Source organism: Labrys sp. WJW (assembly GCF_001676615.1).
GTDB lineage: Bacteria > Pseudomonadota > Alphaproteobacteria > Rhizobiales > Labraceae > Labrys > Labrys sedimenti.
The window spans coordinates 1-99,228 of sequence record NZ_LYXZ01000062.1 but is presented as its reverse complement, the minus strand read 5'-3'; the positions used below and the strand labels follow the sequence as shown (position 1 = coordinate 99,228).

Below are 99,228 nucleotides of genomic sequence, written 5' to 3'. Positions count from 1 at the left end.
CCTGCAGGCACGGTTGCGACCGGGGCAGCAGGAGCCGCAGGCGTAGCCTGGCCAGCCTCGCCCTGGACGAGCGGAGCGGTGTCGGAAGCACCGGCGGGAGCCGTTGGCGTCGCCACGGCTGAAGGCTGCTCAGCAGGAGGGGTCGGCGCCAAGGCCGAAACATCCACGGAACGGGTCTGCGGGGCGCGGGGCTCGGCGTTGGTGATCGGCGCCTCGCCAGTCACCACCGAGCTATCCGGCATGATCTTGATGGTCTTCACCCGCCGAGGCTCGTCGGGTGCCTGTGCAACCTGGGATTCAGAAGCATTGCTGGCGGTCTGGTCGGGTGCGGCAGCGCCCTCGGGATTGGGGAGCACGATGTTGCTCGTCGTCACCGGACGCGTCGCATTGGCATCGGGCGCCGCCGGGGTCGAGGCTGCTGCCCCTTCGGGTCGGGTCGGCACCACCGCAACCGGCTGCTCCTCATGACGCACCAGCCGCTCATTGGCGACGGAAGCGGTCTGATTGCTGCGATTGAAGATCTCGTGGGTCGGCTGGCTGGCCGCCGCCGCTGTCTCGGCCGGCTTGATCTTGACCGGATCCGTGCTCGCCTTGATCACCGGCGGCGCGCTGCCGATACCCGGAATGTCGCTGCCGACGAAGCCGCCCTTCTTCCAGACATAGGCCAGGCCGCCCCCGATACTGGCGACGAGAACGAGAGCGGCGAGGCTGACGGCGCTGCCGCGGGACTTGCGCCGGGGCATCCGGGTCTCGGCGCGCGGCGCCAGATATTCGTCATCGGCGGCCGGCGCATAGCGATCTTCCTCGCCTTCGGGATAGGCTTCCACATAGGGATTACCGTCACGATCGACCCAGACGCCGCGCTGTTCGTCATAGACCCATTCAGGTCCTTGCTCCTCGCGCTCGTCATCGAAGACATAGGCCTTCGATTGGCGCGTAGCGACATCCTGGTAGTCGTCGTAGTAGTCGCCTTGATGAGCCTGCGCCTGCTCGGCCTGCGCATGTTTGGACACGGTCTCGGGATGGCCATCGCGAATCTCGTGTCCATTGCGATCATAGCGATCCGTCATGCCCGCCTCCTGCGAACGCAAAACGCCGGCCGAAGCATAGGCCTTTGTGTCACGCCTTTCAGCATAAACATCGCGGTCGCCGCCTGCAGTTGCCAGATCGGACAGCCATTGATCGCTGTTGCTGGCTGCGACACGGCGATGTTCGGTTTCAATCATGACTCGTTCCTGACCAGGCTGGTCGATCGCCAGGGGCGATCTGCGGCCAAAACGGCCGATCTCGTTTCAGCGCATCTCGTCCGGCGCAGAACTGCCGAGCAAGCCGAGTCCAGACTTAAGAACCGTCTCGACCCCGCGCACCAACGCCAAGCGGGCGCCTGTTAACAATCGATCATCATCCCTAATGAAGCGTAAATGAGGGGCCCCGAGACTGCGATAATATTGCTGGTGCAGCCCGCCGGCCAAGCTGCACAGATAGTGGAGCAGCCTGCAGGGCTCGCGCTGCCTCACGGCGAGATCGATCTGGCTTGGATATAGGGCAAGCAAGCGCAGAATCAACTGCACGCCCTCATCCTCGAAAGCCCGAACATCCCAGTGATTTTCATCGCAATCACCATGTCCCCTGATCTCCCCCTGTTGGCGTAGGGCGCAGCAGCGGGCATGGGCATAATGCAGCTCAAAGACGGGGTTGGCATGGCTCTGATCGAGCAGAAGGTCGAGGTCGAGCGTGAGCGGAGCATCGGCAGGCTGCATCAGCATGCCCAGACGAGCGGCGTCGTCGCCGATGAGGCCGGCAACCATCGAAAGGTCGAGCTCGTCGGCGCGATGGCCGGCGATTGGCGGGGAGTTTCGCCCTTTTAAACCCAAAAGCGGCCCGAGTCGGACAATGACATCGGCATGCACCGCACCTGTCCTGAAGTGCCTGTCCGCGCGAGAACCGAGATGGTCCAGCATATTGGCCAGGGCAGTGCCGACCGCTTCGCAGCGCGCCGGCGACAGGGGCCTGCTGCTCTGCGGATCGGTGGCCCCGAAGCCGATCGTGGAGTTGCCTGCCCCCTCGCGCGTGCTGGCGCCATAGCGGCTGCCGGCCCTCTGCACGCCCGCAAGCATGCGGGCCCAGATCGCCGGCGCCAGCGTCAGGTTCAGGAAGCCGGGCCCGGCAATTTCGACTCCGGCGATGCCATCGACGCTCTCCAGCGTTTCGGCAAGGAGAGCGGCCAGGATCCGGGATGGCATCCTTGCTGGCCGGCTCAGCACGAGGGCAGCATTGCAGGTGAAATCTCCCCGCCCTGTCTGGTCAGCCACCTCGACGCCGATCGAAGCCGCATCGAGACCGGCGGGCAGACGGCCCGCCGCCTGGAGCGAAGCGATAGCCTCCTGTACGCCACGCCTGAGCCATTCGATCGGATCCATGGCAGCGACGTCAGCGCAGATCCGGCGCCGTTCCGAACAGGCGTCGATGCTCGTTGATCGCGAAAGTATCGGTCATGCCGGCAATATAATCAGCGACACGGCGCGCACGCTTGTCCTCCCGCGCACCTTCCAGCCCCTCGCACCATTCGGCCGGCATCTGGCTGATCTCGGCGAACAGGCGGTCGAACAGGCGGGTGACCACCTGCGCAGCATGCATGCGGACCTTCATCACCCGTTCGTGGCGATACATGTTGGGATAAAGAAAGCCCTTGATTCCCTTGTCGGCCAGCGCGACGGACGGCGAAAAGGCAATCAGCGTCTTGCCGGCTCCCCGCACATCCTCGCTCGATCGGTAGAGCCCGGAGGTGAAGGCGGCCTTGCCCATGCCGATCACATCTTCCACCAGCCGGGTGATCACTCGGCGCATCAATTCGTGGGTGGTGCGGCCACGATCGAGGTCAGGATGACGATCGGCGATCTCGGCGAGCAATTCACCGGCGAGCGGCACCTGCCCGAGATCGGCGAGCTCGAACAGGCCGGCACGCAGCCCGTCATCGATGTCATGTGCATTATAGGCAATGTCGTCGGCAATGGCGGCAGCCTGCGCCTCGGCACTGGCGAAACCCTCGAGATCGAGATTCTGCTGGGCCTGATATTCCAGGATGGCGACGGGAATGCCCCGCTCGCGATAGCGCGCCACCGGGGTGCCGTCCGCCTGCAGCAGAGGCCCGTTGTGTTTCACCAGCCCTTCCAGGGTCTCCCAGGCCAGGTTGAGTCCATCGAACTCGGCATAGCGCCGCTCGAGGCGGGTGACGATGCGCAGCGACTGGGCATTGTGGTCGAAGCCGCCATAGGCGCGCATCGCCTCGTCCAACGCATCCTCGCCGGTATGGCCGAACGGCGTGTGGCCGAGATCATGCGCCAGGGCCAGGGCCTCGGCGAGATCCTCGTCGAGCGCCAGGGAACGGGCGATCGAACGGGCGATCTGGGCGACCTCGATCGTGTGGGTCAGCCGGGTGCGGTAATGATCGCCCTCATGCGCGACGAAAACCTGAGTCTTGTGCTTGAGGCGGCGGAAAGCCGTGGAGTGGATGATGCGATCGCGGTCGCGCTGGAAATCGGTCCGCGTCGGCGACTGCGGCTCGGCAAACAACCGCCCGCGCGATTGGGGCGCCACCGCCCACGGACCGCGAGGCCGGATCACGCAATCGGGTATCTCGAGTTCGGCCATCGCGCCTCACGCCTTGCTTGCGCCTCAATAGAGGTTGCCACGTGGCAAGGCAAAGCTTCTTTACGGCGCGATCGAGCATTGAACCTTTGGCCCTTCGCACATATTTTCGGTACAAGATGCAGCCAAGTTTACAGGATGCCATGACCAGTCCCGTTTCCGTGAGCGACCGCGCTGCGCGCCGGATCGCCAAGATTCTCGAAAGTGAACCGTCCGGCTCGATGCTGCGCATCAGCGTGGAGGGCGGCGGCTGCTCCGGCTTCCAGTACAAGTTCGTGTTCGACACCGAACGCCACGAGGATGACCTGGCGATCGCCAAGGAAGGCGCCACCGTGCTGATCGACGAGATGTCGCAGCAATATATGGAAGGCGCCGAGCTCGATTATGTCGAGGATCTCATCGGTTCCGCCTTCAAGATCAACAACCCGCAGGCCACTGCCGCTTGTGGCTGCGGCACCAGCTTCTCGGTGTGACATGGTGCGTGTTGCCAGCTGGAACGTGAACTCCATCCGCCAAAGGCTTCCCCATCTCACGGGCTGGCTGAAGGACGCCCAACCGGACGTCGTCTGCCTCCAGGAGATCAAATGCGTGGACGAGGCATTTCCCGCCGCCGAGATCGAGGCGCTCGGCTATAATGTCGCCGTCCATGGCCAGAAAACCTTCAATGGCGTGGCCATACTCTCCAAGCACCCATTCAACGAGGTGAAGACGCGGCTGCCGGGTGACGATGGCGACGAACAGGCCCGCTATATCGAGGCCGTGATCTCCACCGCCTCCGGCGCGTTGCGTGTCGCTTCGATCTATCTGCCGAACGGCAATCCGGTCGGCACCGAAAAATATCCCTACAAGCTCGGCTGGATGGAGCGCCTCAGGCTGCACATCAGCGGCCTGCTCGCGCTCGAGGAACCCTTCGTGATGGCGGGCGACTACAACATCATCCCGCAGGCGGCAGACGCCAAGAACCCGGCAGAATGGGTGAACGACGCTCTCTTCCTGCTCCAGAGCCGCTCCAAGTTCCGCGAATTGCTCGCACTCGGCCTGACGGATGCGTTCCGGGCCTGCGAGGATGCGCCCGGACACTATACCTTCTGGGACTATCAGGCCGGCGGCTGGCAGAAGGACAACGGCATCCGCATCGATCATCTGCTGCTGTCGCCGCAAGCGGCCTCGCGCCTCCAGGGCTGCGCCATCGACAAGGCGATGCGCGGGCAGGAAAAGGCCTCCGACCACGTGCCGATTCGCTGCGACCTCGCCCTCTAGCGTGTCGTCAGTCGCGCTGCTGTGGCGGGTTGAAGGTGGGGAAGTTGAAGCCCGGCCGCCTCTGGCCGCGATTCTGCCCCCCCTTGCCGCCATAGCGGCCGCAGAGTTGGGCCCCCGCGCCGGCCTCGGCACAATGGGGCGAGAATACCACCGGCGGCCCACCCCTTCGCGACCTGCTGCCGGGGAAGATGGTAATCGTCTCTCCCCGCCGTTTCAGAAGCGGGCAGCGCCGCCGGCGTTCCTGGTCGATGGAAAGCCCTCTCTGGCGAGGACAGACCTCTATGGCGCCTTCCCAGATGGTGAAACGCTCATAATTGTCGCTGATTTCGGCCGTGAAATTGGTCCCTCTCACACCGATCCCGGCGAGCGGCGTCTGGATCCAATAGGCCTTCTTGGCGGAGACACCGCTGGCAAAGCGAAACACCCCCTTCGACAGGCCGATCACCACATCCCTGGCCTGCCCCCCCGAATAGACGAAGCGGTCGAGCTTGGCCGATGCCGAAGCGCCGAGCGCAAGGCGCGTCTGGTCGAGGAATTTGATTTCAAGAGCCCCGGAAGGGCCGGTGCGCACGGTCTCGTCGCGATAGACAGCGATATCGACCCCGAGTTCTCCGGCAACCGTGCCGATGGCGGCAGGGGTCACGCCGACCGTGTTCCCCACGGTCTCAGCCGCGTTGGCGGACGTGAAGGCCAAGCTGCAGGCTGCCGCCAGTCCAAAGAAGCGGGGTGTCAGGAAGCGCGATCGTGGCATGCCGATAATCCGCCCTATGTCCGGTCACTGTATTGTTGTTGGCGAAAACGGGCCTCCGACCGCCGGTGCCCGAGTTGAGCGAGCCGAAGGGGTGGCAGCGATGCCAAGACCATCATGACGCATTCCCTTCCATGATCAAGAGGCGAGACTTCTGCGGCCTACAACCCAGCCACACCGGCTGCCGCAAGGGAAAAGCCGATAATTCACTGGCCGAGCGGGGCGAATTCCTCCAGTAGTACCTGCTGTGCTGGAGTATGAGCGTGACATCGACATGCGGCTGAAGCGCTTCCTTGGATATCCGCTGGTGGTGGCTCTGCCGCTGCTGATCTTCAGCCTGTTGACTTTGCTTGGTCCCGCCCCCCTGCCCCGGCTGCAGGACATCGTCTTCGACACCTATCAGCGCTGGCACGCCAAGGGACGCGATCCCGATTCGCCCGTGCGCATCGTGGCGATTGACGAGAAATCGCTGTCCGAAATCGGCCAATTCCCCTGGCCGCGCAGCGTGATCGCCACACTCACTCAAAAGCTGGCCGATGCCGGTGCCGTCGTGGTTGCCTTCGACGTCTTGTTCAGCGAGGCCGACCAGACCTCGCCAGGACTGTTGGTCAAGAAGCTGCCCACCAGCGCCGAACGGGAAGCGCTGGAAAAAGCCATGAGCGCCTCCACCGCCTCCTACGACGTCATGTTTGCACAGACCATGGCGAACATACCCGTCGTGCTCGGTCTTCTGGGAACCGATGCCGGCGAGCCGGTCAAGATCAAGAGCGGATACGGGCAGGTCGGGGATGACCCCGTCAATTTCCTGCCCTCTTTCCCAGCCGCTAAAATGCCGCTGCCCGTCCTTTATGACGCGGCCCGGGGAGCGGGTGCCATTAACTGGTTTCCCGACGGCGACAGCGTCATCCGCAAGGTGCCGACCTTCGTCGCCATCGCCGGCAAGGTGGCGCCATCCCTCTCGCTTGAAACCATTCGCGTCGCCATGGGCGCCGACACCCTCATGGTGCGCGCTTCCAATGCCAGCGGCCAGCCCGCCTTTGGCGTCCAAAGCGGCATCAACACCATCCGAATCGGCGACGGCGACAGAAGCATCTTCATCGATACCGACAGCAATGGCGAGGTTCGCCTGGTTGCGCGCCGATCGGAGCCGTCATCCTGGATCTCGGCTGCCTCGATCCTCGACGGCAGCTTCAATCCGCAGGACATCAAGGATCATATCGTCTTCGTCGGTGCAGTCGCCATCGGCCTGCGCGATCAGCGAAGCACCTCGGTGGAAGAGGCGATCCCCGGCGTCGAGGTACATGCCCAGATCGTCGAACAAGTGCTCGCCGGCGCCAGCCTGGTGCGACCCGACTGGATGCGCGGCCTGGAGGCATTCCTCATCCTCGCCCTGGGCAGCCTGCTGGCCTGGATTCTCAGGCGCACCCGCAACATGCCGTTGGTTTCGACCGTGGCCGGCCTCTCCATCCCGATCATGATCGCCTGCTGGAGCTGGATCCTCTATGTGCGGCAGGGTGTGCTGTTCGATGCGGTGATGCCGAGCGTGGGCACCCTCTCCGTCTTTCTCGCCGCCACGGTCTATCACTACCAGGAGGCCGAGCACCGGCGGGCCGAGGTACGCTCGATGTTCGGCCGCTTCGTGACCCCGGCAGTGGTGGAGCGCCTGGTCGAAGCTCCGGATCGCATCGTGCTCGGCGGCGAGATTCGCGAACTCACCATCATGTTCTCGGACGTGCGCAACTTCACCGGCATTGCCGAGACCCAGTCGCCGGAGGGCGTGGTGTCGCTGATCCGCCGCATCCATACGCCGGCGACGGAAGCCGTTCTTCGCCATAGCGGCACCATCGACAAATTCATAGGCGACGGCATGATGGCCTTCTGGAATGCGCCGCTCGACATGCCGAACCACGCGACGCTCGCCTGCAAGGCAGCGCTGGATATCGCCGGCATGGCACGCGAGTTTCGCGATCCGCCGATCCAGATGGGCATCGGGCTGCATACGGGCGAGGCCTGCGTCGGCAATCTCGGCTCGGAACAGCGGCTCGAATATTCGGCCCTCGGCGATGCAGTCAACCTCGCTTCGCGCCTGGAGGCTCTGACGAAGCTCTATGGCGTGGAGGTTCTCGTCACCGAAGCCACCAGCCGGGCGGCGACCGGCATGCCCTTCCTTGAGCTCGACCGTGCCATGGTACGCGGTCGGCAGGGTGCTATCGGGCTGTTCGCCCTTCACACCGGCGAGGCGGATACCGACTTCTTCCGGCTGCAGGTCGCCCAGGCGGAAATCCTGGCGCCCTATCGGGCCGGCGATTTCGTGGAGGCCCTGGCCCTATTGGAAAAGAACGCAGCAGCCTACCAACGGGGCTATCAGCGCCTGTTCGAGTATTATTCAAAGCATTTCAATAGATTGATAGGGAACCCTAAACTCGATTGGCAGGGCGTGACGCAGCTCTGACGGGCACCAATCTATCCTTCGGAGGCCCTTGGCGCCCCCAAGGAATGGCCCGGCTGCTCCACTTCGGGGATGCAGAGGACAAAGTTCGAGCGGATTTCGCCAACCTTGCTAACGCCGGCAGCGCCGGTCGGCTCAAGATTGCCAGCAGATAACGAGCGGTCCAAGGCGTCAGCTTCGATCAGCAAACGCGAACTACCCGCGCTCTCGATCTGCGCCGACCTAGGAATGGTCCTTGAGGAACTGCGCCAGATAGGTCAGGCACATCTCGCGCTCGTCCGGCGTCGCCTTGGCGAAGGCATCGTCATAGAGGTCGATGATCCACTGGTCGCGCTCGCCATTGGCACCGTCGCGCGCCAAAGTCAGATACATCAGGCCCCGCGCGCCCTGGCGCGGCATGTCGTTGCCCGACAGCAGGAGGTGGCCGAGCACGGCCTGTGCCTGGCGATGGCCCTTGTCGGCGGCCAGACGCAGCCAGCGGCCAGCAGTGATGGCGTCGCGCTTTTGCACGGCATTGCCGTCGAGATAGATGCGGCCGAGATTATATTGTGCGTCGCTGTCGCCGAAATAGGTGGCGGCATACTGGAACAGCTCGGTCGCGTGCCTGGGATTGGGCTTCACCTCATTGGGGATGCCCGAAACGTAATAGGAGCCTAGCGCGACGATCGCACTGGAAACGAAGCGGGCCTGGGCAGTGTCCGGGCTGTCCTCGCCATGGGCGTCGACGATGGCCTGGTAATAGTCGAACGCCCTCTTGTCGTCGCGCGGAACGCCATCCCCTTCAGAATACATGCGGGCGAGCTTCCACTGGGCCAGGGCGTGCCCCTTGCTGGCGGCGAATTCCAGCGCCTGTGATGCTCCGGCGAGATCGCCGGCCTTGTAGGCCTTGGTGCCGTTGCGGAAGGCCTGCATCGGAGAAGGATCGTCCGCCGGCGTCTTGGTGCCATCGAAAGCCTGTGCCGTCACACAGCCCAGGGATAGCAAGAGGCCGAGGCCGCTCGCACGCAGAAGACAGCGCATCCAGGCAAGCGATTTGCCATGGCGCGCCGGGACCCGATCAAGGGGTCCGCCTGCGGTCTGCCGGTCGGCCAAGAGAGAAATCTGGTTCATAGTGAAGGACATAGCCGACACTTCTGCCGATTCTTTGACCGATTCACGGCGGCTCTCCTGCCAAAGCCGCAAAGTTGATGGCTTTTTCGCGACGGCACCGGTCGGCCGGCGGAATCCTCCGGGCACGTGGACACGACCACTGGCAAATCCGGCGCTGTCCATTGCGTGTTCGCGAAAAGCTCTATCCAAGTTCGACCGCCACTCAAGCAACTCAACTGCGTTCAGCACGCTGGAGATCTTGACGCTCCAAAATGCGGGCTGAATTCAGCGGTCACTTTGTGGCAGGAACGCGGCCAAGTCGACGGCTGGAGGCCGGCAACGCAAGACTTCGAATCCGTGTTGCTCTATTGCCACACCGGACAGTGAAGAATTAACCATAGCATTTACGGGCGCACGCGAGGATAACGTGCCATCGCCTCCAGATCATCAAGGTCTATGGTGTTGCGCATATACTGCCTGGAAGCGTCCTTGAAAGGTTGAAAGTCCCACGAAGTCGCTTTTCCAGAGTTCAAGGCGTCGTCCACTACCCGACGACGACGCTGGCTGGCGCGTACATCGGCATCGATAGCAGCAAGGCTCCAGCGCGTTTCTATTTCCTTACGAAAACCTGCCACGATTTCGGCATATACCGGCTCCGCCGCAAGATTTGTCAGTTCGGCGGGATCAACAACCAGATCGTAGAGCTGATCGGGATCGGCAGGTGAATGCACGAATTTGAAGTTGCCGCGGCGGAGCATCATCAGAGGCGCCACGGTACCTTCGGCAAGATACTCGCCGCGAACTTCATCATGCCCGCCCTCTCCGAGGCAATGCGGCACCAGGCTGGCGCCGTCGATGCCAGTCAGCTGCGCAGCCGCGCCAGGTTCGGCCATATCCACCAGGGTCGGCAGGATATCGACCAGCGACACGCTGGCAGCGACCCGATGCGGACGATAGAGCTGAGGCGCACTGATGATCAGCGGCACCCGGGCTGAGCCCTCGAACCAGCTCATCTTGTACCACAGGCCGCGCTCGCCCAGCATTTCGCCATGGTCGCCGGTAAACAGAATGATCGTTTCCTTATCGAGGCCCGTCGCTTCCAGGGCCTTGAGCAGCTTGCCGACATTGGCATCGACATAGGAAATCGCACCGAAATAGGCATGCCGGGCATTGCGGATGTGCTGGTCGGTGATTTCGGCCTTGTCCATGTCGCAGACATGGCGCAGGCGCAGGGAGTGCGGATCGAGCTCCTCGACCGGAACCACATGACGAGGCAGGGGAATTTCCTCGTCCCGATAGAGGTCCCAATAGTCCTGCGTGATCGCGTAGGGATCATGCGGATGGGTGAGCGACGCCACCATGCAGAAGGGACGCTTGTCGGGACTGCGCACATGTTCATAGAGGGCGCGCTCGGCTGCGAACACCACCTCATCGTCGAAATCGAGCTGGTTGGTGCGCACGCAAAGGCCGGCATCGGTCACCGATGACATGTTGTGATACCAGCTCGGGCGTTCGTGCGGATGATCCCAATCGGGAGTCCAGCCATAGTCCGCCGGATAGATGTCGGTTGTCAGCCGCTCCTCAAAACCATGTAACTGGTCAGGCCCGCAGAAATGCATCTTGCCCGACAGCACGGTGCGGTAGCCTGCTCGCCTGAGATAATGCGCCCAGGTCGGGATGTCGGCGCGGAATTCGGCGGCATTGTCGTAGACACCCGAGCGCGACGGCAATTGCCCGCTCATGAACACGGCGCGGGAGGGCGAACACAAAGGCGAGTTGCAATAGGCGCTGTCGAACACCACGCCGCGCTCGGCCAGGCTCACGATATTGGGCGCCTTGACCAGATCGAAGCCGTGCACCGGCAGGAAGGCCGGTGCGAGCTGATCCACCATGATGATGAGGATGTTGGGCTTGGACTGGGACATGAGGACCTGACGCGCTGGGCTGGATTCGCAAACGGGAATAGCAATTGTCGGAACACATCGCGAGATGGCCTTGCTTGCATCCGACACGGGCTGGCCTCACCGGCGCATTTGGGCTTATACGGACGGGCCCAGTTCGAGAGATCGCGATGTCCCCTGCCCGCCTCACCACGCTCGCCTTCGATGCCGACGATACGCTCTGGCAGAACGAGCAATATTTCAGGACGGCCGAGGAAGAACTGGTCAGCCTTCTTGCCGACTATGCCGACAAGGATACGCTGCTGGCGCATCTTCTCGAAGTCGGCAAGCGCAATGTCGTCAGTCACGGCTTCGGCATGAAGACCTTCACCTTCTCGATGATCGATACCGCCATCGACGTCAGCAGCGGCCGGGTGCCAGCACAGGTCATCGGGCGCATCCTGGCGCTCGGCAAGGAGATCCTCAACCATCCGGTCGAGTTGCTGCCTGATGTCGCCGACACGCTGGAAAGCCTGGCAGGCAGCTACAGGCTCATCCTCATCACCAAGGGCGACCTGTTCCATCAGGAGAACAAGATCGCGCAATCGGGGTTGCGCGAATTGTTCGAGGCGGTGGAGATCGTCAGCGAAAAGAGTGCCAAGACCTATGCGCAAGCCTTCGCCCGGCATGGCGATGGTCCCGAGGCCTCCATGATGATCGGCAATTCGTTGAAATCCGACGTGATTCCGGCACTCCGGGTTGGCAGTTGGGGCGTCTATGTCCCCCACCCCCTGACCTGGGCCTTCGAACATGCCGAAGCCCCGCTGCATGAGCCTCGCTTTCGCGAGATCGAAACGCTGACGCAGACCGTCAACGTGATCCAGGCAATCAAGGACTAGAGATTGCGCATAAGACGTGCTCACGCAGGCCGATAGACCTGCCCCACCGAGCCTCCGGGAAAGGCCGTAGAGCTGATCGGCTTGAGGCGCCTTGGCGAGGTGATGTCGGAGAAGATCGGCATGCCCTTGCCGAGGGCGATCGGATGCACCACCAAGGCGTATCGATCGACCAGTTCCCGGGCGATGAGACCGCGTGCGAACGCAGCGCCGCCATGGGCAATGATCGGCTTGCCGTCGCTGGCCTTCATCCTGGCGATCTCGTCTGCCAGATCGCCGCTGGCCACGCGGGCCTCCTTCCAGCTTTCCGCACCGGGCTGCATTTGTCCCGATCGACCACTGCCGGCGCCGGTCGGGGCGTCAGCCGCCTTCAGGATTGCCGATCCCTGCCTTGAAAAGACGGCCTTGGGTATCTGGTTCATCGCCGGCGCGAACACGCTGGTGGAAGTTGGCCAATAGGCAGCCATGGCCTGGAAGGTTCGGCTGCCCATGATGTGCAGGCCCGCCTTCGACACAGTCTCCAACTTCCAGGCGATGGCCTCCTCATCGCCATCGAAGATCCAGTCGAGTTCGCCTTCGGGGCCGCAGACGTAACCATCGAGCGACATGGTCATCGTCAAGATCAATTCTCTCATTGCGCTCTCCTCGTACCCATTCGCCCCAAGGACGTGCGAGATCGGTCCGTTCCGACAGCGCCGGCGAATTCGGCCTTAGTAGCCGATGGCAAGCCCATCCTTTCTCGGATCGGAGCCGCCCGTCAGCGTTCCCTTCTCCCAATCGATGAGAACCATCTGCCCGCCGCCCAGCGGCTCCTCGGCCGGGCCGACCTTGTGGCCGCGCGCCTCGAGGGCGCGAAGCGTGACCGCGGGAACGCCGCGCTCGGCGACGAGTTCGCCCTGCTGGTAGAAAACCCGCGGCAGATCGATCGCGGCCTGCGGGTCCATGCCGTAGTCCAGCAGATTGCTCAGCACATGGACATTGCCGAAGGGCTGGTAGTCGCCCCCCATGACACCGAACGGCGCGACCACACGGCCGTTGCGGGTCGCCATGCCGGGCATGATGGTGTGGAGGGGGCGTTTGCGCGGCGCAATGCAGTTCGGGTGGCGGCGGTCGACGCGAAATCCCTTGCCGCGGTTCTGCAGGACGATTCCCGATTTCGGGCCGACCAGGCCGCTGCCGAAGGAATGATAGGTCGAGTTGATGAAGCTGACCGCATTCCGATCGCGATCCACGACGGAAAGATAGACCGTATCCGATGGCTCCATCACCGCCGCAGGCAATTCACGGCTGGCACTATCGGGATCGATCCTGCGCCGCAGTCCATCGGCGTAGGACGAGGCCAGCAAGGCCTCGACGGGAACGTCGGCATGATCGGGATCGGCGATCAACTCGTCCCTGATCCGATAGGCGAGGCGCCCGGCCTCGACCTCCAGATGCAACCGCTCCGCTCCCAGCGGGTCGAGCTCGGCCAGATCGAAACCTGCCAGCAGGTTGAGCATCACCAGGGCCGTCAGCCCCTGATTGCTCGGCGGCATCTGCCAGACATCGACGCCACGATAGCTGGTCCTGACGGGCTCTGCGTACTCGCCGCTGGCGGCCGCAAAGTCATCCAGCGTATGCAGCCCTCCCACGCTGCGCAGATGCGCAACCAGATCCTCGGCAAGCTCGCCCTCGTAGAATGCGGTCCGCCCCTTGGCGGCGATGAGGCGCAGGCTCCGGCCAAGCTCCGGCTGGCGATGGACATCGCCTGCCCTCGGAACGGCGCCACCAGGCAGAAAGACGCGGGCAGCCGTGGCATCCCGCGCCAAAAGATCCTTCGCCTCGTGCCAATCCACCTCGACCCGGTCATGAATGACATATCCCGCCTCGGCATAATGGATGGCGGGGGCCAGCACGCGATCGAGCGGAGTGCGGCCATGGTCCGCCGACAGACGGCACCAGGCATCGATCGCACCTGGAATGGTAACGGCATGTGGACTGTCGGCCGGTATCTCAGTAAATCCCCGCCCCTCATACCAGTCGAAGGTTGCCGCCTCTGGCGCCCGCCCGGCCCCATTATAGGCGAGTACCGGGCCTTCTCCACCGGGCACATAGAGGCAGAAACAGTCGCCGCCGATACCCGTCGACTGCGGTTCGACCACCGCCAGGACCGCAGAGGCGCAGATTGCCGCGTCGATGGCATTGCCCCCCTCGCGCAGCAGGGCGAGGGCGGCCGCGCTGGCCAGAGGATGGGACGTCGCGACCATCGCGTCCATGGCGCGGACGGGCGAACGGCCCGGAAGCTGAAAATCCCTCATGGTACATCTTCCTGAAATGCGTTGCGCAGAAGGTCGATCGTCGGGGCTTCCCCATCAGCAGCGTCCGTGCCGGCATCCTCGAGCAGCAAGGCGTGCTGGACCGAGCGCAGATGCCGCCGCATGGCGGCTTCTGCGGCTGGCGGATCATGCCGGGCAATGGCATCGACGATCTGGCGATGGTGGAGCGTGAGTTCCTCGAAACGCTCGGTCGTGGTGGGATCGTTGCGCAGGCGTCGCCAGGCCCCCTCCTCCCGCACGGCATTCAGGCTGTCGAACACGGCAAGGGCAAGGGCATTGTGCGTGGCCTCTGCGATGGCACGATGCAGGCGCACATCCCAGATATCCCAGGTCGAGGCATCGCGAGCGGCGGCACTCTTGTCGAGGAGATAGCGCAGATTGTCGATGTCCATGCGGCTCGCCCGCGTGGCGGCAACCCTGGCATAGGTCGGCTCCGTCCACAGGCAGAGATCCATGAGTTCGGCCGGACTGGTGCTGGCGGTGATCAGCGACATGCCCAGTTCCCGCTCGGGCGGGCGAGTGCCGACGAAGGTTCCCTTGCCGACATGCCGCCACAGGCGCCCCTCAGCCTCCAGCTGCTCCAGCCCGAGCCGGAGCGCCCGGCGGCTCAGCCCCAGCCGGAGCATGAGGTCACGTTCCGGCGGCAGGCGACTGCCGGGAGGATAGGCGCCGCCATTCAACAGGCTGCGAAGATTCTGGCTGGCTTGCTGTTTGCTATTCATTTTTGAACCAATTTAAATATTGGTCTCATAGATTAGTATCGATTTTCTTGCATTGTCCATACGATTCTTCTTGCTGGCATGCCAATGTTATGTCCCAATATCGGTATCAATAATAAAATTGGTTCCAAACAGGGACCTGGAACAAGTCATCCGGAGCACCACCATGCGCGCATTCCGTGCCGTACTGCCTCGCCTTCGCCCTGACCTTGCTTTCCTATCGGCCGGCCTCGTGGCGGCGAGTATGGCCACCATGGCCTGGGCACAGCCCGTCCAGCCGCCGGCTGCCATTGCCGAGGCTAAGAAGATGGTGATCTGCGCCGATATCGGATCGCCGCCGCTGTCCTTCTACAAGGATGACGGCTCGTTGACCGGAGCCGAGATCGAGCTCGGCAATGCCATTGCCAAGCAACTGGGTGTCAGCGCGGAATGGAAGCAGGTGCAGTTCGACGGCATCATCCCGGCGCTGATCGCCAAGCAGTGCGACGTGATTATGTCCGAACTCTATGACAAGCCCAAGCGCCGGGAGGTCGTCGATTTCGTCGATTACCTCGCCTCCAGCCAGTCCCTCGTGGTGCTGAAGGGCAATTCCAGCCATATCACCGGGCTCGCCGACCTCTCCGGCAAGAAGGTTGCCGTCGAGAACGGCACCACGATCCAGTCTCTTGTCGACGACGAGAACAAGAAGCTCGCTGGCGAAGGCAAGGCACAGGCCCAGGTCGTGGTGTTTCCCAAGGACACCGATGCTTTCCAGGCCCTGCGCATCGGTCAGGTCGATGCCTATGGCACCACCATCAAGACGGCCGGCTACTATTTCAAGCAGGCTCCGGACCTGTTCGAAATGGGCGGGGAACCTTTCGCCCAGGCAATCATCGGTGCCGCTTTCCGCAAGGAGGACACCGAGCTGCAGAAAGCCTTCGCTACGGCGCTCGACGCAGTCCGCAAGGACGGCACCTACAAGAAGATCCTGGAAAACTGGGGTATCGAACGCGACGCCTTGTGAGGTCTTGCCATGAACTTCAACTGGGCCTTCTTCTTCCACTACCTGCTCGAACCCTCCAGCATCTATCTGCACGGCCTCTGGCTGACGCTCAGCATCAGTATCGTCGCGCAGATCGTCGGCACGACCCTCGGCCTGTTCGTGGCCCTGGGGCGGCTATCGTCATGGCGGATCCTGCAGGCGTTCACCTCCTTCTATGTCTGGGTCATGCGCGGCACGCCGCTGCTGGTGCAGATCGTGTTCATCTACACCGCCCTCGCCGCGGCCGGCATCCTGCGCTTTCACGATATCGATCTCGGCTTCATGATCCTGCCGGGCAATGTCCAGGCCGGCATCATCGCCCTCAGCCTCAACGAAGCCGCCTATATGGGCGAGATCATCCGCGCCGGCATCACTTCGATCGATCGAGGGCAGACCGAGGCGGCCAAGTCGCTCGGCATGACGCCCGCCAAGCTCCTGCGGCGCATCATCCTGCCCCAGGCTGCAAGGGTTATCATTCCTCCGCTCGGCAACAACTTCAACGGCATGCTGAAGAGCACGACGCTGCTGAGCGTCATCGGCGTGCCCGAGCTCCTGTTGGCAACCCAGATGGTGACGTCGGCAACCTTTCGCGTCTTCGAGCTCTATTCGGTGGTCGCGCTCTACTACCTCTCTCTCACCACTCTCTGGGGTTTTCTCCAGCGCTACATCGAAGCTCGCTTCAGCACGCCCTTTGCCGAGACGCGCAGCAAGGCGCCGCGCGGCCGGCTCCTGACCAGCCTGTTCGGAGTCAGCCCATGAGCACCGCAGACACGCAATGGACCGTCGAGGCCGAGGGGGTCGAGAAGTGGTTCGGCTCGATGCAGGTACTCAAGGGCGTTTCGCTCAACGTCCGGCGTGGAGAGGTTGTCGTCATCATCGGCGCCTCCGGCTCGGGCAAGACCACCTTCGTGCGCTGCATCAACCATCTGGAGAAGATCCAGAGCGGTCGCATCCGCGTGAATGGCCATCTCATCGGCTATCGCGAGAAGAAGGGTCGCCTCGTCGAGGACAGCGAGCGCAATATCGCCCGGCAGCGCCGGGACATCGGCATGGTCTTCCAGCGCTTCAACCTGTTCCCGCATCTGAGCGCGCTCGGCAACATCATCGAAGCCCCGACGCAAGTGCTGGGTATCGACCCGGCAACGGCCCGTCGCGAAGCGATGGCACTGTTGGCGCGCGTGGGCCTCAAGGACAAGGCGGATGCCTATCCCGCCCAGCTCTCGGGAGGCCAGCAGCAGCGCGTGGCCATCGCGCGTGCGCTCGCGATGAAGCCGACATTGATGTTGTTCGACGAACCGACCAGCGCACTCGATCCCGAAATGGTCGGCGAGGTGCTGGAAGTCATGAAGGAGCTCGCCCGCGAAGGCATGACCATGGTCGTCGTCACCCATGAAATGGGCTTTGCCCGTGAGGTCGCCGATCGCGTGGTGATGATGGACGATGGCCTCGTGGTCGAGGAGGCACCGCCCGAGACCTTCTTCACGGCACCCCGCTCCGAGCGCTCGAAGGCCTTTCTGGCCCGCGTGTCGTGATCGCCATTACTGGTGTGCCGGTCTTCAAACCGGCACACCATTCCCTTACAGGCCTGCCAGGGCGTCCTGCAGCTTGGCACGGCGAGCTGTCGCCTCTTCGAGGCGCTCGCGGTTTTCCTCGATCACCTCTTCCTTGGCCCGGGCGATGAAATCGGGATTGCCGAGCTTCGCATTAATCTTGGCGATCTCGCCGTCGATCTTGTCGGTTTCCTTCTTCAAGCGGGCCTTTTCGGCCTCGATGTCGACCACGCCTTCCAGAGCGAGGGCCGCCACCGCGCCGCGGGCGATGATCTGCACCGAGCCCTTCGGGGCTGCCGGGGCAAAGCTGATCTCGCTGATGCGGGCCAGGCGCTTGAGCGTCTCGCCATGGGCCGCGACGCGCGCCTCGATGGCCGGGGACGCGTTCACCATGACCAGCGGCACCTGCGCACCGCCGGGCACGCCGACCTCGGTACGGATCGAGCGGATCTCGGCGACGAGATCGACCAGCCAGCCGATCTCCTCGTCCGCCGCCGCATCGAGCAAGCCGCCAAGGTCCGGCCAGGCGGTCAGCGCCGCCATCTGGCTGCGCGGAACCGGCCCTGCCGTCACCGACCAGAGCTCCTCGGTCATGAAGGGCATGAAGGGATGCAGCAAGAGCGTCGACTGGTCGAGGATGAAGGCGACCATGGCGCGTGTCTCGGCCCGTGCCGCCTCGTCCTCACCCTCGATGATCGGCTTGGCAAGCTCGACATACCAGTCGCACACCACGTTCCAGATGAAGCGGTAGACCGCGCTGGCGGCATCGTTGAAGCGATAGGCCTCGATGGCACGCTGGATTTCGCCCGCAGCCTTCTCCGCTTCGCCGGCAATCCAGCGGTTGAGCGCGATCTTGGCCGATTTCGGGTCGAAGCTGGGATCGCGCACACAGCCCTTCATCTCGGCAAAGCGCGTGGCGTTCCACAGCTTGGTACCGAAATTGCGATAGCCCTTGACGCGGTCGATCGACAGCTTGATGTCGCGACCGGGCGCGGCCATCGCGGCCAGGAAGAAACGCAGAGCGTCGGCGCCATAGCGCTCGATACCGTTCGGATAGGCTTTCCGCGTCTCCGAGGTGACATGCCCGACATCGGCCTTGTTGGCCAGCGCCGAGGTACGCTTGGCGACGAGGGCATCGAGCTCGATACCGTCGATGATATCCAGGGGGTCCATGACGTTCCCCTTGGATTTCGACATCTTGGCGCCCTTCTCGTCACGGACGAGGGCATGGAGATAGACGTCCTTGAACGGCACGTCGTTCTGGGTGAACAGGCCCGTCATCATCATGCGGGCAACCCAGAAGAAGATGATGTCGAAGCCCGTCACCACCACGGAAGTCGGGTAATATCTGGCGAGCTCTGCCGTCTTGTCCGGCCAGCCGAAGGTCGAATAAGGCCACAGCGCCGAGGAGAACCAGGTGTCGAGCACGTCCTCATCACGCGTGATCGGCGTGCCGGCACCCCATTTCTCATCGGCCTTGGCGCGCGCTTCCGCTTCGTTGCGGGCGATGACGTAGCCGCCATCCGGCCCGTACCAGGCCGGGATCTGGTGGCCCCACCACAGTTGGCGCGACACGCACCAGGGCTGGATGTTCTCGAGCCAGTCGAAGAAGGTCTTCTCCCAGTTTTGCGGCACGAAACGCGTCTGGCCGCGGCGCACGGCCGCCAGGGCCTCCTCGGCGAGCGGGCGGACGTTCAGGTACCACTGGTCGGTAAGCCAGGGCTCGATCGGCACGCCCGAGCGGTCGCCGTGCGGCACCTGATGCTTGTGCTTCTCGATCTCGACCAGGCGGCCGGCAGCCTCCATGTCGGCAACGATGCGCTTGCGCGCCTCGAAACGATCCAGGCCACGATAGGCTTCAGGCGCGGCGTCGTTGATACGCGCCTCGGCCGTGAGGATGTTGATCACATCGAGATTGTGCCGCCTGCCGACTTCGAAATCGTTGAAGTCGTGCGCCGGCGTGATCTTCACCGCGCCGGTACCCTTCTCGGGATCGGAATATTCGTCGGCGACGATCGGAATCAGGCGCCCGACCAGCGGCAGCCGCACTTGTCTGCCGACCAGATGGGTGTAGCGCTCGTCAGACGGATGCACGGCCACGGCAGTGTCGCCGAGCATGGTTTCCGGGCGCGTGGTGGCGACGGTGATGGTCTCGCCGGTTTCATTGCCTGCCTCGTCCACCACCGGATAGGCGAAGTGCCACAGGCTCCCGTTCACCTCGACCTGCTCGACTTCGATGTCGGAGATCGCGGTCAGCAGCTTGGGGTCCCAGCTGACCAGGCGCTTGTCCTTATAGATCAGGCCGGCTTCGTTCATACGCACGAAGATCTCGATCACGGCCTTGGACAGGCCCTCGTCCATGGTGAAGCGCTCGCGCGACCAGTCGCAGGAAGCGCCCAGGCGCTTCAACTGATTGACGATGGTGCCGCCCGATTCCGCCTTCCAGGCCCAGACATGCTCGAGGAATTTCTCACGCCCGATCTCGCGGCGATGAATCTGGCGTTCCTGGAGCTGGCGCTCCACCACCATCTGGGTGGCGATGCCGGCATGATCGGTGCCGGGCTGCCAGAGCACGTCCTTGCCGCGCATGCGCTCGAAGCGGCAGAGAATGTCCTGCAGCGTGTTGTTGAGAGCATGGCCCATATGGAGCGAGCCGGTGACGTTCGGCGGCGGAATCACGATCGAATAGGGAGCAGCGCCGGCCCGATCCGGGCGACCCGCGCGAAAAGCCTGCGCCTCTTCCCAGGCCGCGGACACGCGCGGCTCGACGCTGGCGGGATCAAAGGTGGTTTCGATCATGATCTTCTTTCAAGGCAGGTCAGCTGGCATGGGCGGCAAGCACAGGCACCGGCGGCTCCGTGATTCGGCCGGCCGACATGCCCGTGAGCGAGTAGTCCACGCAATTCACGGCCGGTAGTGGCAGAAACGCCCCCTCAAAGTCAACGAAACAAGCGCTAAGGCCGCTGCGCCCGGCAGCTTTCCGGCATTTTCCAACGCGATACGCCCTGCGATCTTCCGACCTCTTCCTCCCTGGTGCCGGCCTTCACCCCCGGGCACGGTGTCGTCTTGTGACAAGAAAATAGAAAGCCTCTCCCTCTACATCATGAAGTCGTCACGATTCTTCGGTTGAAGGCCGGCGGTTCGGGTGTGGGATGGTCGGGGACGATGTCGCGAATACACCCGCCAGTTGTTGCCGGCGACCGTATCACCTATGGTGCCCCGATGATGACCCGACGCTTCCTCCCGAGGGACGTGGTGCCGTCCCTTGCCCAGCCACACCTATTGCGCCTGCCGAAAGCGCGTTAAGAAGACCATGAACAGACGCGACTTCTTGAAATTTGCCTCGATTGCCACCGGTGTGTTGGCCGCGCCTCAGGCAGCCCGGGCAGCGATCGACGCCCCGGGCCTGAAGGAAGGCGAGGTTTTCTCCCGCGACAAGCTCCTGGACTATGCCAGGAACCTGGCCAAGGCCCCCTATCAGGCACCGGATGCCACGCTGCCGTCCTCGCTGCAGAACCTGGACTACGAGCAATATGTCTCGATCCGATTCCGGCCCGACCGCGGCATCTGGAGCCAGGATCACCGCGGCTTCGTGATCGAACCGCTGCATCGCGGTTTCATCTACGCGACCCCTGTCGATCTGTTCACTGTCGAGGACGGCCGCGTGCTCATTGTGCCCTATGAGCCGGCGATGTTCGACTTCGGCAAGATCGCCGCGCCGCCGCCTGATTCCAAGCTGGGCTTTTCCGGCTTTCGCCTGAAGGCGCCGATCGACATGCCCAATCGGCTCGATGATTTCGCCATCTTCCAGGGCGCCAGCTATTTCCGTGCCATCGCCAAGAACCAGGTCTATGGCGCAGCGGCGCGCGGGCTGGCGATCAATACCGGCGAATCCAGCGGCGAGGAGTTCCCCGGCTTCCGCGCCTTCTGGATCGAGCGTCCGCCTCAGAATGCCGAAAATCTGGTGGTGCACGCTTTGCTCGATTCGGAAGCGGCGACGGGTGCGTTCCACCTGACGCTGCATCCGGGCGAGATCACGACCATCGACGTCGAAACCACGATTTTCCCGCGCGCCAAGATCGAACATGTCGGCATCGCGCCGCTGAATTCCATGTATCTGTTTGGCTCCAACGACCGTAAGGGGGTCGACGACGTACGCGTGGCCGTCCATGGCTCTTCCGGGCTGCAGATGCTGTCCGGCGGCGGCGAATGGATCTGGCGCCCGCTGCAGAATCCGGAGACGCTGCAGATCTCGGCCTTTGTCGACAAGACGCCGCGCGGCTTCGGTCTGCTGCAGCGCAATCGCGACCCGGCCGACTACGAAGACAGCCGCCACCGCTACGAGATGCAGCCCAGCGTATGGATCACGCCCAAGGGCGACTGGGGTGAAGGCTCGATCCAGCTCGTGGAGATCCCGACGGATCAGGAAATCCACGACAACATCATCACCTATTGGCGCCCCAAGGATGCCCTCGAGGCGGGCAAGGACTATTCCTTCGCCTATCGCACCAATTGGTGCTGGACGCCGGCTGAGCGCCCGCCAATGGTATTGGTGCGCGAAACGCGCATCGGAGCCCTGGGCTCCAAGCGGCGCCTGTTCGTGATCGACTTCCAGGGCGACTTGTTCGCCAGTGCCGACAATCTCAACGGCGTCACGCCGGAGATCACCGTCAATCCCGGCAAGCTGAGCGACGTCAGTTTGACTCTGGAAACGGAGCGGCGCATCGGTCGCCTGAGTTTCGGCCTTGACCCGAGCAGCGAAACCTATTCGGAAATGCGTGCCGTGCTGGTCAAGGACGGCAAGCCTGTAAGTGAGACATGGCTGTATCGATGGACACCGTAGAGGAACACACCGGCGGCACAAACCCTACCTCGTCGCAGGAATGGGTCTATCAGCGCCCCGCCATGCCGGATGAGAATCGGCTGGAAATGCCGGTGCAGTCGCTGACCAAGTGGTCGCGCTCGGAACGCCGCTCTTGGATCCATCCGGCCCTGCATCACGGCTCCTGGCTCATCCGGCTGTTCGTTTTCGGCGGCATGCTTGTGCTCACCGCTTTCGGCGCCTGGGAAATGTACAAGGTCGTCGAAGTCGGCGGCGTCACCTTCCTCGAATGGGCCCTGGTCTGTCTGTTCGTGCTGAACTTCTCCTGGATCGCCCTCGCCTTCACGGCGGGCGTCGCGGGCTTCGTCTATCTGCTCTTCCACCGACGCAGCACCCAGCCCCTGCCGCAGCAATTGAGCACCCGCACCGCCGTGCTCATGCCGATCTACAACGAGGCGCCGAGCCGGGTTTTCGGCGCGATGCAGGCCATCATCGAATCGGTGGAGCAGACAGGGCTCGGCCGCGCCTTCGACTATTTCTTCGTCTCCGACACCACCGACCCGAATGTGTGGATCGCCGAGGAACGTGCCTTCCTGGCAATGCGCAAACGCCTGGGACCCGACATCCAGCTCTGGTACCACCATCGCCAGCGCAACACGAACCGCAAGGCGGGCAACATCGCCAACTGGGTCACGCGCTGGGGCGGTTCCTACGACCATATGCTGGTGCTCGACGCCGACAGCCTGATGACGGGCTCCTCCGTCGTGCAGCTGGCTGCTGCCATGGAGCGCGACCCGGATGCCGGCATCATCCAGACGCTGCCGCTGATCATCAACCGCAACACCCTGTTCGCGCGCATCCAGCAATTCGCCGCGCGCGTCTATGGTCCGGTGATCGCCGAAGGCCTGTCGCTGTGGATGGGCCATGACGGCAATTACTGGGGCCATAACGCCATCATCCGCACCAAGGCCTTCGCGGCGCATTGCGGCATGCCGGATCTGTCCGGCCGGCCGCCCTTCGGCGGCCACATCCTCAGCCACGATTTCGTCGAGGCTGCGCTGATCCGCCGTGCCGGCTACGCCGTCTATATGCTCAACGACATCACGGGCTCCTATGAGGAGAGCCCGCCCTCGCTGATCGACCTGTCGGCACGTGACCGGCGCTGGTGCCAGGGTAATCTGCAGCATGCCCGCGTGATCGGTTCCAAGGGTTTTCATCCCTGCACGCGCCAGCACTTTGCCAACGGCATCTTCTCCTATCTGGCAAGCCCGCTCTGGCTGCTCCAGCTCCTGGTCGGTCTGACCATCGCGCTGCAAGCCCATTTCATCCGGCGCGAATATTTCACCGACGAATTCTCGCTGTTCCCGACCTGGCCGGTGTTCAACGCCGAACTCGCCTTGGCACTGTTCGGCGGCACCATGGGCATCCTGCTGGCGCCGAAGCTCTTCGGCCTGATCATCATGCTGCTCGACGGCCCCAATCGCCGGGCGAGCGGCGGCGGCATCCGGCTGACCTTGTCGGTGCTGCTGGAGATCATCCTCTCGGCCCTGCTCGCCCCGGTGATGATGCTGATCCAGTCGGGCGCCGTGTTCGAAATCCTGGTCGGGCGCGACTCGGGCTGGAAGCCGCAACGGCGCGACGACGGTTCGATCCCCTTCCGCGACATCGTCAAGCGCCATCGCTCGCACACCGTTCTCGGTCTCTTCGCGGGCGTGGCCGCCTATGTGATCTCACCCTATCTGTTCACCTGGATGTCGCCGACCATCCTCGGCCTCCTCCTTGCCATTCCGCTCTCCTGGGCATCCGGCCAGCTCGCGCTCGGCCTGTGGTTGCGCCGCCACGGCATTCTGGCGACGCCCGAGGAGACCCACCCGCCGGAAGTGGCGACGCGGGCCAACGCCCTCAGCACGGAGCTCGCCGCCGTCGGAGAGGACGACAGCGACGCCATCGAGGTCGTCTACAAGGATGCCGGCTTCCGAGCCCTGCACGAGACCATGCTGCCGACCTCGGCTTCCCGGGAGCGCGGGCGTTTCGAGCAGGATCGCGTCATGGCGCAAGCCAAGATCGCGGAGGCCGCCTCGATCGAGGAGGCTGCAAAATGGCTGAATTCGAAGGAGCGCTTCGTGGCGCTGCATGATCGCAGCCTGATCGCCAGCCTGTCGCGCCTGCACGAGCCGGCCAAGGCCGAACCAGCCTAAGCCGTTCACTCAAGGCCCATCATCGGCGTGCCTTCGCAACGGAGGCAGCGCTATGGGCCGACGGCTTCACCACTCAGGCCGGGTTCGGGCTGCAGGCCGTCCTGGAGGCGCGACTTCAGCCGATTTTCCTGGCGCTTCTTGGCATAGGGCGTGCTGCGATCGGCGGTTTCCTGGACCAGCGGGTCCAAGCGTTCATCGACGGCGGCGATGGCCTCGTCGGCATAGGGGAACTCATCCTGGCGCCCCCATGCCCGCCAGGCCTTGGCCACGCTCAGGCGCAGCCGGCCATAGGTGTAGGCATAAGCGGCCATCGTGCGCGCAAAGCGCCAAGCATAACGGGCGTAGAAGCGCAGCGGGTTTTCGGCTGGCAGCCCGTAGCGCCGCTCCCTGCGATCGATGATGCGCCCGAGGCCGAACTCCGCGAAGGCGACGCCTTCCCGCCGTGGCCCTTCGCGATAGGCGATCAGATTGTAGAGTGTGGTCAGCCGCATGCCGTTCCTGAGCTGCACCCGGCGCTTGAACACCCGCTCCATATGCCCGAAATCATAATAGCGCCGGCTGGCTTCGTGGAAGACGGCATCGAGCTCGGCGTCACTCATCTTGGGATGATGGGTGACGCGATGATTCAGGTCATATTTGTTGAAGTCCGGGTCCATCCATACCCCGGCTTCCTTCATGCGCTTGTGATCCTCGCTGCCGGGCAGAGGCGTCAGAATGTTGAAGTAGAGCACGTCGATGGCGAGTTCCCGCTTGATCAGATCGACGTCGCGCAGGATCGATTCCCGTGTGTCGGCAGGAAAGCCGATGATGTAGCCGCAGCTGATCACCACAGGATGGCGCTTCCACGCCAGCACCATCTCGCGATATTCCTCGATGCGGTTCTGGCGTTTCTTGGCCGCCTCCAGATTGTCGGGATTGATGTTCTCGAGCCCGATGAAGATCAGCCGCACGCCGGCCCGCACCACCTTGTCGATGAAGCCGGGAATACGATGGGCCATGGTGTCGACCTGGATCAGCAGCCGAGCTTCCAGCCCTTCGCGCTCGCGCAGCTCGATCAGCCGGTCGCAATAGGCCTCCCAATTGCGGTTGCGAGCAAAATTGTCGTCGGTCACGAAGAACTTGCTCACGCCTTCCGCAGCGTTCAGCCGGAGGATGGCCTCCAGCTCGTCCGCCGTGCGGAAGCGGCTCTTGCGTCCCTGGACGTTGATGATGGTGCAGAAGGAGCATTCGAATGGACAACCCCGGCCGAGATCGAAGCTCGACCAATGGGTGAAGGAGCGCCGCACGATCGGTCCGGGCAGCAGCGGCACCGGCACGTTCTGCAGGCCGGGCTGGTCCTTCAGATGATTGTAGAGCGGCTTCAGGGTGCCGGCCATCGCATCGCGCAACACGGCATCGAGGCGATCGGGCTCGGCTTCGCCGGCAAACTGGCTGACGCCGAGCTCCCGGGCCAAAACGAGTTCCTCGGCATCCTCGCCGAGCATGGCGACGCAGCCCGAGACATGGAAACCGCCAATGCAGACCGGCACACCGGCGGCACGCAGCGGACGCGCAATATCCATCGCCCGCGGATATTGGTTGGTCTGCACACCGACCAGCATGACGATGGCCCGAGCACCCTCGCCCTGATGGCTTGCCAGAATGGCAGGAATGTCCACCCGGGTATTGGTCTCGTCGATGGCGTGCACCCGCGCTTCGACGTCGGGACCGAAGACTTGCCGGGAGATGGCGTCTTCCACCAGGGCCCACACGCAGGCAAGCGAGTTCGACGGAATGGCCGACCTTATCCAGCGGATAGGATAGCCGTCATCGTCATATCGCGTAGCCTTGATCAGCCAGATATCGACATGGCGCGTCTGCCGCCCCGGCTGGGCGCCTGGTCTACGCGGCCCTGCAACTGCCTGCCCCTGCATGCCTTGGCCCCAAGGATATTTGTACTTTTGTAGAGACTTCCATTCCGGGAGCAAGATGATTTTTGCTTAGTGCCGCGCCAAGCCCCGCATTGCTGGGTGTTTTACGCACATGCTGCTTCGCAGGGATCACCAACACCCGGCACCGAGGCTGGTGAACAAGTAGTAAGACGGCAAACCTCAGCATACCCGCCACAATGATCTCTTCTTAACACACGCACTCCTCTCCTGATCGAGAGTCTTGGCAGGTTGTCACCAACGCCGATCGAAGCTGCACAGCCAAACCAGCCTGCAGAGGTAAAAATTTATAATTTCCATAAACTTTATAGAAAAATATTGACATTCTTGAGCTGAACACAAACGATCAGCCTCGATCCATTGCCGTTGGAGACCGCCATGGCTACGCCGTCTGTGAACCGTCGCCACGAGTTTGGCGTCACGGGCCGAACACGTGAACGCTGTCGATAGAGGGACGGACGCTCCGACCTTCATCCTTGACCATTCCAGACGTTTGAGCCCACCATGTCATCTTCCGATGTTTCATCCATTGCATTCAGCAAACGATATCGTTTGACACGCATTGCTTTTATTGCCGTTCCAGCCCTGGTTGCCGTGGCTATCGCAGCAGGGCTTTGGTACGCGCCCATCGACTGGAACGCCGCGCCCGCCGAAATCGGTTCGGGCCTGGTCTCGCGCGGCTTCTGGACGGCCGTTGCCGTCGGGCTGCTGGCCCAGATCGTCGACGGTGCTCTCGGCATGGCCTATGGCGTGACCTCCACGACCTTCCTGCTCTCCACGGGCGTGCCGCCGGCCGCGGCTTCGGCCTCGGTTCACATCGCCGAGATCTTCACCACCGGCTTTTCCGGCCTCTCGCATTGGAAGCTGGGCAATGTGAACGGCAAGCTGTTCGCGCGCCTGCTCGTTCCCGGCGTCATCGGCGCGGTGATAGGAGCCTATCTCGTCACCGCCATCGACGGCGATCTGCTGAAGCCGTGGATATCGGCCTATCTGCTGCTGTTGGGTCTCTATATCGTCAGCAAGGCCTTCCGGGCCATCCATGTCCGCACCGAACCGCCGACTTTCGTCGCGCCGCTCGCCGTTACCGGTGGTTTCGTCGATGCGGTCGGCGGCGGTGGCTGGGGACCGGTGGTCACCACCTCGCTGCTGGGCACTGGCCACGACCCGCGCACCACCATCGGTTCCGTCAACGCCGCCGAGTTCTTCCTCGCCATCGCCAGCGGCTTCTCCTTCGCCCTGCTCGGTGGCTTCACGCATTGGACGACGATCGCCGGCCTGGTCTTCGGCGGATTGTTTGCCGCGCCCTTCGCAGCGCTTCTGGTCAAGAAGCTGCCGACCCGCGCCCTCCTGATCATCGTCGGCGTGCTGATCACCGCGCTCAGCGCCTGGAATCTCTGGAAGGCCTTGGCATAAGCCGGGCGCCCGTCGTCACGCGGGCGCCGAATTCATCGGCAACCGCGTGACGTGAATCGGTGATCCATGCCGGTTTACGCTCCCACGCCGAGCGATTTGAGCTTGCGGTGCAGAGCCGAGCGCTCCATGCCGACAAACTCGGCCGTACGGGAGATATTGCCGCCGAAACGATTGATCTGCGCGATCAGATATTCGCGCTCGAACAATTCGCGGGCATCACGCAATTGCAGTCCCATCAACTGCTCGCCCCCCTGCCCGTTCGGACGGGTCGGCATCAGCGCACCGATCTCCGGCGGCAGCATTTCGGCAGTGATGGTCGCATCGGCATCGCCCCCGACCAGGATCATCAGCCGCTCGATATTATTGCGCAGCTGGCGGACATTGCCGGGCCATTCATGCGACTGCAGCACTGCCATGGCATCGGGGCCGACCACGCGGCGCGGCAAGCCAGTCGCCTGCGCGATCTGGCCCTGGAAATAGTCCACGAGTTCGGGAATATCCTCGCGGCGCTCGGACAGGCCGGGCACGCGGATCGGCACCACGGAGAGGCGGTGCAGGAGATCCTCGCGGAAGCGCCCGTCGGCCACTTCCTCGGTCAAGTCACGCGAGGTCGAGGTGATGATGCGCACGTCGACATGCACCTTGGTGGCGCCACCGACGCGGGAGAAATTCTGGTCGATCAGCACCCGCAGGATCTTGCCCTGCGTTTCGCGCGGCAGATCCGCGACCTCGTCGAAAAACAGCGTGCCACCATGGGCTTCCTCGAAAGCACCGACCTTGCGAGCACGGCCATCGCCGCCTTCGACACCGAACAGTTCGGTTTCCATGGTCTCCGGCAGGATGGAGGCCGAATTGAGTACCACGAACGGCCCCTCGGCCCGCTGCGAGGCTTGGTGGATGGTTCGGGCAGCCAATTCCTTGCCCGATCCGGGCGGCCCCGCAATCAGGATGCGGCTATTGGTCGGCGCGGTCTTCTCGATCACCTGCCGGAGCTGGTTCATGGCCGAGGAGCGCCCGATCATCTTGGAGGCGCTGCCCGAGATCTGGCGCAATTGGTTGACCTCGCGGCGCAAGCGCGAGGTTTCCAGGGAGCGTTCGGCCACCAGCACCAGCCTGTCCGCCTTGAACGGCTTCTCGATGAAGTCATAGGCGCCGATCTTGATCGCGGCGACGGCGGTTTCGATATTGCCATGGCCCGAAATCATCACAACCGGAACGTCGGGATGCTCGGCCTTCAGGACCTCCAGTAGCTGGAGCCCGTCGAGGCGCGATCCCTGCATCCAGATATCGAGAAAGATGAGATGCGGCCGGCGCTGGGCGACGGTCGCCAAGGCATCGTCTGCGTCCTTTGCCGTTCGCGTGCCGTGACCTTCGTCCTCGAGGATGCCGGCAACGAGCTCTCGGATATCGGCCTCATCGTCAACGATCAGAATGTCGGTCGCCATCGTCTAGTTCCTGCTTGCATGAGGTGAATTCAGCGCCACGGCCCTGCACAAGGCCGGGTGTGCCGCTCGCAAATGCCTTGCGATCGCGCTGGAAGAATGGGCCTTTGCCCTGATGAAATCGGATGTCGCCATCATTGCGCGGCCTCGTTGCTGGCCGGCGCCTCCGCCGGAAACCACAGGCGCATCATGGCGCCATGGCCACCGTCGGCCACATCAGGCGCGTCGAGCAGTTCGATGCCGCCACCATGCTCCTCCATGATCTTGCCGACGATGGCCAGGCCGAGGCCGGTGCCCTTCTCGCGCGTGGTGACATAGGGTTCCAGCAGCTTCTGGCGATTTTCCTTGGGCAGGCCGATGCCGTTGTCGATAACCTCCACGGCGATATCGGTTCCCTTGCGCAGCGCGCGCACCTCGACGGTGCCCGGTCCCGGCCTGTCCTCGGGACGGCCAGCGATCGCCTCGGTGGCATTCTTGACGATATTGGTCACCGCCTGGGAGAGCAGGCGCCGATCGAAACGGGCGATGATGGGTTCGGGTGGTGGCTGATAGGTGAAAGTGATGTCGGGATAGCCGATACGCATCATGAACACGACCTGCTTCACCATCTCGCCGAAGTCTTCGTTCTCGATCGAAGGCTTGGGCATGCGGGCGAAGGAGGAGAATTCGTCGACCATGCGCTTGATGTCATCGACCTGGCGCACGATGGTGTCGGTACACTGGTCGAAGACCTCGCGGTCCTCGACGATGACCTTGCCATATTTGCGCCGGATGCGTTCCGCCGAGAGCTGGATCGGCGTCAGCGGATTCTTGATCTCATGGGCGATGCGGCGGGCCACGTCCGCCCAGGCCGAACTGCGCTGTGCCACCACGAGTTCGGTGATGTCGTCCAGCGTCACCACATAGCCATGCTCGCGCATGGTGGACTGCTCGGAAGTGACGCGCACGGTGAGATTGCGCTCGCGCCCGTCGCGATTGATGGTGATCTGGCCCTGCACCAGCCGCGACCGCGTGCCGAGGGCGTCGGCGAGATAGGTCGACAGCTCCGGCATCACTTCGGCCAGGGGCCGACCGACGGCAGACTGGCGCGACTTGATCCAGGTGCTGGCGAGCGGATTGACCACGGTGATCTTGCCCTCGTCGTCGATGCCGATCACGCCGGTGGAAACGCCGGACAGCACCGCCTCGATGAAGCGCCGCCGGCTGTCGAGCAGGTCATTGGCCCCGAGCAGGTCGTTGCGCTGGGTGCGCAGCGTATCCGTCATGTTGTTGAAGGTATCGCCAAGCTTGCCGAGGTCGCCCGAGCGCCGCTCCACCGGCACATGCACGTTGAGGTTGCCGCTGCCGACCTGGTCGGCGGCACTGATCAGGCGCCGGATCGGCTCGACCAGGCGATTGGCGAAGGACAGGCCGATCCAGATCGCCGCCAGCAGCATGTTGAGGGCGATGATGGCATAGAGCAGCGCGAAATTGACCTGGGTCGGGAAACGGGACGCCTTCAGATTCTCGAAGCGCTCCGAATCCTCGCCGGTCTGGCGGATATATTCGGCAATCTTCGGGTCGAAGGGCCGGACGATGAAGAGATAGCGGTCGGTGTAGGCGGCCAGCTTGATGATCTGGCCCGTGACGTTCTGCGTACCGGGGTCGATGCGCACGGCTGGTTGCTGGTCCGCGGCGGCAAGGGCCGGATAGAGCTTGGCCGGCAGGAAGAAGGGCAGGCTCCCGGGAACGTAGGACTGGTCGGTCACCTGGCCGTCCCGCGTCAGGATCATGGCGCTGGACAGGCCGTAATTCACGGCGAGCATGTCGAACAAGCGCTGATATTGCGACCTGTCGGCCGCATAGAGCGGTGAATATTTGTTGAGGTCGGCAGCCATCGACAGACCGGCAAACCGCAATTGCAGGGCCTGCTCGTCCTGGTAGGAATTGGCAACGGCAACCGACGTGTTGACGATATTGCTGACGCGCGTCGAGAACAGATTGTCGAGGCCGCGGTCGAGTGAGATGATCGCCACCGTCGCCAGCAGCAGCACCGGCACGGCGGAGACGACGGAGAACAACCCGATCACTCGCATATGCAATGCGGCCCCGGCCTGCCCGCGACGCCTTGCGACGATCAGATTGCCTGCCTCGACCGCCAGCAGCACCAGCAATGCCACGATGAAGGAGGCGTTGACGATGAATAGCGCGTCGATAGCGTTGCTGTAGGCGATATCGGTGTTGGGCGCCTGGGCGACGCTATCGATACCCAGATAGAAGCGCAGATGGGAGACCGTGCTCTTGAGCAGCAACGAGACCGGCTCGACGTCAACCAGCACGAAGAAAGTGCCGATAGCCGACGCGACCGAAAGAATGACCAGCCCGAAACCAAGCAGGCCGAGGCGCCGTGCCGGCATGCTGGCGACGTCTGGCACCGTCTGCTGGGCATTGTCTGCAACTGCCATTCGAACGCCGTCCTCACCCCATTGTCGATCGGTCAGCCCGGACGATTCCCGGCTGAGTGATTCATGCAACACTGTTGCCGAATTGTAACAGAATCAAGGCGAAACTGACGAGCCAGCCATTCAAGGCTTCAGGCGAACGCCTCTTGCTCGCCGATCACGGCCGCGGCCGCCGCCCTCGCGGCGTTGCAGAGCCAGTCTTTCCCGCGCTTGCGCAAATCCTGCTGCAGCAGCGGCAATCGTTCCGGATCATCGGCATGGCAATTGGCGATTTCCCGCCCCATCAGTGCGAGCATGCGAGGCGACAGGAACGCGTCGATCGCCGTTTTCACTTCCAGCTTGCGGCTGTTGGGGGACAAGCGCCGCACGAGGATGGCATCTTTCACCCCATAATGCGGGTCCGGTGCCCGGCAGCGGCCGGTTGCAATCGGCTCGGCCAGGATCGCCTTGGCCTTCCGATCGAAGCGAAGGGACCAGGCCGAGATGGTCAACCTCTTGGCCTCGCGCAGCACCGGCCCGCCCCGCCACTCGCCACAAGCCAGGAAACGCGCCCGGCCGAGACTGCCGGTGCCCGCCCGTCTGGGGAAGAAATGATATGTGCCCTGCGGATCGGGCATCGATGCCCGCAACCTCTCCTCGTAATCAGGTTTGATCGGCTTTCGCGTCTTGATGTCGAACTTGCTCCAGAACGCCTTGCGCTCCGATTCCGGCAGCAGCACGGCCCTGCGTAGCCACTTGTGATCACGCTCGAGCACCACCGGAGCGGGATTGGCCAGCCCCGCGGCATAGCCGGCTGCGACCGCCCGACAGATCTCCGCCGCCGATGGATCGCTGCCGCCACGCGCCAGCAACGCACTGGTGGCAAGCCGCACGAGATCGAGCACATAGGGCATGAAGGCGGCATCGTCGAAATCGTTGGCGCCCCAGACCAGGCGCCCTTCGCTGTCGCGCCAGGTACCGAAATTCTCCAGATGGGTGTCGCCGATCGCCAGAACTTCCGGTGCGTCAGCGAGTTCAGGGCAGATCTCCAGGATCGTCTCGGCCCAACGCCAATAGGTCGCCCGCAGAAAGGCAAAGGCGCTGCCGCGCATCTTGCGGCGTTTTTCTTCCAGGTCCACCTCGACGAAATCGGCCCCGATCTCATCCCTCAGCCAGTTTTCATAGGCTCGCACCGAGGTCCTGATTGCGTTCATGCCTGCATCCCATGTCCGGGTCGTCGAATGTAGGAGGCAGCGGAGCCGAACGATAGCTGATTTGTCACCTTCCCGATGTCACGCAACAGTCGAACGCCCATGCTCTATTTTATCTGCACAGGTCCAACCATCGACGCATGAAGCGGGAGAAGCAAGCATGCGAGCGGAAGCAACGAATGGTGATTTTGCGCTTCGGGCCATCGCCGGCAGCCATGTGGTCCTGCTGGCGCTCGACGCCACTGCCGAGGCCCGCCGAGGGCTGCTCGGCTTTGCCATCAAGCGCACCGATGTCATCGAAGACCAGTCCTATTGGCTGAGCGGCACCAAATTGTTCCGCGAGGTGGTTCCAGAACCGCGTCCGGGGCAGAAATATTCCACCCTCGAACATCCGATCCAGAGCTTCTTGTGGAGCGACTACACCGCCAAGCCTGGCCGTTCCTATGGTTTCCTGATCCGACCGGTCTACGGCACGCCCAAGAACCTGCGCTATGGCAACGACATCGAGATCGAGGTCACGACCGAGAGCGAGGATAGCGGTAGACACGCCGTCTATTTCAATCGCGGCGCCATCGCGAGCCAGGCCTTCGCCGAGAAATTCGGCAATCGGGGTCCGGCCGATCCCAATGACCGCCATGACCGCACGACCCAGTGGCTCTCGCGCGGCCTGCTCGAGGCCGTTCTCGATTTCATCGCCGAGGCCCGCCCGGGAGAAAGCCTGCGCATCGCCGCCTATGAATTCAGCTATCCGCCGGTGCTGAAAGCCCTGGCTGCCGCCCATGAGCGCAAGGTCGACGTCGCCATCGTCTATGAGGCCGGCCAGGAAACCGTGAAGGGCGAGCGCAAGGATACCGAGGCCACCAAGGCCAACGCCGCCGCTATCAAGGCAGCCGGCCTGTCCAAGTCGATCCTGCTGCCGCGCACCCGCCGCAACGATATCCCGCACAACAAGTTCATCCTGCGCCTGTCGGACGATCCGGCGCGCATCGCCCTGTGGACGGGTTCGACCAACTTCACCGCTTCCGGCTTTCTAGGGCAGAGCAATGTCGGCCATCTCGTGCGCGATGCGGCGCTTGCCGCCCACTATCTCGCCTATTGGGAAAAGCTTGCTGATGACACCGAATGGAAGCCGCTGCGCCAGTGGGTAGGGGCCGAAAATGCCGCGCCCCGGGACGAGATTCCACCTGGCACGATCACCCCGCTGTTCAGCCCGCGTCCCGATGACAGCCTGCTCGACTGGTATGCCGACCGCATCCGCTCCGCCCGGCAAACCGTGATGTTCACGGCCGCCTTCGGCGTCAATACCACCCTGGCCAAGGCCTTTACCGAGGACGTCGATTTCCTGCGCTACATCCTGCTCGAGAAGTCGCTCGATACCAAGGCGGAAAAATTGCTGGGCGCCGACCCCGATCTGCAGATCGCCAACGGAGCCGCTCTCGGCAAGACGACGCTACGCGCCAAGGTCCCCGGCTGGAAACTCGACAGATGGTTCCTGGAGGAAGGCCATTATCGCTATGAGGGCAACGTCTTCTACATCCATACCAAGATCCTGCTGGTCGACCCGCTATCCGACGATCCTCTGGTCATCAGCGGTTCGGCGAACTTCTCCAGGAACTCGCTCGTCAACAATGACGAGAACATGCTGCTCATTCGCGGGGAGACGCGCGTCGCCGACATCTACATGACGGAGTTCGATCGCATCTTCCGGCACTTCTACTTCCGCAATGTCGCCAACCAGCTCGCACTCAAGGGCAGCGAGGGGACACAGGCGATCTTCCTCGACCCGACCGACGGATGGGTCAGCGAGAATTTCGATCCCGATCGCATGAAGTCCAAGCGGCGCAAGCTCTTCTTCCCGCAATCGCCGAATTGAGCCCCACGCCGCGCCTCACCGGATGGCGCGGATGACCTGGATGTCGAGGTCGCGGATCTTCTTGCGCAGCGTGTTTCTGTTGACGCCGAGGAGTTCGGCCGCCTTGATCTGGTTTCCGCGCGTCGCCGCGAGCGCGGCCCCGATCAGCGGCTCCTCGATGTCGCGCAGAACCCGGTGGTAGAGGCCGGGAGGCGGCAGGTCGTCGCCGAACTTCGAGAAATAGCGCGTCATGTGGCGCTCGACCGAGGCCGACAGGGTTTCGTCGACCGAGCTCTCGGCCTCCAGCGGCATGGTCTCGGAGGTCGCCAATTCCTGCTCGATGATCGCGGCCGTCAACGTCTCCTGCGGATAGAGAGCGCAAAGCCGGCGCACCAGGTTCTCGAGTTCGCGCACATTGCCCGGCCAGCGATGACGCTTGAGGCGTTCGACGGCGGAAACGTCCAGGTGCTTGGCCGGCAGGCCCTCCCGCTCCACCAGCTTGAAGAAATGGCGGGCAAGGTCCGGCACGTCCTCGGCCCGCTCGCGCAGGGGCGGCAGCCGCAGCGGCACGACATTGAGGCGGAAGAACAGATCCTCGCGGAACAGGCCCTGCTGGATCAGGATGCGCAGATCCTTGTTGGTGGCGGCGACGATGCGAACATCGGTCTTGATCGGCGTGCGCCCGCCCACCGTGGTATATTCACCCTGCTGCAGCACACGCAACAAGCGAGTCTGCGCCTCCATCGGCATGTCGCCGATCTCGTCGAGGAACAGCGTGCCGCCCTCGGCCTGCTCGAAGCGCCCGACCGAGCGGGCATTGGCGCCGGTGAAGGCCCCCTTCTCATGACCGAACAATTCAGATTCGATCAGGTCGCGCGGGATCGCCGCCATGTTGATGGCAACAAAGGCGCCGCTGCGGCGCTTGCCATAATCGTGCAGGGCCCGGGCCACCAGCTCCTTGCCCGTGCCGGACTCTCCCGAGATCATCACGGTCAGGTCCGTCTGCATCAGGCGGGCGAGAACGCGATAGATCTCCTGCATCGCCGCCGAGCGACCGACCAGTGGCATGCTCTCGGCTTCCTCGCCCGAGCGCGGCGCCGGCTTGCCGCGAGGCTCGCTCAGCGCGCGGCCGACGATGGCGATCAGTTCCTTCAGGTCGAAAGGCTTGGGCAGGTAGTCGTAGGCGCCCTTCTCGGAGGCCCGGATCGCCGTCATCAGCGTGTTCTGGGCGCTCATCACCACGACGGGCAGTTCCGGCCGCACCTTCTTGATGCGCGGCAGCATGTCGAAGGCGTTCTCGTCCGGCATCACCACGTCGGTGATGACCAGATCCCCCTCGCCCTGGCTGACCCAGCGCCACAGCGTGGTAGCGTTCCCTGTCGAGCGCACCTCATAGCCGGCACGGGACAGGGCCTGGTTGAGCACCGTCCGGATGGCGGCGTCGTCATCGGCGACGAGAATACTGCCTGCCTGCATACTCGGTTTTCCTATGCGCTAAAGCGTTTCGTGATTTGAGCGTTTCAGTTCAAATCGCAAAGACGCGTCGAACCAAAGAGAAAGAACAAACAAGCGTTCACGGCTGAAGGCGCTTTGCTTCGGAGTCGGAACGATACATGGGGAGAAGGATGCGAAAGACCGTACGCTTGTTCTGGCTTTCGCATTCGACGATCCCCCCGTGATCGCCGACGATCTTGGCGACGAGGGCCAGTCCCAGCCCGGTGCCGCTGGTCTTGGTGGTGACGAAGGGATCGAACAGATAAGGCAGGAGATCCGGCGCCACGCCCGGCCCGCTATCCTTGATGCACACTTCGATGGGCAGGCTGACCCGCGAGGATGATCCCGGCACCGAAAGGCGCACGCCCGGCTTGAAGCCGGTGGTCATGGTAATCTCGCCATCCGCCTCGCCGTCGATGGCCTCGGCGGCATTCTTGACCAGGTTGAGCACGACCTGGACGAGTTGGTCCTTGTTGGCATGCACGGGTGGCAGCGAGGGATCGTAGTCCTCGATGAACTTGATCTTGCGGGCAAAGCCGGACTGGGCCAGCTTCTTCACATGCTCCAGCACGACATGGATGTTCACCGGGCTGCGCGCCACCGGGCGCTCGTCCGAGAACACCTCCATGCGGTCGACCAGCTTGACGATGCGATCGGCCTCCTCGCAGATCAGCTGCGTCAGCTCGCGATCGGCGTCCTCGACCGACTGCTCCAGGAGCTGGGCCGCGCCGCGAATGCCGGAGAGCGGGTTCTTGATCTCATGGGCCAGCATGGCTGCCAGCGCCGTCACCGAACGGGCGGCGCCCCGATGGGTGAGCTGGCGGTCCATCTTGTCGGCGATGGTGCGTTCCTGCAGCATGATCACCACGCCGCCGGACTGGTCCTGCATCGGCGCGACCTGGATGTCGACATGCCGCTCTCCGCCGAGCCGGGGCGAGCCGAGATCGACGCGATATTCGTTCACGGGCGCATTGCGCTCGCGGACCTGGTCGATCAGGGCCAGCAGCGGCGAACCGAAAGGCAGCAGGTCCTTGATCAAATTACGCCGCATCATCGGCGCGCTGACGTCGAAGAAGGCCTCGGCGGCCATGTTGGCATCGAGCACCCTGCCCTGCGCATCCACCGAGAGAATGGCGTGCGGCAAGGCATTCAGCACAGCTTCGTGATTGGGCATGTGGCGCGGCAGGGCTGTCATGCGGCCACCCGGTCGAGGCTGGCGAAATAGGCGGTGAAGGCGGTCGCCACCTCGCCGGGCTTGTCGCCCGTCAGAACCGACTGGCGCAGTTCGGCATTGCCGCCACCGAAATAATGCTGAGCCGCCTCCATGGCGGAAGCCAGATGCTTGCGGGCATGGCGGATCCCATGCGCCGGCCCGTAGAGATCGAGCAGGCCATGATAGTGCTCGAGCGTCAGATCGCGCTGCACCGGCGCATCAGGCACGGGTAGCACTTCGCCTGCCTCGAGCTCCCGGGCGATATGCCCCGGCAGCCATGGCCGTCCCTGGGCAGCCCGGCCCACCATCACGGCATCACAGCCCGATTGCTGCAGCATGGCGAGGGCATCGCTGAGGCCCCGGCAATCGCCATTGGCGACGACCGGAATGCCGACGGCCTGCTTCACGGCCCGGATGGCCCGCCAATCCGCCGTGCCCTTGTAGAATTGCATGCGCGTGCGCCCATGCACGGTGATCATGGTGGCGCCCGCCTGCTCAGCCCGGCGGGCGAGCTCAGCTGCATTGAGGCTGGCCTGATCCCAGCCCAGGCGCATCTTCACCGTCACTGGAACCTTCACGGCCGACACAGTCGCCTCGATCAGGGTGAGCGCATGATCGAGATCACGCATCAAGGCCGAACCGGACCAGCCGCCAGTGACGCGCTTGGCCGGACAACCCATATTGATGTCGATGACATCGGCGCCGGCATCGACCGCCACGCGGGCTGCCTCGCCCATCCAGTGCGCCTCGCAACCGGCGAGTTGCACGACATGCGGTCCGCCGCCGGGCGCTTCGGCTCGCAAGCGAGCCTCCTCGTCACCGGTGGCGAGGCGATCGCTCGCCACCATCTCGGAAATCACCAGACCTGCGCCCTGGCGCTGCGCGATGCCGCGCAGCACGGCATCGGTCACGCCCGACATCGGCGCCAGGACCACCGGATTTGCCAACTCGACCGTCCCGATCCGCAGCCGTCTTGGCGGCGCAGATTCGATCGTGGCCGTGATTTCCTTGCCTACCATGAATGCAGGGCTCCTCTATGCTCACAATCTAGCCAGTCACATGGACGGCAGCAAGCGGAATTCGCCTCCTAAACAAGCATGCCTGCAAAACGGGCAGCGCAGGGCAGATTCATCGCACCGCCACTTCCGATACTCCGATTTGCACATTGCCCGCGTTTGGCAAATGATGCGGTTGCGCAAGGGCACCTATATTGCCCCTCACAGCCGCGCCTGGGAGTTGAATCAATGAAGATGAAGCTGTCACAATTCGTTATAGCCACTATCTCAACCATTTTATTGGCAGGCGCCGCCCAGGCCGGCGATGCATCCGGGACCTGGTTGAGGGAGAATGGCGAATCGAAGGTGAAGATCGCCCCATGTGGCGAAGCGCTGTGCGGCTCCGTCGTCTGGGTCAAGGATCCCAAGCACCAGGACAATGTCGGCAAGCGTGTGTTCTACGACATGGCGCCATCGGGCGACGACAAATGGAAAGGCAAGGCCTTCAATCCCGAGGACGGCAAGACCTATACCGGCACCATGACCCTGTCGGGCAATCGTCTCACCACGGCCGGCTGCGTTCTCGGCGGCCTGATCTGCCGGTCTGTCAGCTGGAGCCGCCAATAGACACGGCAGGCGTGTTGCCCGAAGCGCGGCGCGCGCCTTTCCGGCCGAGACGAGGCCGATGCCTGTTTGAGAGGTTTTGGAGCGATGATGTCAGAGAGCGGGCCGGCGGCGCGACCGATTTCGTCGCATGACGTGCCCTGGACGGAATGGTCCGAGGTGCCACGCTTCGGCGTGCGGTATCGGCATCTTACCCGGGCCGCCATCGGCGGTTCCTATCATGTCGGAGTCGCCATCGAGGAGCTGGAGCCGGGAAAACAGAGCTCGCCGGCGCATTTTCACATCTTCGAGGAAGAGCATGTCTTCGTCCTCGATGGCGAGCTCACCGCCCGGGTCGGCACCGCAACGCACAGGCTGAAGGCCGGCGACTATATCTGCTTTCCGGCCGGACAGAGGGCTGGCCATTGCCTCCTCAACCAGGGCAGCCGGCCGGCCCGCTACGTGATCATCGGTGAGCGCAACGAGAACGAGGTGGTGGTCTATACTGACTCCAACAAGGTGCTGGTGCGCGCCCTCGGAAGGGATGCACTCCTCGACCTGGAGGCGGCGCGCAATTACTGGGATGGCGAGGCCACCGGCCTCGACGATCCGGCCTTTCCCCGGCCCGACATCATCGGCAATCTTGCGGCAAAATCGGTCAAGCCGCTTGCGCCGATCTCGCAGGACGACGTGCCTTGGGACGAGAATGGCGCCGGGCCGCAATTCGGTGGTTCTTCCAAGCACCTGACCTATGCCGCCGCCGGCAGGGCCTATCGCGTCGGCGTGCTGATCGAATCCCCGGCTCCCGGCATGCGCCTGTGCCCGACCCACTACCACATGCTGGAGGAAGAGCATGCGCTGGTCCTCGAAGGAGAGCTGACTCTCATCCTGGGCGAAGAGCGCCTCAGGATGAAACCGGGAGACTATGTCTGCTTTCCGGCTGGCCAGAAGATCGGCCACTCCTTCGTCAACAGCGGCACGGGTCCCTGCCGCTACCTGATGATCGGCGAGCGCAACCCGAACGAGGTCTGCGTCTATCCCGACTCCAACAAGATGGCCGTCGACGCCCTCCGCGTGGAGCCGGGGGTTTTCGACATGTCGGCGACCAGGAACTATTGGGACGGCGAGAAGACCGCCTGAGCCGGCTCAGGCACGATGTGCCGTCTTCTCCGCTCCATCCAACCATGGAGCGAGATCGGCACACCACTACCTCTTCCTCAAAGTCCAAGCTTGGCCTTGAGGATATCGTTCACGGCCTGCGGGTTGGCCTTGCCGCCGCTCTGCTTCATCACCTGGCCGACGAACCAGCCGAGCATGGTCGGCTTGGCCTTGACCTGCTCGACCTTGTCGGGATTGGCCGCGATCACCGCATCGATGGCGGCCTCGATCGCCCCGGTATCGGTGACCTGCTTCATGCCGCGGGCCTCGACGACTGCGCGCGGATCGCCGCCTTCGGTCCAGACGATCTCGAACAGATCCTTGGCGATCTTGCCCGAGATGACGTTCTCGCCGATGAGATCGACGATCGAACCGAGTTGCGCGGCGGAAACGGGCGAGGCGGTGATGTCGAGCCCTTCCTTGTTCAGGCGGCCGAACAATTCGTTGATCACCCAGTTCGCAGCGATCTTGCCGTCGCGCCCCGTCGCGACCGCTTCGAAGAAGTCGGCGGATTCGCGCTCGGCCGTCAGCACGCCGGCATCATAGGCCGACAGGCCGTACTGGCTGATGAAGCGGGCCTTCTTGGGATCGGGCAGCTCCGGCAGATGGCCGGCGAGATCATCGACATAGGCTTGGTCGAATTCGAGCGGCAGCAGGTCCGGATCGGGGAAATAGCGATAATCATGCGCCTCTTCCTTCGAGCGCATGGACCGCGTCTCGCCCTTGTTGGGATCGTAGAGGCGGGTCTCCTGGTCGATCGAGCCGCCATCCTCGAGAATGCCGATCTGGCGGCGGGCCTCGACGTCGACGGCCTGGCCGATGAAGCGGATCGAGTTGACGTTCTTGATCTCGCAACGCGTACCCAGGGGATCGCCGGGCTTGCGCACGGAGACGTTGACATCGGCACGCAGATTGCCCTTGTCCATGTCGCCGTCGCAGGTGCCGAGATAGCGCAGGATGGTGCGCAGCTTGGTGACATAGGCGCGCGCCTCGTCGGCCGAGCGCAGGTCCGGCTTGGAGACGATCTCCATCAGGGCGACGCCCGAGCGGTTGAGATCGACCAGCGATACGTCGCCCACATGCATGGACTTGCCGGCATCCTGCTCCAGATGCAGGCGCTCGATGCCCACATTCAGCGTCTCACCAGTCTCCGGCACCTCGACGATGACGGTACCCTCGCCGATGATCGGCTGCTTGTACTGCGAGATCTGGTAGCCCTGGGGCAGGTCCGGATAGAAGTAATTCTTGCGGTCGAACACCGACTTCAGATTGACCTGTGCCCGAAGGCCGAGGCCGGTGCGGATCGCCTGGCGCACACACTCCTCGTTGATCACGGGCAGCATGCCGGGCATGGCGGCATCGACCAGCGAGACATGGGAGTTGGGCTCGCCGCCAAACTTGGTGGAAGCTCCGGAAAAGAGCTTGGCCTCGGAGGTGACCTGGGCATGGATTTCCATGCCGACAACCACTTCCCAATCGCCCGTGGCGCCCTTGATCAGCTTCTTGGGATCAACCGTGGCGTTCATATCTAGGCTCCGGTTCAAAGTAGAATTCAATGTTTGAGCGGGCTGATGTCAGCCTCGTTTATCCGTGGTCAGGTGCCGGTTCTCGTAATCGATGATCCAGGCCACCATGTCGCGCCAGATGAGCTCGGCGAGTTCGGGCGGCAATCCTTCCGCCTCGGCCTGCTTGCGGGCCGAGGCCACCACCTCCTCGACGCGTTCGGGGATGTTGGCGGGCAGGCCGTCGCGGTTCTTCACCTTGACCACCCGTTGCACGACCTTGAGGCGGCTGGCCAGGAGATGCACCAGCTTTTCATCGATGGCATCGATCTCCCGGCGCAGATCCGCCAACGTCTCGGTCGTGCCCGATGTTTCGCCGGTGTTCTGGCCGCCGCTCATGCTCAGGCCCACCAGCGCTCGGGCCGGCCGAGCGAACCGGCGGCCTGTTCGACGGCGTGGCCAAGGGTGAACAGGGTTTCCTCGTCGAAAGGGCGCCCGATCAGTTGGAGGCCGAGCGGCAGGCCACCCGAGGACAGCCCCGCCGGCACGGACAGCCCCGGCAGGCCGGCCAGGTTCACCGTCACCGTGAAGACGTCGTAGAGATACATCTCCACCGGATCCGTCCCACCCTTTTCGCCGATGCCGAAGGCGGGCGACGGCGTGGCCGGCGTCAGGATGGCGTCGACGCCGCTGGCATAGGCCTGTTCGAAATCGCGCTTGATCAGCGTGCGGATCTTCTGGGCCCGGACGTAATAGGCATCGTAATAGCCGGCCGAGAGCACATAGGTGCCGATCAGGATACGGCGCTTCACCTCGGCGCCGAAACCGGCGGCGCGAGTGTTCTCGTAGAGCTCGGTGATCTCGCGCCCGGCAACCCGCTCGCCATAGCGCACGCCGTCATAGCGGGCCAGATTGGAGGAGCACTCGGCTGGCGCCACGATGTAATAGGCCGGCAAGGCATATTTCGTATGCGGCAGACTGATCTCGCGAATTTCGGCGCCGGCATCACGCAGCCAGTCGATGCCCTTCTGCCAGAGCGCATCGATCTCCGCCGATAGGCCTTCCACCCGGTATTCCTTGGGAATGCCGATGACCTTGCCCTTGACGCTGCCGCCGATCGCCGCCTCGTAGTCGGGTACGGCGATATCCATGGACGTGGTGTCCTTGGGGTCGTGCCCGGCCATCGAATTGAGCATGATGGCACAATCGCGCACGGTATGGCCGAAGGCACCGGCCTGGTCGAGCGAAGAAGCGTACGCAATAATCCCCCAGCGTGAGCACCGGCCATAGGTCGGCTTGATGCCGGTAATGCCGGTGATGGCGGCCGGCTGGCGAATGGAGCCGCCGGTATCGGTGCCGGCCGCACCGGGGCACAGGCGCGCGGCCACCGCAGCGGCGGAACCGCCCGAGGAGCCGCCGGGAACCAGGAAGCCGTTCGGCGCCTTGCCGGCAGCGCGTGCCTCGGCGAGTTTGCGCTTGCCTTCCTCGGCGCTCCAGCCCGGCGGCAGCCAGGGCGAGACCGCCGCGCCGAAGGCAGAGGTCTCGTTCGACGAGCCCATGGCGAATTCGTCATTGTTGGTCTTGCCGAGCATCACCGCGCCATCGCGCCAGAGCTGGCTCGTCACCGTCGACTCGTAGGGCGGTACGAAATTGTCGAGGATGCGCGAGCAGGCCGTGGTGCGCACGCCCTCGGTGGCAAACAGGTCCTTGACGCCGAGCGGCACGCCCTCGAGTGGACCGCCCTCGCCCTTGGCGAGCCTGTCATCGGCCCGGGCAGCCATGGCGAGCGCCTGCTCCGGCGTCTCCAGCACATAGGCGTTGAGGCCACGTGCCTTCTCAATCGCGTGGAGATAGGCCTTGGCCGCCTCGGTTGCGGTGAACGTCTTGGCCTTCAGGCCGTCGCGGATTTCAGCAAGGGTGAGATCGGTAATATGGCTCACGGAAGGATGTCCTGAACGGATACGGCCCGGATTCGGAGCAGCCAGGAATGCAGCAGCTCGAACGCGCGGGGCCTGGAAACGGCGTAACTCAGTCGACGACCTTGGGAACGAGGAAATAATTGTCCTCGGAAGCCGGCGCGTTTGCGACGATCTTCTCGGCGATATTGCCGTCCGTCACAACGTCCTGGCGCTTCTTCATCACCATGGGTGTCACCGACGTCATCGGCTCGATACCGTCGACGTCGACTTCGTCGAGTTGGGCCACGAAATCGAGGATGGCATTCAGCTCGCCCTGCAAATGCGGAACGTCTTCTTCGGTGACGGCAATGCGCGCAAGACGCGCGATACGCTTCACCGTGGCGGCATCGACAGACATGAAACCCTCGATTGTGCGCAAAATCACGGAACGGCGCGGTCTATCACGCGTAGCTTTGCAGGCGCAACCAGTCTTGTCCCCCATGATGCCGCAAGTCAGGGGAACGAGTCACGCTTGTTTGACGCCGCCTGCGCAATGGCTCTCGCAAGAGAGCGTAGCGCAAGCTATCCTGCCTCCGCGATTGGGGAACCTCCATGAGAGCACGCTGTGTCCTGCTCCTGCTCGCGCTCCTGGCTTTCGGGAGCGGCATGACGCCGGCCTCCGCCAAGCTGCTCGCCCTGATCGTGGGCAACAACGCCTATCAGGAAGTGCCGCCGCTGCAGACGGCCGTGAACGATGCCCAGGCGATGCGGGACGCCCTGCAGCGAGCGGGCTTTACGGTCACGCTCGTGGAGAACGGCACCAAGCGCCAGATCAGCCGGGCCATGGCCACGGTGGAGGGGGCGATCAGCCCGGGCGACACCGTTCTCTTCCACTACTCCGGCCATGGCGTCGAGATCGACGGTCAGAACTGGCTGTTGCCCGTCGACGTCCCCACGGCGAAAGAGGGCGAGGCCGGTCTCATCAAGGACGAATCCTTCAACGCCGCCGACATCATCGAGCGCTTCCGTTCCAAGGGCGCACGGCAGGTGGTGGCGATTCTCGATGCCTGCCGCAACAATCCGTTCGCCCAGGGCGGCACGCGCGCCCTGCCCGCGACCCGCGGCCTTGCACGCATGGAAGCGGATGGCGGCGTCTTCATCATGTTCTCGGCCGGCAGCAAGCAGGAGGCGCTGGATCGCCTTTCGGCGGCCGACTCGGAAAAGACCTCCGTCTTCGTACGCTCCTTCCTGCCGCTGCTGGGGCGGCAAGATCTGACGCTGATCGACATGGCCAAGGAGACCCAGGAGAAAGTGCGTGCCCTTGCCCGCAGCGCCGGGCGGGAGCAGGTACCGGCCTATTATGACGGGATCGTCGGCCGGGTCACGCTGACGGGCGACCTGCCTGCGGCGCGCGCGAGCGCCCAGCCGCCTGTCGTCACGCCCGACCCGCTCTCCGGAGGCAACAGCCAGTCGGAAAATCTGTTCTGGCAATCGATCCAGAGCAGCTCCGATCCCGCCATGTTCCAGGCCTATCTCGACCAGGTGGGCGCCGGCACGTTCACGGGCACCTACAAGGTGCTCGCCCAGATCAAGCTTGCCGCACTGCAGCCCAAAGCGGCGCAGCAGCCGGCCCCGAAACCGGTTCCTTCCGCGCCTCCGGCAACCGAGCAGGCCGCCTTGTCACCGCCGCCCACGCCTGGCAACGCGCCCGCCGATGCGACGGTGACTGCCTGCGACGCGGCAGCTGCCGATGCACGCGATCCTGACAAGCCGGCCGCAATTACCGGAGCAAGGCTGTCGGCCGACGGCGCCTCGGCGGCTATTGCCGCATGCAGCAAAGCCGTTGCGGTGCCCGGATCGCCACGCCGCGTCTATTATCAGCTTGCTGTCGCCTATGGACAGAACGGACAGGACGCCCTGGCACTGGCTCAGCTCCAGAAGGCCGCCTCGCTCGGCCACGGCATGGCTCTGTACGAGCTTGCCGGGCGCTATCTGGCCGGCCGCGGTGTTCCCAAGGATGCCATCAAGGCCCTCAGCCTCTACTACAAGGCGATCGATGGAAACTATGCGCCGGCCATCAGTCGAATCGCCTGGATGTATGCCAACGGCCTCGGCGCCAGCCGCGACTATCGCAAGGCCGCCGCGATCTACGAACTCGGGGTCAAGGCCAAGGAGCCGACGGCCTATTCCGGCCTCGGCCTGCTCTACCTCAAGGGCCAGGGCGTGACCAAGGATGTCGGCAAGGCCTGCGACCTCTTCAGGCAGGGTGCGTCTGCCGGGGATGCCGACGCAGCCGGCAATCTCAATGCCAAATGTCCACCGGGCTGAGCGACAGGCATGGGCAGCGCCATCGGACGGTTAGAAATGAGCGGAGAGTACGGATGTCGATGAAACTGCTGGCAGGTTCGCTGTTCGCCACGGCACTGGCGCTGTCGTGGAGCGTGCCGGGGCTGGCGGATCCCGCCCGTCCCCTGCTGCTTGCCCAGGCGAGCCAGTCGGCCGAGGACATCTTCTGGCAGTCGGTGCAGAACAGTACCGATCCTGCCATGTTCCAAGCCTATCTCGACCAGGTGGCCAACGGTACCTTCAAGGGCGTCTACAAGCCCCTGGCCGAAATCAAGTTGAAGGCCCTTGGCAAGGCTGCCGCACCAGCCACGCCGGCGACGGAAACAACGGCACAGGACCGGGCCACGCCGCCGCCGGCAACGGAACCGGCAACCTCACCGCCACCCGCCCAGACTGCGCAGGATACGGTGTCATCGCCGGATATCGAGGCCTGTGATCGTGCGGCAGCGCATGCGATGGACGAGCAGAAGCCGGCCAACCTGCCCGGTGTCACCTTCGACAAGCTCGACACCTCGGCGGCCATCACCGCTTGCCTCAAGGCGACGCAGCTTGCCGACGCGCCAGCGAGGGAGTTCTTCCAGCTTGGCCGCAGCTATGACAAGGCCGGGAACTACAAGGAAGCCATGGTCGCCTACAAGGCAGCGATGGAAAAAGGGCACAAACGGGCAATCTACAACGTAGCGACCGGCCTGATGAAAACCCAACGCGGCGTCAAGAAGGATCCTGCCGCGGCATTGGCGCTGATGGAGAGGGCAGTGGACGAGAAAGTCATGTTCGCCCTGTCCGGCCTGGGCGACTATTACCGCCTCGGCGTCGGTGGCCGCCGCAACTACCCGAAGGCGATCGACTACTACAACCAGGCCATCGCGGCCGGCGATTCACAAGGCTATGTCGGCCTCGCCATCATGACCTATGACGGCACGGGCGTACCAAGAAACCGCAACAAGGCCTGCGATCTCTGGCAGAAGGGTTCCAGCCTCGGGGACGTCAACGCTGCCGATTACAGCAAGCGCTACTGCCGGTATCGCTGAGGCCGCGGCACAAACAGCCACCGCTTTGGACAGAGAGCGCAGTCAGGCTGCCTGCGCTCTCCAAGCATTCTCACCCGACTTCCACACTCTCGCCGGATCTGGGGGCAAGCACCCTCGTCTTGGTGCCGGCAAGCCCTGCGGCGAAGGTGTCGGCATTGCTCACCAGGCCGGGGAAGGTCGCATAGTGACAGGGAATGGCGACATCGAGATCGAGATAGCGCTTCACCGCCAGTGCCGCGGCCTGCGGTCCCATCGTGTAGCGGTCTCCGATCGGTACCAGGCCGATCTTGGGCTGATGCAATTCGGCGATCAGGGCCATGTCGGAGAAGATGTCGGTATCGCCGAGATGATAGAGGGCCGGCTGGCCCGGCGCCTTGAGAATCAGGCCATTGGCGTTGCCCACGGCAATGCTGACGCCATTGTCGATCAGGCTGGCCGAATGATCGGCTCTTACCATCGTGACGCTGAATCCACCGAGATCGACCGTACCGCCGGTGTTCATCGGCTCGACCTTCTCTACCCCCTTGCCCGCCAGGAAGGTCACGAGATCGGCGTTGGAGACCACTGTCGCACCCGTTTCCCGCGCCAGCTCGATCGTATCGCCGACATGATCGGCATGGCCATGGGTGAGCAATATATGGCTGATGCCGGCACTGACGGCGGCGCGCTCTCCCTTGAAAGAGGGATTCCCGCTCAGGAAGGGGTCGAACAACACGGCCTTGCCGTCGAATTCGACCCGGAAAGCGGCGTGGCCGAGCCAGGTAATACGCATTTGGACAATTCCTTGAACAATGAGGTTGGTGCTTGGATCAGAAAACCATAACGCCCAAGCGGCGCAAAATGCTATCGGGATTCTCGCAGGGTTCCACGATGAGGTGCCCTTCCCGGGAGCGCGGACGTCCTCGTCCGCATCCAGGAACGTGACATTCAATGGATGGGAAGAGCGGACGAGGACGTCCGCTCTCTCAGGGATATTCCCTTGATTGTTGATCTCTTCGACCTCGCCGAAAACCTGCCCGCCAACCAGCGCCTGCTCGGCCTCGATCTCGGCACCAAGACGATCGGCCTGGCACTATCCGACGTGATGCTCACCATCGCCTCGCCCCTGGAGACGATCCGCCGCACCAAATTCACCGCGGATGCCGAGCAATTGCTCTCACTCTGCGCCCGGCACGAGGTCGGCGGCCTGGTCCTCGGCTATCCCCTCAACATGGATGGCAGCAAAGGCCCGCGCGCCCAGGCCTCGGAGAGTTTCGCCCGCAACCTGCAGCGCCTGAGCGACCTGCCGGTTGCCCTCTGGGACGAGCGCCTGTCGACAGCCGCCGTAACCCGGACCTTGCTCGAAGCCGACGCTTCGCGTCGCAGGCGGGCAGAAGTCGTCGACAAGATGGCGGCATCCTTCATTCTGCAAGGCGCACTGGATCGCCTGGGCTATGGGCGATAACCGCGCGAAGCCTCTGGCTTCGATATCGCCAAGCCACCGCCGCGCCGTCATGACCGATTTAGCAGCCGTGTCATGCCAACGGCCGCGACGTTGACCCGCGCGTCCCTGCGAGCGCAGTGAAGCAATCCAGGCGCCACGGCCGCTACGATTTCCAGTACTGGATTGCTTCGCTACGCTCGCAAGGACGGTGCTTGATCGGTCAAGCATCAATGCCATTGGTGTCATTGCGGGGAGGAACCGAGATGGCGGAACATGTCAGCGCCCGTGCCGTTCCAGCGCCTCTATCACCGCCTTGGGAACGTCGATGGCCTCTCCTGCCCGCCCGCGGCCGGGAATGTGCACGCCCTTGCCGGACAGCCTTTCCAACTGCTTTCTCAGGCGGTCGGCAAAATCCGGCTCCAGGAGATCGGGCTTGAGGGCGAGGACGAACAGGCCCGTACCCGGGCTCTTCTCTCCGGTCATGAAACGGGGAGCATCGAGCGACCAGTTCGCCCCGCTGATGCCGGCTGCCAGCACCTCCACCATCAGCGCGATATTGCCTCCCCGCGCGCCGCCGAAAGCCAGGAGCGCTCCCTTGACGGCCTCGCGCGCATCGGTGGTTGGCTGCCCCTGTGCGTCGATCGCCCAGCCTTCCGGAATGGTCTCGCCCTTCTCTGCAGCCTTCCGGACATTGACGAAGGCGGTGGCGCTGGAAGCCTGGTCGATCACCAAGGGGGGCTCGCCTGCAACAGGCGCCGCGAAAGCCAGCGGATTGGTACAGTAGACCGCCTCGCTTCCCAATGCGGCCGCCATCAGGGCCGGGCCATTCGAAGCAGCGATGGCGACCAATCCCTGTTCGGCCAAACGGCGAACATAATAGCCCAGTTCGCCGGTGGTATAGCTGTTGCGCTGGGCGAAGACCGCCAGTCCGTAACGGCCGGCCCGGCTGCATAACTCCTGGAAGGCCCTGTCGAAACCGAGCTGGGCAATGCCGCCCTTCGCGTCCGAGCGGATGATGGCCAAGGCCGGATCGTCGACCTCCGGCTCCACATTGGTGGCGATACGCCCCGAGGTAAAGCCGGCCAGATAATCGCGCAGATGCGCAAGGCCCACCGAGGGGCGCCCGACCCATTCGGCAGCGACGATGGCATCGGCGAGCGATCTTGCGATCGCTTCACTGGCACCCGCCCCCCGGCAAGCGCCATGGGCGAGCGTCCAGGCGGCCTCTTGCCCCAATCTTACGACATCCGACATCTGCGATACTCAACTCCCAAACAGTCCTGCGACCTTCCGGAACACAGGAGAAACCATTCAACAAAGAGTTAGAGCAAACGCGCATCCGGGCCCTAACGCTCGGTTGTTCTAGAAGGCCGAAGCCGGATCCGGCCGGCTGCTCGCCAGCTTCGTACGATAGATGAGCAGCGCCGCAACCAATCCGCAAGCTGCTGCCAGCGACAGCCACAGCCCCGGAGCGGCCTTGTTCTGCAAAAGGGAGATCAACCAGGTGCAAATCGCCAGCGAGAAACCGCCGAGCGCCGTGGCGAGGCTGTAGGCCAGTGAAAAGCCCGTCGTGCGGACATGGGCCGGCACGATCTCGGTCAGGGCCACCACCATCGCACCGTTATAGCTGCCATAGAGGAAGGAAAACCACAGCTCGACCTCCAGCATGCGCGCAAAGCTCGGCGCGCTGACCAGCCAGGAAAGCGCGGGATAGGCGGTCACCAGCATCAGCAGGGAGAAGATCGCCAGGATGGGAAAGCGGCCGATGCGATCCGACAACGCTCCCATCACCGGCAGCCAGACGAAATTCGAGATGCCGACGCACAGCGTCACTACCAACGCATCGGACTCGGAGAGCTTGAGCACACTCTTGCCGAAAGTCGGCGTGTAGACGGTGATGAGATAGAAGGAGACGGTGGTCATCAGCACCAGCATCACTCCGAGCAGCACGACCTGCCAGTTCTGCAGCAAGGAAGACACGGCCTGCTGCAAGGTCGGGCGGACATGGCGTGCCTCGAACTCGGCTGTCTCCTCCAGGCTCCGGCGCAGGAAGAACAGCAGCGGCACGATCATGCAGCCGATGAAGAAGGGAATGCGCCAGGCCCAATCGGAGATGGTCTCCGGCACGAACAGGTGATTGAGCGCATAGCCGATCAGGGCCGAGACGACGATGGCGACCTGCTGGCTTCCCGATTGCCAGGAGACATAAAAGCCCTTGTTGCCCGGTGTCGCCATCTCCGCGAGGTAGACGGAGACGCCGCCCAGTTCAACGCCGGCCGAAAACCCTTGCAGCAACCGCCCGACCAGCACCAGGATCGGCGCCAGCACGCCAATGGTCTGATAGCCCGGCACGAAAGCGATCAGCACGGTGCCCATCGCCATGATGCCGAGCGTGACGATCAGCCCCTGCCGCCGCCCGATACGATCGATATAGGAGCCCAGGAACAGCGCACCGAGCGGCCGCATCAGGAACCCGGCCCCGAACGTCATGAAGGCCTGCAGGAGAGATGTCGTTTCGTTCTGGGACGGGAAGAAGGCCTGGGAAATCTGGGTGGCGTAAAATCCGAACAGAAAGAAATCGAACATTTCGAGGAAATTGCCGCTGGTGACCCTGAGAACGGTCCCCGCTTTCGACTGACCTGCCGCCGCGCCTGCCATGAGCGTTCTCCCCCGCTGTTCTTGTTCGGCGCCCCCCGGCATGGGCATTAAGAGCCAGCCTCCCCGCCCGGACAAGGGAAATATTCGGGCCGCCGACAGGGCGAAAGGCGCTCCTCAAGCCCCATGGAGAGGCCTCAGCCACAAAATAGGGGCAATACCGGCTATCCCGCCGGTCCTCCTGATCGTGCCCGTGGCTCGAGCAGGAGGACCGGCCAGGAAGGATCAGCTTCCCGCTTGGCTGATGGAGGCGAAGAATGCTTCCGGCCCCTCCAGCTCGATGAGCCGCCGGCCTTCGATCAGCCAGAAGCGGTTGCCGACGGCCCGCACGAAACTCCTGTCATGCGAGACCAGCAGGCAACTGACATTGGGACGCAGCAATTCCCCTTCCAGCGCCTCCTGCCCCTCGATGTCGAGATGATTGGTCGGTTCGTCGAGGAGATAGAAGTTCGGTTCGGCCAACCGCAGCATCAACAAGCCCAGACGCGCCTTCTGGCCACCGGAAAGCTGGCCGATCGGCCGGGTTTGCTTCTCGATGGCGATGCCGGCTCCCGCCAGCAGGGAGCGTCCCCGCTGGTCGCCGACCTCGAAGCGATGGGTCAGGGCGTGGTGCGGCGTCTGCCCATCGTCGAGATCGGCCAGGGCCTGGTCACCATAGCCCAGCACCAGCGCAGGCGTTGCCTTGAGGCCCTCAACGCTGGTCTCCGGCTGGGCGATGGCGCGGCGCAGCATGGCGATGAGGCGGCTCTTGCCCGCGCCGTTCCGGCCAAGCAGGACGATACGGTCGCCCTGACAGATGAAGCGCTGTCCGGTCCGGAACAGCAGGGCCCCATCCGGAATGGTCACGGCGGCATCCTCCAGCGTGACCAGAACCTTGGCATGCGTACCCTGGCTGGCGAGACGGACTGCCCCCGCGGAGCGCTCCTGATGCGCGGGCTTTGCCGCCTCTTCCAGGCGCCCTGCCCGCTCCTTGAGTTGTTTGGTCTTGACCACCAGGAGATCGCTGCCGGAGTTGATGCCGATATTGTTCAGCTTCGCCGCCTGCTTGCGCAATTGCTGGGCCGTTTTCATGTCGCGCTGATAGCGCCGTTCCTCCGACGCGTCGGCGTCCTCCAGAGCAGCCCGCGCCCGGGAATAGGCCAGGGGGAAGAGTTGCGATCGCTCCGGGCGCAGGAACAGGGTGCGGTTCGTGGTGGCATCGAGGAAGGCACGATCATGGCTCGCCACCAGCACCGGCACGTCGCGCGGCAGGGCATTGAGCCAGTCCTCCAGCAGGGCGATCTTGGCAAGATCGAGATGGTTGGTGGGCTCGTCGAGCAGCAGGAGATCGGGCTCCCTCACCCAGACCCTGGCCAGCATGGCGAGCCTCAGCCAGCCGCCGCTCAACTGTCCGAGCGCTCGCTGACGCAGTTCATCCGGCACCTGCAGCGAATCGAGGGTGACGTCGACGCGCCAGGCCTCGCTCGCCTGCATTTCTTCGGGCAGTGCTGCCAATACGGCGTCATAAAAGGACACTGCCAGGTGGGCTGGCGGGACCTGCTGTTCGACATGTCCGACCGTCAGGCCCCGTGATCTTGTGATATCGCCCTCCACGGCTTCCATCGTGCCGGCGATGCAGCGCAGCAAAGTGGACTTGCCTCGGCCATTGGCCGCCACCAGGCCGATCCGGTCACCGGCATTGATGGAAAGGTTGAGTTGCGAGAAGAGCGGTGCGCTCAGCGTCACGCCGAGGTTGCGCAGGGTAATCAGGCTCATGGAAATTCTCTGGTCCGAACCGGCGATCGCAATATCCCGGGCATCAAGCCGTCAAGGGATACGGGGCGAAGGCACGGCGTTTGACAATGTGCAGTCACGAGCTGCAGCTCGTTCTGCACGGCCATGAAGGGCAGACCAGTATGGGGAGATACGACCTCTGGTCAGCCCTGCAAACGCGTTTGCAGGGCCTGGACTGGGCCACGCTGGCGATGATGATCGCAGCGAATAATCATGCGCAGCCCTCCTTTCCCGGTTCGAATATCCCTTCGCCGATAGCATTGGCCGGAGGGATAGGCAAGGTCGTCTGGAGGGGCGATCTCCAGTTCGACCGCGTGCAAACACGGCTGTCGCCGTAAGAAAACGGTCGCCCGCGCCCATCATTCCGTGGAGCCGAGGAGATCGCCCTCCAACGCCCGCGGTGGAAAAATGCGCAAGGCGCATCTCCTGCCTTGCTGCCGTCACCGGTGCAGCCTATGAAATCGGCTTTGATGACAAAGACAGCCCCAGCGACGTATCCGCATCGCCACCTCCTCGGCATCGAAGGCCTGACGGAGAGCGATATCATCAGCCTGCTCGACGAAGCCGACGAGCACATCGCCTTCAACAGGCAGGTGGAGAAGAAGTCGTCCGCCTTGCGCGGGCGAACCCAGATCAACCTGTTCTTCGAGCCCTCGACGCGCACCCAGTCCTCCTTCGAGCTGGCGGGCAAGCGCCTCGGCGCCGATGTGATGAACATGTCGGTCGGCTCGTCCTCGGTGAAGAAGGGCGAGACGCTGATCGATACGGCCATCACCCTCAACGCCATGCGGCCGGACGTGATCGTGGTCCGGCACAACCAGGCGGGCGCCGTCCATCTTCTCGCCCGAAAGGTCGACTGCGCCGTGGTCAATGCCGGCGACGGTGCCCACGAGCATCCGACCCAAGCTTTGCTGGATGCCCTCACCATCCGCCGCAACAAGGGGCGAATCGCCGGGCTGACAGTGGCGATCTGCGGCGACATCCTGCATTCGCGCGTCGCCCGCTCCAACATCCTGCTGCTCGCCACGCTGGGCGCCCGAGTCCGGCTGATCGCCCCTTCCACTCTGCTGCCGGCCGGCATCGACCGCTTCGGCGTCGAGATCCACAGGGACATGAAGGAAGGCCTGCGCGATGCCGATATCGTGATGATGCTGCGTCTCCAACGCGAGCGCATGGCCGGCGCCTTCATTCCCTCGATCAAGGAATATTTCCGCTATTTCGGCCTGGACGAAGAAAAGCTCAGCCATGCCAAGCCGGATGCGCTGGTGATGCATCCCGGGCCGATGAATCGCGGGGTAGAAATCGATACCGCGGTCGCAGACGGTGCCCAGTCGCTCATCCGCGAGCAGGTGGAGGCGGGCGTCGCCGTCCGCATGGCCGTGCTCGAAGCGCTCGCCCGCAACCTGCCGAATGTCTGAGGGGAATGAAAAGTTGACGAACGCTCGCCCTCTGCTTCTGGCCAACGCCCTGCTGACCGATCCCGCTGCCCGTACCCAGCAGCATGGCGGTCTGCTGATTCGAGACGGCGCCATCGCCGATACCGGGCCTCATCTCACCGCCGGCGCCGTCGGATCGGACGCGACCGTCCTCGATTGCGAGGGCCAGGTCGTCGCCCCCGGCCTGATCGACATGCGCGCCGTGACGGGGGAGCCCGGCGCCGAGCATCGCGAGACGCTCGCCACCGCCTCGCAGGCCGCGGCGGCCGGCGGCGTCACCACCATCGTGTGCACGCCGGAAACCCATCCGCCGATCGACGATCCTGCCGTGGTCGATTTCGTGCTGCGCCGTGCCCGCGACACCGCCATCGTGCATGTCCATGCCATGGCTGCGCTGACCAAGGGGCTTGCCGGACAGGAGATGACCGAGATCGGCCTGCTCGGCGAGGCCGGCGCCCTCGCCTTCACCGACGGTGCGCGCAGCGTGATGAATGCCCGGGTGATGCGCCGGACGCTGACCTATGCCCGCGACTTCGACGCCCTCATCATCCATCACACCCAGGACAAGGACCTGGCCGGTGACGGCGTGATGAACGAGGGTGAATTTGCCAACCGCCTCGGCCTGCCCGGCATTCCCGCCGAGGCCGAGGCGATGCTGCTGGAGCGCGACATGCGCCTGGTCGCCCTGACCGGCGGCCGCTATCACGCCGCCACCGTCACCTGCCGCGCCTCGATCGAGGTGCTACGCCGGGCCAAGAAGGATGGGCTCAGCGTCACCGCCTCCACCTCGATCAACCACGTCACCCTCAACGAGAACGACATCGACGGTTTCCGCACCTTCTGCAAGGTGTCGCCGCCGCTGCGTCATGAGGACGACCGCATGGCCCTGGTGCAGGCGATCAAGGACGGGCTGGTCGATGCGATCGTCTCCGATCACAATCCCCAGGACGTCGAGACCAAGCGCCAGCCCTTCGCCGAAGCGGCCGACGGCGCCATCGGCCTGGAGACCATGCTCTCGGCTGGGCTACGCCTGGTGCATGACGGCTCGCTCGACCTGATCGGCCTGCTGCGCGCCCTCTCGACGCGCCCCGCCGAGATCCTGCGCCTGCCCGGCGGCACCCTGGCCAAGGGCGCCAGCGCCGACGTCATCGTCTTCGATCCCGACGTGCCCTTCGTACTCGACGCCGCTAAACTACGCTCGCGGTGCAAGAACTCGCCCTTCGACGGCGCTCGCCTCAGCGGTCTGGTCTCGCGAACCTTCGTCGCCGGCAAGCAGGTGTTCGAACGGAGCTGATACCGGCGTCTCCGTTCGCTAGAGCTTGGGAAATGCCATGCCAGGTATTGCCCGACCTGGCGCTGCGAGGGTGGTCATTGGTGTGCCGGTCTTCAGACCGGCAACGGCGCTCCGAATGCCGATCTGAAGACCGGCACACCAGACCGCGCCCAGCCGTTATTCGTCAAATGTCTGGTCCAGAACCTGTTTCTGCGCCGCGCTGGGCCCGCCCAGATAGACCGGCTTGTCGCCGTCGCGGATCTCCGCCCAGGCCCGGCGGCCATCGACCGTAAACAGGAAGACGCTGCCATATTCGGCACAGGTCACGTTGGTCGGGCAGACCATGGCGACACGGTGGGGCGAACCGTCGACGTTCACCTGCTTGGAACCGAAGGTCATGTAGGCGCCCTTGCGCCTGAGCACGTCCGACAGATAATCGGGAACCGGCGACAATTCCTTCAGCAGGGCACTGTAGGCGCCCTTGTAGGGCTGCGCTTTCACCAGCCGGTCCAAGGCAGGAAACTCCTTCTCGACCTGCTCGTTGTAGGTCGGCTGTTGCGCGAGGGCAGCACCGGAGAGACCAAGAAACAGGGCCGAAGCCACGATAAGACGCATCCAAAACTCCTTCAGTCGCCGATTCCCGCAAATTCGGCATGCGCTAGAGCAAAGCGCGCTCACATGCGAACGCTTGTTTGCTCTAGCTCTTTGTTCCCGGGCCAATCCAACGGATTGGCTCACGCGTCTTTGCGATTCTTGGTGATTCCGGGAAATCACAAAACGCCTTGGCGTCGCACAGCATTGGACCAGCTCGGCTCGCCAGGAAAGCCTTAGCGTGCTCCCGGGTCACTGCAATTCGTCGCCCCGACAAAGGCTGAGGAAAACTACTGCTTCGATCTCTCGCGCCGCCCGGGGGCAAAAATTTTCGTGGCCGGGCCTTGTCGAGTGACGATAGTGTGCGGCACGAACCTTTTCTTCCCAAAGCGAGCTGCCGATGTTTGCCGACCTGACCCTGACGACGACGCTGGCGGCGCTGCTGCTCGGCTATCTGCTCGGGTCGATCCCCTTCGGCCTGATTCTCACTCGCCTGGCAGGATTGGGCGACATCCGCGCCATCGGCTCGGGTAATATCGGTACCACCAATGTCCTGCGCACCGGGCGCAAGGACCTGGCGGCCGCCACCTTGATCCTCGACGCCCTGAAGGGCACGGCCGCCGTGCTGCTCGCCCGCCATTTCTGGGGGGATGGGGCCGCCGTCTTTGCGGGGCTGGCCGCTTTCGTCGGCCATCTCTTCCCAATCTGGCTGAAATTCAAGGGCGGCAAGGGAGTCGCGACCTATCTCGGCCTGCTCGCCGCCTTCGCCTGGCCTATCGCCATCTTCTTCGCACTGGTCTGGGTCCTGGTGGCCTTTACCACCCGCTATTCTTCCGCCTCCGCCTTGACCGCCAGCTTGCTGAGCCCGATCGGGCTTCTGCTGATGGGCTATCAGCGTGAGGCCCTGCTCTTTGCCATCCTCTCGGTAGCCCTCTGGGTGATGCACCGCGCCAATATCGGCCGTCTTCTCAACGGCACGGAGAGCCGCATCGGAAAGAAGGCGTGACCTCGCCGGGACCTGCCCTCCCGGACGAAGAAAAGCTGGATTGGCTGCGCCTGATCCGCTGCGACGGCATTGGCCCCATCAGTTTCAAGGGCCTCCTGGAAAGCCACGGTTCCGCCAGGGCGGTGATCGAAGCCTTGCCCGAAATTGCCAGGCGCAGCGGCCGCCCCCTCAAGCTGCCGTCCGAGACGAGCCTCCAGCGCGAATTGCAGGCCATGGCCACCCTTGGTGCCCGTTTCGTGGCCATGGGTGAAGCCGACTATCCCCTCTCCCTGGCTGCCATCGATTCGGCCCCGCCCCTCCTCGCCGCCTGGGGCTCGCTCGCCCCCCTGTCCCGGCCGATGGTAGCCATCGTCGGGGCCCGCAACGCCTCCGCGCTGGGGCGTCGATTCGCGGCTGTCATGGCGACCGAACTCTCCAATGCCGGTTTCACGGTGGTCTCAGGCCTGGCGCGCGGGATCGACGAAGCAGCCCACAGCGCCACGATAGCAAACGGCACCGTTGCGGTGGTCGGCGGCGGTCTCGGCAACATCTATCCTCCCCAGCACGCGCAACTCGCACAGGATATCAGCGAGGCAGGCTGCATCCTGTCCGAGATGCCGTTCGGCTGGGTAGCGACGGCACGCGATTTTCCCAAACGCAACCGCATAGTCTCGGGCCTTTCGCTCGGCGTGGTCATCATAGAGGCCGCTGCGCGCTCTGGCTCCCTCATCACCGCCCGCCTTGCCTTGGAGCAAGGCCGGGAACTGATGGCAGCCCCGGGTTCCCCGCTCGACCCGCGCAACGAAGGCAGCAACCGATTGCTGCGCGAAGGCGCCATCCTGGTTCGGCATGCCGGCGACGTGCTGGAAGCCCTGACACCGTTGGTCGAACGCCCCGCAGCGGCGCCGCGGCGGCCCATTCAACCTCGTTTCAATTTCGAGGCTCCTTCCTCCGAAGCCCCGCCCGCCCCACGGGACGCCTCGACGGGCGATCCCGACCAGGATCGGCTGATCGCCGTGCTCGGCCCCTCGCCCGTGGCCATGGATGAGTTGGTGCGCGCCAGCGGCCTGGATGCAAGGCGGGTTCAGCTCGCCTTGCTCGAGCTCGATATGTCGGGCCGAATCGAACGGCACGGCAATGGCATGGTGTCGCTGTTGTACGCCGGTCGGCCGAATTGACTTGAGCCCGCCTTTTGCCCATCTTGCCGCCGCCTTGGTGGTTGCAACACCACCTAATCTGACAAATGCGCCAGTTTGCAATTTTCGGATTTACCCTTATTTGGCAGTTAGTCGACGGCTCCAGGGCGCCTATTCGCGCCGAAAAGCCGGACGGCCTGCTCGTTTCCATGCCCTGTTTGGCCGGCCACCGAGGTGAGCTCCTGGCAGGGGAGATTTCGTTTTCCGCGTATTGAACGGCCCGCCCATGCCTGTCGTCATCGTTGAGTCGCCTGCCAAAGCACAGACGATCAACAAATATCTCGGTTCCAACTACCAGGTGATCGCCTCCTACGGTCACGTGCGCGACCTGCCGGCCAAGGATGGTTCGGTGGAGCCTGACGCCGATTTCGCCATGGTGTGGGAGAACGACGCCAAGGCCGGCAAGCGCCTGTCCGACATCGCCAAGGCGGTGAAAGAGAGCGACAAGCTCATTCTGGCAACCGACCCTGATCGCGAGGGCGAGGCGATCTCCTGGCATGTGCTGGAGATCCTGCGCCAGAAGCGCGCCATCAAGGATATCCCGGTCGAACGCGTGACCTTCAACGCCATCACCAAGGACGCTGTCCTGAAGGCGATGAAGGCGCCGCGCGAGATCGACGAAGGCCTGGTCGACGCCTATCTCGCTCGCCGTGCCCTCGACTATCTCGTCGGTTTCCGCCTGTCGCCGGTGCTCTGGCGCAAGCTGCCTGGCGCCCGCTCGGCCGGCCGCGTCCAATCGGTGGCCCTGCGCCTGGTCTGCGACCGGGAACTCGAGATCGAGCGCTTCGTCGCTCGTGAATATTGGTCCCTCGTCGCCACCCTGGCCACGCCGCGCGGCGATCTGTTCGAAGCGCGCCTCGTCGGCGCCGACGGCCAGAAGATCCAGCGCCTCGACGTCGGCACGGAGAAGGAGGCACTCGCCTTCCGGTCCGCCCTCGACCAAGGCCGCTATGCCGTAGCAAGCGTCGAGGCCAAGCCCGCCCGACGTAATCCATTTCCGCCCTTCACGACCTCGACGCTGCAGCAGGAGGCCAGTCGCAAGCTCGGCCTGTCGCCGAACCGCACCATGCAGATCGCCCAGCGTCTTTATGAAGGCGTCAATCTCAATGGCGAACAGGTCGGCCTGATCACCTATATGCGTACCGATGGCGTCGACATGGCGCCGGAGGCCATCGCCGCCGTGCGCAGCATGATCGGCAAGAGCTACGCGCCCGGCTACCTGCCGGAGACGCCACGCAAATATGTGACCAAGGCCAAGAACGCCCAGGAAGCCCATGAGGCCATCCGGCCGACCGATCCCTTCCGTCTGCCCAAGGACGTCACCCGCTTCCTCGACAATGAGCAGGCCCGACTCTACGAGCTGATCTGGAAGCGCACGGTTGCCAGCCAGATGGCGCAGGCCGAACTCGAACGCACCACGGTCGACATCCTGGTCGAGGCAGCCGGCCGCAAGCTCGATTTGCGCGCCACCGGCCAGGTCGTGAAGTTCGACGGCTTCCTGACGCTCTACAATGAAGACCGCGACGACGATGGCGACGAGGAGGACGGCAAGCGTCTTCCCGCCATGACTGCCGGCGAGAAGCTCGACAAGAAATCGATCGCCGCCACCCAGCATTTCACCGAGCCGCCGCCGCGCTACAGCGAAGCCACGCTGATCAAGCGCATGGAAGAGCTCGGCATCGGGCGCCCTTCGACCTACGCGGCCACGCTCGCCACCCTGCGCGACCGCGACTATGTCTCGGTCGACAAGAAGCGCCTGAAAGCCGAAGACAAGGGCCGCCTCGTCACCGCCTTCCTCGAGAGCTTCTTCGCCCGCTATGTCGAATATGACTTCACCGCGGCCCTGGAGGAGAAGCTCGACCGCATCTCCAACCATGAGTTGGACTGGAAGGAAGTCCTGCGCGATTTCTGGCGCGATTTCTCGGCCGCCATCGATGGCACCAAGGAGTTGCGCACCACCCAGGTTCTCGACGCGCTCAACGATCTGCTCGGTCCCCACATCTTCCCCGATCGGGGCGATGGCTCCAATCCGCGCCAATGCACCGTTTGCGGGACCGGCACGCTCTCGCTCAAGCTCGGCAAATACGGATCGTTCATCGGCTGTTCCAACTATCCCGAATGCCGCTATACCCGCCAATTGTCGGCCGGCGCCGACCAGAATGGCGATGCGGAAGGCGGCGGCGAGGCCGGCACGAGGAAGCTCGGCAGCGATCCGGAGACTGGCCTGGACGTCACGCTGCGTGACGGACGTTTCGGTCCTTATGTCCAGCTTGGCGAGGGCGAAAAGCCCAAGCGCTCCAGCCTGCCGAAGGGCATGAGCGCGGCCAATGTCGATCTCGAACGGGCGCTGGCCTTGCTCTCCCTGCCGAAGGAAGTCGCGGTGCACCCCGAGAGCGGCAAGCCGATCCTGGTCGGCATCGGCCGCTACGGCCCCTATGTCCAGCACGAGAAGACCTACGCCAATCTCGACAAGGATGACGACGTGATGTCGATCGGCTCCAACCGGGCCGTCGACCTGATCCTCACCAAGGAAAGTGGCGGTTCGGGACGCCGTTTCGGGGCGGCTGCACCGGCCGGGCGCCCTCTCGGCGATTATCCGGGCGGTGGCAAGGTCGAGGTCAAGCCGGGTCGCTATGGCGCCTATGTGACCAACGGCAAGGTCAACGCCACCCTGCCCAAAGGCATGGAAGCCGATGCGGTGACCCTGGACCAGGCCATCGAGTTGATTGCCGCCAAGGCCGGCAAGGCACCGGCGACCAAGAAGGCACCGGCCGCCAAAAAGGCGCCGGCCAAGAAAGCCACGGCCGCCAAGAAGCCTGCCGCCAAGAAGGCAACCAAGGCAATCGTCGATTCCGACGAGGTGCCATTCGATACCGATTGATCAGCGGAGAGCCCGGTTGGAACCCTGTTCCCGCCGGGACTTCCTCTCAGCGCTCCAAGCCTCTAGCCTACCCTTCTCGGGCAGGCTGGAGGCAAGTCTCATGGTTCGCTGCGTTGCAGCTCTGATCGGCGCAGCCCTTGTCAACGGCTTCATTCTCGCATCCGCCTGCGCCGGCGATGCCGCCACGCCCGACATCATCGGCTTTTCCAAAGACGGCCGTTATTTCGCCTTCGAGGAATACGGCACGCGCGACGCCTCCATCCATCCCTACAGCACGATCTTCGTGCTCGATCTCGACACCGGCAAATCCGTGCCCGGCGCTCCCTTCGCCGTCGAGCATGACAAGGAAGGCCCCGAGGACGCCGCCCGGGCCGAGACGAGAAAGCAAGCGGAGCCTTTGCTGGCCCGGCTGGGCATCGGCGAGAAGCCGACCAGGCAGGTCATGCACGAGGACGCACGCTTGTTCGATCCGCCAACTCCCGACCAGGCCTATGCCACCATGGCCGCCGAAGTCACGAATCTCAGCATCGGGGATGCCCTTCCCGGCGGCGACGTCACGGTGGACGTTCTGTCCCGCACGATCACCGACGCGGCTTGCGCGGCTCGCGGGCGCGACAAGCTCAAGAGCTTTTCGCTGGTGCGCACCCTGCCGGAGAACAACCGGAACAATGAAATCGTCTATGTCGACGAGGCTACCGGACAGGAGCGCGGCTGTTCCCAGTCCAATGGCCTGAATGCGCTTTTCGTCTACAGACCGGCCAATGCCAGGCCGCGGCTGGTGGCATTGGTGAGCTATTGGCCCCATAGCTGGGAGGAGCCCGACAGACGCTATCTTGCCATCCCTGTTCCCCTGCCGTGATGGAACCAGGTCCGCTACCACCGCCCATGGCGCTTGTTCCAGGCGAATAGAAGGTCTGCGAAGCGATCATAGGCAAAGCGGGTCAGCGTGCGGATCCCCGGCGCGCCGAGCAGGCCGGCAATCCAAGCCTGTCCCGGTGTGCGCCGCCAGACGGCCAGGGCGACGTCGGCGCCGACCAGCAAACGGCCATCCTCGTCCGTCGCATGCAGGCGTCGCCTGATGTCGTCGAGGCTGGCGCCGAAATGCGCGAGGGCATCCGGTTCGAGATTGATGTCCAGGAACTCGATGCGTCCGGCCTTGACCGCTTCCAGGAGCCGGTTGCGTTGATGCCGGATGCCGGCATCGCAGACCGGACATTTGGTGTTGTACCAGACCGTCAGGGGACGAACGCCGCCGGCTTTTGCAATCTCACTGGCCATCCCAGCTCTTCAGCGCCTCGATCTTGAGCTTGCGTTGCTCGTCGGCAGAAAGCTCGTAATTGCTCTTGTAGGGCGCGGATTCGAACGAGCCATAGGTCGGATTGGCGATCACGATCCAGTCATGCCCCCAATGGGACGCATTGTCTGCAAAGACCTTGTCGCGCTCTTCCGGCGTGCCCTTATAGGCATCCGTGAAGTCCCCGAGATTGTCGCCGACCAGCAGCAGGATGCGATAATCCTTGGCAATCACTGCCCGCCTTGTGCCCTTGGCCGATTTCCAATCCGGCTGTTCCTTGGCGCTGAGGAAGGTATCGACATTGCCGCCATCCGGGAAACCAAGCTTCGTCATCAACTGCACCGTCGGTTCCTCCTCCTCCTTGGTGCGGTTGGTGACATAGAAGACCTTCACGCCCTTCGAGGCAGCATATTGGGTGAATTCAACCGCTCCGGGAATGGCGGTATCGACCTGCGCCTTGACATATTTCGTCCAGGTCTCCGGCGTGAACCTCGTTGCCGCCTTGACGTTCCAGGCCTGGTAATTGGAGGTGTTGAGCAAAGTATCGTCGACATCGAGGACGATCGCCGGCGGATGATCCTTGAAATCACCTGTCTGTTCCGCGGGCGCGGCCGTCCAGGCAGGGTCGGCCAGGGCCTGGTCGAGCCTGATCCTCGCCAGGGAGAACATGGCTGTTGCATTGGCCTTGGCTTCGACAGCGGTCTGGTCCCAGAGCACTGCATTGAGATTGTCGTCGGGCTTGGTGCTGTCCTGCGCTTGAGCCGAAGAAAGTACGCTCGAAACCGCAACGAGCGTCGATGAGAGGCAAAGTCCGATCAATGCACCACGCATACCGTACTCCCAGTTTGGACTCGCAAAAACAGGAACGATATCATCGCTCCCCGACGGGTCAACGCGACATGTTCCCGGGGATGGCGGCAAAAATGCTGCAACGCAGCATTCTCATTGACAGATCACGAACATGAACCTATATGCCCATCTGTCCGGTTCGATCGAACCATCCCTCCCTCCGCCCGTGCCGGTGGAACGCTCGAGGGTTTTGGACAGTCTGTCCCGGCACGTTGAGTTTCCTGCCGTTCCGCGTTTTGCCAAACACGGCTCTGCCGCGCAGTGGGATCCGTTGGGATCGCCGCGCAGAGCGCTTCGACAACCTCTTCCTTCGACAGACATAGCTGCCAATCGCGCAGGACGTTGCGGAAATGCGCAATGTCCACGATTGGCTTCGACAAATACCCCATGCGTTGGTCTATGATGACACTGGATCCACTGCCCGCTTTCCTTGGGCATGCCGGGCCGCCAACGCCAATTCGGAATAATTTCTGTGGTTCGTAAAAACAAACAAGCCGAGGCATTGGAACCCGCCCTGCCCAGCCGCGAGGACATTCTCGCTTTCATCGCCCGCTCGCATGGCCGCGCCGGCAAACGGGAGATCGCCCGTGAATTCGGCCTGGGCGGGGCCGAAAAGATCGCCCTCAAACATCTGCTCAACGAATTTGCCGACGAAGGAGCGGTGCAGCGCAGCCGCAAGGGCTTCAATGCCCCCGGCGCCCTGCCCTCCTCCCTCGTCGCCGACATCACCGGCCGTGACCGCGACGGGGAACTCGTCGCCACTCCCGCTGAATGGAACGAGGACAACGGCAAGCCGCCGCGCATCGTGGTGACCATTCCCAAGCGCTTCGGCGGGGCCGCTCCCGGTGTGGGGTCGCGGGTTCTCCTGCGCATGGCCGACGGCGGCTCGGATCATCAGCCGACCGGGCGGGTGATCAAGGTGCTGGAACGGTTGCGCCAGCGCATTCTCGGTGTCTTCCGTCGCCTTCCCAATGGCGAAGGCCAGATCGTGCCGATCGAAAAACGCAATGCGGGCCGCGAGATGCTCGTTCGTCCCGACGATGCCGCAAAGGCGGAAGATGGCGAACTCGTCGCCATCGAGCCCCTGCGTGGCCCTCGCCACGGCCCGCCCATGGCGCGCATCGTCGAGCGGGTCGGCAAGGTCGGCAGCGAGAAGGCGATCAGCCTGATCGCCATCCATGCCCATGACATTCCCTATGTCTTCCGCAAGGACACACTGGAAGAGGCAGAGGCCGCCAAGCCGGCGACTTTGTCCGGCCGCGAGGACTGGCGGCGCCTGCCACTTATCACCATCGATCCGGCGGACGCCAAGGATCATGACGACGCCGTTCATGCCGAGCCGGATCCCGATCCGGCCAACCCGGGCGGGCACATCCTCACCGTGGCGATCGCCGATGTCGCTGCCTATGTCAGGCCGGATTCGCCCCTCGACCGCGAGGCCCTGATCCGGGGCAATTCGGTGTATTTCCCCGACCGCGTCGTGCCGATGTTGCCGGAGCGCATCTCCAACGACCTATGCTCGCTGCGCGCCAACGAGGATCGGCCGGCGCTGGCCGTGCGCATGATCATCGCGGCCGACGGGCGCAAGCTCCGCCACACCTTCCATCGCGTGATGATGCGCTCGGCCGCCAAGCTCTCCTATCAGCAGGCCCAGCGCGCCATCAATGGTGACACTGACGAGGTGACGGGCCCGCTGCTCGCTCCTGTCCTCCAGCCCCTGTGGGCCGCCTATGCCTGCCTGAAGACGGAGCGCAACGGCCGCGGGCCGCTCGACCTCGATCTGCCGGAGCGCAAGATCCTCTTGAAGCCCAACGGCATGGTCGACCGTGTCGTCGTTCCCGAGCGCCTCGACGCTCATCGGCTGATCGAGGAATTCATGATCCTCGCCAATGTCGCGGCGGCCGAGACGCTGGAGGCCAAGAAGACACCGCTGGTCTATCGCGTGCATGACGAGCCTTCGATGGAGAAGATCATCGCTTTGCGCGAGTTCCTCCACACGCTCGACATTCCGCTCTCCAAGCAGGGCTCGCTTAGGCCGAACCAGTTCAACGTCATCCTGGAAAGGGTCGCAGGCACAGATAACGCCCATCTCGTCAACGACGTGGTGCTACGCTCGCAAAGCCAGGCTGAGTATTCGGCCGACAATATCGGGCATTTCGGCCTCAATCTGCGGCGCTATGCGCATTTCACCTCGCCCATCCGCCGCTATTCCGACCTGATCGTGCATCGCGCCCTGATCCGGGCGCTGCATCTGGGCGATGACGGCCTGCCAACAGAGATGACACCCGCCACGCTCTCCGAAATCGCCGGTCGGATTTCGGCCTGCGAGCGGCGAGCCATGACGGCGGAACGCGAGACCATCGACCGCCTGATCGCCCATTTCCTTGCCGACCATGTCGGCGAGATCTTCCAGGGACGTGTCTCCGGGGTGATCAAGTCGGGCCTGTTCGTCAAGCTCGCCGAAACCGGCGCCGACGGCTTCGTACCCGCCGCGACGATCGGTCACGATTATTATCGCTTCGAAGAGAACGCGCATCAGCTTATCGGTGCAGCCACGGGTGAATCCTTCCAGCTTGGCGACACGGTGTCGGTGAAGCTGGTGGAGGCAGCGCCCTTCGCCGGTGCACTGCGCTTCGAGATCGTCTCGGACGGTCAGCGGCGCCGAGCGCCCGGCCGAAAGGTCGGTGTGGTCAAGCGGCCGCGGATCACCGATCGCAAGGGCAATGCGGCCAAACGCAAAGCCAAGGCGCTCAAAGGCAAGCGCGCCGGGAAGGGAAGTCGGCGATGAACGAATATCGGCCCGAGCAGCGCGACGCGGCGCTCGCCATGCGGCGGGGCGCCTTCGGGCGCTGCCCCCATTGCGGCAAGGGCAAGATCTTCACCTCCTACCTCAAGGTCGCTCCCCGCTGCAGTGTCTGCGGAGAGGACCTGTCGCATCATCGCGCCGACGACGCTCCGCCCTATTTCACCATGCTGATCGTCGGCCATATCGTGGTTGCAGGCATCCTCACCTGCGTGATCGAAACGGAGATGCCGCTCTGGTCGCTCGGCGTGGTCTTCGGTACGCTGACCATCGTGCTGTCGCTGGTCCTGCTGCCGATGATCAAGGGTGCCATCATCGGGCTGCAATGGGCAAACCGCATGCATGGTTTCTCCGGCAAGCCGGATCCCGATACGCTTTCTCCGTACTGAGCCATTTCCTTCCTGCCGAGCCCATGCCCGAAATCCCGTCCTCGCCGTCGAAACCTCGTCCCGTCCACCCCCGCGACGCCGCTTCGCTGATCCTGCTCGACCGCACCGGCAGGAAACCGCGCGTCCTGATGGGAAGGCGACATTCAGGCCATGCCTTCATGCCGGGTGTGATGGTATTTCCCGGCGGGCGCGTCGAGCCGGCCGATCGCAGCATGAGTGCCTATGGCACGCTGGCCGCCCATACCGAACGCGGCCTGCTCACCCGGGTTGTCAGCCCCTCCCCGGCCAAGGCCAGGGCGCTGGCCCTGTGTGCGATCCGGGAGACTTTCGAGGAAACCGGCATTCTGCTCGGCGAGACCGGCCTCGGAGCTCCGCCCACCAGCAGCGCCCATTGGCAGGCCTTCGCCGAACACGAGGTGTTCCCCTCGCCCGAGAGCCTGCATTTCGTCGCCCGAGCCATCACCCCGCCGGGCATGAAACGCCGATTCGACACGCGCTTCTTCGTGGCCGATGCGAACTCCATCGCGCACCAGACCGAAGGCGTCGTCGGTCCCGACTCGGAGCTGATCGAAACGAAATGGCTCTCCTTCGACGAAGCCCGCGCGGAAGATCTGGTCTGGATCACCCGCACCATTCTCGAGGAAGTCGCCAAGAGGCTAGAAATCGGCCTGGAGAAGGACGTTCCCGTACCCTTCTATCGCGAGCAGCGAGGCGTGCGGAGCCGGGAAGAGATCTAGAAGAGCAGCGAGCGGCCAGCATGACCGCACAATTCCCGCTGGCGCGCTCTTCTTTTAGTTGACTTCGGCGCTTCCATGAGTAGTGTGCGCCAAGATTCAAAAGGGCCGCGCCATTGCGCGGCTTTGCTGCCTTAGCCGATACGGTCCGGTAGCAATATTCGGAGCATCACCATGGCCAAGGCCGCAACCATCAAGATCAAGCTGCTTTCGACGGCAGACACGGGCTACTTCTACGTCACCAAGAAGAACACCCGTACGAAGACCGAAAAGCTCGCGATGAAGAAGTATGACCCCGTCGCGCGCAAGCACGTCGAGTTCAAGGAAACCAAGATCAAGTAAGATCGGTTTCCAGATCGGAATCAAGGGCGCCTTCGGGGCGCCCTTTGTTTTTGCAAGGCTCGTGGGAGGCTACAGATGTCGATGTCCGGCGAAACCCGGGGGCCCTCCCGTGGCTTGCAGTTCTTCATCCTCGCCTGCACCCTCCTGGTCATCGGCTTCGGTTCCGGAGCCGCCTCGATCAGCCTCTCGGCCATCTTTCAGGAATTCGCGCTCTCCTACGCACTCATAGGCGCCGTCACCTCCGGCGTTTTCCTGTTCCTGATCCTGTTTCTCGCCCTAGGCGGGCGCCTGCGGGCGCTGGTTGGCGACAAGCCCCTGCTGCTGGCGGCAACTGCCGTCTTCGTCGCCGGCGAAGCCCTGGGAGGACTTGCCCCCGATTTTTCCGTCTGGGCCATCGGACGCCTGCTTCAGGGAGCAGCGAGTGGCAGCCTCCTTTCCGTCAGTCTTGCATTTGCAGCCGACAATGCCCGCCGGCAATGGCGGGGCGACGTCATAAGTGTGCTGCTTGCCCTCTATTTCCTGGGCACGGCACTTGGCCCCGGCGTGGCAGGCTACGTCACCGCATTTTACAGCTGGCGCGACATTGCCTTCGCTTCCGCAGCGGCCGGCGCGATCGTGCTCATCCTGCAGGCAGCCTTCGTCACTGCGCCCAGGAGGCCGGAAATCGAGACCATTTTCGACTGAGCCGCACCCGGGGACGATCCAGGCCGCATCCTGCCGCTATGCCGCCTTGCGGACATGGTCTTCCGCTGCCTCGCGAATGGCGGCGATGTTGCCGGCATAATCTGCAGCCCCGCCCCGGAACACGGCCGATCCCGCCACAAGGGTATCGGCGCCGGCCGCGGCGACCAGGGCTGCGGTCTCGGGATTGACGCCGCCATCGACCTCGAGACGGATCGGCCGTGTCCCGATCATCGCCCGGATGCGCCGGATCTTGTCGAGCTGTGAGGTGATGAAGGCCTGCCCGCCAAAACCCGGATTGACCGTCATCACCAGGATGAGATCCAGACGGTCGAGCACATAATCCAGCACGCTTTCCGGCGTGGCCGGGCAAAGCGTCGCTCCCGCCTTGCAGCCGAAAGAACGGATCGCCTGCAGTGAGCGATCCAGATGGGGGCCGGATTCGGCATGTACGGTGATGATGTCGGCGCCGGCCTTGGCGAAGGCTTCCAGATAGGGATCGGCCGGCGTGATCATCAGATGCACGTCGAAGGGCTTCCTGGTGTAGGGCCTGATGGCCTTGATGACATCGGGCCCGAAGGTGATGTTGGGCACGAAATGCCCGTCCATTACGTCGCAATGGATCCAGTCCGCCCCGCTGTCGTCGATAGCCTTGATCTCCTCGCCCAGCCGCGCGAAATCGGCCGACAGGATGGAGGGCGCGATCACGATCGGTTCTGCCATGATGGTCTTCCTTTCCGTTGCGCTCCTGGTCAGGCGCTGACGCCATCGGGCTGCGCGCCCTTGGCAAACACACGGCTCGCCAGCACATCGGCCGCTTCGATGGTCATGATGTCGTCCGCGGTCAGCCTGCGGTCGAGGTCGTCGACGAGCCGGCTCGCCTGGCGCAGGCGGATGCGGTCGAGGGCGTTGCGGATGGAGCGCGCATTGGAAAACAGAGGTTGGGTCTTGCGCAGCTCGATGTAGCGGACGAACGCCGCCCGTGCCTGCGCATCGAAGCGGTAGTTGCGCTCCTGCAGCATCAGCTCGGCAATCGACAGCAGTTCGGCGTCTTCATAATCGGGAAAATCGATGTGATGGGCGACCCGCGAGCGGAAGCCGGGATTGCTGGCGAAGAACTTCTGCATGCGATCTTCGTAGCCGGCCAGGATCACCACCAAGTCGTCGCGCTGTGTCTCCATCACCTGCAGCAGGATCTCGATGGATTCCTGGCCGTAGTCGCGCTCGTTCTCGGGACGATAGAGATAATAGGCCTCATCGATGAACAGCACGCCGCCCATCGCCTTCTTGAGGATCTCCTTGGTCTTCGGCGCGGTGTGGCCGATATACTGGCCGACCAGATCGTCCCTGGTCACCGAAACCAGATGCCCGCGCCGCACAAAACCGAGGCGGTGCAGGATGTCGGCCATGCGCAGGGCCACCGTGGTCTTGCCGGTGCCCGGATTGCCGGTGAAGGACATGTGCAGGGTCGGCGGATCGTTCGCCAGGCCTATCCTCTGCCGGATGCGCTCGATCATGAGGAGCGAGGCGATCTCGCGGATGCGCGTCTTCACCGGCTTGAGACCGACCAGCTCGCGGTCGAGTTGGGCGAAGACGTCGGCGATGCCGACCGCCTCGAACTCCTGCCTGAGATCGATGGACTGCGCCACCGGCGTTCCGGCCTCACCGGTCTCTTTCACGGTGTTTGCATCGAGCATGGTTATCCCTCGCGAAAGGCTCCGCCGCCCGGCCGGCGGCGGAGCAAGTTGTCCAGTTGGTCGCCAGGGACGGGAGGCACTGCCGTCACCAACCGGACTGGGACGTCTCAGCCGTAACGCTGGCCTTCCGGCCGGTCTGCGGCATAGCTGTGGGTGCTGTAGCGGATGTTGCGTCCGGCGTTTTCCTGCCGGTCGAGGCGGAACCCGGGTTCCACCTGCGGCCTGTTGACGATGAAGGAAAGACGCACCGACTCCCAACCATGCGCGGAATCAAAGCCCGAGATGCGGATATAGCGATCACCATAGACGCGCCGGCATTCGGCGAGTTCCATCATCACGCCCGCGGCATCGCGCAGGTCGAACATCGGCAGGCCCCACATCTCCCAATAGGTGTTGCGGGGATGAGGATCGTCGGTGAACTCGATATTCACGGCCCAGCCCTTCTCCAGGCAGTACTGCACCTGGCGGCCGATCTGCTCGTCGGTGAGATCGGGCAGAAAGGAAAAGCATCCTTGTGTGATACGCATTGTCCCTCTCCTTTCAGGCCGTGACGGCGACGCTGGGCACGAAGTCCGGCGTGTCCGTGGATTCGTAGTTAAAGGTGACGTCCTTCCACACTTCGAGCGCCTGCTTGAGCGGGGTGCAGCTATTGGCCGCCTTGGCCAGGATTTCCGGGCCCTCATGCAGGTAGTCGCGCCCCTCGTTGCGGGCGAGGATCATCGCTTCCAGCGCCACGCGGTTGGCGGTGGCACCAGCCTGGATGCCCTGCGGATGGCCGATGGTGCCGCCGCCGAATTGCAGCACCACGTCCTCGCCGAGCAGATGCAGAAGCTGATGCATCTGGCCGGCATGGATGCCGCCGGAGGCCACCGGCATCAGCTTGTTGAGGCTGGCCCAATGCTGGTCGAAGAAGACGCCATGTTCGAGGTTGGTCGGATTGAAGTCCTCGCGGCAGATGTCGTAATAGCCGCGCGTGGTGTTGGGGTCGCCTTCCAGCTTGCCGACCACGGTGCCGGCATGGATGTGGTCGACACCGGCCAGCCGCATCCATTTGGCGATGACGCGGAACGACACGCCATGGCTCTTCTGGCGCGTATAGGTGCTGTGGCCGGCCCGGTGCAGATGCAGGATCATGTCATTGCGGCGTGCCCAGGCCGCCATCGACTGGATCGCGGTGTAGCCGATCACCAGATCGATCATGACGATGTTGGAGCCAATCTCCCGGGCGAAGTCGGCCCGCTCATACATCTGCTCCATCGTCCCGGCCGTGACGTTGAGATAGGTCCCCTTGATCTCGCCGGACGCGGCCTGTGCCTTGTTCACCGCCTCCATGCAGTAGAGGAAGCGCTCGCGCCAATGCATGAAGGGCTGCGAGTTGATGTTCTCGTCGTCCTTGGTGAAATCGAGTCCGCCCTTCAGCGCCTCATAGACGACGCGGCCATAGTTGCGGCCCGACAGGCCGAGCTTGGGCTTGACGGTGGCCCCCAGCAGAGGACGCCCGAACTTGTCGAGTCGCTCGCGCTCGACCACGATACCGGTCGCCGGCCCCTGGAAGGTCTTCACATAGGCCACCGGAAAGCGCATGTCCTCAAGGCGCAGCGCCTTCAGGGGCTTGAAGCCGAAGACATTGCCGATGATCGAGGCCGAGAGGTTGGCGATCGAGCCTGGCTCGAACAAGTCGAGGTCATAGGCAATATAGGCGAAATATTGGCCGGGCGCGTTCGGCACCGGGTCGACCCGGTAGCACTTGGCCCGGTACTTTTCGGCCGCCGTCAGCCTGTCCGTCCACACCACCGTCCAGGTGGCGGTGGAGGATTCGCCGGCCACGGCCGCCGAGGCCTCGATCGGATCGACGCCGTCCTGGGGGGTCACGCGGAACAGCGCGATGACATCGGTATCCCTGGGTTCGTAGTCGGGCTCCCAATAGCCCATCTTCTTGTATTCCATCGTGCCGGACCGGTAGCGATCCTTGCCGCGGACGGTTTGTGTATTCACGTTCATCTCGTCCTCCTTGACTGGATGGATTGCGCCAGCCTTTTGTTTCGACGCGTCTTTGCCAGCTCAATGAATCCCCTGCATCGCAAAGCGCTTCAGGCTGCGGCCGCCAGGCCAGCGAGTTTCGGTTCCAGGCTGCCGGCTCGATAGCGGCGGGCCATTTCGGGCAGCGGAACGACCTTGATCCGCGAGGCGTGTCCCGCCGTGCCGAACGCTTCGAAACGTTCGCGGCAAAGGGCTTTCAATCCGTCCATGGCGGGTTTGAGGAACTTGCGCGGATCGAACTCGCTGCGGTTCTCGCTGGCGACCTTGCGGAAGGCGGCAGTCATGGCGAGGCGGCAATCGGTATCGATATTGACCTTGCGCACGCCATGCCGAATGCCCCGGACGATCTCGTCCACCGGCACGCCCCAGGTCTGCGGCATCTCCCCGCCAAAGGCGTTGAACATGTCCTGCAGTTCCTGCGGCACCGAGGAAGAACCGTGCATGACCAGATGCACGCCGGGCATGCGGCGATGGATCTCCTCGATCACATGCATGGCAAGGATGTCGCCATCAGGCTTGCGGCTGAACTTGTAGGCGCCATGCGACGTGCCCATGGCGATGGCCAGGGCATCGACCTTGGTGGCCCGCACGAAATCCACCGCCTGGTCGGGATCGGTAAGCAACTGGTCGTGGCCGACCTCGCCGACGACGCCGTGGCCGTCCTCCTGTTCGCCGCCCCCCTGTTCGAGCGAACCGAGCACGCCGAGTTCGCCCTCGACGGAGGCGCCGACCCAATGGGCAAGATCGACGACACGCCGGGTGATCGCGACATTGTAGTCGTAGCTCGCCGGCGTCTTGGCGTCGGCCTCGAGCGAGCCGTCCATCATCACGGAGGTGAAGCCATAGCGCAGGGCCGTCGCGCAGGTCGCCTCCTCATTGCCATGGTCGAGATGCAGGCAGAGCGGGATCTGCGGATACATCTCCTCCAGGGCTTCGACCATCTTCGCCAGCATGATGTCGTTGGCATAGGAGCGGGCGCCCCGCGAGGCTTGCAGGATCACGGGAGCATCGACGGCCGCCGCGGCCTCCATGATGCCGAGTGCCTGCTCCATATTGTTGATGTTGAAGGCCGGCACGCCATAGTCATGCTCGGCGGCGTCATCCAGCAATTGCCTGAGAGTGATGCGGGCCATGACAGCCTCCGTTTCCATTGCAGCTTTTGAAATTTACAGACTTACAAACCCTATTCCCGTTTTCCCGACGCGAGCCGGCGGGCGGTCTCCACGATGGTGCCGGGTGTGATGCCGAACTCGCGATAGAGATCGCCGGCCGGGGCCGAGGCGCCGAAGCCCGTCATGCCGATGAAGACCCCATCCTCCCCGAGCAGGCGGGACCAATCGGCTTCGATCGCCGCCTCCACGCCGATGCGTGGAGCCGTTCCCAGCACGGCCTGGCGATAGACTGGCCCCTGCCGCCGGAAGAGCTCGAAGCAGGGTGCCGAAACCACGGCGGCGCGAATCCCCTCCTTCGCCAGGAGTTCGGCCGCCTCCACGGCGATCGAAACCTCCGACCCCGTGGCGATCAGGGTAACGTCCCGCACCCCCGGTGGCTCGACCAGGACATAGGCGCCGAGCGCGACCCCATTCACGCCGCAGTCGGACCGCAGCGTCGGCAGGGCCTGGCGTGACAGGCAGAGGACCGACGGTTGCCTGTCTGCCGTGAGCGCGCACTCCCAGGCCTCGGCAGTCTCGACGGCATCAGCCGGCCGGAACACCAGCAGATTGGGAATGGCACGCAGCGCCGCCAGATGCTCCACCGGCTGGTGGGTCGGTCCGTCCTCGCCAAGACCGATGGAATCATGCGTCATCACGTGGATCACGCGCACCCCCATCAGGGCTGCCAGCCGGATCGCCGGCCGTGAATAATCGGCAAAGGCCAGAAAGGTGCCGCCGAAGGGGATGAAGCCGCCATGCAGGGCGATGCCGTTCATGGCTGCGGCCATGCCGAATTCGCGCACGCCGTAATGGATATAGCCTCCCGTGAAATCGTCGGCCTGCACCGGCTGCAACCCCTTTGCTTGGGTGAGGTTGGAATGGGTGAGGTCGGCCGAGCCCCCCAGGAGATTGGACTGAGCGGCAACGATCGCATTGATGACCTGCTGGGACGCCTGCCGCGTGGCGATCGTTGGGCATTCGCTGGCAAAGCGCTGCCGGATGCCGGCCAAGGCACGCTTGAGCTCCGCCCCCATCCCGCCTTTGAGGGCTTCCTCGAACTGCCGTCTTTCCGTTTCGCCGGCATCGTGCAGTCTCTGCTGCCAGGCCTCGTGCTCGGCCTTGCCGCGGGCGCCCACCGCCAGCCATGCCTCGCGGATTTCGGACGGAATCTCGAAAGGTTCATATGGCCAGTCCAGAGCCTCGCGCGCGGCCAGGCTCTCTTCGGCGCCCAGCGGCGCACCGTGCACCTTCTCCGTACCCTGCCGATTGGGCGCGCCGAAGCCGATGATGGTCCGGCAGGCGATGAGCGAGGGCCGCTCCGTCGCCCGTTCCTCGGCGATCGCCTTGGCCACGGCCTCGCGGTCATGGCCATCGACCCGTCGCGTCGACCAGCCGGATGCCGCGAAGCGGGCGAGTTGGTCGTCCGAGCAGGAGAGCGAGGTGGCCCCGTCGATCGAGATCTCGTTGTCGTCGAACAGCACGATCAGCTTGCCGAGCCTGAGATGGCCGGCCAGCGAGATTGCCTCGTGGCTGATCCCCTCCATCAGGCAGCCATCGCCGGCGATGACGTAGGTATGGTGGTCGACGAGATCGTCCCCGAAGCGGGCATTGGCGAGGCGCTCGGCCAGGGCCATGCCGACGGCCGTCGCCAGCCCCTGCCCGAGCGGGCCTGTCGTGGTTTCCACGCCTTGCGTGTGACCATATTCGGGATGCCCCGGCGTCCTGGAGCCCCATTGCCGGAAGGATTTCAGCTCTTCCAGCGTGAGCTCGGGATAGCCGGTGAGATGCAGGAGGCCATAGAGCAGCATCGAGCCGTGCCCGGCCGAGAGCACGAATCGGTCCCTGTCCGGCCAGGCGGGGTCCGACGGATCGAACTTCAGGAAACGAGAGAACAGCACGGTGGCGACGTCGGCCATGCCCATGGGCATGCCGGGATGCCCGGACTTGGCCTTTTCCACGGCATCGATGGCCAGGAAACGCAGGGCATTCGCCATGTCGCGATGCGGCACCGAGGTCTCGAAAGTGGCTGATGGCGTCGAGATATTCACGGGCATGTCCTCCCATTCCGCTGCCAAGGGCAGACGGTGGTGTGGTTCACGGAAAGGCTCTGTGTCTTGCGGGCGCGCTTCTAGGCGGCTCGTTTCTTGCGATCGACCAGTTGCAGGATCAACGGGGTCAGGATGAGCTGCATGGCCAGATCCAGCTTGGAGCCATGGATGACGATGGAGTTGGCCCGCGACATGAAACTGTTGGGGATCATCGACAGCAGATAGGGAAAATCGATCCCCCTCGGCACCTGAAAGCGGATCACCACCATCGATTCATCCGGCGTCGGGATCCAGCGCGCGATGAACGGGTTTGAGGTATCCACCGTCGGCACGCGCTGGAAATTGATGTCGGTATGGGTGAACTGCGGGCAGATATAGTTCACATAGTCCGGCATGCGCCGCAGAATGGTGTCGGTCACCGCTTCGGTCGAATAGCCCCGCGTGCTGCGATCGCGGTGCAGCTTCTGGATCCATTCGAGATTGATCACCGGTACGACGCCGATCTTGAGATCGGCATATTTGGCAACGTCGACCTCGTCGGTCACCACCGCTCCATGCAGCCCTTCATAAAAGAGCAGGTCGGTGCCTGGAGGCAGCGGCTTCCAGGGCGTGAAGGTCCCAGGCGGGGCTCCGTAGAGAATCTCCTCCTCGTCATCATGGACATAGTGACGCGTGGTGCCGGTTCCTTGGTTGCCATAGTCTCGGAACAGCGCCTCCAGCTCGGCGAACAGATTGGTTTCCGGGCTGAAATGACTGAAATGCTTGTTGCCCTTGGCCGCCTCATCCGCCATGTGGGCCCGCATCTCGGCCCTGTCATAGCGATGAAAGGAATCGCCCTCGACATAGGCCGCCTCGATGTTCTCCCGGCGGAAGATCTGCTCGAAGGTCCGCTTGACCGAGGTGGTGCCGGCGCCGGACGAGCCGGTAATGGAAATGATCGGATGCTTGATCGACATGGTATTCCCCGACGGCGAAAGCATTTTCCAGAAGAGCTGACAGGCTTTTCGATTAAGGAAATGCGTCAGAACAAAGAGTTAGAGAAAAAGAGATCTGAAGGGATCGCACTTTGCTCTAAACGCGGAAGAGACCGCGATTGGCGAACAAGGGCGCCGAGGTCGGCGGCCACAAACCCGGCCTGTTGTGCAACGTTTCCAAACGGGCGACCTTGTTGGAGGCCCCGAGGATCAACGGTACGCGCTGATGCAACGAGGTCGCACGGATATCGAGAATACGGATGCGGCCGTTCGACCCCGCCCCTCCCGCGCGCTCCATCAAGAAGGCCATGGGATAGGCTTCGTAGATCAGCCGCAGGCGCCCCTGCCCGTAGCCGGTCCTGGCGTCGGCCGGATAGAGATAGATACCGCCTCGGGTGAGGGCCCTGAGGGTGTCGGCCACCAGCGCCCCATGCCAGCGCATGTTGTGGTCGCGCCCCGACGGACCATCGGCACCCGCCTGGCATTCGTCGATGAAGGCCCGCACCGGCTCCTCCCAATGCCGATAGTTGGAGGCGTTGATCGAATATTCCGGCTGGTCCTGGTCCGGCAGGCGGACATTGGCCTGGGTCAGTCGAAAGTGGCCGCTGCGGCGGTCGAGGGTGAAGATGTCCACCTCCTCGCCGAGCGAAAGCACCAAGGTCGTCTGCGGGCCATAGATGACGAAGCCTGCGGCAAGCTGGCTGGTGCCGGCCGGCCAGACCAGGGTGCGGTCGGCCGCCGAGGCCAGCACGAATTCATCCGGTGTCGGCATGACGGAAAAGATCGTTCCCACGGGCATGTTGAGGTCGAGGTTGCCGGAGCCATCGACCGGATCGATGGCGACACATAGCGGCTGGCTCGCATCCCAGATCTCCAGCTCGTCGACCTCCTCCGAGGCAAAGGCCGCAATGGCGCAAGCCTTCAGCGCTTCCCGGAACTGGCGGTCAGCCCAGACATCCATGTCCTTTTGTTCGTCTCCCCCGGCATTGTGGCCACGGGTTTCCTCGACGATCTCGGCAAGGGCGCCGAGCGACACGGCTTCCGACACGCGAATGGCCGTTGCGGCCAGGCTGGCGACGACTTCGGCAACCGCAACCCTGAGCATGTCGCTGCCGGCGTGGCGGGAGAGATAGGAGTCCAGAGTCGGCTTGTCGGTCATCGGCATTTCCCCCGGATGACGCCTCGTGAGAGGCATCGTCATTTCGCGATCTTTCGAGGAGCTTGACCGAAAATAGAAAATAAACGAAATTTTGTTTTCTTCGCCTTTGCGAAAGTTTTCCTTATATGCCTGTTCGCCTGCGCGACATCACCCGCCGGCAGCTCCGCGCCCTCGCGGCCATCGCGGCAAGCGGCTCGGTGACTTCGGCCGCCAAGAACCTGCATCTCACCCAACCGGCGGTGACATTGCAGCTTCGCAATCTGCAGGACCTAGCCGACCTGCCCTTGCTGCAGCGGACGGGCGATGGGATGATCCTCACCGACGCCGGCATCGAGATGCTGCAATTGCACAGCCGCATCGAGGCGGCCATTGCCGATTGCGAAGCCACGCTGGGCATCATTTCCGGAAAGACCGCCGGGCGCGTCTCGATCGGGGCTGTCAGCACGGCCAAGTACTTCGTGCCTTTCATCATCGCGGCCTTTTCGCGCGCGCATCCCCGGATCGAGGTGACATTGTCGATCGGCAATCGCGCTGAAATCATGCAGGCCCTGCGCAACTACAAGCTCGACGTGGCCATCACCGGCCGCCCTCCTCCCGATATCGAGGTCGAGAAGCACCTGATCGGCCAGAACCCGCATGTCATCATCGCATCGCGCAACCACTGGCTGTCAAAGGAACGAGGCCTGGCCGCGGTCGATTTGTCGCATGAGACCTTCCTCACGCGCGAGCCCGGCTCGGGCACGCGCATGCTGATGGAACGCCTGTTCGAGCAGACGGAGCTTGCCCCCCATATCGGCATGGAGTTCGACTCGAACGAGACGATCAAGCAGAGCGTGATCGCCGATCTCGGCATCGCCTTCCTCTCCGCCCACACGGTGGCGACGGAACTGGAGGATGGTCGCCTAGTGATATTGGACGTGGCCGGCCTGCCCGTGACGCGGCAATGGTTCGTGGTGCGCCGGGTCGACAAGGTACTGCTTCCCCCGGCCCAGGAAGCCCTGGATTTCATCGCGAGGGAAGCGTCACAATATTTGCCGCGCCCGCTTCTCAGCCACGACTGACGGCAAAAGAGCATCCGCGATCGCAGGCATCTTAGCGAAGCTCAAGCACCCTATTCTCCCAGGAAGCCTCGCACGGTTTCCAGGAACTTCGCCACCGAGATCGGCTTCGACAGATAGGCCTCGCATCCCCCCTGGCGGATGCGTTCTTCGTCGCCCTTCATGGCGAAAGCGGTGATGGCGACCACCGGGATCGACTTCAGCTCGTCGTCGTCCTTGAGCCAGCGCGTCACCTCCAGGCCGGAAACCTCCGGCAGCTGGATATCCATCAGGATCAGGTCAGGACGATGCTCCCGCGCCAGGTTCATCACATTGATGCCGCTGCGGGTTTCCACGATGTCGTAGCCGTTGGCTTCCAACAGATCATGGAAGAGCTTCATGTTGAGCTCGTTATCTTCCACGATCAGGACTTTCTTGGCCATGGAGACCCTCGTCTGCGCCAAAGCGTCTTGCGATCCGGCAGAATCGCCAAGAATCGCAAAGACGCGTCAATACAAAGAGTTAGAACAAGGAAGCGTTTTCAGCAAAACGCACTTTGCTCTAGAATGAACCGCGGATATCGGGGCTGCGAATCTGTTTTCAACCACGCCCGCTTACAGGCACGTTGTTAGCAGTCAGTCCTTACCAAACGGGAAATCGAATGTTCAGGCAAAACGCCGGGCAGGCAGCACAAAAGCAACGCGCCGAAGAAATTGCGACGGCGGCTCTCGGCTTCATTGCCTCCCATGAAGATCGACTCAATGGTTTCTTCATGGCGACCGGCCTGTCGCCCGACGAGATTCGAAGCGCGGCCGCCAAGCCCGGTTTTCTGGCTTCGGTGCTGCAGCATGTTCTCTCGGATGAGGAGAGCGCCGCCGGATTTGCCACGGAAAACGGCCTGTCCCCCGAGGACTTGCAACGGGCGGCGTTCCAGCTCGGCCTTCGTTGGGACTGATGAGCGCGCTCTGCCGGGACTGTCTTGGCGAGGCTGGCGAGGCGGATCGCTGCCCAACCTGCCGCTCGCCCCGCATCATCCGGCATCCGCAACTCGAGCGCCTCGCCATCGCCCATGTCGACTGCGACGCCTTCTACGCCACCATCGAGAAGCGCGACGATCCTTCCCTGGCCGACAGGCCGGTGATCGTCGGTGGCGCCAAGCGTGGCGTGGTTTCCACTGCCTGCTACATCGCCCGCACCTTCGGTGTCAGATCCGCCATGCCGATGTTCCAGGCTCTCAAGCTCTGTCCGGATGCGGCGGTCGTCAGGCCCAATATGGAGAAATATGTCGAGGTCGGCCACCAGGTTCGCGACATGATGCTGGCCCTGACGCCCCTGGTCGAACCACTTTCGATCGACGAGGCCTTTCTCGATCTCAGCGGCACCGACCGCCTGCACCATGCCAGTCCGGCGCGCACACTGCTTCGCTTTGCCAACCAGATCGAGAAGGAACTGAGGATCACCGTCTCCATCGGGCTCTCCGCCAACAAATTCCTGGCCAAGACGGCCTCCGATCTGGAGAAACCGCGCGGCTTTGCCGTGCTCTCGCCGGAGGAGGCACCGGACTTTCTCGCCCCACGCCCGATCTCCTTCATCTGGGGCGTCGGCAAGGCCGGCGCGGCGCGCTACGAAAAGGACGGGCTTCGCACCATCGCCGATCTGCAGAAGGCCGGAGAGCTACCCCTAATGCGCCGCTACGGTGTCGAAGGACAGCGGCTCGCCCGTCTCGCCTTCGGCCGCGATACCCGCAAGGTCGATCCGGAGGGCGACCGCAAATCCGTCTCGGCCGAAACGACGTTCGAACATGACCTGGCCAGCGGCGAAAGCCTGCTGCCGATTCTCTGGCGCCTATCGGAAAAGGTCTCTTCGCGCCTGAAAAAATCCGCCATTGCCGGCTCGACCGTGACGTTGAAGCTGAAATCGGCCGACTTTCGTATCCGCACCCGCGCCCAGAGCCTGCACGAACCGACACGCCTTGCGGCGCGCATCTTCGAAACCGGCAAGAAGCTGCTCTCGAAGGAGACGGACGGCACCCAATATCGGCTGATCGGCATCGGGGTCACCGGTCTCACCGACATGGCCGACGCCGATCACGGCGATCTCGCCGATCCTCACGCCAAACGCCTGGTCGCAACGGAAGACGCCATCGACGCTGTCAGGGCGAAATTCGGCAGGATGGCCATGCAAAAGGGCATCGCCTTCAAGCCCGACAAGGGAGAAGCCTAAGAGCAAAGCGCGTTTAGACAGAAACGCTTGTTTGCTCTCGCTCTTTGGTTTGACGCGTCTTTGCGATGCTTGGCGATTCCGCCAAATCGCAAAACGCTATAGCCAACGCCTCAGGCAACGCTACGGACTGCGATACACGCCGATATCCAGCTTCTTGCCGCCGTTGATGTTGATCCCCGCAACCCTAGAAACCAGGTCGGCCTTGATTCCGCTCGCAGCGAGGCGGGCCAGAAAAGCCGGCTCGAAGCGCTTGTCGACGAAAGCAGCGCGGCAGGCACCCTGCCCCAGGAAATCCGCTGCGCCTTCGGGGCTGGGCATATCGAGGTCCGTCCCGGCCAGGAAGACCAGGCTCGGTTCCCGGAAGCCGACGCTCGCGGCTGTGATATCAGGGCATTGAGCCGTCTGCGCCGCCGCGGCCAGGCGCGGACTGATGGCCATGGCCTGCAGCTTGGGAATGGCACCGGCATAAATGCCCCAATAAAGCAGCAGGCTGCTCGCGAGACAGGCCAGAACGGCCTCGACGCCCCTGTCCTCGCCCAGTCGCCGCCAGGCCAGCCATGCCGTTGCCACGGCCACGATGGCGAAGGGCAGCGTCAGCCATGCGATCTCCCGCTGGTAGAACCCCACCGCGCCGATCGCGACGACCGCGAGCACCAGGGCCAACAAGGGAATGAGGCCAGCCACGATGCGGGCCCACAGGCTCCGCGAGAGCCCGTCGTCGCAAACCGCCGCGGCGATCAGGATGGCGATCGCCGGATAGACCGGCAGGACGTAATGCGGCAGCTTGGTCGGGAAAAATTCGAAGACGAGCCAGAAAGGCACCAGCCAGGCGAGCAGAAAGACCGCCGAGGCGGTTCGGCGCTGCCGCCAGACCCATGGCGCGGCCAGAGCGGCCAGCGGCGCGAAGGGCCAGAACGTACCCCAGAAGACCGCGAGATAGGTGCCGGGCCAGCCGCCATGGGATTCCTGGGCGCCCGCCACCTTGTTCAGCATGTCCTTGCCGACCGATTCCTGCAGGAAGGCGCCCTTGGTCTGGATCATGATGGCAATGAACCAGGGCGATACCAGCACGAGGGTGAACAGGATGCCCCAAAGCCAGCGCAGTTGCCCGAGCCAGCGCCAGTCACGCGTGGCAGCCACCGCACCGGCAATGGTCAGGGCGACCAGAAGGGCGCCGATTGGCCCCTTGATCAGAATGGAGGCGGCCATGCCGAGCCAGAACACCGCCGGCAGGCCCAGGCCCGTCGGCGAGGCTTCGCCACGACGGGAGGCCATGAAAAAGCGGGCAAGCACGCCCACCATCGCCATCACCGTCAAAAGCTGGGTCGCATCCGTCTTCGCCAGGCGCGCTTCGACGCCAAGCAACAGGCAACCGGCCATCATCAGTCCCGCCAGCAGGGCCGCGCGGCGGCCCACCAGCGGAATGGCGGTCCACCAAGTCAGCAGCACCGCACCGATCGCCGCGATCAGCGAGGGGATGCGATAGAGCCAGATCGTGGTACGCGCTTCGGGAACGCCAAGGCTCTCGCCGAGGCTAACGGCAGCCGTCTGCAGCCAGTAGATGCCGACCGGCTTCTTGAGCCGGGCCTCGTCCTGGAAGCGGATACTGACGAAATCGCCGCTCTCCAGCATCTGCTTGGAGGCCTGCGCGAAACGCGGCTCGTCCCGGTCCATCGGCGGCAAGCCGGTGAAGCCGGGTGCGAGCGCCAGGATGGCTACCAGCAGGAGTGTCGCAAGCGCGAGCAGGTTGGAACCTGCCAGTCGATCGAGCATACGGGCCGGCCCACGAACGCCAGCAGGTGCTTCGGATAAGGCGGCCATGCTAACCTCCACCGGTCTCGCCGGTCTTCGATGAGAAGTGGAGACCGCCGCACGCCACCGCGATATTGCCCAGGGCCGTGGCCGGGTTGTCCAGCGGGATGGCGACCCCAGCAGGGCTCGAACCTGCGACCTAGCGCTTAGAAGGCGCTCGCTCTATCCAGCTGAGCTATGGGGCCAGTCCAAAGCCGGGCGCAGGCGTTCAATGGGTCCACTGACCGATGCGCGAAACCTTGAAGTTGTCCGAATAGGACAGGATCTTCGTCGTCGCCTCTTGAGGCTCGAAGATCTGGTAGGCGATGCCGTTGCGGGTGGCGTAGGCGATGGCCTCTTCCTTGGCGGCGAAACGCAGCTTGACCTGCTGCTTCATGTCGCCCGAGGACGTCCAGCCCATCAGCGGCTCGACCGAGCGCGGCTCTTCCGGCTCGAACTCCAGGAGCCAGTCCTTCGTCTTCGCCGAACCGGACTGCATGGCCGTACGTGCCGGCTTGTAGATTCTCGCTGTCATCGTTCGCCGTCCGCCTTTTGTCTCATCCGTCGCTGGTCGGGGCAGCAGGATTCGAACCTGCGACCTATAGTACCCAAAACTATCGCGCTACCAGGCTGCGCCATACCCCGTTCAGAACGAATGTGAGCTTACTAAGGGGCCTCGCCGAGAACCGCAAGGGTCTGGGTGCCCCGATTTCAAAAAGTTGTACGACCGGATCGGATCGTCAAGGCTTGAAGATCGGATAGCTCACCTTGTCGCCGGGCTTGATGCCCAGCTTGTCCGCCGTTCCAGCCACCACCTCCAAAACGGCAAGCACGGGCGCACCTGACATGATTGTACGCGTCGACAAGGGCTCGGCACGCTTCTCGATACGCTGGATCGTGCCATCGCCACGAATGAAGATCATGTCGAGCGAGACATAGGTATTCTCCATCCAGAACGATGCGACGCGCTCCGCCGTGAATGGAAAGAGCATGCCCTTGTCCGGCTCCAGGCTGCGTCGGAACATCATGCCGCGCCGCTGCTCGTCTTCGGTCCGCATGACTTCGACCTGGAAGTCGCGCTGACCACCTGCGGTGGCGATCGACAAGGGTTCGAACACGCCGTCCTCGGCCGGTGAAGCCGAAAGACCGGCAATGCTCACAAACAGAGCCAGGACAGCAGCATAAACTATTGAAAGAAGAGGACTCTTGCGCATTCTCGTCAATGAGACTGGGGGCCAGCCGGGCCGTCGGCAAGCTTGAGCTCTGCGGCCATCAACCCCTTGGGTCCGGTGCCGAAGCGCACCATCAGGATCTGCCCGGGCTTGAGATCCATGATGCCGAACCGCCGCAGGGTCTCCATATGGACGAAAATATCCGGCGTGCCGTCCCCCCGCGAGACGAAACCGAAACCGCGCAGGCGGTTGAACCATTTCACCGTGGTCGGCTCGAAACCGCCCGTCGGCGTCACCTGTACATGGGTACGCGCAGGCGGCAGCTGGGCGGGATGGACGGCCGTCGATTCATCCATGGACAGGATGCGGAACACCTGCAGGCCCTTGGCACGCTGCGTGGCCTCGACGACGACGCGCGAGCCCTCGAAGGCGGCCTGGTATCCGTCCCGGCGCAAGACACTGACATGAAGCAGGATATCCTGGCTGCCATTGTCCGGAACGATGAACCCGTACCCCTTGGCAATGTCGAACCACTTGATGGTGCCGGCGACCTCCAGCAAGCCTGCCGGCCTCTCGTCCGGATGCCCCCCGGAGTCGCGAACTGGCTCGAACCTCGCTTCAAAATCGTTCGTACCCATCTACGCCATCCAACACATTGCCCACGGACTGGGCCGCCGCACGATTCTTGAGGCTGCTACGATAACACCCCCTGGCTCAACGGAAAGCCCGAATTAACATTTTTGTGCCTCATCTTCATACAATCGCAAAACGTCCCTAAAATCGACGAACTCTCGATAAACCGGTCGGATTTACAGGATAAACTCCCCGAGCAGATCGCCAATTTCTCCCCTCAGCAACAACTCGGCATAGGGGTCGCTCGGAGTCTCCTCCCGGTTGACGATCACCACGCGCGCGCCTTGGCGATGGGCAAGACGCGGCAGATCGGCAGCCGGATAGACGACCAGGGACGAGCCGACGACCACGAAAAGATCGCAGGTCCTGGCGAGTTCGGTAGCCCGTCGCATCGCCGCCTCCGGCATGGGCTGCCCGAAGGATATCGTCGCCGTCTTGATGAAACCGCCGCAATCATCGCAGCGCGGTGCCTCCCCGCTCGCCAGGAACGGGTCCCGCAGGGCCGCGATCTCATACCGTCTGGCACAGTCGAGGCACGTCGCATAGGTGGTGTTGCCATGCACTTCCACCACGGCATCGTCGGGGATGCCCGAATCCTGGTGCAGGTTGTCGATATTCTGCGTGATCACCGCCGGGCATTTGCCTGCCTGCACCCAGGAGGCGATCGCCCGATGGCCCCGCGTGGGCCGGGCCAGGCGGATCTCGTCATCCATGTCGAAGCGCCGGCGCCAACTCTCGCGCCGGGCCGCGTCATCGGCCAGGAACGCTTCGAAGAGAATCGGCTTCATCCGGCTCCAGCGACCGCCGGGCGAGCGAAAGTCGGGAATACCGGCCTCCGTCGACAGCCCGGCACCGGTGAAGGCGACGATGCGTTCGGCTTGCGCCAGCATCTGTGCAAAGCGAAGAAGCTTTTCACGATGCACGGCGTCCTTGTCGGCGGCGGCAATCGGCATTAGGCCTTACCTCTCCAATTGCGATGAGGATCCAATGAAATATTTGCACACCATGGTTCGCGTTCGCGACCTCGATGCCTCGCTCAAATTCTATGTCGACATCTTCGGCCTGGTCGAGGGCCGTCGCTATGAAAACGAGAAGGGCCGTTTCACCCTGGTCTTCCTGGTCGCGCCCGAGGATCTCGACGCCTTCAAGGCCGGCAAGGCCCCTGCCCTCGAGCTGACCTACAACTGGGATACGGAAGATTACGGCAGCGCCCGCAATTTCGGCCACCTCGCCTACGAGGTCGACGATATCTATGCCTTCTGTGCCAAGCTTCAGCAGGCCGGCGTCACCATCAATCGCCCGCCGCGCGACGGCCACATGGCCTTCGTGCGCTCCCCGGATCTGATCTCGATCGAGATCCTGCAGAAGGGCGATTCTCTGCCGCCGGCCGAGCCCTGGTCTTCGATGGCAAACACTGGCGTCTGGTGAAACGGGGCATTTTCGCCCCAAAACCGGCACCAAAAGCGCCCGGCACAACTAATTTCACAAAGGCGGCATATTCCTCTTGCCGCCTGCGATTCCCCCCTCTATATGTCCGCCCCGCCGCGCCCTTCGTCTATCGGTCAGGACGCCACCCTTTCACGGTGGAGAGAGGGGTTCGATTCCCCTAGGGCGCGCCACATTTTCGAACCCAAGCATCGATATCAGCCAAATATCCCGCGAATTCGATGCTTTGGTTCCCGCACATCTCCCATGACAATCGCTGACATCTCCCAGCCCATCATCGCTTTCGTTCGCGCGCATGAAGGCTGGGGTACCCTCGTCGTGCTGCTGCTGGCCTTTGGGGAATCACTCGCTTTCGTCTCGCTGCTGCTGCCGGCAACCGTCATCTTGCTCGGCATCGGCTTCCTGATCGGCGAAAGCGGCATGTCGCTCTGGCCCTTCTGTGCGGCGGCGGCGCTGGGGGCCTTTCTGGGCGATTGGCTGTCCTATTGGATCGGCCTGAAGCTCGAGCATCGCGTGGCCCATTACTGGCCGCTCACGCGCTATCCGGACCTGCTGCCCCGCGGCCATCGCTTCTTCGAAAAATGGGGCGCGCTCGGCGTCTTCTTCGGCCGTTTCCTCGGGCCGCTCAGGGCCTCGGTGCCGCTCGTGGCCGGCATCTGCGAGATGCCGGCGCTGACCTTCCAGCTCGTGAATGCCGCCTCGGCCGTGATCTGGGCCTTCGGCGTGCTGGCGCCCGGCGCCCTGGGCCTAAACTGGCTGCAATCGCTGTTCTGATCGGGTTCGAATGTGCTGGCATCTTCGAAACCCGGCCAGAAGAAGCGTTACACCATCAGCCGAACTGGCGCCTCCAATTCCCCCTTCACCGTCTTGATGAAAGCCGCAGCATCGAAGCCGTCGACGATACGATGATCGAAGGAGGAAGACAGGTTCATCAGCTTGGCGACGACGATCTGGCCGTCCTTCACCACCGGCCGCTCCACGATCTTGTTGACGCCGACGATGGCGACCTCGGGTGGATTGATGATCGGTGTCGCTGCGATGCCGCCAAGCGCCCCAAGGCTGGACACCGTGATGGTCGAGCCGGTCAGCACCTCGCGGCTCGCCTTGCCCGCCCTGGCGAGTTCGCTGAGCTTGGCGATCTCGGCAGCAAGCTGGTGCAGCGTCAACATTTCGGCATGCCGGATCACCGGCACCACCAAGCCGCGGGGCGTCTGCGTCGCCACGCCGATATGCACGGCGTTGTAGCGGTGGATGACGGCCGCCTCGGCATAGTAGCGGGCATTGACGATGGGGTGCTGGGCGATACCGCGCACCATTGCCTTGATCAAGAAGGGCAGCAGCGTCAGCTTCGGCCAACCGACGGCTGCGGTGTTGATCTCGGTGCGCGCCGCTTCGAGGGCAGTGACGTCGATCTCCTCGACATAGGTGAAATGCGGCACGCTGCGCTTGGCTTCGAGCATGCGCTCGGCGATCTGGCGGCGCAGGCCGATCACCTTGATGTCCTCGATGCCGTCATCGCCGAACGCAGGCGGTGGCGGCACTGGCGGGCGGGCCGGCCGAGCCGAGGGCATAGTCTGGGGCTGGCTGCGGGTCAGATAGTCGTCGAGATCAGCATGCTCGATCCGCCCCTCGGGCCCGCTGCCGTGGATCTTGCTGCCATCCAGCCCGAGAGCGGCCAGCCTGGCCCGTACGGCCGGAGCCGCCAGAACCTTGCCTGAGCCTGCCGGAGCAGCCGGCGGGGACGACACGGCAGCCGGCGCCGCGGCCGGCGCCGGAGCCTGAGCAGCCTTGGCTGGCGCCTTGGAGGGCTTGGCCGGCGCTGATGCAGGGGCAGGCACTGGCTCCCCGGCAGAGGCCTCGGCCTTGCCGCCGGTATCGATCACCACCAATTCGCTGCCGATCGAGGCCATCACGCCCACTTCGGCATGGCGCGAGAGGATGCGCCCCGAAACGGGCGAGGTGATCTCCACCGTCGCCTTGTCGGTCATCACATCGACGAGCGGCTCGTCCTCCTGGATCTCCTGGCCGATCTCCGCGTGCCAGGCAACGATCTCGGCCTGGGCGATGCCTTCGCCGACATCCGGCAACTTGAACACGAAATTGCTCATGATCGTCTCCGCTCAACCTGCCATCACTTTGCGCATGCCTTCTCCCACCCGTCTCGGACCGGGAAAATACTGCCACTCGAAAGTATGCGGATAGGGCGTGTCCCAACCGGTGACACGCTCGATCGGTGCCTCCAGGTGGTGGAAACAGCGCTCCTGCACCAGAGCCGACAATTCGGCGCCGAAGCCACCCGTCCGTGTCGCCTCATGCACGATCAGGCAGCGGCCGGTCTTCTTCACTGATTCCTCGATCGTCTCGATGTCGACAGGCAGGATGGTTCTGAGATCGACGATCTCCGCATCGATCCCCGTCTCCTGCGTCGCCGTGAGCGCGACATGCACCATGGTGCCATAAGCAAGAATGGTGAGTTCGCTGCCTTCCCTGATGATCGCGGCCTTGCCGAGCGGCACCTTGTAATGGCCCGCCGGCACGTCTGCCCCGGCCTGGTCGGTCCAGGGCTTGAGCGGGCGGTCGTGATGGCCGTCGAAGGGGCCGTTGTAGAGGCGCTTGGGTTCGAAAAACAACACGGGATCATCATCCTCGACCGCGCTGATCAAGAGCCCCTTGGCGTCATAGGGGTTGGACGGGATCACCGTCTTGAGGCCGCAGACATGGCTGAACAGGCCTTCCGGGCTCTGGCTATGGGTCTGGCCGCCGAAAATGCCGCCGCCATAGGGCGAGCGTATGGTGATCGGCGAGGTGAACTCCCCACCCGAGCGGTAGCGCAGGCGCGCCGCTTCCGAGACGATCTGGTCGAAGCCGGGATAGATGTAGTCGGCGAACTGGCATTCGACGATCGGCCTGAGCCCATACGCACCCATGCCGATGGCGACGGCGATCAGGCCGCCTTCGGCGATCGGGGCATCGAAAACGCGCTGCGAACTGTAGCGCTGCTGCAGGCCGTCCGTGCAGCGGAACACACCGCCGAAGAAGCCGACATCCTCGCCGAAAACAAGCACGTTGGGATCGTTCTTGAGCAGGACGTCCATGGCCGAATTGAGGGCCTGCACCATATTCATGGCCGGCATTATTCGCCCTCCTTCTTAGTGGCGGCTTCCTTGGCAGCTTCGAAGCGGGTGAGCTCGTCCAATTGTTCCTTGAGATGCCAGGGCATCTCCTTGAACACGTCCTCGAACATGGTCTCGTTGCCGTGATGCGGGCCATCGCTGAGAATGCCATGGCGCTGGGCTTCGGCGTTGGCGGCCTTGACCTCGGCTTGCAGTTCCTTGGCCTGTGCCTGGTGGCGCTCCTCGCTCCATTCGCCCAAGCCGATGAGATGGCGCTTCAAGCGTTCGACCGGGTCGCCGAAGGGCCAGTATTTCTCCTCGTCGCCCGGGCGATAGCGGCCGGGATCGTCGCTGGTGGAATGGGCGGCGACCCGATAGGTGAAAAGCTCGATCAGGGTCGGACCATGATTGGAGCGGGCGCGCTCGGCGGCCCAGCGCGTCACGGCATAGACGGCGAGCAGATCGTTGCCGTCGACCCGGATGCCCGGCATGCCGAAGCCGATGGCACGCGAGGCGAAGGTGGCCTCCTCGCCGCCGGCGACGCCCTGGCTGGAAGAAATCGCCCATTGATTGTTGACGAGATTGATCAGCACCGGCGCGTGATAGACGGAGGCGAACACCATGCCATGGTGGAAATCACCCTCGGCGGAGGAACCGTCGCCGATCCAGGCCGCGGCGATGCGCCGGTCGCGCTTATAGGCCGAAGCCATGGCCCAGCCGACGGCCTGCGGCACCTGGGTGGCGAGATTGCCGGAGATGGAAAAGAAGCCTGCCTCCTTGGCCGAATAGAGCACCGGCAATTGCCGCCCCTTCAGCCGGTCCTGCCCATTGGAATAGATCTGGGACATCATGTCGGTGAGCGGCCAGCCTCGCGCCACCAGGAGGCCCTGCTGGCGATAGGTCGGGAAGCACATGTCGCCGGCTTCGAGCGCCAGCGCCTGACCGACAGCCACCGCCTCCTCACCGGTGCACTTCATGTAGAAGGAGGTCTTGCCTTGACGTTGAGCCTTGAACATCTGGTCGTCGAAATAGCGCGTCAGCATCATGGCGCGCAGGGCCTTGCGCAAGGTGTCGGCGTCGAGCTTGGGGTCCCAGGGGCCGACAGCCTTGCCCTCGTCGTCGAGCACCCTGACGAGGCCGAAAGCAAGGTCCCGGGTTTCGGAAGCAACCGCCGTCACCGGCGGGCGCTGAGCCTCGCCCGCTCCCGGCAGGTTGAGATAGCTGAAATCAGGCGTATCGCCCGGCCGGAAGCGGGCTTCCGGAATGTGCAGACTGAGCGTGGTCTTCTTGGTCATCGAACGGGCGCTCCCAGGACGTCTGGAGCAAAGCGCGTTCAGGCATGAACGCTTGTTTGCCCCAGCTCTTTGTTTCGACGCGTCTTTGCGCCTCGACGTGAGGACGTCTCATCGCAAAACGCTTTGGCTGTCCGGCTGGCTTGAGGTTGCGTCTGGTCGGGTCAAAAGGGGAATGGGGCTCGATTCGATGATCGAACCCCACTCGATGGTGTTTCCAGCAGCGTCAGCTCGTCTCGCGAAAGATCTCGCGGCCGATCAGCATGCGCCGGATCTCGGAGGTACCGGCGCCGATCTCGTAGAGTTTGGCGTCACGAAGAAGGCGTCCGGCCGGGAAATCGTTGATATAGCCGTTGCCGCCCAGGGCCTGGATCGCCTCGAGCGCGACCTTGGTGGCATTCTCGGCCGAATAAAGAATGCAACCGGCCGCGTCCTTGCGGGCAACCTCGCCGCGGTCGCAAGCCGAGGCGACGGCATAGGTATAGGCCCGCGAGGCATTGAAGATCGTGTACATGTCTGCGAGCTTGCCCTGCATCAGCTGGAAGGTGCCGATCGCCTCGCCGAACTGCTTTCGCTCATGCACATAGGGCACCACCAGATCGAGGGCCGCAGCCATCAGCCCGATCGGACCGCCCGCCAGCACCACGCGCTCGAAATCGAGGCCGGACATCAGGATACGCACCCCGTCGCCGGCCTTGCCGAGCAGATTGGCTGCAGGCACGAAACAATCCTCGAACACCAGTTCGCAGGTGCTGGAACCGCGCATGCCGAGCTTGTCGAGCTTGGGCGAGGTGCGGAAGCCGGCAAAGCCGCGCTCGACGATGAAGGTGGAAATACCCTTCGGACCGGCAGCGGGGTCGGTCTTGGCATAGACCACCAGCACATCGGCATCGGGGCCGTTGGTGATCCACATCTTGGTGCCGTTGAGGACATAGCCGCCGTCCCGGGCCTCGGCCCGGAGGCTCATCGATACCACGTCAGAGCCGGATCCGGCCTCCGACATCGCCAGCGAGCCGACATGCTCGCCCGAAATCAGCTTGGGCAGATAGCGCTGCTTCTGCTCTGGAGTGGCATGGCGGGTGAGTTGGTTGACGCAGAGATTGGAATGGGCGCCATAGGAAAGCGCCACGGCACCCGAGGCCCGGCTGATTTCCTCCATGGCGATGCAATGGGCGAGATAACCCATGCCCGAGCCGCCATAGTCGGCCTCCGCGGTGATGCCGAGCAGGCCGAGGGCACCGAGTTCGGGCCACAGGTCGCGCGGAAAGGCATTGTCGCGATCGATGGCGGCGGCGCGCGGCGCGATCCTTTCCGCTGCGAAACGCTGCACCATGCGGCGCAATTCCTCGATGTCCCCACCGAGATTGAAGTTCAGGCCGCCATCATACATGAGCCCTCTCCCTGATATTTCGTATTATTTTATCTTGGCCGCTAGAGCCTGCCCCGTGCGCGAGCGCGGAGCCGAACCGAGAGCGGCGCAGACTGCCCTGCCCGCTGCCGCAACCCTGTCGAGATCGACCCCGGTTTCGACACCAAGACCGTCAAGCATGTAAACGAGATCCTCGGTCGCCAGGTTTCCGCTCGCCCCCGGCGCATAGGGGCAGCCACCGAGACCCGCCACCGAAGCGTCCACTACGGTGACACCGAGTTCCAGGCAGGCCAGGACATTGGCAAGCGCCTGGCCATAGGTGTCGTGGAAATGCACGGCGGTGCGCCTGATGCCGATCTCGCCAGCCACTGCCGCCGTCATCGCGCGCGCTGCGTCGGGCGTTCCCACGCCGATGGTGTCGCCGAGGGAGATTTCCTCGCACCCCATCGCGGCCAGAGCCGTTGCCACCGAAACCACGGCGGAGACGGGGACGCGCCCTTCATAGGGACAGCCGAGCACGCAGCTGACATAGCCGCGCACCTTCAGGCCCTTGGCCCGGGCCTCGGTCACGATCGGCCTGTACTCGGCGAGGCTCTCTTCGATGCTGCGGTTGATGTTGCGGCGGCTGAAGCTCTCGGAGGCCGCGGCGAACACGGCGATATACTTGGCCTTGGCCGCAAGCGCATCGGCAAAACCGCGGGCATTGGGCACCAGCACGGGCAGATGCACCTGCCCCGCCAAGGAGGACAGCCCGGCCAGCACTTCGGCGGTTTCAGCCATCTGCGGCAGGTTCCTGGGTGAGACGAAGCTGCCGGCTTCCACCGTGCGCAACCCGGCCGCAGCCAGGTCGCGGACCAAGGCGATGCGTGTCTCGACCGGCAGCACCCTGCTCTCGTTCTGGAGGCCGTCCCGGGGGCCGACCTCGAAAATCTCGACGCGCCCAGCCCGGCTCATGGCTCGACCTCCAGCACCACCAGTTCGGCGCCGGCGACGACCTGATCGCCGACGGCGACATCGACAACCTTGACGACGCCTGTGCGCGGGGCAGAGACGGTGTGCTCCATCTTCATGGCTTCGATCACCACCAAGGGCTGCCCCTTCTCGACCGTCTCTCCCGCAACGGCACTGACCGACAGCACCAGGCCGGGCATGGGCGACAGGATGCGGCCTGCCCCTTCACTTTCGACACCACGCGGCTTGCGGGGATCACGCACGCCGAAAGCGTAGGATCGGCCATCCACGAACAAGGTCAGCGTTTCGCCGAACAAGGCAGTACGGGCCTTCAGCACCCCCTCGCCGATCCGCAGCCTTGCCGTTCCGTCGGCATCGAGGCTGCCCTCGACATTGACGAACCGATCGCCGAGGCGCAGTTCATATCCTCCTGCCCGCCAAACCGCGTCGACACCGATCAGCGCATCACCCCAGGCCAGATCCAGCTTGCGCCGAGCCGAGCCGGACAGGCGCCAGCCGCCAGTCTCGCCCCACGGTGAATGGGGATCGGCCGGATCGGCAGCCTTGGCCTGGCGCTCGGCGGCCCCCAGGGCCACGAAGGCCGCTGCTGCAACCACCTCGTCCGACGGATGCGGGGCCGATGCCAGAAGATCGGCCTGATGGTGCTCGATGAAACGCGTATCGACCCCGCCCTCGGCAAAGGCCGGATGGCGGATGATGGCGGCAAGGAAATCCCTGTTGGTATGGGGTCCCACCACCTCGACGGCATCGAGCCCAGCCGCGAGGCGGGCGATGGCTTCGGCACGGTCAGCGCCAGCGGCGATCACCTTGGCGAGCAGGGAATCGTAATGCATCGAGATGGTGTCGCCGCTGCGAAAACCGCTGTCGACGCGAATGCCGGGAAGCTGATCGGGGAGTACGAGATGCTCGATCCTGCCGATGCTCGGCAGGAAGCCGCCGGCCGGATCCTCGGCGCACAGGCGCGCCTCCAGGGCATGGCCCGTGCAGGCGATCGCCTCCTGCGTCAACGGCAACGGCGCGCCGCCCGCCACCCGCAACTGCCAGGACACGAGATCGAGGCCGGTGACCGCTTCCGTCACCGGATGCTCGACCTGAAGCCTCGTATTCATCTCCATGAAATAGAAATGGTCGTCGGCAACCAGAAACTCAACGGTGCCGGCGCCGACATAATCGACCGATTGCGCACAGGTGATCGCCGCCTGATGCAGGCCGGCCCGCAAGGTCGGCGGCAGGTCCGGCGCCGGTGCTTCCTCGATCACCTTCTGGTGGCGACGCTGCACCGAACAATCGCGGTCGAACAGATGCACCGTGTTGCCGTGGTGGTCGGCGAAGACCTGCACTTCGACATGGCGCGCGGTCTGCAGATAGCGCTCGATCACCATGCGATCGTCGCCGAAGGACGAGCGCGCCTCGCGCTGGGCGGCTTGCAGGGCTGCCGGCAGATCCTCGACCCGCCTTACGATATGCATGCCCTTGCCGCCGCCTCCGGCCGAGGGCTTGAGCAGCACGGGAAAGCCGATGGCCTCCGCCGCAGCGACCAGCGTGTCGACGCCCTGGTCCTCGCCCTCATAGCCCGACAGCACCGGCACGCCAGCTGCCGCCATGCGGGAACGCGCCTGAGCCTTGTCGCCCATGGCCAGGATGGTCTCGGCCGACGGCCCGACGAAAGTGATATCAGCCGCGGCGCAGGCCCGGGCGAACTCGGCATTCTCGGCCAGAAAACCATAGCCGGGATGAATGGCATCGGCACCGCTGGCCTTGGCAGCAGCAATCAGTTTTTCAATCGACAGATAACTTTCGCGCGACGGTGCAGGGCCGATGCGCAGCGCCCGGTCCGCCAGCGACACGGCGAGACTGTCGGCATCGGCATCCGAATAGACGGCGACCGTACGGATACCCATGGCACGGGCCGTGCGGATGATGCGCACGGCAATCTCGCCGCGATTGGCGATCAGGAGCACGCGAATGGGTCTGGACTGAGGAGCGGTCATGACATCCATCCCGGCTTGCGCTTGGCGAAGAAGGCGGCGAGCCCCTCGCGCGCTTCGGTCGATGAGCGGATCGAGGCGATGCGCCGGGCGCTCTCCTCGATGCGCTCGGCCGTGATCGGACCGGCCATGTCGACCACCAGTTTCTTGGCAGCAGCGATGGCCTCCGGACCACCGGCGAGGATGTCCGAGAGACAGCGTTGCACCGCCTCGTCCAGCGTTTCTGGCGCCGCTATTTCATGGACCAACCCGTATCTCAGTGCCTCGTCGGCCGAAAAGCGTTCGGCGGTGAGGAAGAGGCGGCGCGCGGCGCGCTGGCCGATCGCCCTGACGACGTAGGGGCTGATCGCACCGGGGATGAGGCCGAGGCGCACCTCACTGAGGGAAAAGCGCGCCTGCGGCACGGCAATGGCGATGTCGCAGCAGGCGACCAGGCCCACGGCGCCGCCAAAGGCCGCGCCCTGCACCCTTGCGAGTGTCGGCTTGGGGCAGGTATCGACCACGCGCATCAGCTCGGCAAGCTGACGCGCATCGGCGAGATTGTCCTCCGGCGAGGCATCGGCGGCACGCCGCATCCAGGCGAGATCCGCCCCGGCCGAGAAGGCCTTGCCCTCTGCCCGCAGCAGGACCGCACGCACGCCTGCATCGGTGCCCGCCTCGGAAAAAGCCCGCGTCAGTTCGGCGATGAGCCCTTCATCGAAGGCATTCAGCACCTCGGGACGGCCCAGCGTGAGGACCGCGACCGCTCCGTCCCGCTCTACGCGCAAACTCACATCCGGAACACGCCGAAGCGTGTCTCCCTGGCCGGAGCATTGCGCGACGCCGACAGCGCCAGCGCCAGGACCATGCGCGTTTCCGCCGGATCGATGATACCGTCGTCCCACAGCCGCGCCGTCGAGTAATAGGGGTTGCCCTGTTCCTCATACTGGGCGCGGATCGGTGCCTTGAAGGCTTCCTCTGCCTCCGCATCGATTTTGGACTCATCGGTCCCGGCCGAATCCCGCCGCACCTGCGCCAAGACATTGGCGGCCTGCTCGCCCCCCATCACGGAGATTCGGGCATTGGGCCACATCCACAGGAAGCGCGGATCATAGGCGCGGCCGCACATGGCATAATTGCCGGCACCGAAGCTGTTGCCGATCACCACGGTGAATTTCGGCACGTTCGCCGCCGCGACGGCCGCCACCAGCTTGGCGCCGTCCTTGGCGATACCACCCGCCTCATACTCGCGGCCGACCATGAAGCCGGTGATGTTCTGCAGGAAGAGCAAGGGAATGCCGCGCTGGCAGGCCAATTCGATGAAATGGGCGCCCTTGAGCGCCGATTCGGAGAAGAGAATGCCGTTATTGGCGATGATGCCGACGGGATAACCCCAGATCCGGGCGAAGCCGGTGACCAGCGTATTGCCGAAATCGGCCTTGAACTCGTCGAACTCTGAACCATCGACCAGCCTCGCAATGATCTGCCTGACGTCATAGGGCTTGCGCGGATCGGCAGAGACGATGCCGTAGATCTCCCTGGGATCGTAGAGAGGCAGCTTCGGCGCCTCGATGTCGCCGTTACAGTCCTTGCGGCGATTGAGATTGCCGACGATTTCCCTGGCGATGCCGAGGGCATGGGCATCGTTCTCGGCGGCATAGTCGGCCACGCCCGAGGTTCGGGTGTGGGTATCGGTGCCGCCCAGCACCTCTGCACTCACCGTCTCGCCCGTGGCGGCCTTCACCAGCGGCGGACCACCGAGGAAGATGGTGGCCTGGTTGCGCACCATCACCACCTGGTCGGCCATCGCAGGCACATAGGCCCCGCCCGCGGTGGAACTGCCCATCACCACGGCGACCTGCGGGATGCCGGCCGCCGACAGGCGTGCCTGGTTGAAGAAGATGCGGCCGAAATGCTCGCGATCGGGAAAGACCTCATCCTGCTTGGGCAGGAAGGCCCCGCCGGAATCGACCAGATAGACGCAAGGCAGATAGTTCTCAGCGGCGATAGCCTGCGCCCGCAGATGCTTCTTCACCGTCATCGGGAAGTAGGTGCCGCCCTTCACCGTGGCGTCATTGGCGACGATCATGCATTCACGGCCCGAGATGCGGCCGATGCCGGTGATCAGCCCGGCCGCCGGCACTTCGTCGCGATAGAGGCCGAAGGCAGCCAGTTGGGACAGCTCCAGGAAGGGAGCTCCGGCGTCGAGAAGCAATTCGATGCGGTCGCGCGGCAGCAATTTGCCGCGCTTGAGATGTTTTTCTCGAGCGGATGCGGAACCGCCGCCACCGGCGCGCTGATTGCGCTCCTTCAGTTCAGCGGCGAGCGCTGCCAGCGCATCATGATTGCGCTGAAACGTCTCCGACCGCCGATCGATTGTACTCCCTATGATCGGCATGCAGACCGCCTTGCCTGTTGCAAGCCGCTTGCGATGCGGCCTTGATTGGATCATAAACGAACGAACGTTTGTTTCTATAGTCGGGAGCGGATTTCTCCGCAAGTGGAATAGGGCCTGTCTTCGGCTATGGTTTGGAGTTTGATGAGGTCAAAAATGGTTGAATGGGAGGAGCTAGCGCTGCAAAGACTGCCGTCTTGGCAAGCGAAGCAACGCTGCAGGCGACCATTTTTGACTTCACCCTTCTGGGGCGGAGCGCTTTTGGCCGATGAGTGCGTCGTATCAGCCACAGGCTTTGCCTGTGGCGGACGTAGCAAGCCGAAAGGCTTGCGTCCTCGAACTCCTTCTTCTCGGCCAAAATCCCTCCCGTCAAACCCAAACCATAGCTGAAGACAGGCCCTAACATGGCACGCAGGGTGGGAGCGGATGGCAGCAAGACGGCGGAGGCGATCCGCGCCGCGGGCCTGCGTCTGATCTTCGAGCATGGCTATGAAGGCATGAGCCTGCGGGATCTCGCCCAGATCGTCGGCATCCAGCCGGGCTCGCTGTACAATCACATCACCACCAAGCAGGCCCTGCTGTTCGATTTCCTGGTCGAACACATGACGCGGTTGACCGAAGCCCTCGACGCCGCATTGGCCGGCATCGAGAGTCCCCTCGCCCGTCTCGACACCTTCATCGAGTTCCATCTGCGCTACCATCTGACCCGGCGGATGGAAGTCTTCGTCAACAATTCGGAACTGCGCAGCCTGGAGCCTCAGAACAGGGCTGTCGTGACCGGCCTGCGCCGCGACTATGAACGGCGCCTGGAACAGATCCTTGCCGAGGGGACCGGGAGCGGTGCTCTGGCGGTACCGGATGTGACCGTCGCCACCTTCGCGATCATCGCCCAACTTACCGGCGTGGTCGGCTGGTACGATCCCAAGGGGCGTCTCGGCGAGGACGAAATTATCGCCATCCATCGGCAGTTGGTCGTGCAGGGCCTCCTGCCGCTCCTACCCTAGTCCGGAGATTTTTCTTCATCAAAGGCTGGTCTTTGCTCGCGGTCGGAATATCATCTGACAATTGGCTTCATTCCTGAGCTCGTTGTCGGGGTGCCAATCGAATTTCGTTTCAATACCAGCGCATGTTTCGAATGCCGGCGATCGAGATCGTCGCGAGCCGGCTTCGTTCCGTAAATGGGGAATATCCATGGAATATCGTCAATTGGGCGGGTCAGGCTTCAAGGTGCCGGCCCTGAGCCTGGGAACCGGCACGTTCGGCGGCGGCGGTGATTTCTTCAAGGCCTGGGGCTCGACCGATGCGGAAGGCGCGCGGCGCCTGCTCGACATCTGCATCGACGCCGGCGTCACCATGTTCGACAGCGCCGATATCTATTCGTCAGGCCTCGCCGAGGAGATTCTCGGCAAGGCCATCGCCGGGCGCCGCGATCGGGTTGTTATCTCGACCAAGGCGACCTTCCGCTCCGGTCCCGGGCCAAACGATGTCGGCTCCTCGCGCTTTCATCTCACCGACGCCGTCGACAAGGCGTTGAAGCGGCTCGGCACCGATTATATCGACCTGTTCCAACTGCACGGCTTCGACGCACTCACCCCCGTCGAGGAAGTGCTGCAGACCTTCGACGACCTGATTCGTGCCGGGAAGATCCGCTATATCGGCGTCTCCAACTTCTCCGGCTGGCATCTGGCGAAGTCCCTGGCCGCCTCGGACCGTCATGGCCTGCCGCGCTATGTCGCCCACCAGGCCTATTATTCGCTCGTCGGCCGCGATTATGAATGGGAGCTGATGCCGCTCGGTCTCGACCAGAAGGTCGGCGCCGTGGTGTGGAGTCCACTCGGCTGGGGACGCCTGACCGGAAAGCTGCGTCGTGGCGTGCCATTGCCGGAGCGTAGCCGCCTGCATCAGACCGCCGCCGATGGTCCGCCGGTCGCCGATGAACTGCTCTATCGTGTCGTCGATGCCATCGACGCCATCGCCGGCGAAACCGGCAAGAGCGTACCCCAGATCGCCCTCAACTGGCTGCTGCAGCGCCCCACTGTTGCCAGCGTGATCATCGGCGCACGCGACGAGGCGCAATTGCACGAGAATCTCGGTGCCGTCGGCTGGTCGCTGACGCCGGAGCAAATCGCAAAGCTGGACGAAGCCAGCACCGTCACCCTGCCCTATCCCTATTGGCACCAGCGTGGTTTCGCCGAGCGCAATCCGCCACCGGTGTGAACAGACAGAACCGCTCTCCGGTCAGGTAATGGCGGGGGCTGCGTCGATCACGCGCAATTGCACGCGTTCGCGCCCGCCATAGCGGTCGACACTCAAGGTGCCGGCGACATGTACCGCCCTGCC

The 99,228-nt window shown here is 63.7% G+C and carries 83 protein-coding genes, 3 tRNA genes and 1 pseudogene; 35 read left to right on the top strand and 52 right to left on the bottom strand.

Annotation, left to right across the window (positions count from 1 at the left end):
* From BA190_RS30640 to BA190_RS30630, 3 genes and pseudogenes are all read right to left on the bottom strand, one after another.
* Positions 1–1,226: pseudogene (locus tag BA190_RS30640) on the bottom strand (hypothetical protein); the annotation flags it as partial.
* Between the two features lie 66 nt (positions 1,227–1,292).
* Positions 1,293–2,420: a DALR anticodon-binding domain-containing protein gene (locus tag BA190_RS30635; RefSeq protein WP_068297182.1), complete on the bottom strand. Its 1,128-nt coding sequence runs from the start codon at positions 2,418–2,420 to the stop codon at positions 1,293–1,295.
* A 10-nt stretch (positions 2,421–2,430) separates the two neighbouring features.
* Positions 2,431–3,651 (bottom strand): deoxyguanosinetriphosphate triphosphohydrolase, encoded by a 1,221-nt coding sequence (locus tag BA190_RS30630; RefSeq protein ID WP_068297181.1) that lies wholly within the window; start codon positions 3,649–3,651, stop codon positions 2,431–2,433.
* A 140-nt stretch (positions 3,652–3,791) separates the two neighbouring features.
* Here BA190_RS30630 and erpA point away from each other — a divergent pair, with 140 nt between their 5' ends.
* Together erpA and xth are read left to right on the top strand one after the other, a co-directional pair.
* Positions 3,792–4,121: an iron-sulfur cluster insertion protein ErpA gene (erpA, locus tag BA190_RS30625; RefSeq protein ID WP_068297179.1), complete on the top strand. Its 330-nt coding sequence runs from the start codon at positions 3,792–3,794 to the stop codon at positions 4,119–4,121.
* A gap of 4 nt (positions 4,122–4,125) precedes the next feature.
* Positions 4,126–4,908 (top strand): exodeoxyribonuclease III, encoded by a 783-nt coding sequence (gene xth / locus BA190_RS30620; protein ID WP_068297223.1) that lies wholly within the window; start codon positions 4,126–4,128, stop codon positions 4,906–4,908.
* Between the two features lie 7 nt (positions 4,909–4,915).
* On the opposite strand, the gene BA190_RS30615 is transcribed toward xth, so the two are convergent.
* Positions 4,916–5,659 carry a FecR domain-containing protein gene (locus tag BA190_RS30615; RefSeq protein WP_068297176.1) on the bottom strand — a complete coding sequence of 248 codons (744 nt, stop codon included), beginning with the start codon at positions 5,657–5,659 and terminating at the stop codon, positions 4,916–4,918.
* Positions 5,660–5,930: 271 nt separating this feature from the next.
* Between BA190_RS30615 and BA190_RS30610 the strand changes: the two genes are divergently transcribed.
* Entirely contained in the window at positions 5,931–8,108 is a 2,178-nt protein-coding gene (locus BA190_RS30610; protein WP_068297173.1) for a CHASE2 domain-containing protein, read from the top strand.
* Positions 8,109–8,327: 219 nt separating this feature from the next.
* On the opposite strand, the gene BA190_RS30605 is transcribed toward BA190_RS30610, so the two are convergent.
* A complete protein-coding gene (locus tag BA190_RS30605) occupies positions 8,328–9,227 on the bottom strand; it encodes a tetratricopeptide repeat protein (protein WP_245315006.1) in 900 nt (299 codons plus the stop codon).
* Between the two features lie 371 nt (positions 9,228–9,598).
* Positions 9,599–11,119 carry a choline-sulfatase gene (gene betC / locus BA190_RS30600; RefSeq protein ID WP_068297171.1) on the bottom strand — a complete coding sequence of 507 codons (1,521 nt, stop codon included), beginning with the start codon at positions 11,117–11,119 and terminating at the stop codon, positions 9,599–9,601.
* Positions 11,120–11,265: 146 nt separating this feature from the next.
* On the opposite strand from betC, the gene BA190_RS30595 reads away from it, so the two are divergent.
* Complete coding sequence (locus tag BA190_RS30595; RefSeq protein WP_068297167.1) at positions 11,266–11,973, top strand: HAD family hydrolase; 708 nt, start codon at positions 11,266–11,268, stop codon at positions 11,971–11,973.
* Between the two features lie 20 nt (positions 11,974–11,993).
* Here the strand turns inward: BA190_RS30595 and BA190_RS30590 are convergent, their stop codons facing one another.
* The 3 genes from BA190_RS30590 to BA190_RS30580 all read right to left on the bottom strand — a co-directional run bounded on the left by BA190_RS30590 (position 11,994) and on the right by BA190_RS30580 (position 15,007).
* Positions 11,994–12,605, bottom strand: a complete 612-nt coding sequence (locus BA190_RS30590; protein ID WP_068297165.1) for a dihydrofolate reductase family protein — start codon at positions 12,603–12,605, stop codon at positions 11,994–11,996.
* Positions 12,606–12,680: 75 nt separating this feature from the next.
* Positions 12,681–14,267, bottom strand: a complete 1,587-nt coding sequence (gene ggt / locus BA190_RS30585) for a gamma-glutamyltransferase (RefSeq protein WP_068297162.1) — start codon at positions 14,265–14,267, stop codon at positions 12,681–12,683.
* A complete protein-coding gene (locus BA190_RS30580; protein WP_068297156.1) occupies positions 14,264–15,007 on the bottom strand; it encodes a FadR/GntR family transcriptional regulator in 744 nt (247 codons plus the stop codon). Before BA190_RS30580 ends, ggt begins: the two co-directional genes overlap by 4 nt.
* Before the next feature lie 163 nt (positions 15,008–15,170).
* Here BA190_RS30580 and BA190_RS30575 point away from each other — a divergent pair, with 163 nt between their 5' ends.
* Genes BA190_RS30575 through BA190_RS30565 form a run of 3 tightly spaced genes read left to right on the top strand, consistent with a single transcriptional unit; the run spans position 15,171 to position 17,557 of the window.
* Positions 15,171–16,007 (top strand): ABC transporter substrate-binding protein, encoded by an 837-nt coding sequence (locus BA190_RS30575; protein ID WP_082980150.1) that lies wholly within the window; start codon positions 15,171–15,173, stop codon positions 16,005–16,007.
* Between the two features lie 9 nt (positions 16,008–16,016).
* On the top strand, positions 16,017–16,784 hold the full coding sequence (locus tag BA190_RS30570) for an amino acid ABC transporter permease (protein ID WP_068297154.1): 768 nt from the start codon (positions 16,017–16,019) through the stop codon (positions 16,782–16,784).
* Entirely contained in the window at positions 16,781–17,557 is a 777-nt protein-coding gene (locus BA190_RS30565; protein WP_068297151.1) for an amino acid ABC transporter ATP-binding protein, read from the top strand. The genes BA190_RS30570 and BA190_RS30565 overlap by 4 nt, the downstream gene beginning before the upstream one ends.
* A 45-nt stretch (positions 17,558–17,602) precedes the next feature.
* On the opposite strand, the gene BA190_RS30560 is transcribed toward BA190_RS30565, so the two are convergent.
* Entirely contained in the window at positions 17,603–20,374 is a 2,772-nt protein-coding gene (locus BA190_RS30560) for a valine--tRNA ligase (RefSeq protein WP_068297148.1), read from the bottom strand.
* Between the two features lie 514 nt (positions 20,375–20,888).
* Between BA190_RS30560 and BA190_RS30555 the strand changes: the two genes are divergently transcribed.
* Complete coding sequence (locus BA190_RS30555) at positions 20,889–22,418, top strand: glucan biosynthesis protein (protein WP_068297145.1); 1,530 nt, start codon at positions 20,889–20,891, stop codon at positions 22,416–22,418.
* Positions 22,394–24,595, top strand: a complete 2,202-nt coding sequence (gene mdoH / locus BA190_RS30550) for a glucans biosynthesis glucosyltransferase MdoH (protein ID WP_156771769.1) — start codon at positions 22,394–22,396, stop codon at positions 24,593–24,595. Before BA190_RS30555 ends, mdoH begins: the two co-directional genes overlap by 25 nt.
* Positions 24,596–24,645: 50 nt before the next feature.
* Here the strand turns inward: mdoH and BA190_RS30545 are convergent, their stop codons facing one another.
* Positions 24,646–26,508: a radical SAM protein gene (locus tag BA190_RS30545; RefSeq protein WP_082980149.1), complete on the bottom strand. Its 1,863-nt coding sequence runs from the start codon at positions 26,506–26,508 to the stop codon at positions 24,646–24,648.
* A 519-nt stretch (positions 26,509–27,027) separates the two neighbouring features.
* Here BA190_RS30545 and BA190_RS30540 point away from each other — a divergent pair.
* On the top strand, positions 27,028–27,936 hold the full coding sequence (locus BA190_RS30540; protein WP_068297140.1) for a sulfite exporter TauE/SafE family protein: 909 nt from the start codon (positions 27,028–27,030) through the stop codon (positions 27,934–27,936).
* 74 nt (positions 27,937–28,010) lie between these two features.
* Here the strand turns inward: BA190_RS30540 and BA190_RS30535 are convergent, their stop codons facing one another.
* The 3 genes from BA190_RS30535 to BA190_RS30525 all read right to left on the bottom strand — a co-directional run bounded on the left by BA190_RS30535 (position 28,011) and on the right by BA190_RS30525 (position 33,012).
* Complete coding sequence (locus BA190_RS30535) at positions 28,011–29,381, bottom strand: sigma-54 dependent transcriptional regulator (RefSeq protein WP_068297137.1); 1,371 nt, start codon at positions 29,379–29,381, stop codon at positions 28,011–28,013.
* Between the two features lie 131 nt (positions 29,382–29,512).
* The gene (locus tag BA190_RS30530; RefSeq protein ID WP_156771768.1) at positions 29,513–31,822 is read right to left on the bottom strand and encodes a PAS domain-containing sensor histidine kinase; all 2,310 of its coding nucleotides are present in this window, start codon (positions 31,820–31,822) and stop codon (positions 29,513–29,515) included.
* Positions 31,823–31,950: 128 nt separating this feature from the next.
* Positions 31,951–33,012, bottom strand: a complete 1,062-nt coding sequence (locus BA190_RS30525; RefSeq protein WP_068297134.1) for a DUF2252 family protein — start codon at positions 33,010–33,012, stop codon at positions 31,951–31,953.
* A 157-nt stretch (positions 33,013–33,169) separates the two neighbouring features.
* Between BA190_RS30525 and BA190_RS30520 the strand changes: the two genes are divergently transcribed.
* On the top strand, positions 33,170–34,882 hold the full coding sequence (locus BA190_RS30520; RefSeq protein WP_068297131.1) for a phospholipase D-like domain-containing protein: 1,713 nt from the start codon (positions 33,170–33,172) through the stop codon (positions 34,880–34,882).
* 15 nt (positions 34,883–34,897) lie between these two features.
* Here the strand turns inward: BA190_RS30520 and ntrC are convergent, their stop codons facing one another.
* From ntrC to dusB, 3 genes are all read right to left on the bottom strand, one after another.
* Positions 34,898–36,337: a nitrogen regulation protein NR(I) gene (gene ntrC, locus BA190_RS30515; protein WP_068297127.1), complete on the bottom strand. Its 1,440-nt coding sequence runs from the start codon at positions 36,335–36,337 to the stop codon at positions 34,898–34,900.
* 97 nt (positions 36,338–36,434) lie between these two features.
* Positions 36,435–37,550, bottom strand: a complete 1,116-nt coding sequence (locus BA190_RS30510; RefSeq protein WP_068297124.1) for a nitrogen regulation protein NR(II) — start codon at positions 37,548–37,550, stop codon at positions 36,435–36,437.
* Positions 37,547–38,587 (bottom strand): tRNA dihydrouridine synthase DusB, encoded by a 1,041-nt coding sequence (gene dusB / locus BA190_RS30505; RefSeq protein WP_068297121.1) that lies wholly within the window; start codon positions 38,585–38,587, stop codon positions 37,547–37,549. The genes BA190_RS30510 and dusB overlap by 4 nt, the downstream gene beginning before the upstream one ends.
* Before the next feature lie 78 nt (positions 38,588–38,665).
* On the opposite strand from dusB, the gene BA190_RS30500 reads away from it, so the two are divergent.
* Positions 38,666–39,190, top strand: coding sequence for a DUF2147 domain-containing protein (locus BA190_RS30500; RefSeq protein ID WP_371260438.1), 525 nt, complete (start codon positions 38,666–38,668; stop codon positions 39,188–39,190).
* Between the two features lie 84 nt (positions 39,191–39,274).
* Positions 39,275–40,306 (top strand): cupin domain-containing protein, encoded by a 1,032-nt coding sequence (locus BA190_RS35530; protein ID WP_082980147.1) that lies wholly within the window; start codon positions 39,275–39,277, stop codon positions 40,304–40,306.
* Positions 40,307–40,383: 77 nt separating this feature from the next.
* Here BA190_RS35530 and gatB read toward each other — a convergent pair whose 3' ends face one another.
* From gatB to gatC, 4 genes are all read right to left on the bottom strand, one after another.
* Entirely contained in the window at positions 40,384–41,850 is a 1,467-nt protein-coding gene (gene gatB, locus BA190_RS30490; RefSeq protein WP_068297116.1) for an Asp-tRNA(Asn)/Glu-tRNA(Gln) amidotransferase subunit GatB, read from the bottom strand.
* Between the two features lie 48 nt (positions 41,851–41,898).
* On the bottom strand, positions 41,899–42,225 hold the full coding sequence (locus BA190_RS30485; protein WP_068297204.1) for a chorismate mutase: 327 nt from the start codon (positions 42,223–42,225) through the stop codon (positions 41,899–41,901).
* A gap of 2 nt (positions 42,226–42,227) precedes the next feature.
* Positions 42,228–43,766 (bottom strand): amidase, encoded by a 1,539-nt coding sequence (locus BA190_RS30480; protein ID WP_068297113.1) that lies wholly within the window; start codon positions 43,764–43,766, stop codon positions 42,228–42,230.
* Positions 43,767–43,854: 88 nt separating this feature from the next.
* On the bottom strand, positions 43,855–44,142 hold the full coding sequence (gene gatC, locus BA190_RS30475) for an Asp-tRNA(Asn)/Glu-tRNA(Gln) amidotransferase subunit GatC (RefSeq protein WP_068297110.1): 288 nt from the start codon (positions 44,140–44,142) through the stop codon (positions 43,855–43,857).
* Positions 44,143–44,336: 194 nt separating this feature from the next.
* Here gatC and BA190_RS30470 point away from each other — a divergent pair, with 194 nt between their 5' ends.
* Positions 44,337–46,052 carry a caspase family protein gene (locus BA190_RS30470; RefSeq protein ID WP_068297107.1) on the top strand — a complete coding sequence of 572 codons (1,716 nt, stop codon included), beginning with the start codon at positions 44,337–44,339 and terminating at the stop codon, positions 46,050–46,052.
* A gap of 53 nt (positions 46,053–46,105) precedes the next feature.
* Positions 46,106–47,101, top strand: a complete 996-nt coding sequence (locus tag BA190_RS30465; RefSeq protein WP_068297106.1) for a tetratricopeptide repeat protein — start codon at positions 46,106–46,108, stop codon at positions 47,099–47,101.
* Positions 47,102–47,171: 70 nt separating this feature from the next.
* On the opposite strand, the gene BA190_RS30460 is transcribed toward BA190_RS30465, so the two are convergent.
* Complete coding sequence (locus BA190_RS30460; protein WP_068297103.1) at positions 47,172–47,873, bottom strand: metal-dependent hydrolase; 702 nt, start codon at positions 47,871–47,873, stop codon at positions 47,172–47,174.
* A gap of 207 nt (positions 47,874–48,080) precedes the next feature.
* Between BA190_RS30460 and ruvX the strand changes: the two genes are divergently transcribed.
* Entirely contained in the window at positions 48,081–48,545 is a 465-nt protein-coding gene (gene ruvX / locus BA190_RS30455; RefSeq protein WP_245315004.1) for a Holliday junction resolvase RuvX, read from the top strand.
* Between the two features lie 255 nt (positions 48,546–48,800).
* Here the strand turns inward: ruvX and BA190_RS30450 are convergent, their stop codons facing one another.
* The 3 genes from BA190_RS30450 to BA190_RS30440 all read right to left on the bottom strand — a co-directional run bounded on the left by BA190_RS30450 (position 48,801) and on the right by BA190_RS30440 (position 52,934).
* The gene (locus BA190_RS30450; RefSeq protein ID WP_082980145.1) at positions 48,801–49,778 is read right to left on the bottom strand and encodes an Ldh family oxidoreductase; all 978 of its coding nucleotides are present in this window, start codon (positions 49,776–49,778) and stop codon (positions 48,801–48,803) included.
* A 108-nt stretch (positions 49,779–49,886) separates the two neighbouring features.
* On the bottom strand, positions 49,887–51,182 hold the full coding sequence (locus BA190_RS30445; protein WP_068297101.1) for an MFS transporter: 1,296 nt from the start codon (positions 51,180–51,182) through the stop codon (positions 49,887–49,889).
* Between the two features lie 222 nt (positions 51,183–51,404).
* Positions 51,405–52,934 (bottom strand): ABC-F family ATP-binding cassette domain-containing protein, encoded by a 1,530-nt coding sequence (locus tag BA190_RS30440; RefSeq protein ID WP_068297098.1) that lies wholly within the window; start codon positions 52,932–52,934, stop codon positions 51,405–51,407.
* Between the two features lie 488 nt (positions 52,935–53,422).
* Between BA190_RS30440 and BA190_RS30430 the strand changes: the two genes are divergently transcribed.
* Together BA190_RS30430 and BA190_RS30425 are read left to right on the top strand one after the other, a co-directional pair.
* Complete coding sequence (locus tag BA190_RS30430; protein ID WP_068297092.1) at positions 53,423–54,370, top strand: aspartate carbamoyltransferase catalytic subunit; 948 nt, start codon at positions 53,423–53,425, stop codon at positions 54,368–54,370.
* Between the two features lie 13 nt (positions 54,371–54,383).
* The gene (locus BA190_RS30425; RefSeq protein WP_245315003.1) at positions 54,384–55,682 is read left to right on the top strand and encodes a dihydroorotase; all 1,299 of its coding nucleotides are present in this window, start codon (positions 54,384–54,386) and stop codon (positions 55,680–55,682) included.
* Positions 55,683–55,838: 156 nt separating this feature from the next.
* Here the strand turns inward: BA190_RS30425 and BA190_RS30420 are convergent, their stop codons facing one another.
* Positions 55,839–56,276 (bottom strand): hypothetical protein, encoded by a 438-nt coding sequence (locus BA190_RS30420; protein WP_068297086.1) that lies wholly within the window; start codon positions 56,274–56,276, stop codon positions 55,839–55,841.
* A gap of 376 nt (positions 56,277–56,652) precedes the next feature.
* Here BA190_RS30420 and plsY point away from each other — a divergent pair, with 376 nt between their 5' ends.
* The 4 genes from plsY to BA190_RS30400 all read left to right on the top strand — a co-directional run bounded on the left by plsY (position 56,653) and on the right by BA190_RS30400 (position 62,173).
* Complete coding sequence (plsY, locus tag BA190_RS30415; protein ID WP_068297083.1) at positions 56,653–57,258, top strand: glycerol-3-phosphate 1-O-acyltransferase PlsY; 606 nt, start codon at positions 56,653–56,655, stop codon at positions 57,256–57,258.
* Complete coding sequence (gene dprA / locus BA190_RS30410; protein ID WP_068297081.1) at positions 57,255–58,415, top strand: DNA-processing protein DprA; 1,161 nt, start codon at positions 57,255–57,257, stop codon at positions 58,413–58,415. The genes plsY and dprA overlap by 4 nt, the downstream gene beginning before the upstream one ends.
* 244 nt (positions 58,416–58,659) lie before the next feature.
* Positions 58,660–61,314 carry a type I DNA topoisomerase gene (gene topA, locus BA190_RS30405; RefSeq protein WP_068297078.1) on the top strand — a complete coding sequence of 885 codons (2,655 nt, stop codon included), beginning with the start codon at positions 58,660–58,662 and terminating at the stop codon, positions 61,312–61,314.
* Positions 61,315–61,414: 100 nt separating this feature from the next.
* Positions 61,415–62,173, top strand: a complete 759-nt coding sequence (locus tag BA190_RS30400; RefSeq protein WP_068297074.1) for a DUF2259 domain-containing protein — start codon at positions 61,415–61,417, stop codon at positions 62,171–62,173.
* A gap of 14 nt (positions 62,174–62,187) precedes the next feature.
* On the opposite strand, the gene BA190_RS30395 is transcribed toward BA190_RS30400, so the two are convergent.
* Positions 62,188–62,592 carry a thiol-disulfide oxidoreductase DCC family protein gene (locus tag BA190_RS30395; protein ID WP_068297072.1) on the bottom strand — a complete coding sequence of 135 codons (405 nt, stop codon included), beginning with the start codon at positions 62,590–62,592 and terminating at the stop codon, positions 62,188–62,190.
* Positions 62,582–63,439 carry a 5'-nucleotidase, lipoprotein e(P4) family gene (locus BA190_RS30390; protein WP_068297069.1) on the bottom strand — a complete coding sequence of 286 codons (858 nt, stop codon included), beginning with the start codon at positions 63,437–63,439 and terminating at the stop codon, positions 62,582–62,584. The genes BA190_RS30395 and BA190_RS30390 overlap by 11 nt, the downstream gene beginning before the upstream one ends.
* Before the next feature lie 490 nt (positions 63,440–63,929).
* Between BA190_RS30390 and rnr the strand changes: the two genes are divergently transcribed.
* From rnr to BA190_RS30365, 5 genes are all read left to right on the top strand, one after another.
* Positions 63,930–66,245, top strand: a complete 2,316-nt coding sequence (gene rnr / locus BA190_RS30385; RefSeq protein ID WP_245315002.1) for a ribonuclease R — start codon at positions 63,930–63,932, stop codon at positions 66,243–66,245.
* Positions 66,242–66,649, top strand: coding sequence for a DUF983 domain-containing protein (locus BA190_RS30380; RefSeq protein ID WP_068297063.1), 408 nt, complete (start codon positions 66,242–66,244; stop codon positions 66,647–66,649). Before rnr ends, BA190_RS30380 begins: the two co-directional genes overlap by 4 nt.
* 23 nt (positions 66,650–66,672) lie before the next feature.
* Positions 66,673–67,386, top strand: a complete 714-nt coding sequence (locus BA190_RS30375; protein WP_068297060.1) for an NUDIX hydrolase — start codon at positions 66,673–66,675, stop codon at positions 67,384–67,386.
* A 171-nt stretch (positions 67,387–67,557) separates the two neighbouring features.
* Complete coding sequence (gene rpmG / locus BA190_RS30370) at positions 67,558–67,725, top strand: 50S ribosomal protein L33 (RefSeq protein WP_068297055.1); 168 nt, start codon at positions 67,558–67,560, stop codon at positions 67,723–67,725.
* A 75-nt stretch (positions 67,726–67,800) separates the two neighbouring features.
* Positions 67,801–68,409 (top strand): MFS transporter, encoded by a 609-nt coding sequence (locus BA190_RS30365; protein WP_068297053.1) that lies wholly within the window; start codon positions 67,801–67,803, stop codon positions 68,407–68,409.
* 36 nt (positions 68,410–68,445) lie between these two features.
* Here BA190_RS30365 and rpe read toward each other — a convergent pair whose 3' ends face one another.
* From rpe to BA190_RS30325, 8 genes are all read right to left on the bottom strand, one after another.
* Positions 68,446–69,129, bottom strand: a complete 684-nt coding sequence (rpe, locus tag BA190_RS30360; protein ID WP_068297049.1) for a ribulose-phosphate 3-epimerase — start codon at positions 69,127–69,129, stop codon at positions 68,446–68,448.
* 29 nt (positions 69,130–69,158) lie between these two features.
* Positions 69,159–70,103, bottom strand: a complete 945-nt coding sequence (gene cbbX / locus BA190_RS30355; protein WP_068297046.1) for a CbbX protein — start codon at positions 70,101–70,103, stop codon at positions 69,159–69,161.
* Positions 70,104–70,210: 107 nt separating this feature from the next.
* A complete protein-coding gene (locus BA190_RS30350) occupies positions 70,211–70,630 on the bottom strand; it encodes a ribulose bisphosphate carboxylase small subunit (protein ID WP_068297043.1) in 420 nt (139 codons plus the stop codon).
* 13 nt (positions 70,631–70,643) lie between these two features.
* Positions 70,644–72,104 carry a form I ribulose bisphosphate carboxylase large subunit gene (locus tag BA190_RS30345; protein ID WP_068297041.1) on the bottom strand — a complete coding sequence of 487 codons (1,461 nt, stop codon included), beginning with the start codon at positions 72,102–72,104 and terminating at the stop codon, positions 70,644–70,646.
* Between the two features lie 89 nt (positions 72,105–72,193).
* The gene (gene fba / locus BA190_RS30340) at positions 72,194–73,276 is read right to left on the bottom strand and encodes a class II fructose-bisphosphate aldolase (protein WP_068297194.1); all 1,083 of its coding nucleotides are present in this window, start codon (positions 73,274–73,276) and stop codon (positions 72,194–72,196) included.
* Positions 73,277–73,326: 50 nt separating this feature from the next.
* The gene (gene tkt / locus BA190_RS30335) at positions 73,327–75,351 is read right to left on the bottom strand and encodes a transketolase (protein WP_068297038.1); all 2,025 of its coding nucleotides are present in this window, start codon (positions 75,349–75,351) and stop codon (positions 73,327–73,329) included.
* 74 nt (positions 75,352–75,425) lie between these two features.
* Positions 75,426–76,301, bottom strand: a complete 876-nt coding sequence (locus BA190_RS30330) for a phosphoribulokinase (RefSeq protein WP_068297035.1) — start codon at positions 76,299–76,301, stop codon at positions 75,426–75,428.
* Between the two features lie 115 nt (positions 76,302–76,416).
* Entirely contained in the window at positions 76,417–77,478 is a 1,062-nt protein-coding gene (locus BA190_RS30325; protein WP_068297032.1) for a class 1 fructose-bisphosphatase, read from the bottom strand.
* 125 nt (positions 77,479–77,603) lie between these two features.
* On the opposite strand from BA190_RS30325, the gene BA190_RS30320 reads away from it, so the two are divergent.
* The gene (locus BA190_RS30320) at positions 77,604–78,539 is read left to right on the top strand and encodes a LysR family transcriptional regulator (protein WP_068297029.1); all 936 of its coding nucleotides are present in this window, start codon (positions 77,604–77,606) and stop codon (positions 78,537–78,539) included.
* A gap of 50 nt (positions 78,540–78,589) precedes the next feature.
* On the opposite strand, the gene BA190_RS30315 is transcribed toward BA190_RS30320, so the two are convergent.
* Positions 78,590–78,958, bottom strand: a complete 369-nt coding sequence (locus BA190_RS30315; RefSeq protein WP_068297025.1) for a response regulator — start codon at positions 78,956–78,958, stop codon at positions 78,590–78,592.
* Between the two features lie 182 nt (positions 78,959–79,140).
* Between BA190_RS30315 and BA190_RS30310 the strand changes: the two genes are divergently transcribed.
* A complete protein-coding gene (locus BA190_RS30310; protein ID WP_156771766.1) occupies positions 79,141–79,470 on the top strand; it encodes a DUF3572 domain-containing protein in 330 nt (109 codons plus the stop codon).
* Complete coding sequence (locus tag BA190_RS30305; RefSeq protein ID WP_068297019.1) at positions 79,470–80,738, top strand: DNA polymerase IV; 1,269 nt, start codon at positions 79,470–79,472, stop codon at positions 80,736–80,738. The genes BA190_RS30310 and BA190_RS30305 overlap by 1 nt, the downstream gene beginning before the upstream one ends.
* Before the next feature lie 120 nt (positions 80,739–80,858).
* Here BA190_RS30305 and BA190_RS30300 read toward each other — a convergent pair whose 3' ends face one another.
* The 7 genes from BA190_RS30300 to BA190_RS30270 all read right to left on the bottom strand — a co-directional run bounded on the left by BA190_RS30300 (position 80,859) and on the right by BA190_RS30270 (position 85,287).
* Positions 80,859–82,559, bottom strand: coding sequence for a glycosyltransferase family 39 protein (locus tag BA190_RS30300; RefSeq protein WP_068297017.1), 1,701 nt, complete (start codon positions 82,557–82,559; stop codon positions 80,859–80,861).
* 99 nt (positions 82,560–82,658) lie between these two features.
* Positions 82,659–82,735 (bottom strand) — tRNA-Arg (locus BA190_RS30295).
* 23 nt (positions 82,736–82,758) lie between these two features.
* Positions 82,759–83,064, bottom strand: coding sequence for an ETC complex I subunit (locus BA190_RS30290; protein ID WP_068297015.1), 306 nt, complete (start codon positions 83,062–83,064; stop codon positions 82,759–82,761).
* A 33-nt stretch (positions 83,065–83,097) separates the two neighbouring features.
* Positions 83,098–83,174: transfer RNA gene (locus BA190_RS30285), tRNA-Pro, on the bottom strand.
* A gap of 95 nt (positions 83,175–83,269) precedes the next feature.
* Positions 83,270–83,689: a DUF192 domain-containing protein gene (locus BA190_RS30280; protein ID WP_245315001.1), complete on the bottom strand. Its 420-nt coding sequence runs from the start codon at positions 83,687–83,689 to the stop codon at positions 83,270–83,272.
* Between the two features lie 59 nt (positions 83,690–83,748).
* Positions 83,749–84,339: a cold-shock protein gene (locus tag BA190_RS30275; RefSeq protein ID WP_068297011.1), complete on the bottom strand. Its 591-nt coding sequence runs from the start codon at positions 84,337–84,339 to the stop codon at positions 83,749–83,751.
* A 171-nt stretch (positions 84,340–84,510) separates the two neighbouring features.
* Positions 84,511–85,287 (bottom strand): Sir2 family NAD-dependent protein deacetylase, encoded by a 777-nt coding sequence (locus BA190_RS30270; protein ID WP_082980143.1) that lies wholly within the window; start codon positions 85,285–85,287, stop codon positions 84,511–84,513.
* A 34-nt stretch (positions 85,288–85,321) separates the two neighbouring features.
* Between BA190_RS30270 and BA190_RS30265 the strand changes: the two genes are divergently transcribed.
* The 3 genes from BA190_RS30265 (at position 85,322) to BA190_RS30255 (ending at position 86,554) form a co-directional block, all read left to right on the top strand.
* Positions 85,322–85,762 carry a VOC family protein gene (locus BA190_RS30265; protein WP_068297007.1) on the top strand — a complete coding sequence of 147 codons (441 nt, stop codon included), beginning with the start codon at positions 85,322–85,324 and terminating at the stop codon, positions 85,760–85,762.
* Between the two features lie 116 nt (positions 85,763–85,878).
* A tRNA-Glu gene (locus tag BA190_RS30260) sits at positions 85,879–85,953 on the top strand.
* A 73-nt stretch (positions 85,954–86,026) separates the two neighbouring features.
* Positions 86,027–86,554: a DedA family protein gene (locus tag BA190_RS30255; protein WP_068297003.1), complete on the top strand. Its 528-nt coding sequence runs from the start codon at positions 86,027–86,029 to the stop codon at positions 86,552–86,554.
* A 47-nt stretch (positions 86,555–86,601) separates the two neighbouring features.
* Here BA190_RS30255 and BA190_RS30250 read toward each other — a convergent pair whose 3' ends face one another.
* The 8 genes from BA190_RS30250 to BA190_RS30215 form a co-directional block, all read right to left on the bottom strand.
* Complete coding sequence (locus BA190_RS30250; protein WP_068297001.1) at positions 86,602–87,888, bottom strand: dihydrolipoamide acetyltransferase family protein; 1,287 nt, start codon at positions 87,886–87,888, stop codon at positions 86,602–86,604.
* Positions 87,889–87,900: 12 nt separating this feature from the next.
* The gene (locus tag BA190_RS30245) at positions 87,901–88,914 is read right to left on the bottom strand and encodes an alpha-ketoacid dehydrogenase subunit beta (protein WP_202908546.1); all 1,014 of its coding nucleotides are present in this window, start codon (positions 88,912–88,914) and stop codon (positions 87,901–87,903) included.
* Entirely contained in the window at positions 88,914–90,188 is a 1,275-nt protein-coding gene (locus BA190_RS30240) for a thiamine pyrophosphate-dependent enzyme (protein WP_068296999.1), read from the bottom strand. The genes BA190_RS30245 and BA190_RS30240 overlap by 1 nt, the downstream gene beginning before the upstream one ends.
* A gap of 223 nt (positions 90,189–90,411) precedes the next feature.
* Entirely contained in the window at positions 90,412–91,575 is a 1,164-nt protein-coding gene (locus tag BA190_RS30235; protein WP_068296997.1) for an isovaleryl-CoA dehydrogenase, read from the bottom strand.
* Positions 91,576–91,599: 24 nt separating this feature from the next.
* On the bottom strand, positions 91,600–92,508 hold the full coding sequence (locus tag BA190_RS30230) for a hydroxymethylglutaryl-CoA lyase (RefSeq protein ID WP_068296994.1): 909 nt from the start codon (positions 92,506–92,508) through the stop codon (positions 91,600–91,602).
* Positions 92,505–94,517 carry a biotin carboxylase N-terminal domain-containing protein gene (locus BA190_RS30225; protein WP_068297186.1) on the bottom strand — a complete coding sequence of 671 codons (2,013 nt, stop codon included), beginning with the start codon at positions 94,515–94,517 and terminating at the stop codon, positions 92,505–92,507. Before BA190_RS30225 ends, BA190_RS30230 begins: the two co-directional genes overlap by 4 nt.
* Positions 94,514–95,281: an enoyl-CoA hydratase/isomerase family protein gene (locus tag BA190_RS30220; RefSeq protein WP_245315000.1), complete on the bottom strand. Its 768-nt coding sequence runs from the start codon at positions 95,279–95,281 to the stop codon at positions 94,514–94,516. Before BA190_RS30220 ends, BA190_RS30225 begins: the two co-directional genes overlap by 4 nt.
* 2 nt (positions 95,282–95,283) lie before the next feature.
* Entirely contained in the window at positions 95,284–96,891 is a 1,608-nt protein-coding gene (locus tag BA190_RS30215) for a carboxyl transferase domain-containing protein (protein ID WP_068297183.1), read from the bottom strand.
* Between the two features lie 401 nt (positions 96,892–97,292).
* Here BA190_RS30215 and BA190_RS30210 point away from each other — a divergent pair, with 401 nt between their 5' ends.
* Positions 97,293–97,892 (top strand): TetR/AcrR family transcriptional regulator, encoded by a 600-nt coding sequence (locus BA190_RS30210; protein ID WP_068296982.1) that lies wholly within the window; start codon positions 97,293–97,295, stop codon positions 97,890–97,892.
* Between the two features lie 187 nt (positions 97,893–98,079).
* Positions 98,080–99,105: an aldo/keto reductase gene (locus BA190_RS30205; protein WP_068296980.1), complete on the top strand. Its 1,026-nt coding sequence runs from the start codon at positions 98,080–98,082 to the stop codon at positions 99,103–99,105.
* Positions 99,106–99,228: the final 123 nt, after the last annotated feature.

Bases quoted from the DNA above. Each gene is read 5' to 3' on its own strand.
- BA190_RS30635 (WP_068297182.1), bottom strand. From the start codon at position 2,420: ATGGATCCGATCGAATGGCTCAGGCGTGGCGTACAGGAGGCTATCGCT.
- BA190_RS30630 (WP_068297181.1), bottom strand. From the start codon at position 3,651: ATGGCCGAACTCGAGATACCCGATTGCGTGATCCGGCCTCGCGGTCCG.
- erpA (WP_068297179.1), top strand. From the start codon at position 3,792: ATGACCAGTCCCGTTTCCGTGAGCGACCGCGCTGCGCGCCGGATCGCC.
- BA190_RS30615 (WP_068297176.1), bottom strand. From the start codon at position 5,659: ATGCCACGATCGCGCTTCCTGACACCCCGCTTCTTTGGACTGGCGGCA.
- BA190_RS30610 (WP_068297173.1), top strand. From the start codon at position 5,931: ATGCGGCTGAAGCGCTTCCTTGGATATCCGCTGGTGGTGGCTCTGCCG.
- BA190_RS30605 (WP_245315006.1), bottom strand. From the start codon at position 9,227: ATGTCCTTCACTATGAACCAGATTTCTCTCTTGGCCGACCGGCAGACC.
- betC (WP_068297171.1), bottom strand. From the start codon at position 11,119: ATGTCCCAGTCCAAGCCCAACATCCTCATCATCATGGTGGATCAGCTC.
- BA190_RS30595 (WP_068297167.1), top strand. From the start codon at position 11,266: ATGTCCCCTGCCCGCCTCACCACGCTCGCCTTCGATGCCGACGATACG.
- BA190_RS30590 (WP_068297165.1), bottom strand. From the start codon at position 12,605: ATGAGAGAATTGATCTTGACGATGACCATGTCGCTCGATGGTTACGTC.
- ggt (WP_068297162.1), bottom strand. From the start codon at position 14,267: ATGAGGGATTTTCAGCTTCCGGGCCGTTCGCCCGTCCGCGCCATGGAC.
- BA190_RS30580 (WP_068297156.1), bottom strand. From the start codon at position 15,007: ATGAATAGCAAACAGCAAGCCAGCCAGAATCTTCGCAGCCTGTTGAAT.
- BA190_RS30575 (WP_082980150.1), top strand. From the start codon at position 15,171: ATGCGCGCATTCCGTGCCGTACTGCCTCGCCTTCGCCCTGACCTTGCT.
- BA190_RS30570 (WP_068297154.1), top strand. From the start codon at position 16,017: ATGAACTTCAACTGGGCCTTCTTCTTCCACTACCTGCTCGAACCCTCC.
- BA190_RS30565 (WP_068297151.1), top strand. From the start codon at position 16,781: ATGAGCACCGCAGACACGCAATGGACCGTCGAGGCCGAGGGGGTCGAG.
- BA190_RS30560 (WP_068297148.1), bottom strand. From the start codon at position 20,374: ATGATCGAAACCACCTTTGATCCCGCCAGCGTCGAGCCGCGCGTGTCC.
- BA190_RS30555 (WP_068297145.1), top strand. From the start codon at position 20,889: ATGAACAGACGCGACTTCTTGAAATTTGCCTCGATTGCCACCGGTGTG.
- mdoH (WP_156771769.1), top strand. From the start codon at position 22,394: ATGGCTGTATCGATGGACACCGTAGAGGAACACACCGGCGGCACAAAC.
- BA190_RS30545 (WP_082980149.1), bottom strand. From the start codon at position 26,508: ATGCAGGGGCAGGCAGTTGCAGGGCCGCGTAGACCAGGCGCCCAGCCG.
- BA190_RS30540 (WP_068297140.1), top strand. From the start codon at position 27,028: ATGTCATCTTCCGATGTTTCATCCATTGCATTCAGCAAACGATATCGT.
- BA190_RS30535 (WP_068297137.1), bottom strand. From the start codon at position 29,381: ATGGCGACCGACATTCTGATCGTTGACGATGAGGCCGATATCCGAGAG.
- BA190_RS30530 (WP_156771768.1), bottom strand. From the start codon at position 31,822: ATGGCAGTTGCAGACAATGCCCAGCAGACGGTGCCAGACGTCGCCAGC.
- BA190_RS30525 (WP_068297134.1), bottom strand. From the start codon at position 33,012: ATGAACGCAATCAGGACCTCGGTGCGAGCCTATGAAAACTGGCTGAGG.
- BA190_RS30520 (WP_068297131.1), top strand. From the start codon at position 33,170: ATGCGAGCGGAAGCAACGAATGGTGATTTTGCGCTTCGGGCCATCGCC.
- ntrC (WP_068297127.1), bottom strand. From the start codon at position 36,337: ATGCAGGCAGGCAGTATTCTCGTCGCCGATGACGACGCCGCCATCCGG.
- BA190_RS30510 (WP_068297124.1), bottom strand. From the start codon at position 37,550: ATGACAGCCCTGCCGCGCCACATGCCCAATCACGAAGCTGTGCTGAAT.
- dusB (WP_068297121.1), bottom strand. From the start codon at position 38,587: ATGGTAGGCAAGGAAATCACGGCCACGATCGAATCTGCGCCGCCAAGA.
- BA190_RS30500 (WP_371260438.1), top strand. From the start codon at position 38,666: ATGCCTGCAAAACGGGCAGCGCAGGGCAGATTCATCGCACCGCCACTT.
- BA190_RS35530 (WP_082980147.1), top strand. From the start codon at position 39,275: ATGATGTCAGAGAGCGGGCCGGCGGCGCGACCGATTTCGTCGCATGAC.
- gatB (WP_068297116.1), bottom strand. From the start codon at position 41,850: ATGAACGCCACGGTTGATCCCAAGAAGCTGATCAAGGGCGCCACGGGC.
- BA190_RS30485 (WP_068297204.1), bottom strand. From the start codon at position 42,225: ATGAGCGGCGGCCAGAACACCGGCGAAACATCGGGCACGACCGAGACG.
- gatC (WP_068297110.1), bottom strand. From the start codon at position 44,142: ATGTCTGTCGATGCCGCCACGGTGAAGCGTATCGCGCGTCTTGCGCGC.
- BA190_RS30470 (WP_068297107.1), top strand. From the start codon at position 44,337: ATGAGAGCACGCTGTGTCCTGCTCCTGCTCGCGCTCCTGGCTTTCGGG.
- BA190_RS30465 (WP_068297106.1), top strand. From the start codon at position 46,106: ATGTCGATGAAACTGCTGGCAGGTTCGCTGTTCGCCACGGCACTGGCG.
- BA190_RS30460 (WP_068297103.1), bottom strand. From the start codon at position 47,873: ATGCGTATTACCTGGCTCGGCCACGCCGCTTTCCGGGTCGAATTCGAC.
- BA190_RS30450 (WP_082980145.1), bottom strand. From the start codon at position 49,778: ATGTCGGATGTCGTAAGATTGGGGCAAGAGGCCGCCTGGACGCTCGCC.
- BA190_RS30445 (WP_068297101.1), bottom strand. From the start codon at position 51,182: ATGGCAGGCGCGGCGGCAGGTCAGTCGAAAGCGGGGACCGTTCTCAGG.
- BA190_RS30440 (WP_068297098.1), bottom strand. From the start codon at position 52,934: ATGAGCCTGATTACCCTGCGCAACCTCGGCGTGACGCTGAGCGCACCG.
- BA190_RS30430 (WP_068297092.1), top strand. From the start codon at position 53,423: ATGACAAAGACAGCCCCAGCGACGTATCCGCATCGCCACCTCCTCGGC.
- BA190_RS30420 (WP_068297086.1), bottom strand. From the start codon at position 56,276: ATGCGTCTTATCGTGGCTTCGGCCCTGTTTCTTGGTCTCTCCGGTGCT.
- plsY (WP_068297083.1), top strand. From the start codon at position 56,653: ATGTTTGCCGACCTGACCCTGACGACGACGCTGGCGGCGCTGCTGCTC.
- topA (WP_068297078.1), top strand. From the start codon at position 58,660: ATGCCTGTCGTCATCGTTGAGTCGCCTGCCAAAGCACAGACGATCAAC.
- BA190_RS30400 (WP_068297074.1), top strand. From the start codon at position 61,415: ATGGTTCGCTGCGTTGCAGCTCTGATCGGCGCAGCCCTTGTCAACGGC.
- BA190_RS30395 (WP_068297072.1), bottom strand. From the start codon at position 62,592: ATGGCCAGTGAGATTGCAAAAGCCGGCGGCGTTCGTCCCCTGACGGTC.
- BA190_RS30390 (WP_068297069.1), bottom strand. From the start codon at position 63,439: ATGCGTGGTGCATTGATCGGACTTTGCCTCTCATCGACGCTCGTTGCG.
- BA190_RS30380 (WP_068297063.1), top strand. From the start codon at position 66,242: ATGAACGAATATCGGCCCGAGCAGCGCGACGCGGCGCTCGCCATGCGG.
- BA190_RS30375 (WP_068297060.1), top strand. From the start codon at position 66,673: ATGCCCGAAATCCCGTCCTCGCCGTCGAAACCTCGTCCCGTCCACCCC.
- rpmG (WP_068297055.1), top strand. From the start codon at position 67,558: ATGGCCAAGGCCGCAACCATCAAGATCAAGCTGCTTTCGACGGCAGAC.
- BA190_RS30365 (WP_068297053.1), top strand. From the start codon at position 67,801: ATGTCGATGTCCGGCGAAACCCGGGGGCCCTCCCGTGGCTTGCAGTTC.
- rpe (WP_068297049.1), bottom strand. From the start codon at position 69,129: ATGGCAGAACCGATCGTGATCGCGCCCTCCATCCTGTCGGCCGATTTC.
- cbbX (WP_068297046.1), bottom strand. From the start codon at position 70,103: ATGCTCGATGCAAACACCGTGAAAGAGACCGGTGAGGCCGGAACGCCG.
- BA190_RS30350 (WP_068297043.1), bottom strand. From the start codon at position 70,630: ATGCGTATCACACAAGGATGCTTTTCCTTTCTGCCCGATCTCACCGAC.
- BA190_RS30345 (WP_068297041.1), bottom strand. From the start codon at position 72,104: ATGAACGTGAATACACAAACCGTCCGCGGCAAGGATCGCTACCGGTCC.
- fba (WP_068297194.1), bottom strand. From the start codon at position 73,276: ATGGCCCGCATCACTCTCAGGCAATTGCTGGATGACGCCGCCGAGCAT.
- tkt (WP_068297038.1), bottom strand. From the start codon at position 75,351: ATGCCCGTGAATATCTCGACGCCATCAGCCACTTTCGAGACCTCGGTG.
- BA190_RS30330 (WP_068297035.1), bottom strand. From the start codon at position 76,301: ATGTCGATCAAGCATCCGATCATTTCCATTACCGGCTCGTCCGGCGCC.
- BA190_RS30325 (WP_068297032.1), bottom strand. From the start codon at position 77,478: ATGACCGACAAGCCGACTCTGGACTCCTATCTCTCCCGCCACGCCGGC.
- BA190_RS30320 (WP_068297029.1), top strand. From the start codon at position 77,604: ATGCCTGTTCGCCTGCGCGACATCACCCGCCGGCAGCTCCGCGCCCTC.
- BA190_RS30315 (WP_068297025.1), bottom strand. From the start codon at position 78,958: ATGGCCAAGAAAGTCCTGATCGTGGAAGATAACGAGCTCAACATGAAG.
- BA190_RS30305 (WP_068297019.1), top strand. From the start codon at position 79,470: ATGAGCGCGCTCTGCCGGGACTGTCTTGGCGAGGCTGGCGAGGCGGAT.
- BA190_RS30300 (WP_068297017.1), bottom strand. From the start codon at position 82,559: ATGGCCGCCTTATCCGAAGCACCTGCTGGCGTTCGTGGGCCGGCCCGT.
- BA190_RS30290 (WP_068297015.1), bottom strand. From the start codon at position 83,064: ATGACAGCGAGAATCTACAAGCCGGCACGTACGGCCATGCAGTCCGGT.
- BA190_RS30275 (WP_068297011.1), bottom strand. From the start codon at position 84,339: ATGGGTACGAACGATTTTGAAGCGAGGTTCGAGCCAGTTCGCGACTCC.
- BA190_RS30270 (WP_082980143.1), bottom strand. From the start codon at position 85,287: ATGCCGATTGCCGCCGCCGACAAGGACGCCGTGCATCGTGAAAAGCTT.
- BA190_RS30265 (WP_068297007.1), top strand. From the start codon at position 85,322: ATGAAATATTTGCACACCATGGTTCGCGTTCGCGACCTCGATGCCTCG.
- BA190_RS30255 (WP_068297003.1), top strand. From the start codon at position 86,027: ATGACAATCGCTGACATCTCCCAGCCCATCATCGCTTTCGTTCGCGCG.
- BA190_RS30250 (WP_068297001.1), bottom strand. From the start codon at position 87,888: ATGAGCAATTTCGTGTTCAAGTTGCCGGATGTCGGCGAAGGCATCGCC.
- BA190_RS30245 (WP_202908546.1), bottom strand. From the start codon at position 88,914: ATGCCGGCCATGAATATGGTGCAGGCCCTCAATTCGGCCATGGACGTC.
- BA190_RS30240 (WP_068296999.1), bottom strand. From the start codon at position 90,188: ATGACCAAGAAGACCACGCTCAGTCTGCACATTCCGGAAGCCCGCTTC.
- BA190_RS30235 (WP_068296997.1), bottom strand. From the start codon at position 91,575: ATGTATGATGGCGGCCTGAACTTCAATCTCGGTGGGGACATCGAGGAA.
- BA190_RS30230 (WP_068296994.1), bottom strand. From the start codon at position 92,508: ATGAGCCGGGCTGGGCGCGTCGAGATTTTCGAGGTCGGCCCCCGGGAC.
- BA190_RS30225 (WP_068297186.1), bottom strand. From the start codon at position 94,517: ATGACCGCTCCTCAGTCCAGACCCATTCGCGTGCTCCTGATCGCCAAT.
- BA190_RS30215 (WP_068297183.1), bottom strand. From the start codon at position 96,891: ATGCCGATCATAGGGAGTACAATCGATCGGCGGTCGGAGACGTTTCAG.
- BA190_RS30210 (WP_068296982.1), top strand. From the start codon at position 97,293: ATGGCACGCAGGGTGGGAGCGGATGGCAGCAAGACGGCGGAGGCGATC.
- BA190_RS30205 (WP_068296980.1), top strand. From the start codon at position 98,080: ATGGAATATCGTCAATTGGGCGGGTCAGGCTTCAAGGTGCCGGCCCTG.